Origin of the sequence: Paenibacillus sp. LC231 (assembly GCF_001860525.1) — a bacterium.
Classification (GTDB): Bacteria; Bacillota; Bacilli; order Paenibacillales; family Paenibacillaceae; genus Paenibacillus_AQ.
In genome coordinates this window covers 1-82,799 of the sequence record NZ_JFOM01000022.1, presented here as the reverse complement: position 1 = coordinate 82,799, position 82,799 = coordinate 1, and the positions used below count along the sequence as shown (strand labels likewise).

General features: G+C 49.1%; 57 protein-coding genes. 10 read left to right on the top strand and 47 right to left on the bottom strand.

Going from position 1 to position 82,799, the window contains the following annotated elements; all coding sequences use genetic code 11:
* Positions 1 to 116: 116 nt before the first annotated feature.
* From AK95_RS16260 to AK95_RS16240, 5 genes are all read right to left on the bottom strand, one after another.
* Positions 117 to 305, bottom strand: coding sequence for a hypothetical protein (locus tag AK95_RS16260; protein ID WP_071220993.1), 189 nt, complete (start codon positions 303 to 305; stop codon positions 117 to 119).
* A 71-nt stretch (positions 306 to 376) separates the two neighbouring features.
* Complete coding sequence (locus tag AK95_RS16255; protein ID WP_071220992.1) at positions 377 to 862, bottom strand: DUF6530 family protein; 486 nt, start codon at positions 860 to 862, stop codon at positions 377 to 379.
* A 323-nt stretch (positions 863 to 1,185) separates the two neighbouring features.
* Positions 1,186 to 2,475, bottom strand: a complete 1,290-nt coding sequence (locus AK95_RS16250; protein ID WP_071220991.1) for a class II aldolase/adducin family protein — start codon at positions 2,473 to 2,475, stop codon at positions 1,186 to 1,188.
* Positions 2,476 to 2,589: 114 nt separating this feature from the next.
* Positions 2,590 to 5,784, bottom strand: coding sequence for an FtsX-like permease family protein (locus AK95_RS16245; protein ID WP_235613134.1), 3,195 nt, complete (start codon positions 5,782 to 5,784; stop codon positions 2,590 to 2,592).
* Positions 5,765 to 6,532, bottom strand: a complete 768-nt coding sequence (locus tag AK95_RS16240) for an ABC transporter ATP-binding protein (RefSeq protein ID WP_071220989.1) — start codon at positions 6,530 to 6,532, stop codon at positions 5,765 to 5,767. The genes AK95_RS16245 and AK95_RS16240 overlap by 20 nt, the downstream gene beginning before the upstream one ends.
* A 239-nt stretch (positions 6,533 to 6,771) precedes the next feature.
* On the opposite strand from AK95_RS16240, the gene AK95_RS16235 reads away from it, so the two are divergent.
* Both AK95_RS16235 and AK95_RS16230 read left to right on the top strand, forming a co-directional pair.
* Positions 6,772 to 7,443, top strand: a complete 672-nt coding sequence (locus tag AK95_RS16235) for a response regulator transcription factor (protein WP_071220988.1) — start codon at positions 6,772 to 6,774, stop codon at positions 7,441 to 7,443.
* Positions 7,440 to 8,468, top strand: coding sequence for a sensor histidine kinase (locus AK95_RS16230; RefSeq protein ID WP_071220987.1), 1,029 nt, complete (start codon positions 7,440 to 7,442; stop codon positions 8,466 to 8,468). Before AK95_RS16235 ends, AK95_RS16230 begins: the two co-directional genes overlap by 4 nt.
* Before the next feature lie 69 nt (positions 8,469 to 8,537).
* Here the strand turns inward: AK95_RS16230 and bahA are convergent, their stop codons facing one another.
* The 4 genes from bahA to AK95_RS16210 all read right to left on the bottom strand — a co-directional run bounded on the left by bahA (position 8,538) and on the right by AK95_RS16210 (position 13,460).
* On the bottom strand, positions 8,538 to 10,796 hold the full coding sequence (bahA, locus tag AK95_RS16225; protein ID WP_071220986.1) for a bacitracin amidohydrolase BahA: 2,259 nt from the start codon (positions 10,794 to 10,796) through the stop codon (positions 8,538 to 8,540).
* Between the two features lie 97 nt (positions 10,797 to 10,893).
* On the bottom strand, positions 10,894 to 12,045 hold the full coding sequence (locus AK95_RS16220; RefSeq protein ID WP_071220985.1) for a HAMP domain-containing sensor histidine kinase: 1,152 nt from the start codon (positions 12,043 to 12,045) through the stop codon (positions 10,894 to 10,896).
* On the bottom strand, positions 12,042 to 12,755 hold the full coding sequence (locus tag AK95_RS16215) for a response regulator transcription factor (RefSeq protein WP_071220984.1): 714 nt from the start codon (positions 12,753 to 12,755) through the stop codon (positions 12,042 to 12,044). The genes AK95_RS16220 and AK95_RS16215 overlap by 4 nt, the downstream gene beginning before the upstream one ends.
* Before the next feature lie 132 nt (positions 12,756 to 12,887).
* Complete coding sequence (locus AK95_RS16210; protein WP_071220983.1) at positions 12,888 to 13,460, bottom strand: TetR/AcrR family transcriptional regulator; 573 nt, start codon at positions 13,458 to 13,460, stop codon at positions 12,888 to 12,890.
* Between the two features lie 241 nt (positions 13,461 to 13,701).
* On the opposite strand from AK95_RS16210, the gene AK95_RS16205 reads away from it, so the two are divergent.
* Positions 13,702 to 14,646, top strand: a complete 945-nt coding sequence (locus AK95_RS16205; protein WP_071220982.1) for a ketopantoate reductase family protein — start codon at positions 13,702 to 13,704, stop codon at positions 14,644 to 14,646.
* Between the two features lie 332 nt (positions 14,647 to 14,978).
* On the opposite strand, the gene AK95_RS16200 is transcribed toward AK95_RS16205, so the two are convergent.
* The 6 genes from AK95_RS16200 to AK95_RS16175 all read right to left on the bottom strand — a co-directional run bounded on the left by AK95_RS16200 (position 14,979) and on the right by AK95_RS16175 (position 26,744).
* On the bottom strand, positions 14,979 to 15,635 hold the full coding sequence (locus AK95_RS16200) for an SGNH/GDSL hydrolase family protein (protein ID WP_071220981.1): 657 nt from the start codon (positions 15,633 to 15,635) through the stop codon (positions 14,979 to 14,981).
* Between the two features lie 326 nt (positions 15,636 to 15,961).
* Positions 15,962 to 16,831 carry a methyl-accepting chemotaxis protein gene (locus AK95_RS16195; RefSeq protein ID WP_071220980.1) on the bottom strand — a complete coding sequence of 290 codons (870 nt, stop codon included), beginning with the start codon at positions 16,829 to 16,831 and terminating at the stop codon, positions 15,962 to 15,964.
* A gap of 18 nt (positions 16,832 to 16,849) precedes the next feature.
* On the bottom strand, positions 16,850 to 18,304 hold the full coding sequence (gene yfmT / locus AK95_RS16190; protein WP_071220979.1) for a benzaldehyde dehydrogenase: 1,455 nt from the start codon (positions 18,302 to 18,304) through the stop codon (positions 16,850 to 16,852).
* A gap of 240 nt (positions 18,305 to 18,544) precedes the next feature.
* A complete protein-coding gene (gene ric, locus AK95_RS16185; RefSeq protein WP_071220978.1) occupies positions 18,545 to 19,243 on the bottom strand; it encodes an iron-sulfur cluster repair di-iron protein in 699 nt (232 codons plus the stop codon).
* A 252-nt stretch (positions 19,244 to 19,495) separates the two neighbouring features.
* Positions 19,496 to 25,084, bottom strand: a complete 5,589-nt coding sequence (locus AK95_RS33850) for a pectinesterase family protein (protein WP_083397652.1) — start codon at positions 25,082 to 25,084, stop codon at positions 19,496 to 19,498.
* Positions 25,085 to 25,172: 88 nt separating this feature from the next.
* Positions 25,173 to 26,744, bottom strand: a complete 1,572-nt coding sequence (locus AK95_RS16175; RefSeq protein ID WP_071220977.1) for a glycoside hydrolase family 28 protein — start codon at positions 26,742 to 26,744, stop codon at positions 25,173 to 25,175.
* A 292-nt stretch (positions 26,745 to 27,036) separates the two neighbouring features.
* On the opposite strand from AK95_RS16175, the gene AK95_RS16170 reads away from it, so the two are divergent.
* Positions 27,037 to 27,879 (top strand): helix-turn-helix transcriptional regulator, encoded by an 843-nt coding sequence (locus AK95_RS16170; RefSeq protein ID WP_071220976.1) that lies wholly within the window; start codon positions 27,037 to 27,039, stop codon positions 27,877 to 27,879.
* 58 nt (positions 27,880 to 27,937) lie between these two features.
* Here the strand turns inward: AK95_RS16170 and AK95_RS16165 are convergent, their stop codons facing one another.
* Positions 27,938 to 29,521 (bottom strand): glycoside hydrolase family 43 protein, encoded by a 1,584-nt coding sequence (locus AK95_RS16165; RefSeq protein ID WP_071220975.1) that lies wholly within the window; start codon positions 29,519 to 29,521, stop codon positions 27,938 to 27,940.
* Between the two features lie 19 nt (positions 29,522 to 29,540).
* Complete coding sequence (locus tag AK95_RS16160; protein ID WP_071220974.1) at positions 29,541 to 30,653, bottom strand: glycoside hydrolase family 88/105 protein; 1,113 nt, start codon at positions 30,651 to 30,653, stop codon at positions 29,541 to 29,543.
* A gap of 284 nt (positions 30,654 to 30,937) precedes the next feature.
* On the opposite strand from AK95_RS16160, the gene AK95_RS16155 reads away from it, so the two are divergent.
* Positions 30,938 to 31,864 carry a pectinesterase family protein gene (locus AK95_RS16155; RefSeq protein WP_071220973.1) on the top strand — a complete coding sequence of 309 codons (927 nt, stop codon included), beginning with the start codon at positions 30,938 to 30,940 and terminating at the stop codon, positions 31,862 to 31,864.
* Complete coding sequence (locus tag AK95_RS16150; protein ID WP_071220972.1) at positions 31,864 to 33,297, top strand: serine hydrolase domain-containing protein; 1,434 nt, start codon at positions 31,864 to 31,866, stop codon at positions 33,295 to 33,297. Before AK95_RS16155 ends, AK95_RS16150 begins: the two co-directional genes overlap by 1 nt.
* A 191-nt stretch (positions 33,298 to 33,488) precedes the next feature.
* Here AK95_RS16150 and AK95_RS16145 read toward each other — a convergent pair whose 3' ends face one another.
* From AK95_RS16145 to AK95_RS16120, 6 genes are all read right to left on the bottom strand, one after another.
* The gene (locus AK95_RS16145; protein WP_083397650.1) at positions 33,489 to 34,982 is read right to left on the bottom strand and encodes an extracellular solute-binding protein; all 1,494 of its coding nucleotides are present in this window, start codon (positions 34,980 to 34,982) and stop codon (positions 33,489 to 33,491) included.
* A gap of 66 nt (positions 34,983 to 35,048) precedes the next feature.
* On the bottom strand, positions 35,049 to 35,921 hold the full coding sequence (locus tag AK95_RS16140) for a carbohydrate ABC transporter permease (protein ID WP_071220971.1): 873 nt from the start codon (positions 35,919 to 35,921) through the stop codon (positions 35,049 to 35,051).
* 46 nt (positions 35,922 to 35,967) lie between these two features.
* Positions 35,968 to 36,939: an ABC transporter permease gene (locus AK95_RS16135; protein WP_071220970.1), complete on the bottom strand. Its 972-nt coding sequence runs from the start codon at positions 36,937 to 36,939 to the stop codon at positions 35,968 to 35,970.
* 514 nt (positions 36,940 to 37,453) lie between these two features.
* The gene (locus AK95_RS16130; RefSeq protein ID WP_071220997.1) at positions 37,454 to 39,772 is read right to left on the bottom strand and encodes an AraC family transcriptional regulator; all 2,319 of its coding nucleotides are present in this window, start codon (positions 39,770 to 39,772) and stop codon (positions 37,454 to 37,456) included.
* Positions 39,773 to 40,109: 337 nt separating this feature from the next.
* Complete coding sequence (ilvD, locus tag AK95_RS16125) at positions 40,110 to 41,801, bottom strand: dihydroxy-acid dehydratase (RefSeq protein WP_071220969.1); 1,692 nt, start codon at positions 41,799 to 41,801, stop codon at positions 40,110 to 40,112.
* Positions 41,802 to 41,820: 19 nt separating this feature from the next.
* A complete protein-coding gene (locus AK95_RS16120; protein ID WP_071220968.1) occupies positions 41,821 to 42,486 on the bottom strand; it encodes a GntR family transcriptional regulator in 666 nt (221 codons plus the stop codon).
* 232 nt (positions 42,487 to 42,718) lie between these two features.
* Here AK95_RS16120 and AK95_RS16115 point away from each other — a divergent pair, with 232 nt between their 5' ends.
* Genes AK95_RS16115 through AK95_RS16100 form a run of 4 tightly spaced genes read left to right on the top strand, consistent with a single transcriptional unit; the run spans position 42,719 to position 46,928 of the window.
* Positions 42,719 to 44,353 carry a spore germination protein gene (locus tag AK95_RS16115; protein ID WP_071220967.1) on the top strand — a complete coding sequence of 545 codons (1,635 nt, stop codon included), beginning with the start codon at positions 42,719 to 42,721 and terminating at the stop codon, positions 44,351 to 44,353.
* Positions 44,354 to 44,355: 2 nt separating this feature from the next.
* Positions 44,356 to 45,450, top strand: coding sequence for a GerAB/ArcD/ProY family transporter (locus AK95_RS16110; RefSeq protein WP_071220966.1), 1,095 nt, complete (start codon positions 44,356 to 44,358; stop codon positions 45,448 to 45,450).
* Positions 45,447 to 45,656, top strand: a complete 210-nt coding sequence (locus AK95_RS16105) for a CLC_0170 family protein (protein ID WP_071220965.1) — start codon at positions 45,447 to 45,449, stop codon at positions 45,654 to 45,656. The genes AK95_RS16110 and AK95_RS16105 overlap by 4 nt, the downstream gene beginning before the upstream one ends.
* Positions 45,657 to 45,689: 33 nt before the next feature.
* Positions 45,690 to 46,928 (top strand): Ger(x)C family spore germination protein, encoded by a 1,239-nt coding sequence (locus tag AK95_RS16100; RefSeq protein WP_071220964.1) that lies wholly within the window; start codon positions 45,690 to 45,692, stop codon positions 46,926 to 46,928.
* A 33-nt stretch (positions 46,929 to 46,961) separates the two neighbouring features.
* Here AK95_RS16100 and AK95_RS16095 read toward each other — a convergent pair whose 3' ends face one another.
* The 24 genes from AK95_RS16095 to AK95_RS15980 all read right to left on the bottom strand — a co-directional run bounded on the left by AK95_RS16095 (position 46,962) and on the right by AK95_RS15980 (position 82,552).
* On the bottom strand, positions 46,962 to 49,193 hold the full coding sequence (locus AK95_RS16095) for a chondroitinase-B domain-containing protein (RefSeq protein ID WP_071220963.1): 2,232 nt from the start codon (positions 49,191 to 49,193) through the stop codon (positions 46,962 to 46,964).
* 187 nt (positions 49,194 to 49,380) lie between these two features.
* Positions 49,381 to 50,508 carry a glycoside hydrolase family 88 protein gene (locus tag AK95_RS16090; RefSeq protein WP_481855854.1) on the bottom strand — a complete coding sequence of 376 codons (1,128 nt, stop codon included), beginning with the start codon at positions 50,506 to 50,508 and terminating at the stop codon, positions 49,381 to 49,383.
* An 11-nt stretch (positions 50,509 to 50,519) separates the two neighbouring features.
* Complete coding sequence (locus AK95_RS16085; protein WP_071220962.1) at positions 50,520 to 51,410, bottom strand: carbohydrate ABC transporter permease; 891 nt, start codon at positions 51,408 to 51,410, stop codon at positions 50,520 to 50,522.
* Positions 51,411 to 51,422: 12 nt separating this feature from the next.
* Complete coding sequence (locus AK95_RS16080) at positions 51,423 to 52,391, bottom strand: ABC transporter permease (RefSeq protein ID WP_071220961.1); 969 nt, start codon at positions 52,389 to 52,391, stop codon at positions 51,423 to 51,425.
* An 85-nt stretch (positions 52,392 to 52,476) separates the two neighbouring features.
* Entirely contained in the window at positions 52,477 to 54,144 is a 1,668-nt protein-coding gene (locus AK95_RS16075) for an extracellular solute-binding protein (protein WP_235613133.1), read from the bottom strand.
* Between the two features lie 152 nt (positions 54,145 to 54,296).
* Positions 54,297 to 56,627, bottom strand: coding sequence for a helix-turn-helix domain-containing protein (locus AK95_RS16070; RefSeq protein ID WP_071220959.1), 2,331 nt, complete (start codon positions 56,625 to 56,627; stop codon positions 54,297 to 54,299).
* 106 nt (positions 56,628 to 56,733) lie between these two features.
* A complete protein-coding gene (locus AK95_RS16065) occupies positions 56,734 to 58,986 on the bottom strand; it encodes a glycosyl hydrolase family 95 catalytic domain-containing protein (protein WP_201259392.1) in 2,253 nt (750 codons plus the stop codon).
* Positions 58,987 to 58,999: 13 nt separating this feature from the next.
* Complete coding sequence (locus tag AK95_RS16060) at positions 59,000 to 60,625, bottom strand: response regulator (RefSeq protein ID WP_071220958.1); 1,626 nt, start codon at positions 60,623 to 60,625, stop codon at positions 59,000 to 59,002.
* A 9-nt stretch (positions 60,626 to 60,634) separates the two neighbouring features.
* Positions 60,635 to 62,398, bottom strand: a complete 1,764-nt coding sequence (locus AK95_RS16055) for a sensor histidine kinase (protein ID WP_071220957.1) — start codon at positions 62,396 to 62,398, stop codon at positions 60,635 to 60,637.
* Positions 62,399 to 62,457: 59 nt separating this feature from the next.
* On the bottom strand, positions 62,458 to 63,870 hold the full coding sequence (locus AK95_RS16050) for an ABC transporter substrate-binding protein (RefSeq protein ID WP_071220956.1): 1,413 nt from the start codon (positions 63,868 to 63,870) through the stop codon (positions 62,458 to 62,460).
* A gap of 209 nt (positions 63,871 to 64,079) precedes the next feature.
* Positions 64,080 to 64,787, bottom strand: a complete 708-nt coding sequence (locus AK95_RS16045; protein WP_235613135.1) for an endonuclease/exonuclease/phosphatase family protein — start codon at positions 64,785 to 64,787, stop codon at positions 64,080 to 64,082.
* 192 nt (positions 64,788 to 64,979) lie between these two features.
* Positions 64,980 to 65,972 (bottom strand): phage baseplate protein, encoded by a 993-nt coding sequence (locus tag AK95_RS16040; RefSeq protein ID WP_071220955.1) that lies wholly within the window; start codon positions 65,970 to 65,972, stop codon positions 64,980 to 64,982.
* A 346-nt stretch (positions 65,973 to 66,318) separates the two neighbouring features.
* Complete coding sequence (locus AK95_RS16035; protein WP_071220954.1) at positions 66,319 to 66,714, bottom strand: YvaD family protein; 396 nt, start codon at positions 66,712 to 66,714, stop codon at positions 66,319 to 66,321.
* A gap of 37 nt (positions 66,715 to 66,751) precedes the next feature.
* On the bottom strand, positions 66,752 to 67,312 hold the full coding sequence (locus AK95_RS16030) for a TetR/AcrR family transcriptional regulator (RefSeq protein WP_071220953.1): 561 nt from the start codon (positions 67,310 to 67,312) through the stop codon (positions 66,752 to 66,754).
* A 192-nt stretch (positions 67,313 to 67,504) separates the two neighbouring features.
* Entirely contained in the window at positions 67,505 to 69,829 is a 2,325-nt protein-coding gene (locus tag AK95_RS16025; protein ID WP_071220952.1) for a glycoside hydrolase family 3 N-terminal domain-containing protein, read from the bottom strand.
* A 33-nt stretch (positions 69,830 to 69,862) separates the two neighbouring features.
* On the bottom strand, positions 69,863 to 71,440 hold the full coding sequence (locus AK95_RS16020) for a response regulator transcription factor (RefSeq protein WP_235613132.1): 1,578 nt from the start codon (positions 71,438 to 71,440) through the stop codon (positions 69,863 to 69,865).
* Positions 71,424 to 73,223: a cache domain-containing sensor histidine kinase gene (locus AK95_RS16015; RefSeq protein ID WP_071220951.1), complete on the bottom strand. Its 1,800-nt coding sequence runs from the start codon at positions 73,221 to 73,223 to the stop codon at positions 71,424 to 71,426. Before AK95_RS16015 ends, AK95_RS16020 begins: the two co-directional genes overlap by 17 nt.
* 47 nt (positions 73,224 to 73,270) lie before the next feature.
* Positions 73,271 to 74,101 (bottom strand): carbohydrate ABC transporter permease, encoded by an 831-nt coding sequence (locus tag AK95_RS16010; protein ID WP_071220950.1) that lies wholly within the window; start codon positions 74,099 to 74,101, stop codon positions 73,271 to 73,273.
* A gap of 16 nt (positions 74,102 to 74,117) precedes the next feature.
* Positions 74,118 to 74,990, bottom strand: a complete 873-nt coding sequence (locus AK95_RS16005) for a carbohydrate ABC transporter permease (RefSeq protein WP_071220949.1) — start codon at positions 74,988 to 74,990, stop codon at positions 74,118 to 74,120.
* Between the two features lie 94 nt (positions 74,991 to 75,084).
* Positions 75,085 to 76,380 carry an extracellular solute-binding protein gene (locus AK95_RS16000; RefSeq protein WP_071220948.1) on the bottom strand — a complete coding sequence of 432 codons (1,296 nt, stop codon included), beginning with the start codon at positions 76,378 to 76,380 and terminating at the stop codon, positions 75,085 to 75,087.
* Positions 76,381 to 76,675: 295 nt separating this feature from the next.
* The gene (locus AK95_RS15995; RefSeq protein ID WP_071220947.1) at positions 76,676 to 77,692 is read right to left on the bottom strand and encodes a glycoside hydrolase family 130 protein; all 1,017 of its coding nucleotides are present in this window, start codon (positions 77,690 to 77,692) and stop codon (positions 76,676 to 76,678) included.
* A gap of 277 nt (positions 77,693 to 77,969) precedes the next feature.
* A complete protein-coding gene (locus AK95_RS15990; RefSeq protein WP_071220946.1) occupies positions 77,970 to 79,469 on the bottom strand; it encodes a malate:quinone oxidoreductase in 1,500 nt (499 codons plus the stop codon).
* Positions 79,470 to 79,897: 428 nt separating this feature from the next.
* Positions 79,898 to 80,860 (bottom strand): ABC transporter substrate-binding protein, encoded by a 963-nt coding sequence (locus AK95_RS15985; protein ID WP_071220945.1) that lies wholly within the window; start codon positions 80,858 to 80,860, stop codon positions 79,898 to 79,900.
* Between the two features lie 69 nt (positions 80,861 to 80,929).
* On the bottom strand, positions 80,930 to 82,552 hold the full coding sequence (locus AK95_RS15980) for a helix-turn-helix domain-containing protein (protein ID WP_071220944.1): 1,623 nt from the start codon (positions 82,550 to 82,552) through the stop codon (positions 80,930 to 80,932).
* Positions 82,553 to 82,799 lie beyond the last annotated feature (247 nt).

Genomic DNA, 82,799 nt, shown 5'->3' with positions numbered 1-82,799 from the left:
CCTCCTCGTGTTTTAAATTTGGTTGGCGAACCGAATTTATCTTAACACTTCGGAGGATTTTTTTTATACAACGCTTAAGCTATCCTGAACCATACGCATAGCGTATGGTTTTCTTTTTACAATAAAATCGTGGCGATTTTCATCTCGCCGCGATGCCAATTACGCTTGATTTCATTCGTGATTCGCCGTTCTTCCTCGCTTGCTGTATGTGTTAATGGTTTTTTCCAGACAAGACTTTTTTCTTCCTCGGTCAATACTCTACCAGGAGACAGCACGTAAGTTTCATTATTATTCTGGTCTTTCATGACCGCTCATCTCCAAACTCTCGTTAACTCTGAACGGGGAATGGCCTCGCCACTCCCATCCGACAGCTTTCTCACCGTACATAACCCAATTCTTCTAACATTCTGGTCAAAGTGCGCAGACGTTCTCCTATCATCTCGCTGTTGTCGCTCAATGCCTCGTTGAACAGCTTGATATCCTCCTGAATCTGTTCATTATCCGTGCAAACGGCTACCGTCATAGCGTTCCCCTGCAATCCGATCCGGTCGATCACAGGATGTTGCGGGTCATATAAATCTTCAAATCTATAGGCTTCGCTAAAATGTGTCAGGGCACTGCAAATGAGGATGGATAAATCCAGAATTCGATGAAGAGGTAACTCATCCATTGGACCGGCCCAATGTTCCTCAGCAGCTCTCCATACTTTGGCGGCAATATGCGCCCTACCATCCTCGTTCTGCTCGCTCAAACCCAAAGATAATGCTCTTACATCTGTCTTATATGCGAATCGCCCATCCACTTTCCCATAGTTATCCGAAATAATCACGGGTTTATGATTTGTAGAAGCAGGTATATTCATTGTGTTGTGTCTCCTCTTTTCCAAAGAATTAAATCGTAATCCAACTGCGCTCATAGCTGCCTATTTAAGATAGGTTTGAACACATTAATATAAACCGATTAATAAACAAAAATATAATTAGTCTATTTATATAATAGACAAAATTAATATTGTTGTAAAGATCAGCTTGAAAACACGCATATCGAATCGTTTCCGAGAATGTGCCGGATTCCCCAAAATACTGTGAAGGCCCGATGTCGATATGTCTAAGCCGGAAAAAACGAAAGGCTGCCGCACTATTCTCGCGGCAGCCTTGGTACAGCTGAAGATATTCCATTCTTTTACTAATCCAGATTAAATGCTGATTCGAGCTCGCGAATCCGATCGTCATCGATGTGTATGACATTCCCAAGCGTTCTGGCCGACAGAATGGACTTGGCGCTGTACTCTGCAACTTCCAATCGATCAAAAGCATTGAGCAGGCTCTGTCCCGCAACGATGACACAATTATTGTTCACGATGGCGATCGGCGTATCGGGTCTAAACAGCGAAGCGGTACGCTCGGGCTCATTGTAAACCGCATTAAAGGGAAGCTTGGGCATTCCGCGAAGCAAGATATAACTCTCCGGAATCGTTCTTGAATCGAATACGGCATCCGTTACGGCAAATGCCATGATGTTAGGCGGGTGCGCGATAATCACCGAATCGACATGCGGCTGCATTTTGTAGATCGCTTCGTGGAGGAAGACGGATTTGCTTGGCTGTTTGCCGGCCTCGGCTTTGCCGTTCTCTATACGGACGAGATCACCCGGCTCCAGATGGTTGCGGTCTTTGCCGTAGGGTGTAATGACAAAATCATGACCAAATAAACGATGGGAAAAAGTGCCCTGCGTGCTTGTAAACAGACCTTGTTTATACGCACGCCGCATGAGTGCGCACATGTCCTGGCGAATTTCTTTTTCTTCCGACGTGCAGGTGTCGCGGATATACGTATCCAGCTGCCGCGTGCTTTTGTTGCGGACGATGTCGTAATCCTCATCAGTCAACAGGACGGGATTTCCGATTCGCCGCGCCTCGATTTCCAGCCTCGCACAGAAGTCCAGGGTTTCAAACCGGTTAAACGCTTGCGGAAGATCCCCGGCTCCGACCACAACCCCATGGTTCTCCAGCATGACCGTGTCGATCCCGCTCTTGAAAACAGCCGCAATGTTCTCCCCGAGCTGTTCGCTTCCAGGCAGGGCGTAAGGTGCAATCCCGATCTCGCCGCAAATCTGTCGTTCGTTCGGAAGCAGCCTGGTATCGGGAATGCGCCGGACAATGCTGAACGAAACCAACGCTGGCGGATGGGCATGAATGATCGCTTTCAAATCCGGACGGGCTTGATAGATAAGCCTGTGGAAGGGAAATTCGCTGGATGGTTTGTGAATTCCCAGAACCGTACCATCCTCCTTCACGCATACCATATCTCCCCGTGTAAGGGAGCCTTTGTCCACCCCGGCGGGTGTTATCCAAATATCTCCGTTCTCGTCCCTGATAGACAGATTACCCCCGGATGTGGTCGTCATGCCATGGTTATAAATACGATTGATAAATTGAAGGAGCAGATCTGTCGGATGCAAAAACTCCTGATTCATGCTTACCACCGCCTTATCCGAATTTCTTTGTTTGATTTTGTTTGTTTTTATTATACTGTTTTTTTCTATTGATAAGCGATCAAGATTGTGACAAAACCGAGGAAGGAAATGTCTTTACTTTATAAAATCAACCATTGGATAGTCTGCGGACGGAGAGGTCAGCAGCGGCTGTGGAACACCCTTTAAATGAAAATCGAAAAAGGCAGCGACATAATCCCGATGGGCAGCGATTGTCTGTTTGGGGTCGGCAGTTCCGATAGATTGCTGGACTACTCGCGGCGAAAGGCTCAGCTTATCTTGAAGCTGTGGAAGCAGCGTCTGATAATCTGTAAACGTATAATGTGCTCCCTCGGGAATGCTTAGATCGAGTTTCCATCCGGTTGAATGCTGCCAGAACATTTGACGGTCCATCGCGGTTAGATGGGAATCAACCTCGCCCTCCTTATTGTAGCCTGAATTCATGAGCATGAAGGGGCGATCCAATCCGTGCTGCGCCACCGGGAGCGGGTTATCGGGCATGTGCCCCATCGTTCCGTCCATGTCGATGCCAGCGTCAAAGCGATCATCCTCGTACATCACCTGAGCAGCAGTAGCCCCGCCGGCGGAATGTCCGAATATTCCGATCTTAGACAGGTCCCATGTTTGTTGAAGTCCAGCGGGCAATGGTTGATCGCCTGGATGACGGCCTTCCTTGATGAGTTCGAGTTGGTCCAACACATATTGGATATCATCCACTCGTACCTCCAGCATCTTCAGTACCGTCTCTGCACTGAAAGGCGGTAATAACTCCGTTGCCACACGCCCATCGGGAAATTCGACCGCAGAGGTTTCATACGTATGATCGACTGTAACGACCACATAACCTCTGCTGGCCAAGTCTTCGACTACAGCCGTCCCGAAGTTTCTTGGAACAGACCCGCCAGGTGAGTAGATGAGGAGCGGCCACCCAACGTCGTTGTTCGCCGGCGGTGCATTTAACCAAGCGTGAGTGCCGATACCGGAGAGATCGACCCGACCGGGATCCAATCCGATCGTGGAGATTGCGTTTTCATCGTAATACTTTGCTGCTTCGGGCTGCATGTACACAGCCTTCTGCTCGCTTTTTCCCGTGGCGGGGTACCATATGCTGATCATGAGTTCCCTGTCTCTGTCCTGTTTCCATGGGTCCACCCGGTTGTCATCCTTGAAATGCATTTCCATCGTTCCCACAGAATATTCTCCAGTAGGTTCTGGCAGCTGTAATTGGATTTTCTCTGCCTGGCCCCTCTCATCCTGCGCTGCAGGGGTTTCCGTGCCGAAGAAGATTCCAATCAGAACCAATAGACAGACCATGATTGCAATAGCCGCAATTCTAGCCACGGGGGCAGACTTTCCATTGACGATCCTGCTGATGGAGTTGACCGTGAGCACATAATAAACCGTGTAGATCAGGAAAAACACAGCCACGCAGATCAGGATGGGCAGCATAAGACTAGCACCTGCCATATTGCTGAATAATCTTTTCAACAATTGCAGGATGACCATGTAATGTGCAAGCCCGATCATAAGCGGCAAAGCAAAAATAAATGCGTTCTGCCTAATAATTGCGATACTTACTTCTTTTCCGCTTACACCGATTTTTTTTAGAATGTCGTACCGTGGTTTGTCTGCTGTTGCTTCAGTCAGCTGCTTGAAATAGATCATGCTGCCTGTTGCCATGACAAAAACGAGCCCAAGAAATCCTAAGATAAACACATTAAAGGCCGCTTCTTCGATTCCAAGACGGTATTCGGAATAATATGAAGATAAATTCGATTCCGGTGTCTTCAGCGACGCCAGCGCATCAGCCGTGTGCTTCGTCGTCTTCTGTTCCTGCACGGCATACCCGACATAGCGGGTCGGAGAAACTTGCGCCTCCATTTTGTCGTAGGTGCCGTTACTTACAACAATCATCACATCCGGATAACTCCAATTAATGATTCGTTCTACGGTCATCCCCGCAAAAGCAAGGGTTATTCGTTGATCCAGCAATTCGATATCAACCGTTTCGCCTTCATAATCGGGCCATTCATAGTCCGTATACATGGGCCGGATCGCTATAGCTTCATCCGGTTCGATCGGATCAAGTACAGGAAAGCGCAGCGCAGTTGCCACCTGGTTGTATTGATCGATCGAGACCACTTTGAGCGGGGTTTTGTCTGCTTCGATCATTCTCTCCGGAAGGATCTCCGGTTTGGAAGCCTCCCCTTTTGTCTCCAGCACCGGAATCGTCATGTGCGCGATAATCGGATGCGCTTCATCCCGGCGTATGATATCGTCTACATTTTGATTAAAGGCGTTGTCCTGGGCAATATACATGTAGCTAAATGGCGCGGTAAGCTTCGATGTTTTGTCAAACGTATAGTATGCGCCTAAACCGACACTGAAGGCGCACAACGCCGCAGCGGATAACAGGGAAATGACGCTTAACAAACGAGCGTTCCCTTTAATCCGGTACACCAAATTAGAGGTGATGACCAAATTCATGCCTTTATAATAACTTCGTTTTCTCTTCTTGGCGGTTCTCAGCAAGACAATGACCAGCGAGGAGAAGAGCAGAAGCGTTCCAGCGATAATTCCGACAGTCATCACACTCAGATTGACAAGAATTTCTTCGGTGACTGAAAAATCGCGAAAGGCGAATCCATATCCCGCAATCAAAAAGAGAACTGCACCCACTGCCGATAGAAACGACGCTTTCGGCTCCTGCTCCCCTTCCTGCTCCGCTCGAAACAATTCGATGAGTTTAAAGCTGTAGATCAATCGATAGCCTTGGATCGATGTCGCCAAAATAATCACCATGAACACGATGAGCGTATGAATCAGAGCTCGAAGAGAGAAAGCCATGCCTACCTGTACAGGCGTCCCCAGCAGCTTGATTAAGATCATAGCGAACAGCTTGGACAACAATGTGCCAATCAAGATTCCTATGATTAAAACCGTTACCCCAATGATCAGGTTTTCATAAAACAGCATTTTTCCGATCTTTTTTTTCGGTAGACCAAGTAACGCGTACAAGCCTACTTCCTTTTTACGCTGCCTGGAGAAAAAACGGTTGGAATACATAATAAAGACGGTAACAAATACGATCAAAATGATGGATGCTATCATAAAAACGGATCGCATGCTCTGCGATGATTCGATTGAACTCGTAATTTCTTGGCTGTATTGCAAAGAAAGAAAAGTATAATAGATAATGACGCTGAACAGGATGGAAATGAAGTAGATCGTGTAGTTTTTGAAGTTCCCTTTCATGTTCTTTTTCACGATGTCAAACAAGGTCACTTGCATCCCCTCCCAGAACGGTCAATACATCCAATATTTTTTTGAAAAAGTGTTTGCGGGATACATCTCCTCTAGTCAGTTCGGTGAAAATGCGACCATCCTTTATAAACAGCACCCGCGTGCAGTAGCTTGCCGCAAACGTGTCATGAGTGACCATCAAAATTGTTGCCCGATCATATTCATTCAGGTCTTTCAGGCTCTCCAGCAGCGCGGTCGCCGATTTCGAATCCAGAGCGCCGGTCGGCTCATCGGCCAGCAGCAGGCTGGGGCCTGAAATCATGGCGCGTGAAGCCGCAGTCCGCTGTTTTTGCCCTCCTGAAATCTGATACGGGTATTTCTCCAGAATCGGGGTGATGCCGAATTTGTCCGCGATCTCCCCCACTCTATGCTCGAGTTCGGTGACATTCATCTTGGCAAGCGCCAGGGGCAGCAAGATGTTCTCCTTCACCGTTAAAGTGTCCAGCAAATTGTAATCTTGAAAAATGAAACCCAGTTTATCCCGGCGAAAAGCGGATAATTGCTCCTCATCCATCTTCAGTACGTCTACCCCGTCAATCATCACCTCTCCCGAGGTAGGCTGATCAATTGTCGCAAGCACATGGAGCAAAGTCGACTTGCCTGCGCCGGACGGCCCCATGATTCCCACGAACTCTCCCTCCTGCACGGTCAAATCGATATCATCCAAGGCGGTATATACATTTCCTTTTACACCATAAACCTTTCTGATCTGAGAAGCGTTCACTACCATTTTCATGTTGATCTATCCTTCCTGGTTATCAAATAGAAACAAGGTCAATACATTTTCGACATCATGTATTCCTTATCCTGATCTTAATACAGGTCACCTTTACTTTAGCTTACAACTTCCCCCTCTACCTTACATTCCTGTCACATTAGACAAAGGAAGCAGCCCCGGATACTTGCTTGTCTGCCGCGGGAAGATCGTATACAATGTGTTTAATTTGCCGCTAGTAACGCCCGGGAGGATCGTTTATGAAAATCATGATCGTAGAGGATGACCCGACCATTCGGGGGATGATCCAGTTAGCTTTAATCAAATGGAGCCTGGAAACGGTAATTGTAGAAAACTTTGACCTTGTTGCACAGTGCTTTATTCATAACCAACCCCATCTTGTGATCATGGATATTAACCTGCCTTCGTATGATGGATTTTACTGGTGTCAGAAGATAAGAGAGATTTCCAATGTACCGGTGATCTTCCTTTCTTCCCGCGATTCGCCCATGGATGTTGTTATGTCAGTGAATATGGGCGGGGACGATTATATACAGAAGCCGTTCCATATGGATGTGTTGACCGCTAAAGTTAATGCGCTGCTGCGCCGAACCTATTCCTATTCGGACATGCAATCGGATGTGCTCGAACATGAGGGGGTCATGTTCCATCCGGAGAAAGGTATTCTCTCGTATGAAGGGGGAAAAGCGGAGCTTACCAAAACGGAGGTCAGTATACTGAAAATCCTCATGCAGCAAAAGGGAAAGGTTGTTGACCGTAAGAAAATCATGCGTCATCTTTGGCAGGATGAAAGCTTCGTGGACGAAAACACGTTAACCGTTAACATCGTCCGCTTGCGTAAAAAACTGGCCGGCATCGGCAAGGAAAACTGGATTGTTACCAAGAAAGGGCAAGGTTATATGGTCCCATGAGTTTCATACAATACATAAAGGACAAACGTTATTTTTTGATGTTGTACGCGGGTATGATGGGCTTTATTTCAATAATCATGACTTTATCCTTCAACCCGGCCCTCGTGTCTGGCAACTTGCTGTATATTCATATCGTTTGCTTTGCATTGGTCACAGCTTACTTGCTGATTGGCTATTATTATCGAAGATCCTATTACCGGAAGCTTCAGCAACTGATCCATCTGGACCGAGAAGATTGGCCTGTCGTTGCCCCTGAACCACAAAACTTGCAACAACGGCTGTATCTCGAGCTTTTCACCAAATTGCATCGTCAACATGAACGTGACCTTCGGAAACTGAATGAAGAGAAGATCGATCATCAGGAATTTATCTTGTCCTGGATTCATGAGGTGAAACTTCCCATAGCGGCAAGTCGTCTGTTAATGGAGAATAGCACCGGGGAAACAGCCGATTCCCTTGCCGATAAACTTGAGGATGAGCTCGACAAAATTGAAAATTATGTGGAGCAGGCATTATACTATTCTCGAATTGATTCGTTCTCCAAAGATTATTTCATCACGGAAGAACCATTAGACGCGATTATTAAAACCTGCGCGAAAAAATTCGCGAAAACGTTTATCAACAAGCGGATTCGGTTTCATATGGAGGACATTCGGCAAACGGTTCATACCGACCGGAAATGGCTCGGATTCATCCTTGATCAAATCGTTGCGAATGCTTTGAAATATACGAATGAAGGCGGAACCATCACATTCATCGCCGAGGAGGACCGACAGGAAAAAAGGATGCATATTATAGATTCGGGCATCGGGATTCAGCCGGAGGATCTTCATCGAGTTTTTGAAAAAGGATTTACCGGTTCCATCGGAAGAAGCCATGCCAAATCGACCGGCATGGGTCTTTACCTCGCAAAGCAATTAGTGCATAAGCTGGGCCATCATTTATCCATCCAGTCGGAGGCGGGAGCGTATACCAAGGTCACGATTCATTTTCCTAAAACGGATACGTATCACAGCTTGCTGTAACGGTTTGAGCCCGCACATGCTGGGCGTACAATACCAAAAAAGTCGCCATTTAGGCGACTTTTTTACCTTTTAAGATCGAATGCCAACATCACGAAGCAGAATGCTTCCCCGCTTGGTTAGATTGAACTCGATGCGAATCTTGCTCAACTGCTGCGGGTTGAAGTCCGGATTCATTTTGTAATAATCGTCTAATTGGAAATCGTAGCTTTGAAATACGGGTTCTGAAGTATTGCCTGCATTCGAAAATGGCCATTTGAGAAGTTTACCTTCAATAACAGGCGGCAACTTGGATATGTGGCTGAGGGGAAGACTTGCCTGATGGCCCTTCCTATCTTCAACCGTAATCGTAAAATTGATAAGCTCTTTCGGGTCGCCGCTTTCTTCTGTTTTGCGTGCATCTGCCAGCGAAAATACGATCGAGCTATCCCTTCCTGTTTCCACCCCGTTATCCGGCAAAGTAACCGTATAGGAGGCAGGCTCGGACGAACCGTTCGAATTCCAGCCTAAGCGAACCGCGCTGTAATCCGCTTCGCCCCATTTTGTCTTAACCTTTTCTTCCTTCCATTGCTGCAGGTTCTCGCCCCGCAGGCTGCCGCCAGGAAGCGTGGTGCTCTGCAGATCGATGTCTTCATGAAAATCGGCGATCAAGGTCGTCTGCGAATCGTAATAATTGCCCACATACAGATTGTCGGGAATCCATTCCTTGGCGTAACCCAAATCCTTGAACACCTCCCTGTATTGCCGTTGGTCCTTCAGCGTGGCATCCAGGAACGAAGATATGAACACTTTTGCGATGGTTTCCTGCTCATCCCGTGGCATAATTTGACGTAGGTTAAACAGTTGGTTCCCCAACCCTGCCCCATCCCCTCTGCCCCAGCCTCCGTTAAACTGGCCGTGGTTGGCTCCATAAATATAGACCAGCGATTTCATGTAATTTGTGCCCTTGGTATAACGAATCCGGTGATATTGCTTCGCACCGTCCAGGCTGTTGACATCCATATCATGAGCTCCATGCAAAGACAGATAATTTACGTCTTGCAGCGGCAGAGGTTTGCCTTGGGGCTTATATTGCCCGTCCGTTCCCGCAATGGAAATGAGCGAGCGGATCGAAAAGTTATAATCAAACTTGATATCCCCATGGTCCGGATGACGGCCAAGCTTGTTATACGCTGCCGCGATCGCGACCGCTTCGCCGCCCCGGGAATGACCGATGAGGGCGATTCGTTCCATATCGACCTTTTGGTAAAACGGGTTGTCCGGATCGCTGTTCCAGTCCTTCCAGGTTTGCAAATGCTCCAGCAGCAGCAGACCCCTTGCCGGATTTTCACTTAGCAGCGGGCTGATCAGGAATAGATCCTCATATGGGGAGAAATTGAGGAAATTTTCATCCACGGAGACAAATATATACCCTTTGCTCGCGAGCAGCCTGCCGAGATATTCATAACCCGGATCGGAATAATCATTCATCAAGTGATTACCATGTACAATCAAAACAAGCGGAAAGGTGCCTTCCCCTTCGGGATACCACACTCTTCCGTTTAACGGCATGGCCTCGGGTCCGAATCCAAGCGACTTCGTGCGCAAAGACGACCACTTCTCAACAAACCTGGACGCATCCACCGTTTGGGTGGTTAGGGAACCGCTTTGATTAAATTCTGTCCGATAGTTGTCAGGACTTCCGTATAACAGGCTTTGGACGGGATATGTGCCTTGTTCGGCCGGATTGTTCATCGTCGAGTCTTCATATCGGGTTGAGGTTTTCAGCTGTTTCAATGTGATGTCCGGAGCGGCATCATCTCCGGCCCGAATCAGCCAGAAGCTGCCAGCGCCGATCGCGATGGTGATCAAGGACAAACAAGCCATCGCGCCGATTTTCCTGGTTTTAGACACTTGCTTGTAGCTTCCCGCTGCAAATTTATAAGCCAATGCACCAAATAAAGATAAAACAATGGCCAAAGAGACGATGAAGACTGCCGATACGCCCGGCTGCACAATAAAACAGAATAAAAACATGATCAGGGAATACAGCAGCATCCAAATATAACGGCTTGGTAGTTTCTTGACCCCGTGCAGCAACATTGATGCTAGGCCGCTTATAAGGGCAGCCGCAAAGAGAAACAGGAATGTGCCCACGATGAATTTACCGACACCATGCCCCGTCAATAGATAATTGGCCTGTATCAGAATTAGAATAAAGCCGGTGGCGCCGAGCCCAAGCGACGCACCCTTCCATCCAGGGGATAGCGGCCCCCTACGCTTCCGGTTTGCCATGATTCTTCGAAAAAACGTAACGCCTTTTTCTTTTTCTTTCTCTTTGTGTATTTCCAATCTCTCCAGTCCTCCTGTATCCCTTAAAGTGGTTGGTTCTACTTCTGAGGTTACCGGATAACTCTTTCGCTCCACTTTCCTGAATCTTTCAGTAATCTTACAATTCGTTAGGAAGAAAAAGAATGAATTTCGTGTGCCCGTTCGTGATCAGCCTGATGTTACCCCTATGTTTTTCAACCACTTGTTTGGCAATGGCAAGTCCCAGACCCGTCCCCCCATCGCTTTTTCGGGCCTGATCTCCGCGGACAAAGGCATCGAAGACCTTTTCCCTCAACCCATCCGGGATTCCGATGCCATCGTCTGTAATGTGAATTTCGACTCCTCCCCCCGTTGCTGCCAATTTCAGTTCAACAGCGGTACCGGGCGGATTGTATTGAATAGCGTTTGACAGGATATTGGAAACCGCCCGATACAACCAGGTCGTGTTGAATGGTACGATGATTTCACTATCAGGTATATCGTAAAGGAAATGAAACTTCTGTTCTTCGAACACCTCGTAATACTCGGCTGCAATTTCCCTTGTGAATTCTGTAATGTCGGATGCCTCAACGGCAAAAGGATAGTCGGGACTATCCAGCTTGGACAGCTCGAAGATACCGTCAATCAGCTCCGACATCAGACTGGCTTTGTCGGAAATCAAATGCAGGATTTTTTGCCTTCTCTCTTCCGAATCAACGAGCCCCACTTCCATCGCTTCGATATAGCCCTGAATGGTGGTCATCGGTGTCCTCAGGTCATGGGAAATGTCGATCAGCATTCGCTGCTTGCTCTCTGCAAGCTCTCGCTTTTCCCTCTCCATCCGTTCGAGCCGTTCAGCCATATCATTGAAATCATCCTGAATCTGGGCAAGTTCATAGCTGGCTCGAAAATGTAATCTTTCATGGTAATGTCCGCGTGCAATGCTGCGGATACCATCCGCAATCGATCGGAGCGGGGTCGTGAGCCGGGATGCCGTCCATCTTCCGAAGACATATACGGTAATTGCAAACAAAGCGAGAAACAGCAGCAGCGTTTTCAGTGCCATTCCATAAAACACCTTCTCATGCTGATTGCTGTCCATGCCTGGCACGGCTGTCGGACTGCCTATGGCTCCAGCCTCCGCCTTGACCGGTCCGGAAGCCTCCATAAAATAATCCATGATCAGCGCATTTAATACAAATAGCGAAAACGCGGCAATCAGCGCAATGGTAACAAAGAAAAAAACATATTGGCGAATCAGCGATCGCTGCAGGCGATTAGGTGAATTCATGGCTGTAACTCATCTTTCTTCGCAAACCGGTAACCGAGTCCGCGAATGGTTTTGATATAGACAGGCTTCCTGGGACAAGCCTCGATTTTGTCGCGAAGCCTGCTGATTTGGACCATGACGGCATTATCGTCAGCCAAATAAAGTTCATCCCAGGCATGCTCAAAAATTTGCTTCTTCGTAAATACGCGCCCCGGCTCCCCCATGAACAGCTTCAATAATCTGTACTCGATCGCACTCAGCGAAATCGGCGTTCCCTTGATGTATAACATGCATTCCCGGTGATCCAACTGCAAGTCCCCGACGCAGGTTTCGGATACCGCTGGAGCTTCCAACGGCTCATTAAACTCACAGGAGCGTCTTAACTGTGCCTGAATTCTCGCCATCACTTCGAGCGGGCTAAACGGCTTGGACACATAATCGTCTGCCCCCAGCTTGAGTCCGGTTATTTTATCAATCTCCTGATTTTTGGCCGAGATGAGAATAACCGGGATTTTATAATCCTGCCGCATTTTGCGGAGCAACTGGAATCCGTCGATGAGCGGCATCATGATATCGAAGAGTGCGAGATCCACGTGCCTGCTTCGCAGATGCTCAAGGGCAGCTTTCCCGTCGAAAGCTTCGAGCGTCTTATATCCCTCTGCGTCCAGATAAAGTTTAAGCATGTCAATGATATCCGGATCATCATCGACTACAAGTATGGTTTTAGGCATAGATGCATCCTCCTCCAAGTAATATATGGTTCTCCTTGGGGAGCGAATTTCCTTTTTTGGGTGGTTTCGTCAGCATCGCGGTATGTAAATAACCTCCCACTTGGATCATCGGAGGTCATTTTATGATTGATTTTAGTGGCGTCCAACGAAACCATATAAGAGAAGCTGGATAAGTTCCGCCATCTTAGTTTTATAATTCCCAGCTCTGGCCCAGGAAGCTTGTAGCGTCCCGACGACACTTAATAATTCCAATAGGGTCTCTAGCGAAACAGAGGAATGAATCGCCCCTTCCTTCTTCCCCAGCTCAATAAATTCCTGAATAAGCGCAATTCTAATTTGATTCGTGTTTTCACTATATAAGCTCGCTAGCACCTGATCCTCCACGGCACCCGGTGTGCCAAGCAATTGATAGTCTTGATCTGCACAGATCTCCAAAATCCGAGATATCTTATCTTTGAAGTCGATATTTTGATGCAAAAGCTCCTCAGCCATTTGGAGCGTATGTTGCATCAGAACATTCGCACATTCCTTGACCACCCCTTCTTTGCTGCCGAAGTAGTTATACAGCGATACCGACGATACGCCGGATTCATCGGCAATGTCTTTAATGCTAACATGGACGAAGCCTTTTTCTTTAAAAAGCTTTAATGCCGCATGAATGATCGCATCCTTCTTTTGCTGCGTTCTGATTTCGAATTTATTCATCACTCTTCACTCACTTCCCGTGTTCATCACTACAAGTAGTTTAACATAATGCGAATAGTTTTTAAATTTCACAGTCAATATTTAAAAACTTATTGACATCCTGGTTGATGTCCATATAGAATCAAGCTGTGGTTTTTAAATTTCGGAACGAATATTTAAAAACTTTGTTAAAGAGACAAGGGATGCGCTTGAGCAAACATGGTTTGATCCAATCGTTTAACCCACAATGGAGGGACCCACGATGAGAATATTAGTTTACGGCGCAGGGGTTCTGGGCAGTTATTTAGCCCACGAGCTGGTGCGTGGAGGGCACAACGTCACGATGCTGGCAAGAGGACGACGAGCAGAGGAGTTGGAAAAGAACGGCAATGTCATTCGGCATTATTTTCAGTTTCAAACCACGGTTAATCAAGTAAGGGTCATCCGAGAACTACAGCCGGACGATGTTTATGACCTTATTTTTGTTGTAATGAAATATCCGGATTTCGAGGCTGTGCTGCCTGCCCTTGCGGCGAATCATAGCTGCCATATCGTTATAATGGGTAACAATGCAAGCCCTGGGGAAATGGAGAAGTATTTGCAAACCCATAGTCCGGTAGCGAAACAGGTTGCGTTCGCTTTTCAGTCGATTGCCGGCTGGAGGGAGAATGGCCGGATCATTAGCGTGCGCGGCCCAAGAACCAACATAACGATCGGTGGTTTAGGAGTGGATCTGTCATGGCGCTCAGTGATCGATCAAGCTTTGGTTAACACCAAATATAAATGGACTTACATTACAAATATGGATGAGTGGCTGAAAAGTCATTTCGTTATGATCTTGCCTTTGAATTCCATAGCTTCTTCATATAACGGTAATTTGCGCAGAGCCGCAAAAGACAAGAAGCTTCTTAATCTGGTCATTCATGCGGTAGATGAGGGGCATCAAGTATTGGAGAAAAACGGCTATACGGTTTCACCTGCCGCTCAAAAGCAATTCGCACGCAACAAAAGAAAGCTGTTCTACATCCTGTTGAAGATAATGTTGTCAACCCCGATTGGCAAAATCCTGCTGAGTGATAAGGCTGTGTCATCAAACGAGATGACTGCGTTACACCAAGCTTTTGATCATTTGAAGATACGCGCGAACATAGCTACGCCTCATTGGGATGAGCTTCAACATTATACCCATCCCATAGAGGGATCATAGAAGATGGCTTAGTCGATCTATCACTTAGCCAGATAAAAAACAATGTTCATTAAATATCGGACACTTATTCCCGAACCGTGTTCTGTGGCGGCTAATATGGAATGAAGATTCGGCAGAACGTGCATGATTCGCATATGTGTCTTTTCTTGAAGTGTTCCCTCCATAATCTGCGTATGATCTATAGCTGATCCAATCTTGAGCACACAGCCAGGCTTCGAACCGGCCGGGATCATCAAAGTCGATTTTTTTAAAATCATAAGGTGCAACCAGCACAAGAACATGACTGACTTGATTATCTGTGAACTTTCGAGCGAGTTACTTTATGTATCTGTTCAACTTATAGCGAATGGACTATTCTGCACGACCCTCAGCCATTCACGTGAAATCAATTGATGCCCGGCTGTCGTGGGATGAATGCCATCCCATATCCAATACTCTGCGCCTGCTCGTTTTGCCGCATGATCAAACGCTTCTTGCAGAGGGACAAACAGCGTTTCAAACTCTTGAGCCAATTGCCGGACAACTAGGCTATATTCATCCAGCCGTTGACGCCATTTGTCCCAATTCTGCACGGTGGCGCCCGTTTTCAGTACGAATGGCTCACATAAAACCAGTCCCGTCTGTGGAAGCACTTCTTTCGTTTCCTCCAGTATGTGACGATATGCTTTTTCGAACCTGTCGGTAGCTCCGCTTGGCGAGCCTTCGATGATCCGACCTGCGTCGTTAACGCCAACCAACATACTGATCAGGTCAGGTCGCAGGCTAATCGCATCTTCATTCCAACGCGCGTACAAATCCGAGACGCGATGGCCGCTGATCCCTCGATTGATGAACTGTGGCTGGCTTTCCGCTAGTGCATAGCCCAGCTCAGCGGCAATAAGATATACGTAGCCATGTCCATGAATATGATTAAGATCGTTGTCGCGCCCCCACTTCCCGTCCGTTATGGAGTCACCTTGAAACAATATGGCTTTGCTTGTCTTTGTCATCCTCTTCACTGTACCTTTCTTCAAATGGATTCGTGGACCTATACGGATCTTTGTCACGTCGAATGTTACCGCTTTCAAAATTACCCATTATATAATAATAAACCAAGCAGCGAAGCGAAAATACCCTAGCGATTAGCTTAAAAAGCATATCAACATTAGATATGAACCGGATATCTTTTGAAGATCACGACGGAGAGTTCATCGGCATCATGGTGCATTGCCACAGCATATCGAATAAAAAGCAGAAATACATCATAGGTGTATTTCTGCTCTTTTCTGCTCTATCGGCCTGTATAAAATTAAGTTACACAGAGTATTCTGAGTTTCTATTGCTTGTTTTCTTTTGCATACAGGCTTTCTTCAGCTACCTGCGCTAACTCCTCTGCTTTGATACTAATCTCATGGATCGTTGCAGAGAATTCCTGAATCGCCCTTGACTGGGTATCGGTAAGCGTGTGGATATCGGAAAAAGCATGATTTAAGCGCTGCAAAAATTCCTGAATATTCTTCGTAATGCCATTAATTTGATCCACGTTCTCTTTGGAGCTTGTCGCCAACTTCCGAATCTCATCGGCAACGACCGAGAACCCCCTCCCGACTTCCCCAGCTCTTGCCGCTTCGATAGAAGCATTAAGACCTAACATATTGCTCTGATCCGAAATCTCCTTAACAACGCTGGAAATCTTTCCAATCTGCTGCGCGCTGGAGCTGACATCCGTCATTTGATTCGTTACATCGGTTACACGTTCGGTCAGGTGAGCAATCGATTGGCTGATGTCTTCAATGGACGCTGTGGTCTGTTCAACAATTGCCGAAAAACTCTCGGCCATCTCAAACAGCGCATTCGCTTTTTCAAGACTTGTCCCCATGCCTACACCGCCGATAACCCTGCCTTGTTCGTCGTGAAGCGGGATCGCGCGTGCAGCTAGCGGAAATCCAAACAGCTCTTTCGGAACGACAGCCGATAAAGCTTTATTATTGCGGATGGCATCGGTTACGATGTCCCCCTCCACTAGCGGGTCCCCAGGCTTGACATTCAGCGAAAAGGTTCTTCCCGGAATGTTGATGATAAGCTTCTCCGTATCATAAATGCCAATCGTGATGTCATCATTCGTAAGACTTTTCAGCAATGGAGCCACCTTTACAAAGGCGCTGATCAGCTCATGCTGTGTTTGCTCTTCAGTCACATTATTCATGCCTATCTCCCCCAACCCTTAATACGGGAATTTCCTTTGTCCGTAATGAACCGATATCCACTTCATGGTCGTAAATTCATCCAGGCTCCATTCCCCATTCAGACGACCCAACCCCGACTGCTTCTCTCCGCCAAATGCTACAATCGGTTCGTCGTTAATCGTGACATCGTTCACATGTATCATTCCTGTATGGACCTTCTTCGCCAGTTCTACCCCGCGTTCAAGATTGGAGGTGTGAATTGCACCGCTGAGCCCAAAACGTGTATTGTTTGCAATTGCAATGCCTTCCTCTTCCGTTTCGAACGGGATGATGCACACAACCGGGCCGAACAACTCCTCTTGCGCTACCTCCATATCCGGTTTGACATTAACGAGGACGGTAGGCTCCACCATTCTGCCGGTGATATTCCCTCGCACCAGGGGAACTGCACCTTGCTCAATGCCCTTCTCAATCAGCTTCTCCAGTGTTTCTGCCTGCCGATGGTTGATGACGGGCCCGATAATGGTCTGCGGATCGCTCGGATCACCTGTTGTAAGGGTAGAGACCTTCTCTTTATATTTATCTGCAAATTCCTGATAGATCGGCTTCTGTACAAGAATCCTGTTGGCCGACATACAGATCTGGCCTTGATGCGTGAATCTGCTGAACGTTGCCGCTTGTACCGCATAATCGATATCAGCATCTTCCAGTATAATGAACGCGCTGTTCCCGCCGAGCTCCAGCAGCGGCTTTTTGAAGTGCTTGACGGCCAACTGACCAATATGGCTTCCAACCTTGGTCGAACCCGTGAAAGAAATGATTCTCGGAATCGGATGCTCCACGAACGCATCGCCAATCTCCTTGATATCTGTCACCACTACATTCAACAGGCCCTTCGGTATACCCGCTTCTTCGAAAATCTTGCCGATCAGCGTTCCACCCGTAATCGGTGAATCCTCATGCGGCTTCAGCACGACGCCGTTGCCGGCACCTAATGCCGGGGCGACGGACTTCATGGACAAGAAGAAAGGAAAGTTAAATGGACTGATAACCCCAACCACGCCAGCCGGGATCCGATACAGTCGGTTCTCCTTGCCATCTTCAGTGGAAGGTAAAATCTTCCCCTCCATTCTAAGGGGGAACGTAGCCGCTTCCTTAATCATATTTTTCACAAGACCGATCTCGAATGCCGCCTTCAGACGCGTTCCGCCCAGCTCCTGAACGATAATGGACGTAATATCTTCCTCATGCGACTCAATATATTGAACAGCATTTTCTAGGATGTCGCGTTTACGGTAAGGGTTAATTTTGTCCCATTCCAGCTTAGCTTGATAGGCAGCCTGATAGGCATCATCAATGTCTGCAACGCTCGCGATTTGAAAAGCGGTAATGACCTCATCATTATATGGATTGATGTCAGGCAGCGTTTTACCGCTTTTACCGTCTCGCCATACCCCGCCTATGAATTGTTTTCCCAATTTCGAATAATCCATATGAACCCTCCTGTGTCGAATAATTCCAACTGATATATTTATCGACTGAATACAGGGAATAGTTAAGTGAATTTTATTTGATCTCTTCTCCCTCCCGGGGAAGGAGTCTGCACGCTAATCACGCTCTAACAATAACGCCCTAACCATAAGGTTAGGGCGTTATTGTTAGGGCGTTATTTTACACGTTCGATAGTCATCCGAGCAATTCCTCACCCAGCTTAGAAGGGGTTCTAACCAACGTTATACCGCTTGTCGAATCCGCTCAAACAATATGTTGTTTTCCAGATGGATATGCTCGAAGGTGTCCTTTTCAAGCATGGCCAACCGTTGATAGACCAGCCGATACGTGCCGCAGGCATCCGAGGGAAGTTCGAAATCAGCGGTTACATCCCTTAGCTCTTGAAGCAATCTGCCGGCGTGAGCATGTTCATCTTCCAGCTCAGACACATGCAGTTTAAGCTCCGCTGCAGCTTGGTGGTTAGGCTCTGCAACAAATTTCAAGATAAGCGGGAATACATGCTCGTCCTCATCCTTCGTATGATCCAGCAGTTCGTTTTTCAGATCCGAGAAAAGCTCCTGCACCCGGAGAAGCTCGGGATGATGCTCCCCATGTACACGGGCCAACTTCGTCACATACGGCGTTAAAGCAGGTAATTCATCCCGCAAGAAGGCATGATGTTTATGCTGGATGTATTCAATCAATTCGGATTCCTTCAGTGAAGCCGGACGGCTTTCCTGATAGTCGGCAAACTTGTTCTCCAGGGATTGAACCTTCTCCAGTACGGCGGCAGGTTCCAAATTACGCTGTTTAGCCGCTTCTTCCAGTGGCACCTGCCCTCCACAACAAAAATCAATCCGGAGTGATCGGAATAAATCCGCCGTTTGCGGGATGGATGTAACAATATCGGATACCTGGCTCTGAAGCGTGAATGAACTCATAGTCAAACCTCCTTAGACTAAATCCCGTCTTTGTGAACTATTTCACTCTTACAACCCAAGTATATGAAACTCCTGTCTCCGTACATGTGATTGCAGTCATACTGAAATGGAACACTATGTGAACGTTCAGGATCCGAGAACTACGGGAGCCAGAGCAACACAAAACAGGGATCTCACCATCCCTGTTTTGTGGATTCTGGACTAGAAGCATCATGATATCCAGCTTGATTCAAATTTTGAGGGCTTTAGAACTTATATAATCTCTTCCCTTAATGCCTCGGCATGCCGCAGCAGGATGTCCGCCGCCAGTTCCGACAGATGTTTGCCCCGCTGTGCCCGGACTTCGTTCTCAAAGCTGCCCATATTCCCCTTCTCCAGCTTCTTCGTCAAACTATTGGCGATACCGGCATTCCCAATCTCTCCGCTGCTCAGGAACCGTTCGATCAAAGCGATCATATCGCCGGTGCTCGTCACCGTCTGAAATTCAATCTCAGCAACTGCCGTATTGCCCGCAAGATCTGCTCCTTCAACGGTTAAGACATGACTTCCGAGCGGAAGCTGATACAGCGGGATGGCTTCACCGGATTGAACGGGATTACCGTCCAGCTTGATAGCCGTCCGGCTGTCGTCGACGCCGGAAACGGAATCGCTCATTTCAATGATCGGCGTCCAATCCCTGGAGACATTCCATCCTCCCTCCTGTGCCGGTGTTTCTACGTGAATTTCCGGTGGGGACAGATCCATGTTCAATACAATGGATTGGATGCTTTCCTCAAGACCTGCAGCGTTGACGGAGCGATAGTATATCGCAGCCGCGGCCGCTTCCCGGTCCAGAACGATCGGCCCCGAGTACGGAATCCAGGTGGTACCGTCTAAACTGTAGACGGTTTCGGTAACAGTTGAACCGTCGTCTTCCGCACTCAATTCAACAGTAACCGGCACCGTATACCAGCCGTTCAGGCCGTTAGGTGTTTCCGGTGTTATTTTGGACGATGTGTGCGGAGGTGTATCGTCTTCTTCCCCGTAAGGCTGCGGAAGAACCGGCATCATGGTCGGATCCCAACCATCCGATCCCTTCAACATCATTGGAATCGTGTACAGATTCGCTTCCTCCGGCGTGAGCTGCTTCGACCAATTCGCGCGGGCTTCGGCTGCCGCACCAGGTCCGGTATTGCTATATTCATAGTATTTGGCGGTTTTCTCGTTATCCGGTCGTCCCCAGTTATGCCAGCCTTTATCGTGCACGATTCCTTCCATTTCCGTGTTCATGAACAGCACATGGGCAAAGGGTCTCCATGGACGTCCAAGGTAGACATCTTCGATTCCTTCCGTTCCTGTAATCTTACTGTTGAGGAACAAATATCCGTAGGGCTGATTTTCCGGCGTGCTGGCAGCGGTTATATATCCGCCTGAACGGACATTGTGAATGACGCTCTGGTCAAACACGGCGATTCCTGGTCCGTAGATAAAATCCACCGCTCCTTCAATATAGCTATTCTTCACGTACACCCGTTTCCCGGCATTGTTCACAAAAAACGTGTCCTGATATCCGAGCATGCGGACATGGTTGAAATAGGCCCGATCTCCCCTCAGATCGATTGCGGGCGCCGGACCTTGAGGACCCGCTCCATTCGCAAACGTGATGTTCTCGGCGGTAAAATCATCGGATTCGACGGCGGTGGCACGTTCATTGAATCCGGTACCGGTAATACCGGTGTAGGTGATCACCGTCTCTTCCTTGCTCTCGCCGATAAAACTCACGGCATGCTTCGTTTTCGGAACAGTGACTTGTTCCTCATAGATGCCATTACGGATATAGATTATCGTTCGGTCCGTATTGCCCTCCGGGATGGAGTCCACCGCGGCTTGAACGCTGGTAAACATGCCTGTGCCGTCTTTCGCCACGACGATGACGAAAGCAGGCGTTGCTCCTTGAGGGTCGCTTCCGGCTCCCGGTCCGTTCTCGTTCACCGACTGGACCGAATAATAATAGGTTTTGCCGGTAACGACATCCGTATCGATAAATCCGGGCTGCCGCCAATCAGAGGCGATGATACTTCCTGCTTCGCTTCTTGATTCCGACCTTCTGATTTGGTAAGAAGCTGCTCCTTCTACGGCTGACCAGGAGAGCTTAACGTGGTCTTTGGCCGGGTTTAGTCGAAGATCACCCGGAGGCGGCGTGGTATTCGCTGGGAATGGAATGACCCGAACCGCTTCAGAATTCGCGCTGGAGGCGGTGCCGTTATGTGCGGAAACGACATAATAGTAGGCCGTCCCGTTCTCCAAGCCGCTATCCTCATAGCTGACATCCTTTACTTGATCGGCAATGACCGTGTAAGGGCCGCCGTGAACGGTGCTTCGCTTGATCTGATAACTCGAAGCTTCGGGTGAGGCATTCCACGAGATTACAGCCGATGCATCACCGGCACTCGCTTTAACATCCGCTGGCGACTCTAGCGGCGCCACCGGGCGGGCCTCGACCGGGTCCGTCGCCTCGCTTTCGCCGGCAACGCTAGTCGCAGTTACCGTATAATAGTAGACTTTACCGTTTACAAGCCCCGTATCTCTATAGAAGGGCTCTTCTACGCGTCCTGCCTCAATATAAGGCCCTTCCTGACTTTCACTTCGCTTCACCGTATAGGTGACCGCATGCTCCACCGGCTGCCAGGTGAGATCAGCCTGGGTGTTGCGGCTAAGTCCCGTGAGCTCCGTCGGGGCTTGCGGCTTCACGGCGTTCACCGATGGCGTGACACGCACTTGGTTCGAGGGATCGCTTTCTCCTAAATCACTCACGGCGGTAACCACATAATAATAAGTGGTTTCGTTGATTACGCTTGTATCCGTATACGATGGATTGGAAGCACTCAGATCTGATGCCACGGCCTCGTACGGCCCCCCGTTTGCGGTGCTTCTTTTGACGGAATATGATAAAGCACCTTTTGCGTTATCCCAATCCAGTTGAACCTTCCCGTTCCCAGGGATCGCCCGTAGTCCTTTAGGTGCGGCTGCCGGTTCCACGTATACCTTGATGTTGTCGAAGTAGTAGGTTCCTTTGCCAGTTCCGGGCGTTCTGCCGAACAAGGCGCTTCCCAGTCCTAACGTCCGCATATCGTCCCTAAGCTCAACCCCCCCCGCTGCGAGCACGTTGTCCACGTAAATATCCATGGTGTTGGCGGCCGCATTGGCAATGACCTTCAGATTGTACCAGCGGTTGGCGGCCGGGAGGCCGGTCAGCTTAACATCTTGGCCATTTTTGTTCTTGTAAACCAGGGCGTACGCATCCTCCTGAATCGGTAGCTGAGGCTTGCGCACCTCAAGAGCAATCGGCGTCTTGGTACCTTCTGCATCCTTGATATGAAACAGCACCGAAGTGCCGGGCATGGCCGGTGACATGAAATCCGTCTCGACAACGACCGTGCCTGCCTGCCTCGGGAAGTTGATGGTAAACCCTGTGCTGCCAACAGCATTATCGTATACCTTCAGCGCCTTTTCCGAATCGTTGCCCGTAGAATTGACGGGGACTTCCTCCACGGTTACAGTATGATCCGCATCCTGAGGCTGCGGGATCACTCCATATCCGTCAGGTACGGAGCCAGCTTCAAGGTTTTCAAAATCATCGTTCACATAATATACGGTTTTCGGGCCGCTGCCTGTATCTGCCGATATATTGATGTTGGTAAATGTCGAGGTATTGTATTTCCATGTCTCATTGTTCACTTTTCCCGCATCCGCCACGAGGCCGACATAGGCTTGCTTAGGCAAATCGACTTGGACGTTTCCGACCGTGGTCCAGCTGGTTCCATCTTGAGAGATCATTGATGTGAATTGGTTATCCTTACGGACAAGCTTGATCCAATAAGGCAACTGAAATTCCTGCTCCGGCTGAATTCTCGCAACCTCTCCGCCCTCCTCGGCTCGACTAAGGGTAACACCTCTTTTCCCTGTACGAATATAAGGGACGACCAGGGAAACGAATGGAGCATCCTCCTTCAGACTCTCGCGGAACATGATGCCCGCTTCCGCTTCCTCATTCGTAGGGGTAATGCTTTCAACCCGGGCCACAATTTCAGCGTCCCCCTCGATCTCCTGATAGGCAAAATGAAAGACGTCCTTCGTGCCGCCGATATCTCCTGTTGCCTTGACGGTCACTTCGCCGAGGGTGTCACCAAGCTGGGTGTGTCCCGGTATTCCCGGACTGCCTATATCTGCCGACTTCCAAGGCTTGATGCTCCCTTCGGTGTTCGCATGAACGACCACGCTCGTCGAGAACGCCATCGTTCCCGTATCGTCGATCGCTTTTGCGGTCCAATAATGGGTACCGTCCGCAGCGTCCGTCCACTCATAGCGGAACGGCATGCTGTCATCCTCTCCAACCTTCTCTCCGTTCCGGTAAAACTCGACCTTCGATACGCTTCCGTCTTCATCCGAAACGGACGCTTCAATCGTCACGTTCGATCCGGCTTTGACCACCGTGTTGTTCGCCGGAGATGTAATGACTGCAGAGGGATTAGCTGATCCGTTTCCCGTAAGGGAATTCAAATACAGCTCCAGATTCGTGTATCCTTCCTCATTGGCCAGATTGCGGTCACTCGGATCTCTCGGGTCCAGCCCGCGAGCGATCTCCCAATCATTCGGCATACCATCATGATCATCATCTTCTAACGTGGATCTAACCATCTCTACTAGCGGATATCCGCCTACTTCATTCTGAGAGTTGATATGCATGCCGGTTCGGTGAATAACGTCATGGATGATTCTGGCATCGACGGCATCCCGTTTCGGCAGGGTGGCTCCGGCGCTTTGCATAACCGCTGCATAAGCCTCTTCGGCGGATTCGGTCGGCAGTGGATTGGCAAAGGAAGCGGGAGTTTCCAGCTTCACGTAATCCGGATACTTATGAACGCCGGACCAGTTATCCTGAGTATATTTCGGATAGCCGTCCATAACGTTGCCGTCAATATAGTAGCTCCCGGTGCTCTCCGCATTCATAAACCGAACCACTTCCGTTTCAGGTCCGGGCTTGTAATAATTGTTGATCATATTGGTAACCGCGCCTTTGCCTCCGTACGAAGCAAAGAATCCCCAGTTGTAAACAACGTTATTGCGGAAATCATGGGAATTGCCTGCCGTGCTGTCAAACGCCGGGTTGCGGCTGGAGTTGTGGGCGATCAAATTATGATGAAAGCTGGTGTTCTTGCCGCCCCATATCCCGCCGTAGCCGTGTCTGCCTTTGACATGCCGGCTAATATGCATGGCGTCTGCTATGATCGACCATTGTACGGTGACATTTTCGTTGCCGTAAGGGCTGAGCACTTCGTCGACGGACCAGCTGAACGAGGAGTGGTCGATGATAATATCTTTCTTGTACCGCCCGCCAAAAGAGTCTGCTTCCGTTTCATTCATATCGCCCAGCCGGAATCGCATGTAACGGATGATCAGGTTGTTTCCATCAAAGGACGTTGGATACCCGACGACCGTAATTCCATCGCCCGGCGCCGTTTGGCCGGCAATCGTCAAATTGTCTCCGAGAATCTTAAGGGGAGATCTCAGCTCGATAACACCGCCGACTTTAAATACAACGGTCCGGTTTCCAGTACTGACCGCGTCACGCAGCGATCCCGGACCCGAGTCAGCCAGCGTCGTTACCTCGTACACGTCGCCGCCCCGGCCGCCGGTCGTATACTTTCCACCGCCTTCGGCACCCGGAAATGCCGGCGTTCGCGAGGAATTGGACGGGGTTACGGTTTCAGGGCTTTCCTCAGCATAAGCGGCTCCGCCGGAAAAACTTGTAAACAGCATGGTGAGGACAAGCATTTGCTTTAACCATTTTGCTGCTTTCAATTGCGTACCTCCTTATCATTTTGAGATGCTTGCAACGGTTATAATTCGATCACCTCCTTTCTAAGCCTTATTGAATCCAACAGCAAAGCTACTTGATCACGACCTCCTCCGGCTCCACTTCAGAAGAAATCATAATCTGCCTAGCCTTATCGGCCTTCAGCCCCGAGCATTCGATTTGCCTGGACCGTTCCCCGGTCACCACCAGCAGGCGGTCATCTTGTGAGCCCCCTTCTCCGCTGACATTCGCCACCTGAACATTTCGGCTTTGGTGAAAGAGAAGCAGCTGATTTTCCTGATTACGAAGGACGATGTCCTGAATGCTGAGGTTCTTTCCATTTCGGCATACAATGCCTTCCCGACTTGTGATGGCCGACCTCTTCACCGTCAAGTTCTCCACCGGCATCTCCGGCAAGCCGTTGATGAGCAGCGCAGTGTGCGCGCCGCTGCACACAATATCCTGAATGACAATATTCTGGAACACGGGGGTTTCCTCGGTAACGGGCAGCATCACTTCCGTTTGATACTCGCCGGAGCCGGCTATACCTTCGTAATATAAATTGAAGGAGATCGCATCCCCGTCGATATCCCGCATCCGAATCCGTTCAATGAAGATGTTCTCGACCACGCCGCCGCGACCGCGGCAGCTTTTAAAACGAATGCCGATATCGGTGCCGATGAAGGTGCAATCGGATACGTATACATCCTTGATGCCTCCGGACATTTCACTGCCGACCACGATGCCGCCGTGGCCGTGATAAACGGTGCAGTTCCGGATGCTGATCCGCTCACTCGGCTTTCCCAGCAGGCGCCCGGCTTCATTTTTGCCGGACTTCAGACAAATCGCATCATCTCCTACATCAAACGAGCTGTTTTCCACGGTCACGTATTTGCACGAATCGATGTCCAGACCGTCCCCGTTCTGGGCATACCATGGATTGCGGACGGTAATGTTCTGAATGGTGATCTGTTCTGATGCCCAAGGATGCAGGCACCAGGCTGCGGAGTTTTGAAAGGTCGGGCCGCTGAGAAGGATCCGTTTGCATTTTCTCAAGCTGAGCAGATTAGGCCTCAGGTAATCTCTCACAGGAGCATAGTCATGTGGATCCTCGCTGCCTGACTGTTCGATCCGAGCCAGGGTTTCCTCACCGTCCCGAGCTGCCGGCGTAGGCCACCACAGTCCCTCGTCATCCACAACGCCGCCGGAGTGAATTAAACAGTCCCACTGGCTTTCCGTCAGCTTCCCTTGCTTAACGGGCCTCCAGGCTTCGCCGCTCCCGTCAAAAATACCGCTGCCAGTGATCGCGATATCCTCCAGCCCTTCTCCATCGAGCGGAGACTGGCAGCGAAACATCTGTCTGCCCTCATAGGTGGACATCCGGATCGGATAAGCTTCGAATTGCTTGCTGAACACAACAAGCGCACCGGCAGAGGTGTGAAGCTCAATCCGGCTCTGCAGGGACAACGGACCGGTGTGCCAGATCCCGGGAGGGATGACCACCTTCCCCCCTCCTGCCTTAGCGCAGGCTTCAATCGCTTGATGAAATGCCTGGGTGTTGTCATATACGCCGTCTCCAACGGCGCCATAGTCCGTAATCGTTACGGTATACTCCGGGATCACAGGCAAGTCAGGACATATCGCTTCTTTTGTTTGTTTGATCATGTGTACCTCCGTATTTGTAAGATTGCTTATTCGATTTATACCGGCAGGACGATATACCTTCCTCCTGTTTCGGTAGCCATTTCGATGATATGGCCATGGCGTTCCATCGGCACCCCAATTCCATCCGAGATTAAAGAAAGCTTCAGTTCCTCTGAAAACTCATACTTTCATTTTAAAAATTGCTGCCGATTGCGTTCAAAGCCCTTGAAGATCGGCTGCAGGCATGATATATAATTTTCTACGATCACAATCGGTGGTAATCCAACCATGCGAACTAAGGAGTTAATGAGGAATGAATGACCGGCTGCAGCCCAAGTACCACATCGGAGATCATGATTTCTCCATCCAATACATGTCGCGAAACGGTTCCAGCAGCATGCCCCGTCCGCATGAACATCCCTACTTTGAGCTGTATTACTTGCTTAACGGTGAGCGGGTCTACTTTATGGACGATAACGTGTTTACCGTCAAAAAAGGGGACATGATGATCGTGAACCCGCATGATCTCCACTCAACGGCAAGCTCCGATAAACTGACCTTCGAGCGGGTGCTGATCAGCTTCTCCAGAAGCTTCATCGAACAAAGCGATGCCGGCGTCGCCAAGCTGCTCGATCACGGGACGTCCAGACTCGTTCGCATTCCGCTGAAGCATCAGCCCGAAATCGAACGGCTGCTCCTCTCGATGCTCGCAGAATGCCAAACGAAGCAGACTCACTACAGCTCATTGGTTCGCGCATGGATGAACGAGCTGCTTATCCGCCTTCATCGGATCGAGACCATGCTTCAATTCCAAACCCATGAATATGAGCATCCGATGCACCAGAAAATTTCAGAAATTGCCCAATATATCAAATCCAATTATCATGAAAGGCTTACGCTGGAGCAGGTCGCCAAGCAGTTTTACATCAGCCCTTCCTATCTCAGCAGAGTGTTCACCAAGCTGACAGGCTTTCACTTTCGCGAATACCTGCAGGTGGTACGAATTCGCGAAGCACAGAAAATGCTCGTGAACAGCAGAGAATCCGTACAATTCATCTCCGAGCAAGCCGGATTTGAGCATATTGCCCACTTTAATAAAACCTTCAAAAAAATCGCGGGGACCACGCCTCTTCAATACCGCAAGCGTCATGGATAGAATCGGGGCTGTTCCAACGTTGTTGCCGTCTTGGAGCAGCCCCGTAATCTTTCTCTTTCTATATCTCTCCTCTTCCAACTCTAAACCAGTCGATATCCGCATACCCTCTATCCGCTTGTTCTTCCGTACTTGCCGCGAACAATCCGACCTTGGCACCGACCCAGTGACCCTTTTCGGCTAAGAACTCCCTATCTCCGCATGGCAAGAAAGGACCGTCGGCAGAAGCAAAATAGAAGCGGCATTGAGCACCGGGATGAACGGTCACCCGAATCGTTACCTCCCCTTCATCCAATCCGTCGGACCACACCACATTCTCCTCCGAGCCGTTCCCTTGGGCCTGGATGATTTCCATGCCGGAGCCGTCCGCCTTCATGCGAACCGCCGCATAAGCGAATGTTCGTCCGAATACGATAAAGCCTGCCCGCTCACCAGGCTTTAGTGCCGTTCCATCCAGTTTGGCTTCCGCATGAAATACTTCCGCCGGGAATTTCTGCATCAGCAAGTGAGGAGCATCGTAGATCGTGCGCGAAGGCTGGTTCTCCGGCACCGGGAAGGCGAATAATCGCAAATGGCTTTCCTTCTCAAATGCATACCAGGCCGGATTCGGATTGGCCTGCCACTGCCACTGCAGGCCAAGCTGAGCGTCTTCGAACTCGTCTGAATCGTCTGGTGCCTCAATCCTGTATTCCCCGCCTACGTTTGGCTTCGGATAACGCAGAACCGGTTCGCCGATCCCGTCTCCATTCGTATCGGCACCCATCTCCGGCCAATCATCCACCCAGCGTATCGGCTGCAGATGAACAATTCTTCCGTAGGCCCCTTTGTCTTGAAAATGCATAAACCAGGATTCGCCCGAATCCAGCTCTACCCAGCCGCCCTGATGCGGGCCGTTAATCGGGCTATCGCCTTGATGCAATACGATTTTTTCCTCATAGGGGCCAAAGACCGAGGTTGACCGAAGCACGGTCTGCCACCCCGTTGATACTCCCCCGGCAGGCGCAAAAATATAGTAATAACCATTTCGTTTATACATCTTCGGCCCTTCCATCGTAGGATGACGTTCGGTCCCGTCGAAGACAATCTGACCTTCATCCAAGAGGCGCTTTCCGTCCGGGGACATCCGGCACATCCTTAATAGATGCTTGATGCCGCATCTGCTTTTGGCAAACGCGTGAACCAGGTAGGCCTGGCCGTCATCGTCCCAGAACGGGCACGGGTCGATCAGGCCTTTCCCTTCTTGAACCAGATGCAGAGGCGTCCAGCTGCCTGCCGGGTCCCTTGATGTGCTCATCATGATGCCGACATCCGGATCTCCATAAAACACCCAGTACTTGCCGTCATGGAACCGAAGGGCCGGAGCCCAGACGCCGTTCCCATGCTGAGGGACGTCATAACCCGGCAGCTCCATCCGGGGCAGCACATGATTAATAATCCTCCAGTTAATCAAATCCTTCGAGTGCAGAATCGGCAGTCCCGGCAGATGACCGAAGCTGGAGGCCGTCATATAGAAATCTTCCCCGACCCGAATCACATCCGGATCCGAATAATCCGCATGAAGCACCGGGTTCACAAACGTCCCGTCTCCCTGATCCGACAACCATGGTTTGTTCTGTAATGCATGCTGCGTTGACGATGAGTGCATCCTTTAGTTCCTCCTCCTATCACGAATCTGCTAACCGCTCCATTTCCAGACTGGCAAGGATGAAAGGCGCTACGCCAATCTGGGCGTCGGACACCACTTGTTCACTGATGTAATATTCATACGAGCCGTTGCGGTCATCGCTGAGCCCCGCTCCATGACATATGGAATGAAGCTGCACGCCGGTTTCGCCAGCCTCAACAAACCGCTGAATCAAACCTTCGTAAGCCCGCTCCGCAACAGGTCTTGAAGGCTGTTCCAGATACTGGAGCCGAGCACCCTTGGCCAAAGCGTAAATAAACATGGAGGAGCCGGAGGTTTCAAGATAATTGCCTTCCCGGAAGCCCTGGTCGAGCACCTGGAACCACAGCCCGCTCTCTTTCTCCTGATAACGTGCCAGCGCTCGGCTTAGGCGTTCGAATATGCCAATGATCGTACCTCGCTTCGGATGATCCACCGGAAAAAACTCAAGACTGTCCACAAGCGCCATCGCATACCAGCCCAAGGCCCGGCTCCAAAAATGCGGGGAGCGCCCGCTTTCCGGGTCGGCCCATACCTGTTCCTTCGCTTCATCCCATCCGTGATAGAGCAGGCCCGTCTTGGGATCCCGGGTTCTACGCTCCACAAGCAGAAGCTGGTGAGCTACCTCGTCGAACAGTTCAGGCCGGTTATAAGTTTTGGCATACTGTGCCAGAAATGGCGAAGACATATAGAGCCCATCCAGCCACATCTGAAACGGGTATACTTTTTTGTGCCAAAATCCGCCGTCCGTCGTTCTGGGCTGGCTGATCAGCTGGGCGGCCAGCGTATGGGAAGCCTTTTCATAACGGGAGTCATGAAATCTGGCACCTAGCGCAAACAAATTTTTTCCCTGGTTGATCTGGTCCAGATTATATTCTTCGATCCTGTACCCTCGAATGTCCCCATCGGCCTGGACAAACAGATCCATATGCCGCTTCATGAAATCAAAATAATCGTCCTTGTTATAAAAATCCCCTGTACGGGCGATCGCCATGAGCATCATCCCGGGAACATACGCCCACCGGCGGGCAATATCCGGGTGAAGCCCCTCGCTGTCCGTTTGACTGAGAATGGTTTCCACCGTCCGGACGGACCATTTGTTCTCTTGCTTCAAAACCGCCTCACCTCAATATCCTTGGAAGTTTTAATCTCAAGCTCATTATAAAGAAACATAAACGATAAAAATTCCGGATTTGATGCTGAATCATCCGCATATTTTGCATTTTATGCTCTGTTTCAGAGTCTTCCTTCCCTCTAGAAAACAAGTCTAAGAAGCTGTTTTTTTCAAATCCGGCAAAAAAGGCAAAGAATGACTCGATTTAAACATCGGAGATGTTTTTATTGGAATCTGCAATTCGATAACATAGATATAAAATCCATAGAGGAGCGTGTTCATCGATGAAAATCACAGTAGATCCCAGCGGGCAAGGCGACTTCGTGACGGTGCAATCTGCAATCGACTCGATTCCTGAACAGTCCGATTGTCTTGTCATCATCGAAATTAAAAAAGGTGTTTATCCTGAAAAAATCAACATTCCTTCATCGAAACCAGCCATCCGTATGATCGGTGCAGGACCTGAAGAAACGATTCTTACTTATTCGGATAACGCCCACACCTTGGATGAAGATGGACAACCCCTAGGGACTTTTCGCAGTGGAAGCTTCTATATCTGCGCCGATGATTTCAGCGCCGAACAATTGACCATCCGCAATGATTCCGGTCCTGGCACGGGTCAGGCTGTCGCTGCCTTTATCGATGCCGACCGGGTGTCCTTTCGGTATGTAAAACTCGAAGGGGATCAAGATACGCTCTATGTGTCCGGCGGACGTCATTACTTTGCCGAATGTTATATCGAGGGCGATGTCGATTTTATATTTGGGCCGGCAACGGCCGTATTCGACCGGTGCACCATCCACTGCAAGCGGTCCGGTGGTTACCTGACCGCGGCCAATACGCCGGAGGAAGCGGAGTTCGGCTATGTCTTTATCGATTGCAAAATCTCGGGAGCTCCCGGTGTTGAGAACGTATACCTTGGGCGGCCTTGGCGTGCTTATGCCAATGTGGTGTTCATCCGATCCGAGATGGACGGCTCGGTTCATCCGCAGGGCTGGCATAACTGGAACCAACCGGACCGTGAAGAAACATCCCGTTATGCCGAATTCGGCAGCCGCGGCCCCGGAGCAGCTCCTTCCTTGCGGGTTGCATGGTCCAGGCAGCTCACTGAGGCTGAGGCTAAACGGTTTACCATCGAACAAGTGCTCAGTGGCCAAGACCGTTGGTTTCCGCTCTACTCTCCCGGTACATTCAATCGAACGAAAGGTTGATGATGATGACTGCACTGGCTCGAGTCCGCCCGGAGGAGGTCGGTATTCCTCCTTCCGCCATCCTCCGCTTTACGGAGGATATGACGGAAAGGAATATGAATCTGCACAGCTTTATGCTGCTTCGGCATGGCAAAGTGGCTGCCGAAGGTTATTACTCCCCTTTTCACAAGGATTTAAGGCATCCGATCTTCTCCGTCAGCAAGAGTTTGACATCGGCGGCCATCGGCATTGCCATCGGTGAAGGACGGATCTCCCTGGATGACAAGGTCATTCATTTTTTTCCGGATAAGCAGCCGGAGACCGTACACCCGTACACAGCCGATATGACCATCCGGCATCTGCTGAGTATGCAAACCGTCCACCGAAAATCAACCAATAAAGAGGCCCGGGATATCGTGTTCGAGTATCTTCATACGCCACCGAGTCATCCCCCGGGGACCGTCTTTGCCTACGATACGACAGGTACGCATACGCTCTGCGCCATACTCCAACGGGTTACGGGGACTACCGTGCATGACTATCTCGATGACCGCTTGTTCCAGCCCCTCGGGATGCAGGATATCGAGTGGGAGACCTGCCCGCTCGGAATTAACCAGGGCGGCAGCGGAGCCTATTGCACCACGGAGGATCTGGCCAAATTCGGTCAGCTCTATCTGCAGGACGGGCTGTGGAACGGAATCCGGATCCTGCCGGAGGGCTGGGTAGAGTTAAGCACGTCCAAGATCGTTGATAACTCCAGTGCCGGTATTCTGCTGGAAGGACGAAGCGGGTACGGATACCAGTTCTGGCGGGCCAGGCGTCAAGCCTACTGCGCTTTCGGCGCAGGCGGGCAATTCGTCCTTGTCATTCCGGACCATGACGCCGTTTTTGTCTCGACGGCCAACACCATGCTGAACCGGGATGAGCACCAAGGAATCCTCGACTGCGTTTGGACCCATCTGGTTTCTTCCATGCAGCAGTCCTGCTCCCTAGATGATGCCGGTTATGACCGGATGCAGCAGCGTCTGAGCGCCTTGAAGCTCCATCTGCCGGAGGGAAGCTCTATCTCCAGTACAGCCGTGCAGGTCTCGGGGCAGCAATATCGCCTAACTGCTAACGAGCCGGGATGGACAGGATGTCATTTTACGTTCAGTGAGCAATCTTGTGAGCTCATCTTCTTTGATGAAACCGGTCATTCCAAGGTTATAGGCTCCATGAACGACTGGCATATCGGTCCAGATCCTTTTTTCGGACTTCTCTCCGCGTGCGCTGCAGTATGGGCAGACCCGTCGACTTGCTTGATTCACATTCAGCTGCTGGAACAGCAGCAGATGTTTATCCTTACCTGCCGCTTTGCCCGCGATGGTCTTGTGCTGCAAATCAAGCCGGCTGGCGCGCTTAGAACGAATCATCTTGATCTCGTGCTAATTGGAACGAAAATGGACAGTCCATGAACCGAGTGCTCCTAATTTGCCTCACTATATAAGTTGAATGAGTGATTTGCCTATAAGGCAGCCGTGTGAAATGTTCTTTCGATCATTAATACAGATATATAAGTAGTGAGAGACAAAGCAGCCAAGTACACCAAAGGCACTTCCTTTTACTTGCCAGCTTTGTCTCTCGTTTACATGCTTCTCAATGACTGCTATTTTTGATTCGTGTTAGATTCTTTATATTCTGCAGCCATTTGATCTCCGCCGCTCTTTCTCCATTTCTCCACTTCCGCCTTCCAGCCGGCCTCGTCAATCTGCCCCATAATGAACTTGGTTTGCGCATCGGTGATGATCTGCTCCAGCTCTCCGCCGCGTTCATTGTAAGTCGTCGATTTTAGGGTAAGCGCCGGATTCGGTACAATGTAATTCTCGTTCTCATACACGATTTGTTTGTTTTTGTTGAACAGCTCCGTTCCTTTCGGTTTCTTCTCCATGTTGTACAAATCGCCCCGTTGTGGAAACGTATCGCGATAAGGCTTGACTTCTTGAGCGTCCTTATCCGCATCGATCGTTACGGTATAATCTCCTTCGACTTTGTAATGCACGCCTTCGATGCCTTTATTAATAACATTGACCATCTCGGGATCCAGCAGCTTGTCAACGAAGGTCAGCACTTTAGCCAGCTCTTCTTCAGACTTGACCGTCGATCTCGGGATTGCCAGGAAGCCGGTATTTCCGCTTTCCCCCGGAACGCGAATGCCTTCTGGACCTTGCAGCGGAGATACGTCGACAACCGCTTCCGGGACAACCTTCTCCAGCTTGGTTTGCAGCGATTGACCGTTACCGCCGGAGATCCGGATATTCGCGCGGCCCGATTCATACACCTTATTGAGCTCGGAGGAATCAACTACGGCGAAATCCTGATTAATCAGCTTCTCTTCATATAATCTTCTAAACAGCTTCATGACATCGAAGAACTGCTCGGATACAAACTCCGGATAGAAATTGCCTTGCTCGTCGATGCCCCATTTATTCGGTGCGCCTTGGGAAACGGCTAGCCGGGTCAAGGTCGATGCCGTACCCTGGTTATAGCCTTTGTCGAGCATCATTCCGTAGGTGTCCCTTTTTCCGTTGCCATCCGGATCCTCCTCCGTGCTGTACCGGATAATTTCATACCAATCATCCAGGGTGACAGGCTCCTTCAAGCCGGCTGCATCGAGCCAGTCCTTGCGGTAGCTGACGATCGCCCGGCCCATGTCCCGGAACAGGGGGATGCCGTACACTTTTCCGTTCACGCTGATGTTGTCGTAATAGGCCTGCGGCTGCGCGGCCAAATTCGGGTAATTTTTCAATTGGTCGGTGATGTCCCAGAACAGATCCGCTTCGAGCGAGCTGATCGTCGTTGGCGTATAGTTCAGCTTGATCAGCTTCGGAAGCTCATTGGAAGCGACCATGACGTTAACCTTCTCGTCGTATGCGGAGTAGGGAATCCATTGAATCCGCAGATCTGTGTTTGTGTATTCGCGTATTTTTTCCTCCATCTGATTTTTCGGGTCGGGTATTTCCCCAACCTGATTAACCACCAGGGTAAGCGGATAAGGTCCGTCGCCATTGACCCCGCTCCCGCCGCTTTTGTCTCCGCAAGCCGTCACAACCATCATCCCCGCCAACATTGCCATCACGGTTGTCATCCATCTTTTCTTCATCTTTAACCCTCCATCATATTCATTTTAATAGAAACCCTCTTATGGGAAGAAGGCGCATCCAACCGATTATCCTTTCACAGAGCCCAACATGACGCCTTTCGCAAAATGCTTCTGCAGAAAAGGATACACGAGCAGAATGGGCACGGTGGCAAAAACGATGACCGCCATACGAATCGTTAACGGCTGCACGTCCATTTCATCGAAGCTGGAATCCCCTACCCGGCTCTGTGCCAAAATCACGATTTCCCTAAGCAGGACCTGAATCGGCCATTTCTCGTTATCATTGATGTATAGAATGGCATTAAAAAACGTGTTCCAGTGAGCAACCGCGTAAAACAAACCGAACGTGGCCATCGCTGGCAGCGACAATGGAAGCACAATTCGAATCAGAACTCCCAAGTCATTGCAGCCATCGATTTTAGCCGAATCCTCCAGCCCGTCAGGAATTTGCTGGAAGAAATTCTTCAGCACGATCAGGTTAAACGCACTGATGGCACTTGGTATCATCAAGGACCACAGCGTATTGGTCAGATTCAACCCGTTCACGACGAAGTACGTTGGTATCATCCCCCCGCTAAACAGTATCGTGATCAATACGCCGAGCAGGATAGGATTTCTGCCCCGGAGATGAGGCTTGGACAACGGGTAAGCCATCAGCGATGTAAACGCCAGGTTGATCAGCGTTCCTACTACCGTAATATAGATCGAAACGAGCAAGCTTCGCGGCAGTGTGTCGGACGAGAAAATATATTGGTACGATACGAGCGACCATTCTTTGGGCCATAGAATCAACCCGCCCTTGGCGACTTCAGCCGGACTGGCAAACGAAACCGCCAGCACATACACGAATGGAAGAACACACACGATCGCAACGATGAATAAAATCGAATGGTTAATGATATCAAACAGGCGATTGCCCCAGGTTTGATCTTGACGCACGTTTATTCCCTCCTGTCATTTCAAAACATGTATCCGCGGCATCCTCCTAGTACACCCCTTCTTCCCCGAATCGCTTGGCCATCCAGTTTGAACCGAGAACCAGAATCAATCCGACAAAGGATTTAAACAATCCGACGGCTGCGCTGTAACTGTACTGTGCCTGCGTCATCCCTTTGGTGTATACATACGTATCGAATACTTCACTCACTTCCCGGTTTGTCGGCGTGATCATCAGGAAGATTTGCTCGAAGCCCGAGTCCAGGAAGTTGCCTAAACGAAGAATAAGCAAAATGATGATCGTGCTGCGGATGGCCGGCAGCGTGATATGCCACAGCTGGCGCCAGCGTCCGGCTCCGTCGATCCGTGCGGCTTCATACTGCTGCAGGTCTACCCCTGCAAGGGCGGCAAGAAAGATCACCGTTCCCCAGCCTACTTCCTTCCAGATAGACTGGGACACAATCATCGTCCGAAACCAGTCCTTCTCCAGCAGGAAAGCGATTTTCTCACCCGTTATCTGATAAATGATTTCATTAAGAATGCCGTTCTCGGTCGTAAACAAGATATAGAAAATACCTACGACGACAACCCAGGATACAAAATGCGGGATGTAAATCAAGGTTTGCACAAACCTTTTGAAGCGTTCCCGCCTCAGCTCATTCAGCATGAGTGCCAGTATAATCGGCAGCGGAAAGAAAAAGATCAAATTATATAACGCTAAAATGATGGTGTTTCGAAAAAGCATCCAAAACTGCGGTTCGCTGAAAAAGCGCTCAAAATGCTTGAATCCGACCCACGGGCTGCCGAAGAATCCGGTATGCGGCTTGTAATCCTGAAAAGCCATCGTCACCCCGTACATCGGCACGTATTTAAAAATGATAAAATACAGCACGCCTGGCAGCAGCATCAGATACATCCACCTGTCCCTGACCAGATCCCTTAGTAAGAGCTTTCGTTTCTCCAGGCGCAGTTCCCTCTTTACTTGCGGGCCGACTGTTGCCGGAGCTTGATTTGTTTTCATAGCACCTCTCCTATAAAATTTTGTGAGCGTTACTTCTTGAATGAGCTTCGAACAAAACTCACTTTGGAAGCATGGGTATTGCCTGTTTGAACATCGTTCTTGTTGGTTGTATGCGTTTTCACGGATTAATTATCCGTCACCATCCTCGTGTCCGGCTATACTCCGTTCATGACTTCAAGCACCAGCCCTCGGTAAATGCCTTTTCAGCAAGGATTGCAGGATTTCACCAATTTCCCTGCATGTGCCGTATTCCACCTTCTGTATGCCGCATATGACATACAGATAGGAGAAGGATCTTCGCCCTCTACATAAGCCATGCAATAAATGGTTCCGAATCTGTATTTATAATGGCACCGTACGGGCGTTCTTTTTCGTGCAAAAAAGCTGCTCCACCGCAGAACATTCTACGGATGGAACAGCTCCATTAAGTTCTTGTTATGGTGGCTTACTCAAAATTGAGCCATCATGCAGCCGGGTATGTCTTCATCTTCGAATCGACCTGCTCATTCTCAAGCTAGCCTTCTTCACTATGCTGCTCCCGGTACTGGCCGGGAGTTACCCCAAATGTCCGACGGAAGGTACGAATGAAGGCGCTGATATTCGTGTAGCTCACTTTCTGGCCGATTTCCGAGACCTTCAGCTCGGTCGTGGCCAGCAGATTTTTGGCTATATTCATTCGGTACTCGCTTAAGTATTCACTGAAGGACACACCCATCTCTTTCTTGAATACCCGGCTGATATAAGCCGGATTAAAATTCATGACCGCCGCGCAGTATTCGAGTGAAATGTCTTTATCATACTGCTCTTGCACGATCTCCACGATTCGGCGGGTAATGCTTACGAATTGCTTATCCGCCATGTCCTCCAGAATCCCGATCACAGGTTTAAACAATTTGGAGTGGAACCAGCTCGCAACTTCGCTTCGTGTCTGCAGCCTGAACAGAAGCTTCAGCTCCTCTTCGCCATTCCATAATTGCTGCATCGACAGTCCCTGCTCCTGGGCTATGCTTACGGTCCTTGACGCGAGCTGCAGCAGCAATAAATGATGCTCTTGATAAAGCCCGTCCTTGCACAGCAATTCATCCAAATAACGCTGAAACTGCTGCTCCACCTTCTCAAGCTGCCGTTCTTCAAGGGCAAGCATCATCTGTTCTTCAATCAGTCTTAATTTCGTGTATACCGTCTTCTCTGCACTTCCTTGATCCACAATATCGGCATAGCGTACGATGATATTCGATCCGAGAATAAATCGTAATTTGAGTGCCTGGCTGCTTTCTTTATAGGCGCGCTTCGCATTGGACAACCGTTTGAAAGGAAGGCTGATGCCGATGCTGCATTCGAGCCCGAGGTATTCCTGAACCTTGGTTTTGATGTGCTGAGCGGTCTCATAGAACAAAGCTTGCCCGGCTTCGGTATCCTCTTCTTTACAGGTCAGCAGCGTCACCTGGGAATGATTCAGCACGATGGGACTGAAGCGGGCCTCTTCCGGCAGGGTTTCCGAGACGATATTGCTTACCGCAAACAGAAGAAGCTCCCGGTCCTGTTCCTGGAACCGCGACTGCTGAAGGTTATCCAGCTCAAGCTGCAGCACCCCGAGGCTTTCCCAGCCCGTTGGAAACCCGTAGCGTTCGGAAGCGTACTTGCCATCGGCTCCGGACATTTGCTCAGTAAACAGCTTCAGGACATAGAACTCTCGCAGATGGACCGTTTGGGATTTCATCTGTTTGTCCAGCTCGTTTCTGGAAACGGCAAGGGAGGTCAGGCTCTCCCGAATGAACTCAAACTCATCTTTGCGGCTGTCATCGGCCTGCTGTGGCTGAACGTTCGTCGCGAACTCATGGAGTCTGCGGATTGGAGAATACATCCTCCGGCTGCCAAACCAAGAAGCAATCAGCACGGTCACAATAATCCCGAAACAGGCGGCGGCGGTAATCAGCGCAATGTTTCCTGTCTGGTCCGTTACTTTATCCAGGGATACGACGGATACATAGGTCCACCCGTTATATTCCGATTTAGCATACAACACGCTCACCTTTTTACCTTCGCTCTCCGCATGGAATGCACCTTGGAGCTGATCGGACTGCTGAATCCTTGCCGAAATCTCTCCGTTGATCGAACGGTAAGCCTCACGATCCTGAACTGGCGACAGGAATGCATCTCCCTGCTCGTTCAGGATATACTGAGCGGCCCGCAAATTGACGGGCTCCAGCATACTCCGGATATCTTTGGCGGTGATTTGCAGAATCAGAATACCCGTCGGCGACGCATTCTTCGACAGCAGCGGTATTTTATGCACCAGCCGAAGGGTTGTTGCCGTTTGTTCGGCGCTGTTCCAATGATCCGTCTCCACCGGATTCGCGGTTTGCGAGATTTCTCCCGAGCCCGCTGCCCAGAATATGCTTTCATTGGTATCCAGATACCGCTCGAACTCAGTTTTGTTCAATCCCTCCAGAGGTTTGAGGGAATTTAAATCCACGACCCATTCATGCTTCAGATTAACGACATACACCTGATTTAATATGGTCTGCGTCTGCAGGTTAAACATTTCCTTCATCAGTTCCCGGACCTTAATAAAGTCCTGTCCGCTTAACTTGCTGTCCATCACAGACTTCAGCAGCGAAGAGTTCTCAAACTGCAGGGCGGTTCTTTGCATGGAATCGAGCACCTGCTCGACCCTCATCCGGGTCTGGTTCAACAGATGCATATTACCCTCGTTTACCTTCTCCTCCACATCTTTGGCGGCAATGAAATAAGAGAAAAATCCGATAAGAATCGTCGGGAAGGATCCCAGCAGTAAACTGTAAATGAGTATTTTGGATTTGAATGTTCCCAATATCGTCTGCTCCTTCTTGGTATTAGATGTAAAGAACAGGACTAACAGGACATTATAAATCGATATGTACGCTTCCAATGATAACGCTTGCAAAAATAATGATTTAAAAATCATACCATACCCTGGCCATAATTTTTAGTCTCCACATGCTTATTTGCCAGCATTTTGATCTATTTATGTCAAAAGCACTTACTTGTGTTTATTCAATTTAGAGAAATCCAAAAGTTTATTGCTGATAAAATTGCGAATACGCCTGGTTCACTCATATGCAAACAAGCTCTTGCGAATTGGCAAGAGCTTGTTTGCAATAGCCCATCATTCAGGCTGGAACATGATCTTATTCCGCTGAGTCGGTGACCGCACCTTTAGATGCTGAGGACACTAATCGTGCATATTTGTATAATACGCCTGTGGAAACCTTGAGTGGAGGCTGCTGCCATGCTTGTGCCCGTGCAGCGAAATCTGCATCCGATACGTCGAAGTTCATTTCTTGCGTTTCACTGTCGATGGTGATCATATCCCCATTCCTCAGCAGCGCGATCGGCCCTCCTACCTGTGCTTCTGGCGATACGTGGCCAACTACGAACCCATGCGATCCTCCCGAGAACCTGCCGTCCGTAATCAGCGCAACCTCCCCACCGAGACCTTTGCCTACAATGAGAGCCGTTACCGACAGCATCTCCGGCATACCCGGTCCGCCTTTTGGACCGCAATAACGAATAACTACCACATCACCCTTGCGGATTTCATCCTTCAAGATCGCTTCGGTTGCATCCTCCTCGCTGTCATACACCTTGGCCGGTCCGACAAAACGCAGGTTCTTCATACCCGACATTTTGGCAACCGCACCTTCAGGTGCGAGGTTACCTCTTAGCACAACCAATGGCCCATTTGGCTTCAACGGCTTATCGATAGGGTGAATGATTTCCTGGCTGTCCAATAACGGTGCAACCTCCGCCAGATTCTCTGCCAAGGTTTTGCCTGTAACCGTCAGGCAATCCCCATGCAGAAGCCCCTCGGCGAGCAATAATTTCATGACGCCCGGTATGCCGCCCACTTCGTTTAAGTCCTGCATGGCATGTCGTCCGCTTGGCTTGAGGTCTGCGAGGTGGGGAACGCGCAAACGGATTCGCTCGAAATCGTCTAACGTCAAATCAACACCAACCGAATGAGCAATGGCAAGCAGATGCAGGAACGCGTTAGTTGAACCGCCCAAAGCCATGACAACCGTTATCGCATTCTCAAATGCCTTTTTGGTCATGATGTCCCTGGGATAGATATCATGTTCCAGCAGCGATATGACCTGCCTTCCAGCTGCTGCACATTCCGCTGCCTTGTCAGGTGAAATAGCCGGTGTGGAGGATGACCCGGGCAGGCTCATCCCCATGGCTTCTGCCGCAGCGGCCATCGTATTGGCTGTGTACATGCCACCACAGGAGCCCGGTCCCGGGCAGACGCTGCACTCAACCTTATGGAGCTGCTCGTCTGACATTTTTCCATCGTGATATTGCCCGACCGCTTCAAAAGCCGTAACGATATCCACGTTCTTGCCTTCGAGTTTCCCGGGTTGGATGGTACCCCCGTAAACATAAACAGCAGGAATATTCATCCTTCCGATCGCCATCAGGCATGCGGGCGTATTCTTGTCACAACCTCCGATCGCCACGAGGCCATCGAATCGCTCGGCCCCTGTCACGATCTCAATCGAATCCGCGATGGCTTCACGGCTGGGCAGGGAGAACAGCATACCGCCATGTCCCATCGAAATACCATCCGAAACCGTGATTGTGTTAAAAATTAGCGGGGCGCCGCCATGGTTGCGTACCCCTTGCTTGGCCTCTATGGCTAACTTGTCTATATGCATATTGCACGGAGTGACTTCACTCCAAGTGCTGGCTACGCCAATCATCGGTTTCTTGAAATCCTCATCTGTAAAACCAACAGCCCTCAGCATCGCTCTGTTCGGTACCCGATTGACACCCTCACTGATTACTTTACTGCGAATACGCAAATCTTTTTTGTTTGTCATCCTTCCCTCTCCTGTCTTTTTAGAGTAATCCATGCAGATCTTGCATGGGACGCATGAAATTTTGTTTCATCATCGCCTGTGCCCGATCACTGTCCTTCTGCTCGAAAGCGCTGATAATCGATGCATGCTCATCGACCGAAGCTGATGTAGCCGCAATCGGCTGTTTTAAGAACACGTACTTAAACCGCCGGATATGCATCTGTAGAGAAGCACTATATGTAGCGACATAAGGATTATCTGTGAGCTCCACGATGAAGTTATGAAACTGTTCATCCATCTCCATGGCTTGATAAGCTTGCCCGCTCTTCATGGCATTTTCAAAATCCACATTCATCGCCCGCAATTGCTGAATCTGCTCCGGAACAATAATGGTAGCGGCCACTTCGGCAGCTAATGCTTGAAGAGCAGCCATGGTCGAATACATCTTAAAGATATCTTCCCTCTCAATGGCCGTAACTTTTGTTTCTTTCCCAGGGTGCGTGGACACGAGTCCTTGTACTTCGAGCAGTTGAAAAGCTTCCCGGATCGGTGTCCGACTTACGCCCAGAGACTCTGCCAATTCAGCATCGAGCAATTTCTCGCCAGGCTGCAATGTGCCATCGATAATCCACCGTTGAATTTGGGAGAATGCTCTTTCCTTTGCGGTCATCCGTACGGGAGAGACAAAATTCTTAGGTACTGGCATAGTTTATCATCCTTACTATTCATGTTTGTTATATGCAATATATCGCATACATATATGAAATACAATACATATTTTTGCTGTTTATCAATTCCCACAAATATTATCTTCTCGGCAACGTACTCCTAACAAACGATTTAGTTTGCTCCCATTGATAAAAATAACAACCAGAGGAAATACTTAAGCAAAATATCCAAATGCTGTGACCCGTTGAATCAGGAGAGGTGTTTGTACAATGTCATTTTCCACATGGGCGGGTTCGAACCAGCCCAACAATAGCAATAATATTTCTGCCAATCCGAATGGGAAGAACTCAGAGGATATGGACATATCGGTGAATCTGGAAGAAACCTTATCCGAAATCAAGCAAGTTCTGGGTGATAGTGACGATTTTATGGTTTATGGATTCCAAGTGTTCGGGCAGCATCCGGCTGTATTGTTATATTTCTCCGATATGACGGATCATGCCGTCATCAATAACACGATTTTAAAGCCCCTTAAATATGGGCCGCGCCATATCGACGTTCATAACCTCCCGCACGATGCGTTAATGGAAACCATAATGAAAGATACGCTTTATCATAGCGAGGGTTTTTCGGAAAGGAAAATTTCCGTTATTACCGACAACCTGCTAAGGGGACAATCCGTTGTAGCCATTGAAGGACTGGACGAGGCAATTATCATTGACACACGGCAGATCACGCAGCGCGCTATTGAGCAGCCGGCGACGGAGCAGGTCATTCGCGGGGCCAGAGAGGGATTTATAGAGTCCCTGGGAACGAATATTTCTCTGCTTCGCTATCGGCTGCAAACACCGGATTTTCGAGTGAAATCCATGGAGATCGGAACGAAGACCAAATCCAAAGTTGCCATTTGTTACATGGACGGCATAACTAATCCCGGCATCATAAAAGAAGTTCAAAAACGGCTGGATGCCATTGAAATCGACGCCGTTCTGGATTCAGGTTATTTGGAACAATTCATCGAAGATAACCATTGGTCTCCGTTTCCGCAAATCCAGTATACGGAGCGGCCCGACAAAGTCGTGGCGAATCTGCTGGAAGGGAGAATCGCAATTCTGGTTGACGGCTCCCCTCTTGCCTTAATCGCACCTACGGTGTTCAGCCAGTTCTATCAGACCGTTGAAGATTATACCGAGCGCTTCGTCCTGATGAGTGCGATTCGAATGTCCCGTCTGGTTGCTCTAGTATTTTCATTGGTTTTTCCCTCGCTGTATGTGGCGATTATTTCGTTTAATCCGGAGCTGATCCCTACAGAATTTGCGGTCGCCGTTGCCGGTGGACGTGCCGGCGTTCCCTTCCCAGCCGTGATTGAAGTGCTTGTCATTGAAATCTCGATGGAGGTTTTAAGGGAAGCGACCATACGCTTGCCACAACAGGTCGGCGGAGCTTTATCCATTGTCGGCGTGCTTGTCATCGGGCAAGCTGCGGTAGCGGCCGGGTTCGCGAGCCCGATAACCGTTGTTATTATCGCTTTAACGACCATTGGCTCTTTTGCAACCCCGGCCTATAATGCGGCTCTGGCTCTTCGACTGCTTCGTTTTCCGCTGATCATTTTAGCCGGTATCTTCGGTCTATACGGCGTCATGGTTGGCATCATTTTGATCACCAATCATTTATTGTCACTTAAATCGTTCGGTGTCCCGTACTTAAGCCCATTTGTGCCAGGCAACTTCCAAGGCATGCGGGATCTCCTGACCCGTGGGCCGTTGTGGAAAATGAAGAACCGGCCTTCCTTCCTCCATCCGATGAACAAAACAAGATTGGGTGATCAAATGAAGGAACAGGTGGATCATTCTTCGTCCCATATCATGGATCCCGTCCAACCTAACGACGAGAAAGGGCGTTAACGATGAGAGAACAGCGCCAAATCACTGTCTTGCAGGCTTCCGCCGTTACGATCAGCACCATCGTTGGAGTAGGCGTTCTTGCACTTCCGTTAGCTGCGGTGAAGGCAGCGGATGCAGGAGCTCCGCTCGTCACTTTTTTGGGAATGCTGCTAGCGTTTGTCGGACTTTTTTTCATGACCCGGCTTGGCATGCGGTTTCCGAGTGACTCTTACATCGAGTATAGCGAGGTTATCATCGGCAAATGGCTCAGGAGAATCGGAAGCCTCATATCGATTACTTTCTTTGCTGTCTTAAGCTCTCTTGTTGCAAGAGAATTCGGAGAGGTCGTTGTCACAGCCGTATTGAAAAACACGCCGCTCGAGGTCACTGTACTGGTCATGCTGCTCCTGGCTGCTTTTTCTTCACGCCGAAATATCATGACCTTCGCTTATATTCACCTATTCTATAGCCCCTTTATCCTAATTCCTGCGCTGTTGATCGTTGCCCTGTCGTTAAAAAACGCGGACATGATTAATGTTCTCCCAGTGTTAGGGAACGAAATTCGAGGAATTCCGGCAGGCATCATTACATTGTCCACCATGTTCCAGGGATACTTCATTATGATGATGGTCATCCCTGCCATGTGCAAACCGGAAAGAGCGATGCGGTCCAGCATATGGGCAATGCTGATTACCGGTGTGCTCTATATATTAATCGTCACGGCAACGGTTAGCGTGTTTGGGGCGGAAGAGACAAAGAAGCTGTTATGGCCGACGCTGGAGCTGGCAAAAGCAACTTCATTACCTGCCAATGTACTGGAACGTTTGGATGCGGTCTTTCTTGCCGTCTGGGTAACCGCTGTCTTTACATCCTTGTTCTCTTGCTACTACTTTACGATTTACTCGATAAGCAAGTTATTCCGATTAGCTGATCACGGGATGATGTCCTTCTTCATCCTGCCCATCCTGTTCGTTTTGGCCATGCTGCCCCAAAGCTTGGTTCAATTGAATGAAGTGAACAGCTTGATATCCAAATTCGGTCTGCTGATAACCATCGTATATCCTGGCGTGCTGCTTATCATCGCCATGCTGCGTAAAAAAAGAGGTGCGTCCAAATGATCGGAAATCTTTACAGCGGTTATTTGGATGTTGCCATCTTGATCTGGGTGTTATCCGGCATGTTCAATCTGCTCATCGATAAAAATAAGTATGAACAATCGAACATGACCAAGGAAATGAAGGTATCTCGTATACTGGGCTGGATTCATATCGTGATCGGAACTGCGTTGTTTCTAAGTGTCATACTTGTTAAAGCCCTGGTGTAAGTGAGCATGTTCACCAAATTTAGGAGGATTTCAATGAGGAAAAGAATAAGCGTTAACCTAAACGTAAAATTCATGATCATCCTTCTTCTATCCTGCTCACTTCTGACAGGCTGCTGGGATCGGATGGAAATTGAAGAGCGCGCTGTCGTTCTAGGCATATCGATTGATACGGCTGACAAGGACGCTGAGGCACGAGAGGATGAAATATCTCATCTTCGTGGGAAATACCCGGCACCTAAACAGGAATTAATCCAGCTATCCGTTCAAATTGCTCTTCCCGGCAGAATACCGCTCGGGCCAGGGGAAGGCGGCGGTTCGGGAGAAGGCGAGCAGGAAACGGTCTGGGTGCTTGATGTTGTAGGACACACCGTCGACGACGCCATGATGAATTTACAGCAGCAAATATCAGGCAAATTGTTTTTTGGCCATCTGCGCGTCATTGTCGTATCAGAAGAGTTCGCCAGAAAAGGATTGCAAAATTTGAACGACTATCTTCATCGCAACGCGGAAGTTCGCCGAATGGCCTGGTTGATGGTGTCAAAAGGAAAGGCCAAAAATCATATGCAGGCAGCACCTAAATTGGAGCGTGTCCCTGCGCTGTATCTAGCATCCACATTGGACGATGCCGTCAAACAAGGCAAATTTCCAAGTAACTACGTTGGGACGTTCTGGAGCAATTCTTCAAAGAAAGGCCAGGAAGGATTTCTGCCTTATATCAAAATCATGAAGGGAGATAATGTTGAAATCAGCGGAATGGCTTTTTTTAAAGGGACCAAAATGGTAGGCGTGACAAAACCGTTTGAAATTGCCGGGTACCTGGTCATCAAGGGAATTAGTCCCGCAGGATACCGCGGAATTATTCATATTGGGAACGATTCACAAGTCGTAACGATCCATGCGACGAACCGGGAATCGGAAATTAAAGTCGATATCAAGAACGGGGTTCCCCATTTTACGATTACGGCGATGACAGAGGTTAATATCGAAGAAAAAAACACAGATACCATCCCGATCAACAGCACGAAAATTCTAGAGGAAATTGAACGCGAGAATGAACATTCCGTTAAACAATTATTAATCGGATTAATCCAAAAGACGCAAAAAAAAGAATCCGATATATTCGGATTCGGCGAATTGGTAAGAGCCAAAAAACCATCGTATTGGAAAAGCCATGTTAAATCTGCGGAGCAATGGGGTGAAATCTATAAAAACGTAACCTTTGATTACCGTGTGACGTCCAAAGTTCGAAGAATGGGGATGAAGGCGGAATGATGCTGACGTTTGTCGTAAGAATACTCACCTTCATTACATCCAAGCATCCGGGCCTACATCATGGACGGAAAGCGGGGGATTGGCCCGCTGCTTGCCTGGAGCATACTCATCTGCACCCACGTCCGGGATATACCGAAGCTGTCCATCCATGTCAATCTCTGCAATGAATGGAGTTAGGGCAGCGTCAACGGCCGGGCTATAGACGGATAAGCGGATGAGGCCGTCCATACTGCGCACCAAATGGAGATCTTGTTTGGTCATCTCTCTGTCCACGATGGAATTGTTCGAGATCGGTGCGTTCCCCGAGAGCATATTTCCCTTGTACACAGCCCGTTCCTGGTCGGGTGCTTGGATCACCGCATCGGTTTCATGAAATATGGTGCCTGCATGGCTAAATATCAGATTGTTATAAATCTTTGTCCCGACAGGCTGATAGGTTCTGCCGCCCAGATTGAAAGTCGTTGTTTGATTGCCGACATTCACGATGGTATTATTGTAAACTTGAACGTTATACTGCCTCCAATGTCCCCGCAAAAGTTCCGTTCTTTGTTCAGCCGGCAGATCGCCAAGCCTTGCAGTTTGCTCTTGGTTTCCACCCCAACGAACGATTGGATTCGTGCTGCCTTCCGGTCCGCCGTCATGTGTTCCGCCATCAAGACGAATCACTTTGTCCGTAAGGCCTTCCATGTAATTGTTGTAGATTTTATGATCGTTGCCGTAGATCCGGAACCCGCTGCTGCCGGGTGTCACTCCATCCCCGATCAGATGGTTACCGTAGAAGCTGTTACGGTTTCCATGCCGAGATACAATTCCGCCGTATGAATGACGAATCGTGTTGTTCCGAATGATATTGTCGCTGCTCTTCACCGATATCACTTCATCTTCACCGTTAAAGCCGTCAAATAAATTGTACTGAACCGTAATATAACCGGATTCGAGCGAGGTACTGGAAAGCCCGAGCCTGATGGCTTCCAATCCGTTGGTTACCCGGGGACCAATGTCGTGAAAATAGTTATACTCGATGACGTCGTATTGCGATATATGCTGTCCGCTATGCCCTTCGCCATCATAAATCAGGACTGCGCCAAAACCTTTCTTCGGTCCAATATCATTATAAGCGATCCGGTTATGGCTGCTCGTACCTTCAACACGGATGTAATGTCTGTGCGTGCCATTATCCGTCATGAGTTTCGGATCTTCAAATGGCGTTAACCCCTTATACACTTCTCCGTTCGGATTATACCGCTCTTCACTGTACCGGCAGCTGTCCTCCACATTGAGCAAGCACCATACATATCGGTTTTGAGCTTTAAATCGGTAGGGCTGACCCGTTTCATCCAAGGCAAAGGTGTTGCCCAAAATAGAAATTCGGCTGGAGCTTTCCAGCTGAACCCCTGGATGAACTCCGGTGAGCGCCCGCTGTGCCAAACCCCGGTCCATCAAGGTCTGTTTTCCATTCTCATCGCCGATCCCGTTCCGGAACGTGAGTCCGCTGACCTCAACATAACTTGAATTTTCGATGTGCATATAGCTGTTCCCGTTAATAATTGCCTTGCCAGACTTCCCGGTAATCCGAATCGGATAGGCCGCTGAGCCGTGTTTATCCTTCACAACAAACGGACCGTTCTGCTCATAGGTCCCATCCTTCAGTTCAATCAGCGTACCAGCCACAGCCTGATCCAGCGCTTGCTGCAATTGTTCCGCCGTGCTGACCGAGACGCGCTTCATCTCCGGAGGCTTTACATCTTCCTCCTTCACTTCGCCAGCGTTTGGTGGAAGCGGTGGTTGCGGCTCTTCCGGTGATTCACCCGGCACTTTCCCTGCGTAAAGCTCTACTTCCATGATACTGTTCCAGTTTCCCGAGCTGCCGCTGGCATTATTGCCATATCCGATCAACCTCAAATACCTTGCCTTCACCGTAGGCTGTAATACATAGGTTTGCATGACGCTATCTTCCGGTTTCAGCTGCCGGCTGAACTGTCGTTCAAAAACAACGGTGCTGGATTGGAAATCTTCAGTATTCGAAGCTAATATCTCAAAGCTGGACTGACGCTCTCTAGCATTCAGAAACGCAATGTTCACATAAGTAACGGTTTGTTCCGTGCCTAGATCAAACTGCAGCCATTGACCTTGACCCGATGCGGACCAGCGGCTTTGCTGGCTCTCCGCGTCCTCGCCCCATACCCCATCCAATACATTTCCAGGTACATAGTTCGTGCCCGGTTGGTGGCTGCTTGCCGTTACCGTGCTCTCGATTCGGTTCATGCTGCTCCCTCCTGCATCATTTGATGCCCCTTGGGCTTTTGAAGGCGACATCATCAGTGTTCCGGCCAATAGGACCAAGACCAGCCCCATACATATCAATCTATGATACCGTTGGTTTAATGCGTTTATTAACGTTTTCATATCCGTTCACCTCTCTTCGAATATTAACGCCCATAACCATAACCCATCAGAATACGCGATGAACCCAGCCTCGAAGCTTCGCCAGAGCCTCGATGTAATAATAATCCCCATAAATTAGCGACACATTGATATTGGTGTCCGCTGGCTTATGGCCGGTTCCGCCAAACAGGATTCCCTCATGCTCATGGACCTGAAATGCTGCATACTCCGTCGACAATGCCAGGACGATTCGCTCAGCGGCTGTCCGGTATACAGCCCCAACCTCCGGAGTTGTCAAGGCAGCGAGCTCCAACAATCCGGAAGCAGCAATGGCCGCTGCGGAGGTGTCACGTGGCTCAGCATCGGGATTCGGTACCCGGAAGTCCCATAGCGGCACCCCCTGCCCCTGTAAGGAAGCTATAAAATGATGAGCTACCCGCTCGGCGGCATACAGAAAATCCTTGTCGTTCGTAAAACGGTAAGCGTTAGCCATCCCGTACAGCGCCCACGCATTCCCTCTCGACCAACAGGAATCCGGGGCATAGCCCTGCCATCCCTTATACTCCAGCAATTCCCCGCTTTCCGGATCAAACACGGCTACATGACAGGTGGATCCATCGGCACGGATCATATGCTCCAAAGCCATATTCGCATGAGCATTCGCCACGTGGCGGAATCTCGGGTCTTCACCTTCTTCGGAAGCCCAGTACAAGAGGGACAGGTTCATGAGGCAATCGATAATAGCCCAACCCGGGAGATCCTTGTTCCATGCCCTGATGTACTGACCAGCCAAGTTAAATCGTCCGGCTAGAAAGTTAGCCGCCGCAAGTCCTCGCCTTCTGCCATCGGCATCTCCGGTTAACTTATATTTCAATACGGCTGTCGGTAAATACTGAAACCCGACATCATGATGGAAGCGACTCTCTTCCAAGGTCAATCGTTCCATCCGTATATCCCACTCCCACGCCGCTTCCTTATACTTCGCATCCCCGGTCATATCGTAAAAAATCCACAGCATTCCCGGCCAAAATCCTGATATCCAGTTGTCCAAGGTCAATCCGTCGTATTCCCCATCCTTGGCTGCATGGGGTGCAAGTTCAGGCTCCCTAGCCAGCATCCGATCCACCTTCATCCGAGCAGCGTTCCACCACATATCCAAGTCGAGTTCATGTTGAATCTTTAATTTACTCATCATATCCTCCTTCGTTATCCTTTAATGGCACCGATTAGGGCACCTTTCACAAAGTACTTCTGCAGAAACGGATAGACCAGCAGAATCGGTACCGTTGCTACGATTATGGTTGCATGCTTGAGCGTTTCGCCGATAACGGCAACCTCTCCTCCGCTCGCTCCGCTTGCCATAGAGCTTGCATCATTCAGAAGCAGCAGCTCTCGCAGGACGAGCTGAAGCGGGTACAAGGAGCGATCCTGCAAATAGATCATGGCCTGAAACCACGAGTTCCAGTGGCTGACTCCGTAATACAGCAGCATGACGGCGATAACCGGCATGCACAGCGGCATCATGATTCGGAATAAGATAACAAACTCATTGGCTCCATCAATCTTTGCCGATTCCTCCAGACTATCAGGCACCGCCTCAAAAGCCGTTCTCATGATAATCAGATTAAAAGCAGATATAGCCTGAGGGATAATCAAGGACCACAGCGTATTGGTGAGCTCCAGGCCTTTCACTGTAAAATAGAGCGGAATTAAACCTCCGCTGAAGAACATGGTGAATACGATAAACAGCATCATCTCCTTACGATATCGCAAACCCTTACGGGACAGCGCATACGCTCCGAACGCGGTCAACGTGATATTGAGCACCAAACCGCCCGAAACGATTAAAAACGTATTCAGGTATCCTTGTATAATCATCGGATTGTCAAACACGAGCCGGTATGCATTAAATGTTATATCCAGCGGCTTCCATAGAATCCCCGAATGCTGCATGTATCGGGTTGGATCGCTCAAGGAAGCAAACAGCACGTATATCAATGGATATAACGTACATAAGGTGATTACGGTCAACAAGACGTAATTCAAAACATCAAACAGCTTTTCGCCAACCGATCGATTCCCAGCTCTCCATTCCATTCCCTTCACCTCCTACCACAAGCTGGTTTTGTTCATTCTGCGGCTCAGCCAGTTTGAGCCGATAACAAGCGTGAAATTGATGGCCGAATTGAACAACCCTACCGCCGAACTGAAGCTGTAATTGAATTCCTGCAACCCTACCCGGTACACATAGGAGCTGATCACATCTGCTGTATCATAGGTTGACGGGTTATAGAGCAGGATGATTTTCTCGCTGCCAACGTTCATCAGCCTGCCGATTTCAAGAATGAACAGGATGATAATCGTAGGCATGATCCCTGGCAAAGTCACATTCAACATCTGCCTCCACCGATTGGCTCCATCTATCTTCGCGGCCTCATATTGTTCCTGGTCGATACCGGCCAGGGCCGCAAGGTAGATGATGGTCCCCCAACCGATGTTCTGCCAAATTCCGGAGGTTACGAAGAGGGTCCGAAAATACTCAGACTCCAGCAGAAGAGAGACCCGTTCCCATCCGAAAAAAGCCAAAATATCGTTGATTAACCCGTCGCTCATCGTGAATTCCTTAATAATGCCGCAAACAACAACCAGCGAAATAAAATGCGGCATATACGTTATGGTTTGAACCGTGCGTTTAAATGCGGTTTTCCTCACCTCGTTCAGCAGAAGCGCCAATATAATGGGCGCCGGGAAGCCAAAGAGGAGCTCATAAAAGCTGATTAACAGCGTATTTTTGACGACCCGCCAGAAATAGATGCCGTTAAAAAACGATTCGAAATGCTCCCAGCCGGCCCATGGACTACCCATGATGCCAAGACGCGGAGAGAACTCCTTAAAGGCGATGGACGCCCCGTACATGGGGAAATAATGAAAAACCGCAAAGTATAGGAGTACCGGGATTAACATGATGTACAGGAAACGATTTTTACTAATGTCCTTTAACAAGCCCCAATTTCGAGGATCCAGTCCTGCCGAGTTAGAAGGAATTGACGTGCGTGTCGGAGGCGGAAGTTTCGCCATGCCGTGCTCACTCCTTATGTTCTGTCTATTGAAGGTTCAAGTTAGCGAGGGGGATGAGAGCCCGCTCCATTCCCCTCGCAATTCATTATCTGCTGTTGTATCGATCCAGGGCGCTTTGATAGATCTCAACCGCACGTTCAATCCCCAGCTTCTTGATTTGCTCCACGTACTTGTCATAACTCTCCATCGGCTCCTTGCCGACAATAAACTTGACAAACATTTCCTCTTTATAGTTGCTTACTTCGGTTAGAATCTTGCCAAGCTCCTTGCTTTCTTCGGCGGTTGGCGTCAGGAATCCAGGCAGTATATGCTTCTCGGCATCCGTCTTCGCCCATACTTTCACGGCCTCATCCTGCTCAGGGAACGTATTCCAGTTCCGGCGTTCATCCGCTTCGTAAGGTCCATTCGGCTTGGAATACTGCGATACCATCTGCTGCAGACTATATTTCTCATTATTTTTAATTAAATCGGTATACACCGGCGCACCGTTCTCCATCGCGTAGCTCTCCCCATCAATGCCGAAGTTGTAGAGCATCGCGCCCTCATCGCTGTAGGCATAATCCAGCCAGCGTACGATCAATTCCGGATTTTTGGCGGCGGTTGTGATGGCTTTGCTTGGTCCCGGATTGTACTTGAAATCCCGTTGTCCGATAAAGGGAATTTCGTCTTTATTGAGAGTTGGATACGGAGCTCCTACCAGCTTGAACTTCGGATCCTGCGCCTTCATAGCATCCATCCATTTTCCCATGCCGCCGCTGAGAAGATGTACCGTTGCCCCGGTCTGCCCGGTCAGAATTTTGTTGTCCAACGCTTTGGTATCGGTGAGCGCAAAGTCCTTGTCAAACAATCCTTCCGCAAACCATTTGCGGAATAAGGCCAGAAAATCTTTATACTGCGGATCTATGGGACCATACCTCACCTTTCCTTCATCGTCGACATAGAAGGAGTTTGAGGTGCGGTAAGCTCCGATGAAAGCATCGCGAATCTCAAAGTTCCCTCCGGTGTAAGTGACACTTAGCGGTGCTTTGGCACCCTTCTCGTCACGAAAGGCAATTAACGTCTTCTCCCACTCCTCTATGGTCGTTGGAACTGGAAGACCAAGCTCATCCAGCCAATCCTGACGGATCATGGGACCGCGGAAGACGAGACCGGATGGATTGCGAATCATGGGAAATACATAATATTTGCCGCTATCTGTCTTGACCATTTGGTCAAGCGCCGGATCCGCTTCGAGTTTCTTCTTCAAGTTTGGAGCGTATTGATCAATCAGATCATTGAGCTCCAGGATGACACCGTCCTGAATGGCTTTCTCCGGTCCGCCCGGATAAGAGCCCGCACTTCGTCCGGTCCAATCGTATTCAATGACATCGGGAAGCTCATCGGACGCGATCATCAGATTGAACTGCTCCGCCGTCTGCTGATCATTAGGATGAATATACTCCACCTGAACTCCTGTTTTTTCGGCTAGCGCTTTCCCAAACGGCGTATATGCCAGATTGGAATAGAAGGTTACCGCATTCATGTTCAAGATTTCCCATGACGTGATCGATTCGGTTGTATTTAGCGGATACGATGAACCGATTGCGGTGGCTGTACCCTTCCCGGCCTCGTTCGGCTTACCATCCGGCGTGTCATTCTTACTTCCCGACGAACATCCCGCAAGCACCAGACTTGTTAACAATATGGCGGTCAGTCCTGACTTTACATTTCGCAACAAGCTGTCTTTGACCCGCAAATGTTGAACCATCATCATTCCCCCGATTGTAAGATTAAGGTAGCGGATAGGCCGGCATGTAACCCTATCCGATGTCATTGTTCAATAAAACCCGTGTCCCTGACCATAGACAAAATCTAAAATCGCAGGCAATTCCTTAAAAATCGATGGATTTTCATCAAAAATCCGGTTTACAATGCGGCTTTTTGATATTTGCCGGGGGTCATGCCTTCGAATTTTTTAAAGATTCGCAGGAACGTGCTGACATCCGAATAACCGACCTGGTAAGCGATTTCATTGACGGTAAGCTTTTGCAGAACAAGCAGTTCTTTTGCTTTAGACAGACGGAGGCGGTTAATGGTATCCAGCAAGGCTTCTCCTGTAAATTCCTTGTACAGTCTTGATACATAAGAGGGGGTCATCTGAAAAGCGTCGCCAATCATTGAAATATTCAGTTTCGGGTCATACAGATGCTCTTGGACATACTGCGAGACATCTTCGATTAGATAACGATGATGATTCCGTTTCTCGGCCAGGATCCAATCACAGACTTGCGCAAGCATCTGTTTCATCCGCTCCTTCATCTCCGGAACATGATCGCATTCGAGCAATAGATCCGCATCGATGAATTGCTCTTCATATGTTCGCTTGCTGCCCGCTTTCACTTCCTCAAGCGTATTCAGCATCGTGCTTGCCAGGTTGTACATCAGGCATTTGGCGATTGGTACCGAAACCGGATGCTTTGAAAAATTGGCTTGGAATATATCATCCAAAATGGCTTCTGCTTTGTCGTAGCTCCCGCTCTTCACCAAGCCTATAAACTGCTGCTCGACACTCAAAGGATAATAAAATTGACGGATTTGCATACTCTTGTCAGAAAGCGTGTCCGTATATGGGATGAACTGTCCGCTCCCCATCACAATCCGGTATTCAAGTGCGGCTTGCGCTTCTTGATAAGAAAGGGCAATGCCATGCAAACTCGAATGAACCTGACCCACAGCCACCGTAAGCTCTGCTTCAATATGCTTTCGCATGAATTCGCGAACCTGAGCCAGTATTCGATTCAACACACATTGCTCCTGCTCCTCTGACAAGCTCGCTTTGAAGTTAACGACACAAGCAAGCGCATCGTTCATTTCTGTTGTAAAAACGATCGCTTCATCGGAAGCTGTATCCTCAAGCACGTTGGTCAGTATGAAATAAAGCATTTGCTGCTTCTGATCCGGGAGTCCACGAATGCCAAACTGCTCAAACTTGCCATAATGATCAATCGATATCAGCAGGACGACAGATCGGTCGGAATGAAACTGGATATCGTGCGCAGGCAGTGTGGTATGGAGAGACTGATCATGGTCGGAGTACCCCTTTAACAGACGCCGCAATAAATGCGCTCGTATTGTATTGCGATGTTTGTGAAGCGCCGTTTGCATATCCGCCTTTTCATGAAAATGCTGCTGAATCGTCCCCTGCAGGAACGAGTACTCGTTGGCTCCCGCGTCAAACCTCAGACCGAATTGCTTGGATAAACTTTGCAGCATCAACTGAACCGGCATATAGTTTCTGCGTAAGAACAATACTGTAACGATCCCTCCGATAAACAAGCTCAGGGCGATGCTGATCCATGTCAGATGACGTAAATCTTTCATCTTCTCATTAAATAATGCTGCTGGCAGTACGGATACATATTTCCATCCGGTTACTTGCGACGTGATATAGGAAACGGCGAACCGCCCCTCGCCCGAGTCCATGTAGATCATTCCGTTATCTCCTTGAAGCTGCTCATAATTCAGGCCAGCAGGTACGGTCGGATCCTGTCGTGATGCAGCGATATACTGACTATCCGTATCGATAATGAACATACTGGCATCCTTTTGCCGGGGAACGCTCTCGATGAGCTTCGAATCCTTGATCAAGAACAGGACAACAGCAGGGGGCTGTGCCGGGGAATTAAATACAAGGGAATGAGCAAATACAACCACCGGGAAGCTCTGAAGGCCATCTTGAAACTCCATAGATTTGTAACCGTTTACATATCTTTGCTCAAACAGTTCCATCCACTTCTCATAAGAGGGTTCGTCATTTCGCCGCAGTTTTTGATAGAGGCCCCTGCCGCTTGTGTGGCCATAGGTTGAAATCACTGTATCACTGTTCAAATACATGACGTAAATATCCTCAATCGAATCGTTTGCATTTTTATAAGTTCGCAGGCTTTCCGATATGCTGAACACATCGTAATACTGGTGATCTCGAAGTGGTAACTCCACGCTGGAAAATGCCGATACCCCCTTGTTTAGCGCGATTTCCAAACTTAAACGCTCCAGGCTTTTCAGCTTGCTGTCAATGGACATTTCCATCTGCTGAAGAAGTAATTCGTTTGCCCGATTGGTCTCGCTCTTCACTTGGTGGTATGAGAATGAATACAGCACAAAGCTGATCAGAATCGGCACCATTAGTACGGTGACATAAGAGAACAGCCACGCCACAATGACGCTGCGATTATATTTGCGAAGGATGCTGAACATATGATTTTCCTCCTTACAGCCTTTGGTGATAACAAGAGCAGCCTTCATAGGGATAAGGCTGCTCTTGAGACGAGAACGGTTGCAGGTTTTTACGATGATCTACCGATTATTGGGGAAGCCCATACAATCTCCACGGTTTACGACTGCCAAACAGATTGCATTTGCCCTTCTCAGCAGGGACAGGCGAGATGCGGAATCGAATGGATCCGCTCCCATGGGCTCTGTAAATATAAGCCTCCTCACCAGGCTTCAAAGCCAGATCAATCGTCCCATCTGCCTGGATTGGACACTTCCTCGTGATTCCCCCGATGTCAATAACCAGGCCGTCGTCCGCAGATGTGACCATATCCGTTACGATCCGGCAGGGCTCTCCGGCAAGACTGCAAATATGTATCCAAGCCGTGCGCCCCTCCTCCCGAACGGCGCTAACAAGAAAACCTCCTTCTGCCCGCAGCTGATGGAATACCGACTCCGGCCACTCTTTAGGGACTGCAGGGAATACATAAATCCGCTCCCCTCTGCTCTGAAGCAGCATATCATGGATCGATTCCGCCCCGGCCAGCGGCGTTTCGATGACCGGTCCCGCTTCTTTATACATGGTGTTCGGCTTAATGAGATGCATTAAACTTCGCAAATACGCGAGAGTTTCATCTCCTAAACCTAACTTGGCTGCGATGGAGGCGGCTCCGGTAAAGCTGAAACCGCGCAAATCTCCTTCAAGGCCGATCCAATGGCGGAGCGACCGAAGAATCAACTCCTTCTCCTCTTCGGTTTCGCCGACGATATGTAGTGGAAAGGCCGCCAGCATATGGCTGAAATGACGGTGTCCGAATTCCATACGCTGACCCTCGCCGACCATATACCCGGATGAATCGACCGGGAAAGGTACCAAACGCTCGAGTACTTCCCGCCACCGATCATGCAGCGGGTCATGAACACCAAGCTGATCCGACATGCGGATTAACGTTTCACATCCCCAGCGCAGCAGCGCTAAATCATAATGAGTATCAGCTGTCTTCACCTGCTTAAAGGACCCGTATTCCGGTGAGACTGTGGGAGGTAAGTGTAGACAGCCGTCCTGTCCTTCCTCAAGAAGATGTAAATATAAACCTACACTGCGCCGCAGAAGTGGATATACCAGACTTCGCAGCATCTGATCATCCATGGCATAACGGTAATGACGCCAACAGTTATGCATCACCCAAGTTAAATTCCCCACCTCATCTGTGACCGGACTGTTCAGATCATAGCTTGAGCTTCGACCTAATCCTGCGGAGTCTGCACGGTATGCTTCGGGAACATTACGGATCAATTGATCCTGATGCCCCTCCAAAGAATGAATCAGCGACATGCCCAGATGGAGGCGATTGGCCGTATAGATCGGAGAGTAACTCATCTGAACGTTCATATTGAACCATAGTCCAGGCCATGGCGTCGATGTGAGCCACGGCCCCTGATTATCGATAGGGAATGAGTCTGCCCGGGTCGCAGACGCAAGCTTATACATCTGTATCCAGTAAAAGCTTTCCAACTGCTGATCCGGTATGGAAATGAAGCTTTCCGGATAGTAATGATGCCACCACCTGCGATGCTTATGAATCCAAGCTTCCCAGCCTGAAATTGATTTCGGCACAGCCCGAAGTTCCCGTATCGCCTGATCACGAACGAAATCGTCCGTGCCATTCATTACGGTTAAAATGCAGATCTGGCGATGCGAGCTTTCCACCCCCTGCTCAGTCTGGTCAGGACGGTGAGTTATCCAAGCCGTAGTGCAGCCATCCCCGCTTCCATATTCCTGTATACCGATCGATACCTCACCGGATTCTATATGCTGAACGGTAGTATCAGGTATATATTGGTTGAGATTGATCCCGTCCGCGTTCTTCAAAATAGGGTCAACTTCCGGATAGGCGTACCACTTCAGCTTCGAATGGCGTTCACCTTCATCTGCATCGAGCTCCAAGACAAGTACAGGCGCCAATGCATGCACAAGCGCACGAATTCTGACTTCACCCTTCGTAGTCGGTATAACCGCCCGGAGCTCCGCGTTCCATAACTCCAGCCGCATTTCATAGGGCTGATAAATCCAACCCTCCAGCTCCAATGCAAGCTCGCCAATAGGCACGCGTACCGGAAAAGCCTCTGCATCCGGACGCGATACGGTTATATCGGAACGTCCAAGCACAAAACGCAGCACATTCCGTTTATCCCGATGTTCTTCACTGTAGATCATCGCTCCGAGCATGCCGTTTCCAAGAAAAGCTCCTTCATCCCAGCTGATCGGACGCGTGGTCCAAACCATATCGTGTCTGGACATAAACACGGGCCAGTCAATGGCATTCTCAATTCGGGTAGTCACGATATCCCTCCCATTACAATGAAATGTTGTTTCTTATGTGCGCCTGCTTGAATTCCGATGGTGTCATCTGCGTATATTTTTTAAATACGTCGGTAAAATACCGCCGCTCTACATAACCAAGCGACTCCGCAATCTCCTGGATTTGCCGATCCTCCAAGAGCAGCCGTTTGGCCATCTCCATCCGTTCTTGCGTGACAAATTGACTAAATGCCATTCCCGTCACTTTCTTGAACAAGCCGGCAAAATAACTTGGGCTTAGATGAACTGCCTTCGCGCAAGTACTTATGCTGAGGTCCTGATCCAAATTGGACTTCACATAATGAATGGCTTCCTGGATGATTTTTGCGGCGGCGGAGCGGTTCTGATTTTCAATGCGTTCACAGCCTAGCGTCACGATGCTATTCAGAATCTTCTTCATGTCCGTTAAGGATCTCTCCGAGCTGACCCGCCCTTCCCGAACGATCATGTTCAAATCGGATAGTTCATTCATGGGTACCTTATCTTGAATCGCCCTTAGCATCATATACGCCAGCTCATAGTACAAGCTGATGAAGTATTCCGGCTTGGGAAGCGGCGACCTGTCCGTAAACTCAGTCAGGATATGATCAAGCGTCAGTAAAGCTTGGCGGACGTTTCCGGATTGTATGGCATATACCATTTCCTGCTCTGCGGTCCGTATGCTGCGCGGCAGGGAGATGTCCGTATTAGCTATATCTTCATATGAAATCACCGCGTTGCCGCCGGTATAGAAATGGTATGACAGGGCATGCAAAGCCTGATCGTACGATGAGTTCAATTCATGGATAGACGTTACGGGGCTGCCAATTCCTATTGAAATCGTTAAGGAAGTATATAATCTGACATGCTGACAGCACGCCTCCGCTATGGCCGCTGCTGAAGCTGATAACGGTGTATTCAACACCGCGACTAGGCGGTTAGCCGAATCCCGGAATACCATCCCTTTTGTATACAAAGCGATGGTCTCCTCCGTAATATTCTTCAATGCAAACCGGGCGAGCTCCAGTTCATTCATCGGCGAATCTCGATGCTTGTCAGCAAATCCGTCGATTTCAAGAATCATGACAAGCAAATGCCTGGATTCCAAATCCGGCTTTACATACTCCCACCGCTGCACCTCCTGTTCGTTCACCTTATGATGCAACAGCAACGTGAACAATTCCTGACGCAGGAACGGCATGCTCTCCTGAACCCGCTGCTCTAATTCAGCGATATGATCCTCTTGGTTTCGTATCGCTTCAATTTCTTTTTTTGCCTTTACGACAATTTCCTCGATATGAGCCAGTGAAAAGGGCTTCGTTATGAAGTCAAACGCCCCAAGCTGAACCGCTTGCTTCGCATATTCAAAATCACTGAATCCCGTCATCAATATGAGCTTGCTGCGCGGCAGCAGCTCTTTGACACGCCGGGTCATTTCCAGACCATCGAGCTTCGGCATTCGAATATCGGTCACGATGATATCCGGTTTGCACGAGGTGATCAACAGGAGTCCGTCTTCTCCATTGATTGCCGTCCCGCTTACGGTTATCCCATGATGTTCCCAGTTGATTTGCTTGGATATGCCATCGACGACACTCTGAATGTCATCAATAAAGCATATGGTTGTCGTTCTTGCGCTCATCAGCTTGAGTCAACTCCCTTCGAGTTGTGGGTAACGGGGGATGATAATCGAAACTCGGGTACATACATTAGGTTCGCTCTCCAAGTGCAAATCAGCCGAGCTACCGTACTGTAGCTGCAATCGCAACCGGACATTATATAACGCATAACCCGATCCAGCTGAGGATGCCGGTTGTCGAAGGAGTGGATCAGCTGTATTCTTTTCGTTCAGCCCCATACCGTTATCTTCAACGATGAAGTACAGATAAGAGCTATCCTGTTTCACCTGAATCCGTATGAAGCCACCCTCATTGCGATCGTTAAAGCCATGCAGGATTGAATTTTCAACCAGCGGCTGCAGTATGATTTTTAAGATCGGGTGCTGCATATCCACTAAAGGATCAACCTCGATCATGAAGGTAAAGAGCGTTTCGTAGCTTTTCTGCTGAATGTTTAAATACTGCTCCACGTGCTGAAGCTCATGTGCAAGCGTTGTCATCTCCTTGCCGCGATTGAGGCCGAGCTGAAACAGCTGTGACAAGGACAGCACCATTTCCTGAACATCCTCCAATTGATTCAGCTGGCACTTCCAGTAAACCGTGTTCAGCGTGTTATATAGAAAGTGAGGATCAATTTGAGCTTGCAGGGCTTTCATCTCGGACTGGCGTTTTTCCTTCTCTGCCTGCTTCACAACATCAAACATTTCATTAAGCTCTTCCAGCATCCGGTTAAAGCGATAACCGACCTGCGTAATTTCATCATTGTATTCGCTTTCATAACGTACGTTAAGATCGCTCATTTCCACCCGTTTCATTAGTGATTGCAAGTGGCTTAACGGCTTTATGAGCAATCGGGTCAGCATATTCGCAAAAGCAAACGACAGAAGCAAGCATCCCGTGATAACCCCAAGAATGGTCAGCTTGATGCTGTCCATTTGCTTCATCAATTCTGATTTAGGCAGGAAGCTGAATAGCGTCCACTCCTTCACTCCCCCCAGCTTGGTATAGTTAACGAGGTACTCATAACCTTGATCCGAATACTCAAAGCTACCCTGCTCAGCAGTCAAGGCCTCCCTGTATTTAGGCTCATGTTTCAGCGTATCCGCGATGATGGAATCGTTTAGAAGCACATCGCTCCCATCGGAGGAGGCTAAGAGATGGAACTGCTTGCGATTTTTATCCTCCGAGGCAATTAAGGATCGAATCGAGTCGATTTTGACATTCGCTACAACGAAAATATCCTCGATATAATGGGAAGGTATGCCCTCCATCACAAAAGAAATGACGTTCTCCCGGCTGGAAAAGAAACGGTCCTCATGACCGGCCACCCATAATTTGCGCTTCTCGCTTTTGATATGCGTATACAGCTCCGAATCATAGAACGAATAGGAGAAGTTACGCTGCTGACTTGTCTGGTAATAGTCACCCTCACGCGTGGCGATAAGAATAGAATCGATCATAGGTTCATACAGCTTGGTCTGTACAAAAGTCGATTGCAGCCCGGACAAATGTGTATAGTAGTTCTCCGCCTCCGAGTAGCTGCTGTCCATCCCCAACGCTCTTCGGTAAGCCGTATTGACCATCATTGAGTAAACCGCTTGCGTGACATGATTCAGCTTCTCATCCAACACCTTGGATGTTTTATGAATCGTTTCCTGACTAAGCTGATAGGCATTGTCCTTCACAACTTCCTCCGCGATCATGTAGCTTAACGCGCCTGCGGTTGTAACCGCAAAAATGACAATGAGCATAAACGCGATCCAGATTCGGCGTCTGAACGATAGTCGGTAGAGCATTGATCAACATCCTCCGTCTCTATGTTTCGGCTGTGGCAGCAGTTGTCCGCTAATGTAGATCAATCACTTAGCCATGAGACTTTCTGAGGATGCAGCGGATCAAATGAAGGAATGGCTTGCATGTTCACTCTGCCGGCGGCCCGTTCCTGATCTAATGCTGCGTTGTAACGCGCGTTCAGATCCTCAACCAATGAATCAAGATCTCCGCCGATCATGATGTACTTTACGAATTCGTCCTCCCACTCCTTACCCTTGGGCTTGAATCCTTGAGGCGATGCAGGCCATAATCCGTCATATTCACCTGGGAAGAAGCTGGTGATGCCGTCGATATCAGGTTTCCTGGCTTTAGCGGCTATCGCCTCCACGGATAAAATGCCAAGTCCTGCTTCCTGATACCCAATCAGCACTTCATCGCTATACATATAACGGAGAAACTTCCAAGCTTCCTCCTTATGCTTCGACTGGCTGCTAATCGACAACCACCTCGTCGCTCCAACGCCCTGGTTGATCACTCCTTTATAGGTCCCGTCAATCGATGGGGGAAGAGCAGCTCCCCATTGGATCTTGGCCGGAAACTGATACTTATAAATGCTGGGTTCCGAAGAATAGGACAGATACATCCCGATCTTCCCGTCGGCAAATTGTGCCCGAAGCGGATCGATGTCCAGAGATTCCGATCCCGGCAGCGTACTGCCATTCTCCTTCATGGTCCGAAATGCGCTTATAATCGGTATAAAGCCTGAGAAATCATAGCTGCCTGTCGAAAAGTCATATCCATCGCCGCTAATTCCGCTTATTTCCGCGATCGGAACGGCTGACCGGCCGAGAGCGCTGGCAGGAATTTTATAGGGGAGGGCAAAACCGTAAATGCCATCCGCTTTTCCAATTTCGGTGATTCGACTTGCCGCCTCCACCAACTCGTCAAGCGATTTCGGAGGTGAGGTTATGCCTGCCCGCTTAAACAGCTCCACATTATATATAAGACGCAAAGTTGATCCGCTGTTAGGCAGGCTGTATATATATGGATCAAAGACGTTGTATCCTTCGATGAAGGCTTGCTTCCCGAACCTGTTTCTGATCTCGGGCGTTAAATACGGGTTGAGCGGCTCCACATATCCTTTTCGGGTCATTTCAGCGAGATCGATCGGGGTAAAGATATCGGGTGATTGCTCGCTGGCAAATGACAAATCAAGCGATTGGGCAAAATCATCTGCCATCACCGTCATCTCAACCTCAATTAAATCGCTATTCCCCTCGTTATAACGATGAATGACCTCTTTGATATAATTCGCGTCATGACGCCCCGTTGACCAGAATCTCAGCTTTGTCTTTTCTGGGGCACCAGCCATATCTGATGCCGTTGATTGCGAAAATATACGGCCAGAGCCCTGCCCTTTGCCACCTTGCATGCACCCCGTTACGGTTATGCTCAAGCACATCAATGCAACCAGCGGTAATCTCCAAGTGATCATGCACGCTCCCTCCTTGTGCTTGTATCGTAGCATAACCTATTTTGTGGATATAGACAGAACGGTAAAAAAACTGTAAAGGGAAGAATATCGATTCATCTCCTCATACGAAAAAGGCTACCCCGAGCAAATGCCCGGTGGTAGCCTATTGACCATTGTTATGTCCTGCATGTATCTTGCACGAACCTAAACTTTAAGCTTGCCCAAACGGCCTAACGCTTGAAGGATACTTCGGCTGCGATAGGCAGATGATCCGAAGCTTCCGTATGGATCACGCGCTGATTCGAATGCTGGACAGCAGGTGAGGTCAGAATGTAATCGATCGTTGCCGACGGATTGATTACAGGAAACGTATAGGCATCTTCGATTCCCTGAAAGCTGTTTACGAATAAACCGCTGTCCAGCAACAATTTAAACTCTGAACTGTTTGGTTCTGCGTTGAGATCGCCCATCAGCAGCGCCGGTCCCTCAGAAGCTGATGCAAGCTCAATGATTTCCTGCGCCTGTGCCGTTCTGCTGGTGACGTCCAATCCAAGATGCGTGTTGTACACATCCACGTGGATCCCCTTCAGATTGACAACAGCGTGTAGAACACCGCGCTGCTCCTTCCCGAAGCTGCTCAGCAGTACATTCTCGGATCGAAGGATCGGATACTTGCTTACGATGGCTGTTCCATACTGGCGGTTATTCGTCTGACCTTCCGCAGGCTCCAAGTCTAGATTCGCACCATAAGCATAGTGATATCCGAGCAAACCTGCCAATTCCTTCGCTTGGTCTTGAAAGTCGCTTCGTTCCCCGTAAAACCGGTCTACTTCTTGAAGGCCGACAATCTCTGCGCCGGAATCACGGATAACATCGGCGATTCTTTGCAGGCTTAGCTGCTCATCCAATCCAACTCCGTGATGGATATTGTAAGACATCACTGTTGTGCTTACTTCTTTGCCTTGTCCTTTTCCAGCCGCCAGCCCCCCGTTGTAAACATCGGAACAAACAACAGGCAGGCGATAAACGAGACGAAGCCTTTTTTCATGGACAAATCTCCTTCCATAGTCGAATGCCAGCTATGCTAAATTTACTGTTGTTACAGTTATCAGAGGCTAACTCGGCGGAAGTTAATTAAATATGCTATCCGGAACGTAATACACTTTTTGCGTATCTTTTTTGTTTACCGGGTCCGTTACGATCGTAAAATAAACATTGCCGTTCTTTGTCTGTACGCCCTCGATTTCATGGTTCCCCACATTCGTTATTTTCACGAGGGTCTTGAATGTCCCTGCGTTTGTCATCATGGCAATCTGCGGGATATCGCCTTCGGCACCGCCTGACGTATATATTTTCGTCTGACCCAGCATATCGGCCCCCTGGAAGGAACCATTCGGCCTTACGATCGCACTGCCCGACTGCGTAAAGCTGCCAACAGCGGCGTTAACCGCAGCTGCACTGTCCATCCGCACCTGTTCATTACTGTCCAGAAGCTTATTGAGTGCGACCGTGTCATAAATCGACCATGTTACGGTTCCCTCTTTGGTTTGAACCCGGAACACCGTATGCGTACTGTTGCCGCCGCCATCCACACGGTAGGTCTCACCTAGCCTTGCCCCCGTTTTATTGGCGTAATTCATGTAGGTGAAGCGATGCAAATCCGTATAATCCACGGTCTTGCCAGCCGAATATTGCAGCCTAGCTACCTGCAGCGACCAGTAATAATCCGTTGAAGGATCTGCTTTGGAACTAAAGTAAAAGTAATTGATGCCATTGTACGTATACATATCCAGCGTTTGGCAGTGGCCGGTATTCGTAACGGTCATTTCATCTACATAAGTAGCGTCTTTCCCGTTAATGAGCAATCTTGAAAGATAGCAATTTCCCTTCGACCGCTGCGTGACATAGAGATATTTATCCGCGATATAAGCCTTCTGAACGGCCACATTATGATTAAGTCCCTTTAAGTTGTAGGCGAGCGTTGCTGAAGCGTTGATCGTTTTCTCAGGAGTCGCCGCGAATGCGGGCAATCCGGACAAACAAAACACGAGAGCTGCAAGTATTGCGGACGTTAGCATTTTTAAATGCCGATTCATATGCCTCAACCCTTGAACGTCAACCATCAATACACCTCCATTAATAGTAGGAAAGAAATTGGACTGCCCCCGAAAACGCACGAAAGACAAGGTTCATGCGGGCATTTTGCCATGATATAGGATATCTTCCTCCTCTCTTTATACAGAAACATCGTTTCATTCCAATCAAGTTTCTGCTTCATTACAAAAAATGGGGGATCCACTATTGAGTTTACCATGTACCTCAGGAATTTCCCGTGTATAAAATACTTAAAGTTAGACGAATCGCATGGTCCTTTAGCCCTTTTTTTCGCTTGCGCTCAGAAGAGGTCGTCAGTTACTTTTATCGAATGTCCATCCGATCTTTGTAAAATAAAAATCAAAAAGCCGTGTCTTAACACGGCTCCTTGGTCTCAAGCAGTTTTGGGATGAAGAACAATGGATATAACATCAGGTAGAGATTAGGCGCCCACCACATGATGTCAAAATCGGACTTCATGATCCAAAAAGCGATCGCCTGCAGTCCGGAACAAAATGTCAGGATGAGCGAGATTAAGGCAACGCTTCTCCACTTTAAATTCATCTGTTTATGTAGGTAAATGCTGTACATTCCGGTGATCGAAATGAGTATATCCAGCGGGAAGAACGACCAATTCCAGGCCACTAACAGCTCATTGGTATAATCCTGATATAAATATTCCTTGGGAATTAACGCTAGTGCGGTGATGACCCAATACAAGATAAATCCGATATCCGTAAATAAAAACAGGCCTTTTAATGATTTACTCAAGTGATATCCTCTCTTCTCCTTAAAGAATAATGATCGTTCAAACCTTCTTCTTGATAATACCGGATAACAGGATCTCACCCATATCCCTCAGGCTCTCCTGAAGCGTAATGCTGCTTTTATTCTCAGACGAGTCCTCAATTAATCGATAAAGGCCTCCAACATACAAATCAATAAAAACTTTGCTGTTAAACGGGCGTAACAATCCTTGATTAATTCCTTCTTCAAATAGTTCAGTGATGCTGTCCCATTGTTTATTCAGAAATTCATCCAGCGTCTTCCATTGATCAGGATAGTAACGCTGAAGCTCGGTTATGAGGTTTAATCCGATAAACTGAAAATCAGTCGGAATGAGGATAAGGCACCGCTCAAGTTTATCGAGTGTATTCAAATCAGGATTATTCATGATGTCCTTTTCTTTTTCTTGAAGCTCGATAATGGCCTCACGAAAAATCGTTGAAATCAGCACATCCTTGGAAGGGAACCATCCGTACAGCGTCTTCGTGCTCATACCCAGTCGTTTGGCAAGGTCCCCCATCGTAAAGCGTAATCCTCTTCTCTTGATTTCATGGCTTGCCGCCGCAACAATTCGCTCTTTCAATAGGTACACCTCCTTGCTCGGAAAATAATAAAACGATAATATTTTCCTTGATTTCTAAAATCATATCCCAATTTCTTCTTCTAGTCAACGAACGTGTTTATTCACGACAAAAAGAGACAGCGTTAAATGCTGCCTCCATGTATCGATGCATCGTGCTAATGTTTAAGAACCCTTTTTTGTTTGAGCTTCGTTTTAGGACTTTAACCTTAACTGAACAACGCCGGTTTCCCATTCCGAGTGGGCCCCCACTACGATGTTGACTCGACAAGGAACTACTTCGAATTCCATATTTCGATTCCATATAGCCAATTCCTCGAAGCCAAGCTCGAAGGTGACGGTGCTTACATCGCCGGGCTCCAGCGCTATCTTCTTAAATCCCTTTAATTCCCGCAAACGGCGGGTAATCCCTGATTGATCGCCTTGAATATAGAGCTGTACGGTTTCAAGTCCTTTCATGTCTCCGCTGTTTCTCACTTCCACGCTGACCTCGACACGGCCACCGGATCGAAGTTCTTCCAGCGTCATTTCCTTCTGAGACATCGTTGGAGTTCCGTATTCAAACATGCTGTAACCAAGACCGAATCCGAACGGATATAGCGGCTTGGACGGCATATCGACATAGGGACGAGGCTGTCCAGCGTTCTTCTGATTATAATAAACCGGCAATTGACCCACGGAGCGTGGTATGGATACGGATAGCTTGCCGCTCGGATTCACCTGTCCAAACAGGATCTCGCCAATGGCACGGCCTCCTTCGCTTCCAGGATACCAGGCACACAGCAGTGCATCGCTGAGCTCAGCTACCTCGGCGATGGCCAGCGGACGTCCCTGAATGAGTACCGTAATTACTGGTTTGCCGAGCGCGTGAATTTCCCGGACCAATTGCTCCTGTATGCCGCCTAATCGGAGATCGGCTAGATCGACGCCTTCGCCGCAATCCATTTCCGTCGGATCGCCTTCTGCTACAATGGCTGCACCATTACTATCAAACGTATCTCCGAATTGACGGGCACTGCTGCCGCCGAGCACGAGCACGACCGCATCCGCGGAACGGGCTGCTTCAACCGCCTCGGGTAGGCCTTCCGTCGACATGCCTCGTACACTGCATCCGGGAGCAAAGACGATGTCCGTGCCTGCGGGTGCAGCCATCCGAATGCCTTGAAGCGCCGTGACTCCGCTGCCCTCGCGCTGAATGCTGGTGTAGTCCCCAAGCTGGTTGTAAAGTCTGTCCGCGTTAGGTCCGATGACCGCCAGTCGTTTGATCCGGCCGCTATTCAGCGGCAGTACGTTTGAGTCGTTCTTGAGCAGCACAACCGCTTCTCTTGCGACGGATGCATTTAAGTCTTTAGCGGCAGCATTATTGACGGTTGCAGCTGCCAAGCCTTCGTCTATGTATGGCTGCTCGAACAGTCCCAGTCTGAATTTAAGCCGAAGCACTCGAGCCACCGCCCGATCGATGTACTCCATATCGGCCTTCCCTTGTTTCACCGCTTGTTCAAGCGTGGTGAACGACTTGTCCCACAGGCTAAGATCAACCCCGGATGACAGGGCAAGTCCTGCCGCCGATTCATAATCTCCCGTTATGGACACCAAACGGTCGATGGCCGTTCCATCCGCCATGACAACCCCATCGAATCCCCATTCATCTCTCAGAATGCCGGTTAACAGCTTATCATTGGCATGACATGGAATGCCGTCAAGCTCATTATAGGCCGCCATGACTCCTGCCGCTCCTGCCTTGATCCCGGCCTGCGCAGCCGGCAGATGAATTTCGCGAAGCTCCCGCTCGCCAACGGGAACCGGTCCTGCATTGCGACCGCCCTGCCCTGCTCCCTGAGCGCACAGATGCTTAAGCACGGCTGCCGCCTTGTCCGGGCGCTTCCACTCTTCTTGCTCTCTTCCCTGCATGCCGTGCACAACCGCTTCCGTCATCCGCGCAGCCAGGTACGGGTCTTCCCCGTAACACTCCTCGGAGCGTCCCCACCGCGGATCCTGCAGGATGTCCAGTACCGATACCAAGCCGATGTGAGCCCCGCGGCTGCGGATCTCGGAGGCCACTTGGCTATAGGCGCGTTCAATTAATTCAGGATTCCACGTTGATCCGATGGCCGTATTAACGGGCAGAAGCGTTCCGTCTAGCGCCTGATGACCATGTGGACATTCCTCCGAGAGAAGAACAGGAATGCCAAGCCGGCTGTGTTCGATCACATAGCGTTGTATGGCATTCGCTACCTTGGCATTGTCTTGCGTAGGAATCCCGTTCTCATAGGTCACTCCGGACCAAGGGTCCGCACGGAACAGTCCGTACAACGCCCCCATGCCTGCTCCCCACTCGACATGCTCTTTGAATAGTTCGGTTAGTTCAAACTCCGTTTCAGTCCCTTCGCATTGCCGATATGCCATCCAGCCGTACAAGTACTGGTTCAGCTGCCCGACCTTCTCGCGCAGCGTCATTCTCGACAGCAAATCCTCTACCCGCTCGTCAACGGGAAGCGCCGCATTCCGATACTTATCCATTTTCCCCTTCTCCTTCCAATCTGGTCAGTATGTTTATTCTTTGATATTCAAGACCCGATATTTCTTGGGTGTCATCCCCGTGTACAGTTTGAAGACGGATACAAAATACTTGTATTCTTTATACCCGACGCGATCTGCAATCTCAAACACCTTGTCCTGCGTTGTCAACAGCAGATTTCTCGCCTCGTTAATGCGCAGTTCGTTCATGTATTCGCTGAAGCTTTTTCCCGTGCTTTGTTTGAAAATATTGCTGAAATAGCTCGGCGTGATTTTCAAATATGCGGCCACTTCCGATGCTTTCAGATCACTAAGATAATGTTCCGCCATATACTTCTTGGCCCTCTCAATGATCCAGAACGATCGGTCGATCCCAACCTTGTCGATAAGCTGCAGAAGGTCAAACACTTCCGTGGATATCGCCTGCCGGATCGCATCGGCATGATTGTATACATCCAGATCGAACGTCCTTTCCAGGCCATGCTCAAGCTGGGTCAGCCCGCTTTGCCGAAGGCGCTGCCGCAGCATGATGGACAGTTCATCACAGACCTTCACCATATCCGTCAATAGATAGCGCTGATCGCGGAAAAATTGGAACATGCCGCCCACCAGCTCTTCCAGCATTTCAGCATCCTGCTTGAATAACGCCACGGACAGCTTCGAGACCATGTCCGAACTGTCAAAATCGCGCAGCACCCGGCCGTTATCCACTTTCGTCTTATAGGCGGAATCCAGTAAAGGGCAGTTATCCAAAGCATGATAAGGCAGCAGGTTTCGAACTTCCGAACACATGGCTGCGGTTTGATCCAAGGACGTGTAGGCATCCGATACCGCGCAATACATGCGATGCTCTTTCGGCCAAGAATCCAGCATATTTTGCAGGATTTCATCCCACTGCCCTTTCAATAGCGGTTGATCCGTCATCAGCAGGGTCATCAGCAAATTTTTATGCACGAATACGGATACGTGACGGACTCCGCGTGATTCCAGGTTATCACGTATCGTATGCAGCCACAATTGCTGAAGTATCGCAAAATCCTGTTCGGTCACGGAAGCCGCGAGGTTTGAGAACTTCTCCAGCTGCGTGGCTATGAGTTTATACTCGGCACTGGTTAGTAGATATGGAGGCACAGGTCTAGCTATTGAGGTTTCGTACGGCGCGGCCATTTCGGCGAGCCAAAGCTCGGCGTCCTTGACTGAACCCTCAAGACGGGTATCCTTCCGGCGAACGTCTTCCACGATTCCCGCCACGACCGCCACCAATTCTTCAATATCGACGGGTTTCAATAAGTAATCGGTTACATCAAGCTTGATGGCTTGGCGTGCATACTCGAATTCCTCATAACCGCTGATCATGATGACCCGAATCTGGGGGTGGCAGCGCTTCAGCTCCTTAGTAAGCTGAAGACCGTCCATTCCCTCCATCCGGATGTCCGTCAGAACCAAATCAATCTCTTGTTCTTGGACCACCTGCAGCGCTTCACTGCCGTCATAGGCTTCCGCAACGACTTCAACGCCATGATCCGCCCAATCAATCGTATAGCGCAGGCCTTGACAGATCACGGGTTCATCATCAACGATGAGCATTTTTACTGTCTTATCGTGTTGCATCATGCGATTCACCACCGTAGGTTTCAGAATGTGGGAGCTTGAGGCGAATCAAGGTACCTTGCGTTGAAGCCTCGATTACATCCAGACCGTAGCGTTCTCCGAAAAACAGGTACAGACGTTCATGAATGTTGCAGAGCGCGCCTCGATTGTGACCGGTCTGAACCCCGGTACGGAGAGACTCCCGGACCTCCTCTAAGGTAACATCGTCCATTCCGCGGCCGTTATCCTGCACGTCGATCCACATTTCATCCTCACGCTTGTATGCTTTGACCGTTATTTTCGCTACCGGCTCCCCTCGATCGATGCCATGCTTGAGGAAATTCTCAACCAATGGCTGTATGGTAGCCTTCAAAGTTAGCGTATTTGCCAGATCATATTCCATGTAAAGCGCGTATTTCAATTTTGGACCCAGCCGCCTCTGCTGCAAATACAGATAAGAGCGCACAAATTCCATTTCCTTTGCCAGGCTGGTCTCGTACTGGCCATTGTTCAGGCTGGAACGCAGGAACCGAGACAGGATTTCGATGAGCTGACTGGATTCGCTCGCCTTCTCCAGCCTGGCGGTCCAACGGATCATATCGAGCGTGTTATAGAGAAAATGCGGATCCATCTGCTCCTGAAGCAGACGCAGTTCCGATTCGCGCTCACGCAGTTCCAGCTTGTATTTATGCTCGATCAATTCTTGAATCGTGGATACCATATCGTTAAACCTGCGGTTCAATTCGGAAATCTCGTCCTTGGAACGAATAGGGACCCTGGCGGAGAAATCGCCGAGTTTTACCCGATTGGTCTCAATCTTCAAGCGCAGGATCGGCCGGATAATCGTATAGTGGAAGCCGATCAAGGCCGATAAACCCAACAGGAGAATCCCGCCGAGAATGACCTGCATCAAAATGGTTACGCCGCGTAGATCCTGATCAAGCGCCGCCTTGGGCACCATGGAAACGATAATCCAGTCGGTGTTTTCCATCCGTTGATGAAAGGTCAAATAATCATCACCGCCGTGACGGTAAGTAGAAGTGCCCGTCGTCCCTGCGGTTACGATATCCTTAAACGCTGCCTCATCGCCGATATTCAAGGGAAACCTGTCTTTGGAGGGCAGAACAGGCCGTCCATCGGAATCCACAATGAATACCATCCCTTCGTCCCGCGTTAACCCCCGTTGAAGCTGTTTGAATATACTGGCTTCATCCATACGGATCACAAGCCGGGCAAGCGGCAGCGTGATCTCGTCGTAGGAGTTCAGTACACGGAACAAGGACACGAGGCTTACTTCTCCATACCAACCGCTGGTTGAAGGATAGGCACTGCTCCACACGATCCCGCCTTTGTGCTCGTCTGCGAGCCGGTTCCATGATTCTTCGTTGCCGTGAATCGGCTCGCCCATCTGAATGGAATTGCCGTTAAAGCCGGTGATGGATATCGATTTGATATAATTTTTGGACATTAACTGAAACGTCAGGAAACCTTCGAGATTTTGCTTCAACCGCTCCGCTCTCTCGCTCTCCGGCGGTGGATCCAGCCGCAAATATTGACGCATGTCATTGCTCAGTATCAAATAATCGGCAATATCCTCAATCATGGTCGTTTGCTCTTCCAGTTGACTCGTTACAATCTCCAGACTGCGCTGGCTTGATTGGATAAATTGGCCCCGCAGCACTTCGTTCAGCTTGTCTTGGGCAAGGACGCCGACCCCAAGCGTAGGCAAAATGACAAAAAAGAGGAAAATGACCAGTGCTTTCTGTTTCAGACCATAATTCCCGATCCAGCCAAAACTGCTGCGCATGTCCATTCCCTCTTTCGATGTCCTCATGATGTAGAATTGAAATCTGTTTAACCTTTAACTGCTCCTGCCGTCATACCGTTAACCAGTTGTTTTTGCAGCAGCAGGTAAAATATGATGATCGGTATAAGCGCGATCGTCAGTGCCGCCATTTGCAGCGTCAAGCTGGCCGTCTCGATGCCGACAAAGTTGGCGAGTCCGAGCGGCAATGTCTTCAGCGACGATGAACTGATCAAGACCAGCGCGAACAAATACTCGTTCCAATTATAGATAAAGTTCAGAATCACGACAGTTGAAATGGCAGGACGCGTGATCGGCAAAATGATCGACCAGAAAATTTTGAATACGCCCGCGCCGTCCATGACGCCCGATTCTTCGAGATCCTTCGGGAATCCTCTCATGAAGCCTTCCAGAATAAAGATCGTCAACGACAAATGGAAGGCCGTGTATGGAAGAATCAACGATAAATGCGTATCCAGCAAATGCAGGTTTCGCATAATCAGAAAGATCGGAATCAAGGTCGCGTGGATCGGAACGACCATGCCCAGCAAAAATATCGCGTAAGTCGCTCCGCGCAGTTTAAAATTGAACCTTGCCAAGAAGTACGCCGCAAGCGATCCGAGAAGGACCGTCACGACCAACGATACCACGGTTACGATGATACTGTTGAGAAAGTAGGTATCCATATTCGCAACTTCCCACGCTTTTGCGTAGTTGGAGAATTGCAGTTCGGTTGGTATGGAGAACGGGTTCGCCGCATATTCCTGTTCGGTTTTGAAAGAATCTACGATCATCCAAAAGAAAGGGATTATATTAATAATAGCGAATATCCCCAAAAATGTGTATGCCGTTAAATGGAACCATTTCGTTTGTCTGTACATCTCCTCCCTCTCCCTTCTATTCTTTTTCTCTAGCAATTCGATTCACGATCGTAATAACGATAAGGCTAAACAGAAGAATCAATACGGATACCGCGCTGCCGTAGCCGAACCTCATATTCATAAATGAGTTGTTATACATATAGACGGTCATAACCTCTGTCGCATGGGCCGGTCCTCCGCCGGTCATGATCTGGATCAGATCAAACACACGGAACGAATTGCTGATGCTGTAGACAACGGAGACGAGCAATGTCCCCCGGATCATTGGAATGGTAATGCGCATGATCCGGCTTAATCCGGTCGCCCCGTCAAGGGCTGCCGCCTCATTGACTTCATCGGGGATGTTCTGCAAAGCTGCCAATAGAATAATCATATACAGTCCGCAGTTTTGCCATATATAAGCGATGCTGATCGAGATCATGGACCAAAACGGATCGCCTAGCCAATTCTGCTGCCAGCTCTCGAGTCCCAATACACCAAGCAGATTGTTCAGCATCCCGTATTCCGTGTTGTACACCATGCCCCAGATCAGGGACACCATGACCGATGAGATGACCACGGGCAGGAAGCCGATCGTCCGGAAGAAACTGGAGCCCTTAAGCCCTCGATTCAGCAGCAAGGCCAGCAGGAGACCAAGCGGGATCTGTCCCGCGATCCCTGTAAACATAATGATGACGTTGTTTTTAACGGACAGCCAAAAAATATCGTCCTTGAAAATATCAACAAAATTGTCCAGCCAGATAAACCGCATAGGTGTGATCCCATCCCAGTTCATCAAGGAATAATAAACCGATAAACCAATGGGAAAGATGGCAATGCATATATATATAATGAGTGCTGGCGCCAAGCCCAAGAAAATAGCCCATTTTGTATGCTTAAGCGTATGCATTGGCGTAACTCCTTTCTTTCTGTCTTTAATAAGAAAAACCCGCTGCCGGGTTTTTCTTTGTACCATCATGATCTTGACTTAGGGAAGTGCGCCCTTACTTCATGTTGTCGAACGCTTCCTGAACCTCTTGAGCGAGCTCCTCCGGCGTTCCTCTGCCAATCGTCAGAGCCTGCAATCCGTTCTGCATGACATCAGTAACTTGGGTCGGAATCACGCTGTCGAATACCGGCGCCGTTCCCTTGTTGGTCAACTCCAGCATTTCCTTGAGATACGGGCTCGCATCTTCAGGAATTTCAACGTTGGCCGGTACGACAACGCCTTTACTGATCAGATCTTTGTACAGGTCCTCATTGACAAAAAATTTAATGAATTCCTCGGCAGCCGCCTTCTTTTCATCGCTCAATCCTTTTTTAATGGAAATGCCGTACTGAACGACGCCCGCGCTTTTCACCGGATCGCCGGAGCCGCCAGGGACGCTCGGGAAGAGCGCAATGCCAAATTTGTCCCCTTCCTCGTTGTTGATCCGGATTCTTCCGTCAACGGTGGAAGAAGAGATATGCATCGCTGCTTTACCTTGTATGAAGTAGTCCTGGCCTTGCACGGAATCCATGTTGTTCGCATCGGTATTGAATGCCCCCAGCTTGGCGAGTTCGTCAATGACGGCAATCGCTTTCACATATTCGGGATCGGTAAATTTGGCTTCCTTATTCAGAATTTTCTGCAAGAAATCACTGCCTACATAGCGGTCACCGATAATCGACAAGAAGGACGATTGAAGAGGCCATTTCTCTTTGTTGCCTAGGGAGATCGGCGTAATGCCGGCTTCCTTCAGCTTTTTCACCGCATCAATGAATTCGTCATAGGTAGCCGGAAATTGGTCATAACCGACTCCAGCGAACATTTCCTTGTTGTAGTAAATAATATCCACGAAGGTTTGTTTGGTCGGCACGGCAAATTGACTGTCGTTCTGGTTGAACCCGGCCAATGCGTCCTCCGGCAATATATCCTTCCAGTTGTCCATCAGGCCATCCAGCGGCATCAGCAGATCCCCGGCTACCAAAGGAGCCAGATCGGCACCAGGCCATACGACATTGATATCCGACAGGTTGTTGGCGGCAGCCAGCGTGCGCAGCTTCGTTTTATACTCGGTTGCCGCTACCCCGTCCTGCTTGATGATGATGTCGGGATGCTGTTTTTCAAACTCGGCGATCCGTTCCTTGTACACCTCGTTATCCACGTTCGGCGAGGTCCATGGATGCATGATGTTCAAGGTAACCTTTTCCGGCTCGGCAGCGTCTTTCTCTCCAGACCCGCAGGCTACGGTTGACATGAGCAGCAGCGCGGCTGTTCCGGTGAGCAGCCGCGTTCTAAGCTTCTTAGGCGTTTTCATGTGATATACCCCTCTCTCTATATTACATATCGTGTTCTTATATTTAACAATATAAGATATATTAATTATACAATCGGGCTCTCGATCCCAATATCCATTAAAAAAACGATTTCATCTAATTTTTTCAAGTCATTTTAAATAACGATAACTTATAAAAAACATATTTTCATTTCTAACGTCAATTTTGGTGGCATAACCATCACAACTCTCAAATGAATGGTATCGCTTACAAATTAGGTTCTAGAGGAAGCGCGACAGAGAAACCAACTGCTCTGCCACGCCCTCACTCCTCCCGTTATTGCGGTTCGTTCAAAATATAATCTACCAACTCATCCAGAGGAACCGTAGCGAGCGCAATCGCCGTATCCGTCACGCCATAATAGATATAGAGGAGCCCGTCCTTGACCACATTGCCTGTCGGGAACACGACATTCGGAATCTGATAGCCGAACTTCTCATAATACGTCTCCGGCTCCATAATGAAGCGGCGGGTTCTGGCGATGATTTTTTCCGGATTTTCCAAATCCAGCAGCAAGGCCCCTACGCGATACACCGTATCTTGGTCCACGCCGTGATAGAGCACCAGCCATCCTTTGTCTGTCCGCACCGGAGGCGTTGAGCCGCCGATTTTTTTAAACTCCCAATCGTTGTTCTCGGCCTTTGCCAGCAGCTTGGGCTCGTCCCAATGAACCAAGTCTTCGGAGTAGCTGATCCACATGGCTGCTTTTTCGGTTCCGTATTCCTCCCCTACATATTCTTCCGGTCTGCGAAGCAGCACATACTTGCCGTTGATTTTCTCCGGAAACAGAATGTTGTCGCGGTCATTGATATCCAGCGGCGTTGTATCGCACAGGTACTCCCAGTGAATGAGATCCTGGGAAGTCAGTATCCCGGAGCGAGTCAGCCAGTGGCCTTCCTCTTCGCCCCAACCGTCCGGATACTCGGGAATCGAGCGTTCGGGGATGCCGGCTCCCGTCGGGTAATAGTTCATGGCACATGGCCGTAAGGCATAGTTCAGATAAAAGGTATCGTCGATCTTGACGATCCGCGGGTCCTGGATACTGCCGTAGGGGAATCCCAGCTGATCCGGCGTTACGACGGGCTCGTCCAGCACATGAGTGAAATGCACGCCGTCCGCACTCTCCAGGAGACCCAGGTAGTTTTTGCAGGGAGTCAGCGAGCCTGCCGTCCGTTCAATCATATAGAATTTTCCGTTATCGATAATGACGGCCGGATTGAATACCGTCACCTTTCTCCAATCGTAAAGTCCAGGCACTACGATCGGATTCTCCGGATGCCGGGTAATTTTCATGGGTAAGCCTCCTATGATCGTTATGTAAGTGTTATCAATTCTTGACTTCATTATAAGAGGCTTGACCCGTTCATAATATCCTGCAAACTTTCAATATTATCCGAAATATTGATATCTGTGATACTTGGCTGTTAAATAACGTAAAAAAGCGGTTCAATGAATGAACCGCTTCGATCTTTGGCCATATGCCGATACGTATATGGGATGTTCCTTATTTATGCGTTATCCAGTAACAGCGCGATGTGTCTTTTAATTGCCGCTTTCTACCTGTTTACTATTAACTATGCACCAGTACTTTTAAGCTTAGACCTAGCGCTTGCGCAGTTGATTCTTGAATTTCCTCGAATACGGCCGGGTTTTTCGCAAGAGACATGCCGTATGAAGGAATCATTTCCTTAATTTTCGGCTCCCATTCTTCCATATACTGCGGGAAGCACTTCTCTAATACCTCGAGCATGACGTGAACAGCTGTCGAAGCGCCTGGGGAAGCACCGAGCAAGGCAGCGACCGAGCCATCCGCGGCACTAACCACTTCAGTACCAAATTGAAGCGTTCCTTTACCCTTCGGTGTATCCTTAATCACCTGTACACGTTGGCCCGCCACGACGATTTCCCAATCCTCGCTTTTGGCGTTCGGAATAAACTCGCGTAATTCTTCCATGCGCTTTTCATTCGATAGCACCACTTGCTGGATTAGGTATCGCGTCAATGCCATTTCTTTTACGCCAGCCGCCAGCATGGTGAACAGATTGTTCGGTTTGACGGATGTGATCAAATCAAAATTCGACCCCGTTTTTAAGAACTTCGGCGAGAAGCCGGCAAACGGACCGAAGAGCAATGCCTTCTGGTTGTCAATATATCTTGTGTCCAAGTGGGGAACCGACATCGGTGGAGCGCCAACCTTAGCTTTTCCGTATACTTTGGCATGATGCTGCGCTACCACTTCCGGGTTCTTGCATACCATGAATAATCCGCTTACCGGGAATCCTCCAATATGTTTGGACTCGGGGATACCGGTTTTTTGCAATAAATGCAGACTTCCGCCCCCGCCGCCGATAAAGATGAACTTCGCCGTATGATATTCGGTTTTACCATGCTCGATATCATGAACTTTCACTTTCCACGAACCATCTTGTGTACGTTTAATATCCTTGACGCTATGCTTGTAGTTTATTTCGACGTCTTTGCTCTTCAAGTGGTCGAACAGCATGCGCGTTAAAGCGCCAAAGTTAATGTCCGTCCCGGAGTCGATTTTGGTTGCCGCTAACGGCTCATTCGATGTACGCCCTTCCATAATAAGCGGAATCCATTCCTTCAGCTGATCCGGATCCTCGGAATATTCCATTCCTTGAAAGAGCGGGTTGTTTGACAGCGCTTCAAAACGTTTTTTCAAAAAAGCCACGTCTTTTTCGCCTTGCACTAAACTCATATGAGGAATAGGCATGATAAAGTCCTGCGGATTACGAATCAGATTGCTGCTTACCAGATAAGACCAGAACTGTCTTGAAACCTGAAACTGTTCGTTAATATTGATCGCTTTGCAGATGTCTATAGATCCGTCAGGTTTTTCGGACGTATAGTTAAGCTCGCACAATGCGGAATGGCCGGTCCCCGCATTATTCCATTCATTGGAGCTTTCTTCCCCCGCGCTTGCGAGCTTCTCAAACACTTTAATCTCCCACTCAGGTACTAACTCTTTCAATAAGGCTCCCAATGTTGCGCTCATGACGCCGGCACCGATTAAGATTACGTCTGATTTTTTCTCCATGTTGCTCATTATAAACCTTCCTTATCCCATATATTTGAAAAAAGAATAGACATCCCTGCTAAAAATGTCATTAAAAAGCAAGGCGTCCTCTGAAAACACACGTTTTCTGTGTCAATTATCACCATATTATAGTCTATTATAAATATTGATAGATTAAAATACCTACTATTATCTAATCATTATAAACGATTTAAAGTTGTTAACAAAGTGAGAAGATCCTCCACAATACCCAAACTCCCAAGAAACCAAGCATGTACATAGGATTTAGAGATTAAGTCATTTTTTTACCACTAAAAAAAGCCGCAAGAATCGCGACTTCTTAAGCCTATCTGTCCCTTGGCCTCCGAGACTTTATCGACTGCATCTGATCGGCATTTCGAGAACCTTTTGTAAATGAATAAATATGAATATCAGATTGACACTTTGTCGCTATGCAGCTACTTCCCATTGCCAAGCAGCAGCTTCGTCTGGATCTCCAATTGCTTCTCCAGCGAGATGAGATCGCCTGCCGAGAACTGATTGATATCCAATGTGTAGATGCGATTGTTTTTGTAAGCCGGAAGGGATTTCCAGATGGCACTCTCCAAAATCTCCTTGGCACGATCCCCGCCTCCGTCCGCATCGTAAACCGTCACGAACATATAATCCGCGGCCATCTCCGGCAGCGATTCCAGGGAAATGTCCAGACCGGCTCCTCCGTTTACGATCTGCTCTTTTACGGCTTCTGGCGGCTGATAGCCGAGACCCGAATACAGATTGCGAGTGCCGCGCCCAAAGCTCTCACCTACAACCCAGAAATTTTTCGCCCAAATCTCATAGACGCCAACCGTTTCTCCTTCCTTCACGACTCCGTCCAGCTTCGCCTTGGCCTCAGCAAGCTTCTCCTCATAGTGCCGAATCGCTTCCTCCGCTTCCTCCGATTTCCCGAGGAATTCTCCGAATTCACGCAGCTCGGCATACAGATCTTTTGCTCCCCAGGGAATCACAATCGTCGGTGCGATTTTGGCGAATTGCTCATAGTTCTTATCGGAAGGTCTAATAATGAGATCGGGATCAAGCGATACGATTTTCTCAAGCGCCGCCTGATCGTCACCGATATCCTCGATGCCATCGGTCAGATCCTGCAAAAAATATTGATTCAGGCTGGCCGTACCGGCGCCGACTGGCTTAACGCCCAAGGTTAGCAGATGGCCAAGATATTGCGTCGCGACAATTCGCTTCGGATCCTTCGGAATCTCGATCTCGCCCATGACCGTTTCATATTTACGTGTTGCCCCTGTTTGCGGGTCGCCATTGGGCTTAACAATTTCACTTTGCTGCTGTGTGTCTCCACAGGCGCCCAGCACAATGACCATACTTCCGATCAGAGACAACATCAATCCTTTAAGCAACAACCACATCTTTTTGCCCTCCATCATGTTGATAATGATTATCATTATTACCATGATAACGGCAAGGGTTGCACGGGTCTATTGCGTTCCGTAAGCGGTTCTATGGACATTTGTTAGAAGCTCGGTGAGTATGGACAATTGCTGCTCCAAAGCAAGCGGATCATTATATTTAAATAGCTCCAGATCGAGAAAGAACACATTCCCGTTTCGAACGGCAGGCAAGCATCTCCATTCCTTGCTGTTCATGACACGTTCTGCATATCCTGCACCTCCACCACCTTCCCAGATGGTTACAAACATATAATCTGCGGCATACGCTGCCAGCATGTCCGGCGTTAACTCCAAGCCGACTCCCTCACCTAATACGTGTTCTGCAAGCGGTCCTGGTGGCCGAAACGAGAAAGTCTGGTATAAATTGCGCAGTCCTCTGCCATACGCCATATTAACCGCCCACAGCCGATCCGCCCAAAACTCATACACGGCAGCCGTAGCATGTGGACTGATCAGTTTAGCTACTTGAGCAGCAGCTAGCTCCTCCTTCGCTCGAAATCCATCCATCCAGTTCTTCGCTTCGCGTTCGCGGTTAAGTGCTCTGCCTAATCGTAACAGTTCGTCGAGCGGGTCTTCCTGTCCCCAAGGAAGTGAAATGGTTGGAGCAAGCTGGGATAATGGCTCGCTGTTCGGTCCGGACGTGACGATCAGATCGGGCTGCAACGATGATATCGTCTGGAGCGAACGGGCATCTCCTACGTCCGCTGCATTCCCCAGCTTTCCGACATAGGGACGGGCACGCAGCAGATTGGTCGAGGTTCCTGCAGGGGTAAGTCCAAGTGCCAGCAAATGGCCGACGTATTGCAGGGCCACAATACGCTTCGGACGCTGGATATAATCGCGCGGAGAGTAACCGAAATACTGCTTGAATTTCCGGCTTAAATATAAACCGTCCTGGTAGCCGATTTCCCGCGCGATTCGATCGAGATTACGATCGTCGCCGCTAAGCAATTCCTCCCTGGCTTTCTCCAGGCGAAGCCGCGTCAGATACTCCGTGAAGCCGGATCCCGTTGCTCTTTTGAACGATACAGAGAAGTGTTCCGGCGTTAGTCCTACCCTCTTCGCCATGTCGTTTCGCGTTATCGCCTCGGCGAAATGCTTCTCCATATAATCCACCGCAAGTCTCATGCGCTCCAGCCAATCCTCTTCCCGCTCCTCATCATCGGTTGACTGCAGCAGCGTACCCAACAGTTGTTTAAATACCGCATCTATGCGAAGGTTTGTTGCAAGTCTCCCGCTGCTGACTCCGGGTAATTGCTTGAATTGGTATAGTTCTTGAACCAGAACAAGTGCCTCGTGAGTAGCGGTGACGGGAAGCTTACCGGTGTCCATCAGTGCAGAGATTCGCCTGCCGTATACGATTCGGCTTGGTGTCCGCTCCTTGATCTCCCATACATCGTATTGCAATTCATAAAGCTCGAGGGGAACCGACGAGTTTGGCGTCCGGCGTATGTCGGCAATCGTCCCCGGCGGACAATAACAAATCGCCTTCGCTTTCAATCGATGCCTAACTCCATTCAAATACAAATCACCTGAACCTTTACTTACCAATAACATGGTATGTGTTTCCATGTATCCACCGGCAGCCTCTTCGGTATGACCAAGCTTGATATAGTGTACTCCAAACAGCGAATATTGCGTTTCTTCCATGCTGACGGCCACCCCTTCAGACTGTAACATTGTTTTATCCTATTATAATCTGGATGATAATCATTCTCAATTAATATTCAGCCGCTGAGGTTATGTATCGCTTTGCCTTTTAGAAGAATTAATCAAAACCACCCGTGTGAACGGGTGGTTTGCTCTGCGGCTGAAAGCCTTTGTTACTGGCCAGCCCTAAAGGGCATTGAATCGTTCGCCAACCGCACTACTTTTTCGGCTACCCCTTAAGGGGCCT

What these genes read in the sequence shown, in the direction of transcription:
- AK95_RS16260 (WP_071220993.1), bottom strand. Translation starts at nt 305, where the DNA reads ATGAAAGACCAGAATAATAATGAAACTTACGTGCTGTCTCCTGGTAGA.
- AK95_RS16255 (WP_071220992.1), bottom strand. Translation starts at nt 862, where the DNA reads ATGAATATACCTGCTTCTACAAATCATAAACCCGTGATTATTTCGGAT.
- AK95_RS16250 (WP_071220991.1), bottom strand. Translation starts at nt 2,475, where the DNA reads ATGAATCAGGAGTTTTTGCATCCGACAGATCTGCTCCTTCAATTTATC.
- AK95_RS16245 (WP_235613134.1), bottom strand. Translation starts at nt 5,784, where the DNA reads ATGCAAGTGACCTTGTTTGACATCGTGAAAAAGAACATGAAAGGGAAC.
- AK95_RS16240 (WP_071220989.1), bottom strand. Translation starts at nt 6,532, where the DNA reads ATGAAAATGGTAGTGAACGCTTCTCAGATCAGAAAGGTTTATGGTGTA.
- AK95_RS16235 (WP_071220988.1), top strand. Translation starts at nt 6,772, where the DNA reads ATGAAAATCATGATCGTAGAGGATGACCCGACCATTCGGGGGATGATC.
- AK95_RS16230 (WP_071220987.1), top strand. Translation starts at nt 7,440, where the DNA reads ATGAGTTTCATACAATACATAAAGGACAAACGTTATTTTTTGATGTTG.
- AK95_RS16220 (WP_071220985.1), bottom strand. Translation starts at nt 12,045, where the DNA reads ATGAATTCACCTAATCGCCTGCAGCGATCGCTGATTCGCCAATATGTT.
- AK95_RS16215 (WP_071220984.1), bottom strand. Translation starts at nt 12,755, where the DNA reads ATGCCTAAAACCATACTTGTAGTCGATGATGATCCGGATATCATTGAC.
- AK95_RS16210 (WP_071220983.1), bottom strand. Translation starts at nt 13,460, where the DNA reads ATGAATAAATTCGAAATCAGAACGCAGCAAAAGAAGGATGCGATCATT.
- AK95_RS16205 (WP_071220982.1), top strand. Translation starts at nt 13,702, where the DNA reads ATGAGAATATTAGTTTACGGCGCAGGGGTTCTGGGCAGTTATTTAGCC.
- AK95_RS16200 (WP_071220981.1), bottom strand. Translation starts at nt 15,635, where the DNA reads ATGACAAAGACAAGCAAAGCCATATTGTTTCAAGGTGACTCCATAACG.
- AK95_RS16195 (WP_071220980.1), bottom strand. Translation starts at nt 16,831, where the DNA reads ATGAATAATGTGACTGAAGAGCAAACACAGCATGAGCTGATCAGCGCC.
- yfmT (WP_071220979.1), bottom strand. Translation starts at nt 18,304, where the DNA reads ATGGATTATTCGAAATTGGGAAAACAATTCATAGGCGGGGTATGGCGA.
- ric (WP_071220978.1), bottom strand. Translation starts at nt 19,243, where the DNA reads ATGAGTTCATTCACGCTTCAGAGCCAGGTATCCGATATTGTTACATCC.
- AK95_RS16175 (WP_071220977.1), bottom strand. Translation starts at nt 26,744, where the DNA reads ATGATCAAACAAACAAAAGAAGCGATATGTCCTGACTTGCCTGTGATC.
- AK95_RS16170 (WP_071220976.1), top strand. Translation starts at nt 27,037, where the DNA reads ATGAATGACCGGCTGCAGCCCAAGTACCACATCGGAGATCATGATTTC.
- AK95_RS16165 (WP_071220975.1), bottom strand. Translation starts at nt 29,521, where the DNA reads ATGCACTCATCGTCAACGCAGCATGCATTACAGAACAAACCATGGTTG.
- AK95_RS16155 (WP_071220973.1), top strand. Translation starts at nt 30,938, where the DNA reads ATGAAAATCACAGTAGATCCCAGCGGGCAAGGCGACTTCGTGACGGTG.
- AK95_RS16150 (WP_071220972.1), top strand. Translation starts at nt 31,864, where the DNA reads ATGATGATGACTGCACTGGCTCGAGTCCGCCCGGAGGAGGTCGGTATT.
- AK95_RS16145 (WP_083397650.1), bottom strand. Translation starts at nt 34,982, where the DNA reads ATGAAGAAAAGATGGATGACAACCGTGATGGCAATGTTGGCGGGGATG.
- AK95_RS16135 (WP_071220970.1), bottom strand. Translation starts at nt 36,939, where the DNA reads ATGAAAACAAATCAAGCTCCGGCAACAGTCGGCCCGCAAGTAAAGAGG.
- ilvD (WP_071220969.1), bottom strand. Translation starts at nt 41,801, where the DNA reads ATGACAAACAAAAAAGATTTGCGTATTCGCAGTAAAGTAATCAGTGAG.
- AK95_RS16120 (WP_071220968.1), bottom strand. Translation starts at nt 42,486, where the DNA reads ATGCCAGTACCTAAGAATTTTGTCTCTCCCGTACGGATGACCGCAAAG.
- AK95_RS16115 (WP_071220967.1), top strand. Translation starts at nt 42,719, where the DNA reads ATGTCATTTTCCACATGGGCGGGTTCGAACCAGCCCAACAATAGCAAT.
- AK95_RS16110 (WP_071220966.1), top strand. Translation starts at nt 44,356, where the DNA reads ATGAGAGAACAGCGCCAAATCACTGTCTTGCAGGCTTCCGCCGTTACG.
- AK95_RS16105 (WP_071220965.1), top strand. Translation starts at nt 45,447, where the DNA reads ATGATCGGAAATCTTTACAGCGGTTATTTGGATGTTGCCATCTTGATC.
- AK95_RS16100 (WP_071220964.1), top strand. Translation starts at nt 45,690, where the DNA reads ATGAGGAAAAGAATAAGCGTTAACCTAAACGTAAAATTCATGATCATC.
- AK95_RS16095 (WP_071220963.1), bottom strand. Translation starts at nt 49,193, where the DNA reads ATGAACCGAATCGAGAGCACGGTAACGGCAAGCAGCCACCAACCGGGC.
- AK95_RS16090 (WP_481855854.1), bottom strand. Translation starts at nt 50,508, where the DNA reads ATGATGAGTAAATTAAAGATTCAACATGAACTCGACTTGGATATGTGG.
- AK95_RS16085 (WP_071220962.1), bottom strand. Translation starts at nt 51,410, where the DNA reads ATGGAATGGAGAGCTGGGAATCGATCGGTTGGCGAAAAGCTGTTTGAT.
- AK95_RS16080 (WP_071220961.1), bottom strand. Translation starts at nt 52,391, where the DNA reads ATGGCGAAACTTCCGCCTCCGACACGCACGTCAATTCCTTCTAACTCG.
- AK95_RS16075 (WP_235613133.1), bottom strand. Translation starts at nt 54,144, where the DNA reads ATGATGATGGTTCAACATTTGCGGGTCAAAGACAGCTTGTTGCGAAAT.
- AK95_RS16070 (WP_071220959.1), bottom strand. Translation starts at nt 56,627, where the DNA reads ATGTTCAGCATCCTTCGCAAATATAATCGCAGCGTCATTGTGGCGTGG.
- AK95_RS16060 (WP_071220958.1), bottom strand. Translation starts at nt 60,625, where the DNA reads ATGAGCGCAAGAACGACAACCATATGCTTTATTGATGACATTCAGAGT.
- AK95_RS16055 (WP_071220957.1), bottom strand. Translation starts at nt 62,398, where the DNA reads ATGCTCTACCGACTATCGTTCAGACGCCGAATCTGGATCGCGTTTATG.
- AK95_RS16050 (WP_071220956.1), bottom strand. Translation starts at nt 63,870, where the DNA reads ATGATCACTTGGAGATTACCGCTGGTTGCATTGATGTGCTTGAGCATA.
- AK95_RS16045 (WP_235613135.1), bottom strand. Translation starts at nt 64,787, where the DNA reads ATGTCTTACAATATCCATCACGGAGTTGGATTGGATGAGCAGCTAAGC.
- AK95_RS16040 (WP_071220955.1), bottom strand. Translation starts at nt 65,972, where the DNA reads ATGGTTGACGTTCAAGGGTTGAGGCATATGAATCGGCATTTAAAAATG.
- AK95_RS16025 (WP_071220952.1), bottom strand. Translation starts at nt 69,829, where the DNA reads ATGGATAAGTATCGGAATGCGGCGCTTCCCGTTGACGAGCGGGTAGAG.
- AK95_RS16020 (WP_235613132.1), bottom strand. Translation starts at nt 71,440, where the DNA reads ATGATGCAACACGATAAGACAGTAAAAATGCTCATCGTTGATGATGAA.
- AK95_RS16015 (WP_071220951.1), bottom strand. Translation starts at nt 73,223, where the DNA reads ATGCGCAGCAGTTTTGGCTGGATCGGGAATTATGGTCTGAAACAGAAA.
- AK95_RS16010 (WP_071220950.1), bottom strand. Translation starts at nt 74,101, where the DNA reads ATGTACAGACAAACGAAATGGTTCCATTTAACGGCATACACATTTTTG.
- AK95_RS16005 (WP_071220949.1), bottom strand. Translation starts at nt 74,990, where the DNA reads ATGCATACGCTTAAGCATACAAAATGGGCTATTTTCTTGGGCTTGGCG.
- AK95_RS16000 (WP_071220948.1), bottom strand. Translation starts at nt 76,380, where the DNA reads ATGAAAACGCCTAAGAAGCTTAGAACGCGGCTGCTCACCGGAACAGCC.
- AK95_RS15995 (WP_071220947.1), bottom strand. Translation starts at nt 77,692, where the DNA reads ATGAAAATTACCCGGCATCCGGAGAATCCGATCGTAGTGCCTGGACTT.
- AK95_RS15990 (WP_071220946.1), bottom strand. Translation starts at nt 79,469, where the DNA reads ATGAGCAACATGGAGAAAAAATCAGACGTAATCTTAATCGGTGCCGGC.
- AK95_RS15985 (WP_071220945.1), bottom strand. Translation starts at nt 80,860, where the DNA reads ATGTGGTTGTTGCTTAAAGGATTGATGTTGTCTCTGATCGGAAGTATG.
- AK95_RS15980 (WP_071220944.1), bottom strand. Translation starts at nt 82,552, where the DNA reads ATGGAAGAAACGCAATATTCGCTGTTTGGAGTACACTATATCAAGCTT.